The organism is Polaribacter sp. HaHaR_3_91, from assembly GCF_019278525.1.
In the GTDB taxonomy this organism is placed as follows: domain Bacteria; phylum Bacteroidota; class Bacteroidia; order Flavobacteriales; family Flavobacteriaceae; genus Polaribacter.
The window spans coordinates 288,357-403,699 of sequence record NZ_CP058986.1 but is presented as its reverse complement, the minus strand read 5'-3'; the positions used below and the strand labels follow the sequence as shown (position 1 = coordinate 403,699).

Below are 115,343 nucleotides of genomic sequence, written 5' to 3'. Positions count from 1 at the left end.
TACCGAGAATTAACAGAAGTTGCTTGGCAAGCAATACCCCCTAATATTTATTGGAATATTGGCTTTGTAATTGTCTTTACCACTTGTATTACCTATCTTTTTAATTTATATGGTTTATCAAAATTAAAACCAACAACGGTTAGTGTTTTTATTTATTTACAACCTGTAATTGCAACTATTTACGCTCTTATAGTTGGTAGTGACTCTTTAAACCTTATAAAAATTGGCGCAACAATACTTATTTTTTGCGGTGTATATTTAGTAACCAGACAAGTAGAAAAATAGATGCTAATTAAAACCAATAAAACAGGCTTCGTTCGTTCAAATTAGTGAAATTTATCTGCATAAAAATTAGTACGAATCTGTATAATATGTGTCTTTATCATTTTCAATGATTTACAAGTGCATTCCCTTAAAAATTCTGTGAAATAAAAACTATATTTGCCCCTCATCTAAAATGTTGATTTTATGATTCAATCTATGACTGGTTATGGCAAGTCTGTATTACAATTACCTACTAAAAAAGTAACCATAGAAATTAAATCTTTAAACAGTAAAAACCTCGATTTAAACGTTCGCATTCCTTCTTATTATAAAGAGAAAGAATTAGCCGTTCGTAAAAAACTAGCCAGCTCTTTGGTTCGTGGTAAAGTAGATTTTTCAATTTTTGTAGAAATGACTGCAGATGAAACTTCTACAACTATTAATCACGGAGTGGTAAAGGAATATATGCAACAACTAAGAAATGTTGTACAAACCGGAACTTCTGATGATGTTGAATTATTGAAAATGGCAGTAAGAATGCCAGACGCATTAAAAACAGAACGTGAAGAGTTAGATGAAAACGAATGGAACCTTATCAACGAAAGTGTAGATATTGCTATTAAAGATATTGTACAATATAGAATTGATGAAGCTGCTTCTTTAGAAATAGATTTTAAAGAAAGAATTGCTAATATTAAAACCTATCTAGAAGAAGTAAAATCTTTAGATGGAGATAGAGTAGAAAACGTAAAAACACGTTTAAAAAAGGCTATTGACGATTTAAAAGTAGATACTGATGAAAATCGTTTTGAACAAGAATTGATTTACTATCTAGAAAAATTAGATATCAATGAAGAGAAAGTTCGTTTAGCAAATCACTTAGATTATTTCTTACAAACAATGGAGTCTGAAGATTCTAACGGTAAAAAATTAGGATTTATTGTTCAAGAAATGGGACGAGAAATAAACACCACTGGTTCTAAAGCTAATTTTGCACCAATGCAAAAAGCTGTGATTCAAATGAAAAACGAGCTAGAACAAATTAAAGAACAAATTTTAAACGTATTGTAAGCTTTTCTGCAAGGTTTATAAAACCAAGGAACTATTACAATATTCTAATTACAAGATGCTAAAGCAAGTTTAGCATGACAAATAATAAAATATATGTCAGATTTTAAAGGAAAATTATTCGTCTTTTCTGCACCTTCTGGTTCAGGTAAAACAACCATTGTACGTCATTTATTAAAGCAAGAAAGATTTAACCTAGAGTTTTCTATTTCTGCTACTTCTAGAGCACCAAGAGGAGAAGAAAAAGATGGTGAAGACTATTATTTTATCGACCTAAAAGAGTTTAAAAATAAAATTAAAGGCGATGAATTTTTAGAATGGGAAGAAGTTTATAGAGACAACTTCTACGGAACTTTAAAAAGTGAAATTGAGCGTATTTGGGCCTTAAAAAAACATGTTATTTTTGATATTGATGTAGTTGGTGGATTGCGTATTAAAAAGAAATATCCAAACGAAACATTGTCTGTTTTTGTAAAACCACCAAGTGTAGATGAATTAAAAATTCGTTTAAAAAAACGCTCTACAGAAAGTGAAGACAAAATAAACATGCGTATCGCAAAAGCTTCTGTAGAATTAGCAACCGCACCGCAGTTTGATAAAATTATAAAAAACTACATTTTAGAAGATGCTTTGCAAGAAGCAGAAGATTTAATGAGTAATTTTTTAGAATTGAACTAAGAGACAAGACTGAAAAGGAAACAGAGGTAAAAAGAAACAAGAGTCAAGATTAAATAGAGAATAAAGAAAAAGTAATTTTATTAAACATAAAACAATCTTGCTTCTTGAATCTAAAATCTTTAAAAAGAATATGAGTAAAATAGGTTTATATTTTGGCACGTTTAACCCAATGCATATTGGGCATTTAATTATTGCCAATCACATGGTAGAAAATTCAGATTTAGATGAAATCTGGATGGTTGTTACACCTCACAATCCGTTTAAGAAGAAAAGCTCTTTGCTAGATAATCATGAGCGTTTTGAAATGATATATAGAGCAACCGCAAATTACCAAAAAATTAAACCTTCAGATATTGAGTTTCATTTACCGCAACCTAATTATACCGTTCATACGTTAGTACACGTCTCTGACATGTACCCAAACAAAGAATTCTGTTTAATTATGGGGGAAGACAATCTAAAAAGTTTACATAAATGGAAAAATTATGAAACTATTTTAGAACATCATCACATTTATGTCTACCCTAGAATTGCTGATGGTACTATGGATGATCAATTTAAAAATCATGCTAAAATTCATAAAGTAGAAGCTCCTATTGTACAAATATCTTCTACCATGATAAGAAAGGCTATAAAGAACAAAAAAAATACGCAACCATTATTACCTAAAGAGGTTTGGGAATACATAGATGAAATGAACTTTTACAATTCATAATTAAAATATATTTATATCGCTCTTACACATAATATACTCTATGAGCGTTTCGTTGTATATTTGTTAAACATCAAATAAATATTTGTGGCTAAAAAAGATAAAAAAAAGGGAAAACTTAAACAAAAACTAACTGATAAATACAGATTGGTCGTTTTAAATGAAGACACTTTTGAAGAACGTTTTTCATTAAAACTATCAAGATTAAATGTATATGTTTTGGGTGGTTTTTTTTCTATATTATTAATAGCTAGTACCATTTTATTAATTGCATTTACCCCTTTAAAAGAATATATACCAGGCTACTCTTCTACTGCTTTAAAAAGAAAGGCAGCAAATTTAACTTTTGAAGCAGATTCTTTAAAAATTAAATTAGCAGTTTTAGAAAACTACACAAAAGCATTAAGACCTGTATTAACAGGAGAAATTCAACCAGAAAGTATAGATTCTATACAAGCAGAAGCAAGACATCGTTTTATAGACGAGAGTGAATTAGCTGCCACAAAAGAAGATTCTTTATTTAGAGAAAAGGTAGAAAGTGAAACGCTATTTTCTATCGAACAAAATGCAAAAAGCAATGTTAAGGTGGTCTTTTTTGCCCCTTTAAACGGTACAATATCTCAAATTTTTGATGCCACTTCTAAACACTTTGCTGTAGATATTACCGCAAAAAGCGGAACACCAATTAAAGCAACTGCAGATGGTACTGTTATTTTTTCTGGATGGACCACAGAAACAGGCTACGTTATCATTTTAAAACATGCTAAAGATTATATTTCTGTTTATAAACATAACGGAAACTTATTAAAAGAACAAGGAGACTTTGTAAAATCTGGTGAAGTAATTGCCACCATAGGATCTACTGGAGAATTAACTACAGGACCACATTTACATTTTGAACTTTGGAGCGGTGGTTATGCCGTAAACCCAACAAATTTTATAGATTTTAAATAATGAGCATTAAATCATTTTTTGCGATTCCGTTTGCTAAAATTGCAACAAAAAAAGTTTATAAATGGGCGAATACCCCACATAAAACACAAGAAAAAGTTTTTAAAAACTTAATTTCTAAAGGAAGTAAAACCGCTTTTGGAAAAGATCATAATTTTGATACTATTTCTAATTATGAAGATTTTAAAAAACAAGTTAAAGTTACAGATTACGAAGGTTTAAGACCTTACGTAGATAGAATTGTAGCCGGAGAATCTGATGTACTTTGGACAGGTAAACCATTATACTTTGCCAAAACTTCTGGCACAACATCTGGCGCAAAATATATACCGATCACCAAAGATTCTATGCCTACACATATTAAGGCAGCTAGAAATGCCTTGTTATTTTATATCAAAGAAAAAAACGATGCAAGTTTTGTGGATGGAAAAATGATCTTCTTACAAGGAAGTCCTGTTTTAAATGATAAAAACGGTGTAAAGTTGGGTAGATTAAGCGGAATTGTAGCGCATTATGTACCTCAATACTTACTAAAAAATAGGTTACCAAGTTGGGAAACCAACTGTATAGAAGATTGGGACACCAAAGTAAATGCCATTGTAGAAGAAACCATTAATGAAGACATGTCTGTAATTAGCGGAATTCCTTCTTGGGTACAAATGTATTTTGAAAAACTGATTGAAAAAACTGGGAAATCAGTTTCAGAACTGTTCCCTAATTTTAATTTCTTTATTTATGGAGGTGTTAACTTTGAGCCTTATAAGAATAAGTTTGAAAGTTTAATTGGTAAAAAAATCGATTATATAGAATTGTATCCAGCATCGGAAGGCTTTATTGCGTATCAAGATTCTCAGACAGAAAAAGGAATGTTGTTGCAATTAGATTCTGGTATGTTTTACGAGTTTATTCCTGCGGATGAATTTTTTAATGAAAATCCAACAAGAATTTCTTTAAAGGATGTAAAAATGGGTGTTAATTATGCCATCATTTTAAACACAACAGCGGGTCTTTGGGGTTATAATATTGGTGATACTGTCGAGTTTACATCAACAAAACCTTATCGAATAAAAGTTACCGGTAGAATAAAACATTTTATATCCGCCTTTGGCGAACACGTTATTGGTAAAGAAGTAGAAAAAGCTTTAAACGATTCTATTAAAGGCACCAACATAAATATTAGTGAGTTTACAGTAGCACCGCAAGTAAGTCCAGATAGTGGATTACCGTATCATGAATGGTTTATAGAATTTGAAAATGAACCAGAAAACCTAGAGGAATTTGCTTCTAAAATTGATGCATCTATGCAGGCTCAAAATATTTATTATATCGATTTAATTGAAGGAAAAGTTTTACGCCCTTTAATAGTTAGAAAAGTAAAAAAAGGTGGTTTTCATGAATATATGAAATCTATTGGTAAATTTGGAGGACAAAATAAGATTCCGCAATTATCTGATAACAGAAAAATTGCAGATGTTTTAAATAATTTTATAATTAAAGAGTAACAAAATACACACAATATGGGAGGAGATTTTTTATTTTTAGGATTGGCAATAGCTTTGGTTATTGTATACTTTTACAACAAGTTTAGAAACAGAAGATAATTAGAATGCTTTATCCTTTCGAACAACGAATGAAAAGAAATCTTAAATGAATTATATTTCTAAATTGTTCTTCATTTCGAAATGACAAACTAATAAAAAACACAAATGAGTACAATTAGAATTACAAAACAATTTAGCTTTGAAACAGGGCACGCTTTATATGGTTATGACGGTAAATGCAAGAATGTTCACGGACATTCTTACAAACTTTCTGTAACAGTTTCTGGAAAACCAATTGAGGACAATAACAATGTAAAATTTGGAATGGTCATTGACTTTGGTGACCTAAAAAAAATAGTTAACGAAGAAATTGTAGATATTTTTGACCATGCAACTGTGTTTAATAAAAACACACCTCATGTAGATTTGGCGAAGGAATTAATGGATAGAGGACATCATGTTTTGTTGGTAGACTACCAACCAACAAGCGAAATGATGGTGATTGATTTTGCCGAAAAAATTAAAAATAGGTTGCCAAAAAACATCAAATTACACGCTATAAAGTTACAAGAAACAGATTCTAGCTTTGCGGAATGGTATGCTAGTGAAAATTAAATACTTTAATTTTATACTAAAAAAGAGCCAATATTAATTTATAATATTGGCTCTTTCTACTTTAGTAAATTTAATTCACTACATGACGTTACAAGAATTGCTGTAATAAATTAGACTGATAAAAATTTAATTGAAGTTTTCATTTTATAATTTGTTTTCTATTATTTTCAGGTAATCTATCAATTTCTAGCGTGTCTGAAATTGGTTTATCGAATTGATATATTCTTAATTGTCTTGTGTTCAGTTCGAGTATTTTTTTCAATCCGTTTAGGTCAGTCTGAACATCCATTTCCATTTGTCGAAAAGATAAGTTTTTGAATTCAGTTCCGCTTTGAGTTTTTAAATCCGTTTTCCACCACTCAATGACTTCGTTTGGCACAAACTTGTGAATGAAAATTACATTCAATTCTTTATCAAAAAGTTCCCAATTTTCTTCGTTAGAATTAATTTAAAATGTTAGTTCTTTCATTATTTAAAAACTGGGTTCAACTAATAATAAAGTAATACAAATAAAGTTTTAACTCAATAAAGAAAATATTACTTACCATTAAAAGTATTCATGGTATTATTTAAACCTGCGGTACCAAAAGAAGTAATTACTTTAGCAGATGTTGGTAAACGCTCTATTAATTCGCTGGTTTCTTCTTTTTTCCACTCACCAAGTACATAATCTACCTGTCTACCTCTACCATAATTACCACCTACTCCAAATCTAAAACGAGCATATTGCTGGGTATTTAATTTTTCTTGAATATCTTTTAATCCGTTATGTCCTCCTGCAGATCCTTTTGCTTTTACACGAATTACTCCAAAATCTATATTTACATCATCTGTAACTACTAAAATATTTTCTACAGATATATTTTCTTTATCCATCCAATATTTTACAGCTTTACCACTTAAATTCATAAAAGTACTTGGTTTAAGCAAAACAAACGTTCTTCCTTTAAATCGGAAGTTAGCTACATCTCCAAGCTTTTCAGTTTCAAAAGTAGCACTGTGCTCTTCTGCAACCTCATCTAAAATTTTAAACCCAATATTATGACGCGTATTTGTGTATTGTTCACCAATATTCCCTAATCCAACAATTAAAAATTTCTTCATCAACTCTTCTTTAGATTCAACTTTAATACCAAATATTTCAGAAAAAAAGTTTGTAAAATTCATTCTTCAAAAATAAGAAGAATTAAATAAATTTAGATTGCCTAACTATAATTATAAGCGCAAAAAAAAGCGCTACAGATTTGTAACGCTTTTTGTAATTTATGTGTGCAAAATAATTTATTCTGCAGCAGCTTCTGTAACTTCTTCTTCATCTTCATCGTCTGCAGAAACAGTAGCATTACGAGATGTTCTTACTTGAACAACAACTGTATTGTCTGGGTGCATAAATGTATATCCTTCAGTTGCTAATGATGTTACTGTTAATTTATTTCCAATTTTTAATTTAGAAATATCTGCAGATACAAAATCTGGCAAGTTAGCAGGTAAAGCTTTTACTCTTAATTTACGGTTTGTAAAACGTAAAGAACCACCATTTAATACTCCTGGAGAAGTACCAGTTAATTGTACAGGAATCTTCATTGTAATTTCTTTATCATCAAATAATTGATAAAAATCTACATGAATAATTTTGTCTGTTACCGGGTGAAACTGAATGTCTTGTAAAATTGCTGGTATTTTTTGTCCATCAATATCTAAACTTGCTGTATACACATTTGGAGTGAATACCAACTTTTTAAACGCTTTTTCTTCTGCTGAAAAATGTATTGGGTTTTCTCCTCCGTATATAACGCAAGGAACCATACCAGCATTACGTAAGGCTTTAGTAGCTACTTTACCTACGCTTTCTCTTTTTGATCCTTTAATTGAAATTGATTTCATTACTTTTTGTATTATTTATTTACATTAAAAATTGTCCACTAATTGAAGTATTGTCTTGCACTTTATGCATAACATCCGCAAATAATGGCGCGCAAGATACCACTTTTATTTTAGATGTCTCCTTTTTTAACGGAATAGTGTCTGAAACAATCAATTCTGTTAATCCTGAGTTTTCTATTTTATCATAAGCGCCACCAGAAAGGATTGGATGTGTACAAATTGCTCTTACACTTAATGCGCCTCTTTCCATCATTAAATTTGCTGCATGTGCTAACGTTCCCCCAGTATCAATCATGTCATCTACTAAGATTACATTTCTACCTTTAACGTCTCCAATTAACTCCATATGACCAATTTGATTGGCTTTAATACGTTGTTTATAACAAATAACAACATCACATTGCATGTGCTTAGAATACGCATACGCTCTTTTAGAACCTCCCATATCTGGAGATGCAATTGTTAAATTATCTAATTTTAAGCTATTAATGTAAGGCATAAAAATAGTAGAAGCAAACAAGTGGTCTACTGGTTTTTCGAAAAACCCTTGAATTTGGTCTGCATGTAAATCCATCGTCATAATTCTAGTTGCTCCAGCAGATTCTAAAAGCTTTGCAACTAATTTTGCTCCAATAGCAACTCTAGGTTGATCTTTTCTATCTTGTCTAGCCCAACCAAAATACGGCATAACTGCTGTAATGTGTCTTGCTGATGCTCTTTTTGCTGCATCACACATTAACAACATTTCCATTAAATTATCTGCATTCGGAAATGTAGAACCAATAATAAAAACACGTCTTCCACGAACAGATTCTTCAAATGCTGGCTGAAATTCTCCGTCACTAAAGTAAGTTGTTTTAACTTTTCCTAAGGTTGTATTGTATTCTTTTGCAATTTTCTCTGCCAAAACTGTGCTTTGTCTGCAGGCAAAAAGTTTTGGGGCTAACTGATTTGTAGGCATTTAGTTGTTTTTTTTTGTTGTGTTGTTGTAAGTGTACAAAAGTAGAATTTATTTATTGACTTTGAAATTTATTTATAGACTTTAAAATAAAATAATTTTATACATTTGCAATCTTATTAATACTTGCTCAAGTGGCGGAATTGGTAGACGCGCTGGATTCAAAATCCAGTTCTTTCGGGAGTGTGGGTTCGATTCCCACCTTGAGTACAAAAAAACCCTGTTAATCACTTGATTTACAGGGTTTTATCTTTTTAAGAGTAACGCAATAGTAACACAAACAATCTTACAAAGGTTAAAAAAGGAAAGAAAAAACATTTTTTTAATTTTCAACTAAAGGGTCTAATTCATTTGCTTTTTTAGTTGCCCACTTGATGTAATCTAAGTCACTTTGTTCTTTGTACTCGCTAAGACTATACTTTTTTTCAAGAGCTTTAATATAAAAACGAATTTCATTTGCTTTTTTATAATTTGATGCATTTTGAAGAAGAAGTTCAACTTTTTTATCTTCAACTTCAACCAACCTTTCTCTCTCCTGCTCTAACAATTTTTCTTGTTCTCTTTTCCTTTCTGCTATTTTATTACTTTCATCAATTTCATAGTAATATTTACTTTTCTTTTCTATGTGTTCAAATATTGACTGAATATCATCTTCAATTTTTTTAGTCTTTTTATCAATCCAACCTTTTCTATAAGAATATCCAACTTGAAATTCTAAGTCTTCACTTTTGACAAATACATTATGAGAAAAACTATACCCTTCTTCTTTTACTCTTTTTCTGTAAAATTTTTGCCTTAAATTAAATTCAGTTAACTGACCATACATTTCTATTTGAGACCTATTACAATCAATCTTGATAGAATGATTATTCTTTTCTAAAAGACTCAAAAGTTCATTCATAAAATTAAACGCTCTGTTTCTTAATTTAGGCTCTACAGATATTGATAAATTCCTTCCCTTATAACTATGTCTTTCCCCCCAAGTTTTTACGTTTTCTGAATCTAACTTATTTAATTCATTTTTGGTTTTTATAATTAAGGGGTGTAATATTTTTGACACAATATTTTTTTTTAAAAATTAACGCTTATTTATATAGCAATAAAAAAACAAAAAGATATTTTTTATAGACTCTAACTTATATAGATATTTTAATTTAAACTTAGGAATTATAAACAAAAACTCATGTTAATAGCAGAAGATATTTACAAAATAGCGAAAGAATTACCCATTAAAGAATTTATAAGACTAAATGATTTATTAATAAACGATTTGAATAAATCTCAAATGGATATTGAATTAAAAAAACCTTTATCAAAACCTATAAAAAAATATTCAAAAGAATACTATATGAAAAAACTTATTGCTAAAAAGAAACTCACAATCTAAATTTCTAATGAATTTAAACATGACCTCCAACACCTTTAAATTTCTCTACGAACGCAGCAATCTTTTGAAAAACACTTTGCTTTTTAGTTAAGTACTGTGGATTTAAAGGACTCATTTTAGGTAAAATTGAATTTAACTCCGTACCGTTTTCACTGGCATACTCACGTTTTAAAGAAGATGTAATATAGCGTTCTGCTTCTTCCTTATTAAGGTTTTCATCTTCTATTAATACTTTAGCTTCTGTTTTTTGCTTTTTTTGTGCGTATTCAAAGAACGCATCTATTATAGTTGCTTTATCTGAAATATCATCCAAGTTAGTATCATGGATAAAATCTACAACTAAACTTTCTTTTGCTCTGTTGCCTATACTTGCACGAATTACACGTCTGATTTCTTCTACTAATTCTTCTTTATTCTTCGTTTGCTTACTGTGATCAAAAATTAATTCCAAAATATAATCTAAGTTAATCTCTTGTGATTTTAACAAGTCTATTTCAAAAACCACATCATCCCAATCGATACCAGATTCTTCTGCTTCGTTTCCTTGTTTTTCTCGTCGTAACCAATCACGAATATCATTATATGTGGAGCGGTAATCTTGAATGGTTCTTTCAGCAGGTAATTCTATGCCTTTCATTACTGAAATATCTTCATCTGAAACAAAGTGCGTGTCTTTAAACGTTTCGACAGCTATAGGATCGTTTATGTCTACAGATTGAAAAGCTTTCAGGTTTGTGAATTCGTCGTAATTTTGAAGTATATTTTCTACACGTAAATATTCTCCAAACAGTTTAGAAAATTCTTTTTTATCCTTTTCTGTTACAATTTCATCTGGATTAGGGAATTTTTCATTTAATTCTTCTATCACTTCCACATAACCCCTGCGTGCTTTTCCTGTGGCAATATCTGTAAAGCCTTCTAAGTATTCTTTATAGCTTTTTTCCAACACCACATCTCTTGTGTTGCTATCACCAAAAAGTGTAATAGCATCAATTGTGGCTTGTTCTAAATCTCTAAAAGTTACAATATTTCCAAACGTTTTAGTAGCATCATAAATACGGTTGGTACGTGAAAACGCTTGCATTAAACCGTGATAACGTAAATTTTTATCTACAAATAAGGTGTTTAAAGTAGGTGCGTCAAAACCTGTTAAGAACATCCCTACTACAATTAATAAATCGACTTCTTTATTTTTAACTTTTTTTGCAAGATCACGGTAATAGTCTTGAAAGCCTTTGCTATCAATACCATAATTCATTTTAAACATTGCGTTATAATCGTTAATAGCAGCTGATAAAAACTCTTTAGCACTGGTATCCATTGCTGTAGGCTCAAAGGTTTCATCTTGTATTTCTCCTATTGCCCCCTGTTCTTCATTGGCTGCAAAGGAAAAGATGGTTGCTATCTTTAAAGGCTTCTCACTATCTTTTTGAAGCTTGTTTAACTCTTCATAATAACATTTTGCGGCATCTACACTACTTACTGCAAACATGGCGTTAAAACCGTTATTAGTTCCTTTTGTACGATGTGTCTTTTGTCTGAAATGTTTTAAAACGTATTGCGAAATCTCCGTAATACGCACAGGGTGTAATAAGGCTCTTTTATTTTCTGCTCCTGATAGTTTTTTTAAGTCTTGCTCTGTTTCAACCCCTTTAAACTTAGGGCGCACATTATTATAATCTACTTTAAACTTTAGTACTTTTTCATCTCTAATTGCGTCTGTAATAACGTAAGAATGTAGTTCTGTACCAAATACGCTTTGGGTAGTTTCTGAACCTAAAGCATTTTCAGGAAAAATAGGTGTTCCTGTAAAACCAAACTGATAGAACTTTTTAAACTTCTTTTTTAAGTTTTTTTGTGCTTCACCAAATTGCGAGCGGTGTGCTTCATCAAAAATAAAGACGACTTGTTTTTTATAAATAGCTAAATCATTTTCACCTTTCATTAAATTATTCAATTTCTGAATGGTGGTTACAATAATCTTATTATCGGTTTTATCTATATTTCTTTTTAGTCCTGCTGTACTATCTGAACCGTTTACACTATCTGGCGAAAAGCGTTGGTATTCTTTCATGGTTTGAAAATCTAAATCTTTTCTATCGACCACAAAAAATACTTTATCTACAAAATCTAATTTGGTAGCTAAACGTGCTGCCTTAAAACTGGTTAGTGTTTTACCAGAACCTGTGGTATGCCAAATAAAACCACCGCTTTCTGTTGTTGCCCAATTTTTAGCATTAAAAGAACTTTGTATTTTCCATAAAATACGTTCTGTTGCTGCTATTTGATACGGTCGCATTACCAACAATACATCACTAACATCAAACACAGAATAGGTCAATAATACGTTTAAAAGCGTTCTTTTATCAAAAAAAGTGGTTGTAAAGTCTTTTAAATCTTTAATTAATGAATTATCTGCCTTTGCCCAATTCATTGTAAAATCGAAACTGTTTTTATTACGTTCTACGGTATTGGCAAAATAACGGCTATCTGTACCGTTAGATATTACAAATATTTGCAAGAATTTAAACAATGAGTTTGACGTATTAAAACTCTCTTTGGTGTAGCGATGTACTTGATTAAAAGCTTCACGAATAGCCACACCACGTTTTTTAAGCTCTATTTGCACTAAAGGCAAACCGTTTACTAAAATAGTAACATCATACCGATTGGCTTGTGTACCTGTTTGCTCGAACTGAGAAATAACCTGTAATTTATTACGAACCACATTCTTTTTATCTACTAAATAGATGTTTTGAATATGTCCATCATCAAATACAAAATCGTGAATATAATTATCGTGTAATTTCCTGGTTTTATCTACTAGGTTATCGCTTGGTTTATCTAAATACTCTATTACAAAACGCTCCCATTCTTTATCTGTAAACTGCATAGCATTCAGATTTTGCAATTGTACACGCACATTAGCCAACATAGCGGTTGGTGTGGTTAAGTGTTGCACATACTCATAGCCTTGATTGATTAAATCTTTTACGAGTTCTTTCTCTAAATCTGCCTCTGTTTGGTAACTTGCAGGTGCTTCATTTAGTTCTGAAAACTTAGTGTACTTGTCTAAGACAATAAAGTTATTGGATTCTGCTATGGTTTTGTAGGTACTCATTATTATTCTGGTTTTGGAAACGTTAACAACATTTCACGGTAATACTCGTATTGTTTTTTACGTAAATCTATTTCTTTTGGTAAACCTTCACTTATGGAAGTGGTAAGCGTGTCAAATTTATCTAAGATAGTTACGATGCGTTCTTGTTCGGCTAGTGAAGGAATAGGTATTTTGAACTTACGAATATTAGTCATTGTTAAATTCTTCATTGAAGATGCTGATAAATAGCGATTAATTTGCTTTTTTTCAAAACCATAAGATTGAAAATAATATTTCATAAATGAAGGAAGGATAGAATTATTTGTAAGCCTAATTCTTGCAACATTAGGAGCTAAATAATATTTATCATTCTCTGTTATTAGGGCAACTTCGCCAATAGTACCGACATACGTAAAAAGCATATCATCTATATACAATTTACTTCTAGATAATTTATTAAATTCACTTCCATCAATAAATTTTACTTGTGATAGATTTAAGTAACCATTTTTTACATTTAACGCCCTAAGAGCAATAATATTCCCAGTATCTGCATATTTTACATGTTTAGTAAATTCATAACCTGCAAGTTTTGTAACTTCACCAATCTCTCCCAAAGTTTTCCATTCCACCTCACTCTCATCAAAAGTTAGTAATTGCTCACGGTAATAGCTGTACTGTTTTTTACGTGCAGTAAGTTCGGTAGTAAGTTCGGTAGTAAGTTCGGTAAAGGTATCTAAAATACGAACTATTTCTTTTTGGATTTTTAGTGATTTCTCTGGGTTATCTGGGCAAGGGATTGGGATTTCAAGTTTCTCAATATCTTTAGATTTTAAATATCCTTGACCAGAATTATTCTTAACAGAACTAAAATGACTTTTCATTATTGGAGAATCAAAGAAATGTAGAAAAAAATCACTATTTATTATTTTGTTATCCAATCTTATCAGATACATGTTTTGTCCATAAAAATTTAAATCACTTACTTTTACTTTCGCAACTTCCCCTATTGTACCTATCATACTAATAAGAATATCTCCTGCTAGTATAGGTCTATTTTTAGATATCTTCATAAAATCATTGTGAGAAATAAACTTAATTTTATCAAAATTTATATGACCATTTTTTATGTTCTTTGAAGTAATATAGGGTATTAACTCTTTTTCATTAAATTTCGGAGTTGAAGGCATTATCCAAAACTTATCTTGAATAATCTTCTCAAGATATATCCACTCAACTTCAACACCTTCCAATAATTTATCTAACTCGCTCATGCTTCAATTTCGTTTACAATGTTATCAATATCTGCACGAAGTTGGTCTATTTTTTTTACTGTGATAGCTACTTCTTTGTTTAACTCAGTTATATCTATTTTTTCACGTGTATCTTTAGCTTCCACATAAGAACTTACCGATAGGTTATAATCGTTTTCGGCTATTTTAGAATTATCAATAGTAGTGGCTACGTGTACTACTTCTTCTTTAGTATCGAACATTTTCATAATGTTTTCGATATGGGTATCTACTAAAACATTGTTGTTGGTTTCTTTTTTAAAGAAATCTTTACCCGTAGCATCTATAAACTGTGTTTTGGTATCGGTTTTACTTTTAGAAAGCACTAAGATGTTTACTGCTATAGAAGTGCCAAAAAACAGGTTAGGCGCTAGAGAAATTACGGTTTCTACAAAATTGTTATCTACTAAATACTTTCTAATTTTTTGCTCTGCACCACCACGGTAAAAAATACCAGGAAAACATACCAAAGCCGCTCTACCTTTACTAGACAAGTAGCTTAAGGCGTGTAATACAAAGGCAAAATCTGCTTTAGATTTTGGTGCTAACACACCAGCAGGTGCAAAACGGTCGTCGTTAATAAGCGTTGGGTCGTCACTACCTTTCCATTTTATAGAATATGGCGGATTGGATACAATGGCATCAAAAGGTTTATCGTCTCCCAATTGTGGGTTTTCTAGGGTGTTCCCTAACACGATATGAAACTTATCGTAGTTTATGTTATGTAAAAACATATTCATACGTGCTAAGTTGTAGGTGGTATGGTTTATTTCCTGCCCAAAAAAACCTTCTTCGATAATATGGTTGTCAAAGTGTTTTTTAGCTTGTAAAAGTAACGAACCCGACCCTGCAGCAGGATCATAAATTTTATTTACTTTTTCTTGCTTGTGCATGGCTAATTGTGCAATTAACTTAGATACAGTTTGCGGTGTGAAAAATTCACCACCAGATTTACCTGCATTGGCCGCATAATTAGAGATTAGAAACTCGTAAGCATCACCAAATAAGTCTATTTCACTATCTTCAAATTCACCTTCTAGTTTCAAACCTTCTACACCTTTAAGTACAGCAGCTAAACGGCTGTTTTTATTTTCTACGGTGTTTCCTAATCGGTTACTTGTGGTATCAAAATCTGCAAATAAGCCTTTTATATCTTGTTCTGATGGATAGCCATTTGCTGAACTTTCTATAGCTGAAAATATAGCGGCTAAATCTGTGTTTAGATTTTCGTTATCGTTAGCACCTTTAGCAATATTTATAAATAACTGACTAGGATAAATGAAGTATCCTTTTGTTTTAATAGCATCTTCTTTTATTTCAGGAGTTATAACCGAATCTGGTAGTTCTGCATAATTTATGCTATCATCACCCGCTTCAATGTAATTACTGAAATTCTCACTAATGAAACGGTAAAACAGGGTGCCTAATACAAAATGTTTAAAATCCCATCCATCTACAGAACCACGTACATCGTTGGCTATTTTCCATATTTGATTTTGTAATTCGGCTCTTTGATTGTTACTTGTCATTTATTTTTTTATGATATTTTGCTCCAATGTTTGGAACTTGATTTAAGTTTTATTAGCAATTTTATTCTAATTGTTAAAAATAGAATAATAATTTGATTTTATAATAAGGATTCACTCTTGTTTTATTATTTAAAAGGTGTTTTCTTAAAAAACATTACAACGATTTATCTCTAAAGAAATCCTCCAAATCACAATTATAAAAACCCTTAATTCTTAACTCCTCATCTGTTAAACCATTTCTCATATCCCAAATTTTTGCAGAAATATTTAATCCTTTTAATTCTTCTGCTCTTTTACTTGCAATACCTACTGCTTTTTCACTTAAATCGGGAACAATTAAAATATTTTCACCAGACAATACTTTCATTTTATCATTTGTCATACCATTTATTCCTCCGTATGACAACCAATTAAAATTAGGAAAATGTAAGGCACAAACAACTGCAGTTTTCTCTCCTTCCACTAAAATAATTGGTTTATTATTTTTAAACAAAAGGTGTTCTCCAAAAAGACAATCAAAATACCCATCTTTATTTTGATAAGGCACACTGAAATACTCTTTTCTTTTACCATTTTTTTGATGGTAGAAAATTTTAGACTTTTGAACTTTACCATCTTTATTAATGTTCCAAAAAACAGTACCTCCTTTTTTAGAAGTTCCTATGTAATACATTTTTTTAATAGCTTCTACTTTTGTATTACAATACATAGAACGCAAATGTGTTAATAAATTGTTTTCTGGAAACAACCTTATGCTTTTCTCAACTTCCTGAAAATCAACATATTTAATAGTTGTATGACAAATTGTATTACATTTTTTAGTACTTTTTATGTTTTGTAATACAGATTTGTCATACAATTGTAATACAGATTCAAACTTCTTATGTATGACATTCCAATAATACTCATTACCAAAATCATCCTTGTAAATTATTGGTGGTAAAGTCGCTTTTCCACAAGAATGACAGTATCCAAATATTTCTGGATAGTTTATAAAAGTTACAAACTTTAAATTTTTATTACTTTTATGACAACAAGGTGTAACCAAGTTTTTATTTCTTTTTTTATTTAATATTAAATGCTGTTCTATTTTATGATACATATTATTTTAGTTTGCAACCTGCAACTCACAACTCTTTAAAAATCTAACTTAAACACATTAACCACAATGACTTAAACCTAATATACCGAAAGTTGCTAGTTGCATGTTGCGTTAGACATTCTTCCATAATCTTGAAATAGTACTTTTATGAACCCCAGCAACTTCAGTAACTGCTTTTTGACTAGCCCCGTTCTTTTTCCCCATAGCAACAACATCCTCAATAGAAATTTTCTTTTGTACGTCTTTGATAGCATCTTCAATAATAACTTGAAAATTTAAAAAATAAAAGTCATTTAAAGCAATCGCCAACTCTACTGATTCTACTGTTAGTTCTGAATTAAAAGTACTCTCAGAAGCATTTAACATCATAAAAGACAACAAACAAAACTTATGAATAGAAATTTGCATTTTTGACAAATACTCTTTGATCATTGGTTTAGCAACATCTTTATCTTCAATAAGCTTTTGTACGTAATTAAACAACCTCAATTCAGCTTCTTTTGTAAATGAAATTTTAAATTGTTTTCTTAATTCTTCTGGGTTTTCACTTTGCTTTTTATAGTCCAATAAATTTTTAATAGACTGACTATATCGCTCTATACAATCATACGGAATTCCTTCCTTTCTAAGTTTTTTGTTTTCAGTCAACTTAGTAGTAAATAGAAGTCTATCTATAAAACCACTCTCTAAATTTCCGTTTGCAAATAACTCTTTAACAAATTGATACTGTAACCCACCAATAAGAGTAGGATAACTTTCAGGAATTCTAAAACTTACCGTTGTTTTTCGAGATACATCAATATAATCGTTTGTATACCCTTCTAAAAAGAAATTTCGCCATTCTACACCATCTCTACTATTTGAGTTAGCCATTTTTTGCACCAAACCATAAATTTCATCTAAGCATAAACCAATAGAATTAGGGTTCTCAAAATGGATTTTCTGTGCTGCTTCTATAGTAGCATTTTGAATTAATGTTTGCCTTCTTTTAATTACTTTATCTTCTTTACCAAGATCTTTATTCTCATATAAATACGATTCATAATCTTTATCATCTGTCTTTTTAATTGGAGCAGTAGCAGTTTTAATTGCTTCACTTTTTACATCACCTCGACTTCCTATTATTACAAAATAAAGGTTTGCATAGTTCTTATATCCTAAAGTGTCAATATAAAACGTTCTTCCTGTAGCGGCTGAAAATGCAAACAAAACAGAACTTAATAAATACTCTTTTGGTATTCTTTTATACTTAAATCCGTTTTCTATTAAAGAAGATAAACTTAGAGGTAATTTTGAAATTATTACCTCTAGATTATCTCTAAGAATATCTTTGTTTGTTTTTGTCAGCTTGTTTAAATTCTCTTGAATCTCTAACTCTGAATTAAACATTATTCAGGAATTTTTAAAACGAACTCTCTAGGCTCATTTAAAGATGTATCTAATCTCTGCAGAAAGTCACTAAATCTAACATAATCTAACTCTTCATCTAATGTAAAAACATCATCAAGATACCACCAAAATAAAGTAATAAGAGTTTGAAGTTTTGTTTTAGTAGATTTTAACTCATTATACAATATTGATTTTGATAAATCATCATGCTTCACATCATTAAACGTTGCTTTAAACTTGTAATATAAATCAGTAATTTCAACTTCATTTAAGAGCAGATCTTTATTATAAACCTGCAAAACTCCTTCAATCAAGTTAAAACTTGTTTCTTTTTCTGACTCAATTACAACACTCGTATCATCTTCCCCTAAAGAAGTTTTAACATAATTTTCTATGGCTTTTCTGGATAAGTCTGAGATTGACTCTCCTTTTATTTCACTTAAATAATCTAAATCGTCTTTTAAAGCTTCTGAAACTCTAACAGTTAATATCTGACTTTTCATACTTTAAAATTTTTTACGATTAAGACTATAAACTGCTGCTTTTTCCTCTAACTCTTCTTGAGTAGATTGACGATTACGTAACATAAACGCATCTAAGTCCTCTCTTTTAAAAAAGATAAGTTTGCCTTCTGGCCTGTAAAATGGGACTCTATTAGCAGCAGTATGTTTATACATAGTGCTTTCGGAAATTCCACAATAGTTACAACCTTCTTGGAAGGTAAAAATTTGTTTGTTTTGTTTAAGATTTTCTAAAATCTCACTTAAAATCGTTTTTATTGATTTCATTTTTTAAATTTATTTAATTAAAAAAATGAAATAGATCTATTTCTTATTTGAATTCAAGTACAAAGAAATAGAAGAAAGCAGTATGTTGTATTCACATTTTAAAATGTGAATACACATCTGAATTCATAATGAATAAACTTTAACATTTATTATCACTTATAGTAGGTTTTATTAAAATTTCTTCTAAAAAAAGTAATGCTTTATTAACTTTTCGTTCATGACTTTCTGAGGCATTTTTTTTAGATTGTGAAATATTATTGGCAGAAAACGGCTTTGATTTATTCAGTTTTAAATGTTTTTTTTCAATTTGCGTCATAACAAGTTTATTGAAAACATGCTTTTTAAACTCAGAAAGAAGTAAAGAAGCTAAAATTGTTGAACAAAAAAAGTGAATTTCACTACTATGATTTACTGATTTTTCTGTAAATACATCTTTAAAACAACTATAAGAAGTTTTAGTCTCATTAATAAAATCTTTAATTAAATATCCATAAAATTCTTTAGAAAGAAATTTCTCATAATATTCTTCCTTTATTTGATAATGATTAGTTTTTTCTAACCCTATAAATTTAGCACTCCGATCAAAAGCTACTAATTTATTAATTTCATTATGTTTTTTAGGCTCATACAACAGCTTTCTATACTTTTCATAAAGCACAGATCCATTACCTCCATCACAACCCTTTATAGCAAATTCACTAAAATCATTTAATTCAAACATTAATTCATAAGAACCTCTATTATTACAAAATAATCGTTGAATTTCTTCTTCTGCTTTAAACCTAGCTAACTCCTTTAAATAACCTTCAAAACTAACTTTTAAATTACCCTTATCTATTTTTAAAAACTCTGGAAGTAGTTTAATGGATATTATTTTTAACTCATGTCCTTTCCTAAACCTACTAGTTCGAAAGATTGTAGTAATCTTACTAAATGCATCATCAAAAATAATATTTTCACCTAATTTAGTATCTAGTTCATTTATCAATGAATTATTATTATCATTAAAAGTTAAATAATCATGATACTCTAAAACTCTCTTTTTAATATATTTTTCGTGATGAATTTCCTCCTCTTGATAAGCCTTTGTATAAATCTCTATATAATCTTTTTCCATAACTATTTTTTAAAAATCAATATCAGGTAAATTATCTACCGCATCATCTTTTAAGCTATCTATATAATTTAAATACTTAATTGTATTACGAGTATCAGAATGTCCTAAAGCATCCGCCACTGTTTTTAAATTAGCACCATAACTTAATAATTGGGTAGCCATCGTATGTCTAGCACAATAAAAAGTAATGTGTTTATCAATTTTAGCTCGTGCAACCCAATTTTTTAAACATTTATTAACGCCATTATCAGAAATAGTTTTGCCGTTTTTTAATGTGAAATCAAAGACGAAATCTTCTTTCTTTTTAGGCTCACCTAAAATACTAATAATACTTTCTTTAAGTTTTAATTCTATCTTTTTATTTGTTTTTTCTCTTCTGGTTTCTAATCTGTCTTTTTTAATATTTTTCCATTTTAGCTTTTTAATTTCTGCATAGCCCAAACCAGTATAACAAGCAAAAAAGAAAGCCTTCTTTAATTCCTCATTACCACATTTTGCTTTTGCTAATATTTGCAATTCCTCAGAAGTTAAAACTTGTTTTTTTAATTCATCAGAAGTACCACTTCTTTTAAAACGAATACCATCTGTTGGATTCTTTTTTATCAAACCTTTCAATTCTGCATCCTTTAATATTTTTTTAAAACGAGTAAAATAATTGTGTGGAGATTCTCCTTTTAAACCTGCTTCTTCGTTTAGGTAATCTTTGAAGCCATTCATAATAAAAGGACCTACTTCTGACAATTTTAATTTGTCATTCTCTACAAATTCTTTAAACTTCTTGTAAGTAGCATTTATCATTCGCAAATCTTTCTTTTTATAATCTTCAATAAAAGATTCTGCAAACTCGTGAAAATTAATGTTTTTTAAATGTTTTGGAATATAATTGGTGTCCTCAGTTATAATATCTAATTCCCTATTTGAACGAATTAAATTTGCGATATTTTTTTTTTCCGCCTTTACACTTTTGCTATCCGTAGGGTATATTTTCACATCAAGAAACTCATAAGTTCTTTCTCCATTGTAAATAATATCTAAATAATACTTGATAGCTCCTTTTGCTAATTTCCTTTCTCTTAGTTTTACACTCATCTCTAAAATTATCAGTAACGTTTTAGTAACGCAAATATGCTAAAAAAAGAAATGAAAAGAAAGATAATATCTATAAATAACTGATTTTAAAGTATTTATTTTCTTATTGTTTCCGATGTTTGCATTAAATGTTCCCACCTTGAGTACAAAAAACCTCAACTTTTATAAGTTGAGGTTTTTTTTATTTTCTATATAAATTACTTCTTTTAATTTTATTTTAAAAATTATTAATCCCTTCTTCTAACCATGTATGATAATCTTCTACATCTGGAACATAACCCACAGGGTCTACTAATTTCTCTTCGTTATGGTCAATAATTACATAAAAAGGTTGCGAGTTAGACTTGTACTTTATGGTTTGCATTTCGCTCCACTTTTGGCCGATGTACTTTAACTTTTTTCCTGGTTTCAGTTGAGAATCTACAATCTCATCATCTTCAAGTTTTCGTTTATCATCAACATATAAAGAAATTAAAACCACATCTTCTTTTAAGATGTTTAACACACTCGGATCTGGCCAAATGTTTTGTTCCATTTTTCTACAATTCACACAAGCCCAACCTGTAAAATCTAACATAACGGGTTTACCAACCTTTTTAGCATAAGCTAATCCGGTGTCGTAATCATTGAACGCCATAATATCATGTGGTGCTAACAAGTGTGCGCCTTCAGGCAATTCGCCGTGAGCCGATGCTTTGCCTCCTGATCCTAATTTAGAAAAACCAACACCATAAGGCGATTCGCTATAATCTTGTGGTGGAGGGAAGGCACTAATAATATTTAATGGCGCACCCCAAAGTCCTGGAATCATGTAAATGGTAAAAGTTAAAACAATAAGTCCTAAGCTTAATCGCCCTACTGAAATATGCGACAAAGGCGAATCGTGAGGTAATTTAATTTTACCAAATAAATAGAAAGCTAAAGTTCCAAAAATGGCAATCCAAATCGCGATAAACACTTCTCTTTCTAAAATGTGAAGTTGTAATACTAAATCGGCTTGACTTAAAAATTTAAATGCTAAAGCCAATTCTAAAAATCCTAAAACTACTTTTACAGTGTTTAACCATCCTCCAGATTTTGGTAAGGAATTTAACCATCCAGGGAAGGCTGCAAACAACGCAAATGGTAAAGCAATAGCTAATGAAAACCCGAACATTCCAATTATTGGCGCTAAGCCTCCTTTAGATGCCGCTTCTACTAATAAAGTTCCAACTATAGGACCTGTACATGAGAAAGAGACAATAGCCAAAGCTAATGCCATAAAGAATATCCCAACTAATCCACCGCGATCTGCTTGTGAATCTACTTTATTAGCCCATGAATTTGGTAGCATAATTTCAAAAGCTCCTAAAAAAGACATTGCAAAAACAACTAAAAGAATAAAGAAAATGATATTAAACCATACATTGGTCGCCAGTGCGTTAAGTGCATCGGCTCCAAATATTCCTGTTACGGCAACACCTAACAGTAAATAAATAACGATAATGCAAATACCATAAATAATAGCATTTTTAATTCCTGAAGCTTTGTTTTTACTTTGTTTAGTGAAGAAACTAACCGTCATGGGAATCATTGGAAAAACACAAGGTGTTAATAAGGCTGCAAATCCAGATAAAAACGCAATAAAAAAGATAGACCAAAGTCCTTTGTTAGATGATGAATCATCTGTGGTATTAGTAATTTTATCGACAGTTGTTGTTAGAGTTATATCGCTTTTAGTTTTGGTCTCTATGCCTGATTCTTCACTCAACTGAAATTCTAAATCAACTTCTGTTGGAGGTAAACAACGGGTATCGTCGCACACCATAAATTCCACAAATCCAGAGATTGTTGCTGTTTCTTTTGAAACGGTTACATTTTGAATAAATTTCGCTTGTCTTTCAAAAAACTTAATCTCCATTTCAAACACAGGATCCTGAATGGTATGACCTTCTTCCTCAACTGTATTGTCGTTTAAAGTGAAAGTCTCTTCTGAATTATCGTAGGTAAAGGTTGTCGCAATTGGACCGCCTTCTGGTACTGTTTGTGAATATAAATGCCAACCGACATCTATATTTGAAGTAGCAATTAGATTGTATTCAGTATCTGATATTTTCTCTACTGACGTTGTCCATTTTATGGGATCTAGAACTTGTGCATTAAAACACCAAGTTAAAAGACATGTAAAAAAAAGTAATCTATGTTTCATTTTTATTATTTGTTTAAAAAAGGCTATAATTAAATAGCCTTTTTTCCTATTACACTCTTAAACTAATTCAAATAATTTATAAAAATAAAGTGTTATGAAAGGAAATTAAAATATTAGAATGTATTTTTATTATTTTATATCTTTTACTGTTTTTAAAACAACATTTAAAGGAATTGCAAAAGAACTCGTTCTATTTTCTTTAGCTATATTTATCCCGATAACATCTCCATTTACATCTACTACAGGTGTTCCTGTTTCATAAATCTCTATAGGCATATCGTGAGTAAATACTTGAGTAAAATCATACTTTCGATCGCTTGTATCAAGATCATAACCAATATGTCTATTTCGTATTCTTTTTTCGTTCTCCTTTAACAAAGTAACTTCGACTTCCTTTTCTTCTCCTTCTCTTAAAAAAGTTACCTTTACTTTTTGATTTACTTGAGTTGTTGCTAAAAATGAAATACGATCGCTACTACTTTCTATCTTTGTGCCATCCAATTTAATAATGATATCCCCTCTTTTTAACCCTGCTAACTTTGCTGCTCCATTATCATAAAGCACTAAAATTTTATTTGAAAATGTTACTGACGCTCCCAAAAACCCTTGAGAAGCAATCGCTGGTAACACCTGTCTTACTGAGGCACTAATAACTCCTGAATACTTGATATCTTTCTTAAAACTTGCTGACCCTATTAATTTCCCCACACTAGTATCTACTTTTTTAGGAATATTAATAGCTATTAAATTTTTTGAAGATATTTTAATCACTGCCAGATCATTAGAAGTATCTATACCAACCACGGTTGCTGCACTAATTACACCATTATACTGCTCACAGCTTAAATTTTCTTTACTTAACTCAGATGCTTTCGCTACGATATAACCTTCGGAATTTATAATAGTTCCGTACGTTTCTATCTCGGTGTTATCTACAAGACTTTTTATCTTTACAACTGATTTATGTAGGTTTTTTGCTGATTTGGAAATACTATTAATTACAGCTGTTTTACCTCCATTTAAAGAAAATGGGCTACTTATCTTAGACGCAGAGATCGTTTCATTATCTTTAGGGAATTGAGGGTCTTTAGGCGCTCTTTCATTAAACGTTTCTCCGTTAATTAACTTTGTCCAATTTTCTTTTACAGGATCAATAGGGGCATAAAAATTTTTTTCTATTGAGCGATCAATATGACTACAAACACCTATTACTTTACCATTTAAATCTACCAAAGGCCCACCTGAATCGCCAGGCATCATAATACAACTTGTTTTTAGGTATCCCAATGCTTTCGTTCCTTTATAAAAACCTATTCGCATTAAAGCTGGTCTATCGGATCTATATCCCTTAGAATGTCCAAACATTAAACATGCTTCATCATTTCCTAAATCTGAAGATGACCCTAACCCTAAATATTCCCACGTTCCTTTCTCTACTATTTTCATAAGTGCATAATCTCCCTTTACATCTTTACCTAAATGGATCGCATTATATGTAGAGCCATCACTCATAGTAATACTACTCTGTTCTTTTCTTACACCTAAAACAACGTGTGCTGCTGTTAAGATATATCCATCCTCAGAAACTAAAACACCTGTTGCATTATTATTTATAGAAACTGTGCTTTTTAATACTTTTTTATATGTTTTCTGAATTTGACTCTCTAATTCATCTAGTTTTTCATTCTTTTTCTGTGCATTTAGATTTATTTGACTTAAAAAAAGAAAAATGAAAAGAATACTAGTTTTTATAATGACAAAAATATTTGTTCTATGCTTCATTTTATTGATTACCCTATTATATTAATACTATCCATAATGGCTTTTTATTACAAAACAAACACTATTCTTAAAAAGCTAAACTCTAATATAGTGTCGTAAATTATTTTAAATATCTAATTCATTAAGTAAATTCATTAATTCAGGATCTGATGGTTTTGGCGCATTTTGTGAAACAATTACACCATTTGGATCTATCAAAATAAAACGCGGAATAGATTTAATAATATAATCTGATATGAATTCTGATTTAAAGTTATTATCTGCAATCACTTGAATACCACCAAGGTCTTTATCTACCACCATTTTTTTCCACTTATCATGGTCTTTAGATTTATCTACAGAAATACTCAAAAAGCTTATATTTTTACCATGATATGCTTTTTCTATTCGTTTTAAGTCTGGTATTTCTTTTATACAAGGTATACACCAGGTTGCCCAAACATCTATGTAAACGTATTTTCCTTTAAGATCACCTAAAGACAAAGTGCCTCCTGAATGCTTTTCGTAATTTGTGAATTTAGGAGATGGTTGTCCTTTATCTAATTTTTTAAATTCATTATAAATTTTGGTAATTTTGGCATTGTTTTCTTCATTTGTTGATGCATTTATAAAAAGTTCATAGAATTTTTCAAAATCTTTGGTTTGATATAAATCGTATTCTGCCTTTTTAAAAATAAGTTCGTTTTTAATAACTTGGTTTGGAATAGATGAATATACCGTTACACCTAATAATCCATATTCTACTGTATCCTTTCTACGCAAAGCATTTACTTGCTTAGTGTAATGACGGTTTACCATCTCTTTATAGTCACTAGAAAATTGAAAATCAACTCCATTATCCAAATCCATATCTTCTGATTCGGCTAAAAAAAATTCAGAAGGTTTGTAGCTTTTTTTATTAGCCCATTGTCTGTGATAACCACCAGCATAACGTTGTAATTCATTTAAATATTCGTAATTAAGGTTGCGCTTTTCTAGAGTTTTAAATTCTGAAGAAATGCCTTGGGCGGTATCTAATTTAGTATTTAAGGTTTGGTGTATTTCTTTAAATTTATTTTTAAAATCAGGCTCTTCCAACGTATAAACATGCAGACCTTTTCCTTTTCGCTCTGAAATCGTTTTTTTCTTATAAAGCAAATAATTAGTGGTCTCTATATCTTCACCAGAAATCTTAAGAGAATTATTAAAATCTTTAGCATCGGCTATAAGATTTAGACGACTTCCGTTGTTTAAATACAATGTTCCATTATTTTTACCAACGCTAAGAGAGTAGAGTCCTGGATTAGCGTTAATGGTATCTGAGAAAACCCCATTTACTACAGGAATTTTCTTTTTAAAAGATTGATCTAGTTTTATTAATGTTATTTCTTGAGCATCAAGATTTTCAATTTCACCTGTTAGTATTGCATAATCCACAGGGACTTTTTTTGAACATGCAACTAAACCTAAAAGCAAGCTTAAACTTAATATTGTATTCTTCATTTTTTATTATTCTGTTTTTTTTTTAATGTATTAGACACTTTGAAATACGTAGATGAGTTCATCTATTTCTTTTATTTCACTAAACAAAAACTTATTAAAATAAGTTTTTGTAAAAAGTATATTCTTTATTTTTTTTAATATCATTAACAGTGTACCAAAAATTATTATGATACAATGATTAAAGGATATTATAATTACATTTTTCGATAGTATAAATTACTCTACCAGAAGTATTTCTTTGATTTTTGCTTCAAGCTCTTCACCTTTAAGATCTCTCGCTACAATCACTCCATTTTTATCAATTAAAATAGTTGCTGGTATTGTATTTACTGCAAATACTTTTGCTGAAGGACAACTCCATTCTTTTAATGATGAAGCCTGATCCCAAACAACATATTCATTTTTCTTTAAAAAATTACGCCATTTATTTTCGTCTCTGTCATAAGAAATCCCTAGAACTTCGAGCCCTTTTGGATGAAATTTTTTATACACCTCACCAATATGTGGCATTGCCTTTATACAAGGACCACACCAAGTAGCCCAACAATCTATCAATAGTACTTTTCCTCTATATTGGTACAAACTAACCTCTCCTCCATCTAAAGATGGTATTGAAAAATCATGAGGAGTACCTCCTACATATGATCTTTTAATTTCTTCAACTTCTGATTTAAATACAGTAGCTTCACTTGAATTCTTGATACGTTCTGACAAATTGTTAAATGCTTTTTCAACAAAAGGTAATGAATCAAACCTTAGCATATAATTTTTTATATAAAAATAAGTACCATAACTGTCTGGATAATTACTTAAAATATTTAAAGTTTCATCAATAAAATCTGTATCTAATTTTGCACGAGTTTTTACTAAATTTTCATTACTAAGCTCTCCTGCTGCATTTGCTTTAACTACTCTATTAGTTGCTCCTCCCCATACAGTTCTTCGTTTTTTATAGTTTGATTTTAGCTTGGCATAAATAGCATCTTCTTTTCCTCGATCTAGATCAAAAAGATATTTTGTGTATTTTTCTGTAATAACTTTTTCTTGAATATTTACATTAATAACAGTATCTTCAATAATAAAGTCTTCTCTAAATCGGGTACCTACAATAGATAATCGTGCTTCTTTAATTTCACCAAAAGAATCTCCTGTAAAAGTAAATTTACCATTCGCATCTACATTAACTGAATCTATTATTCTGAGGATTCTTAAATTAGAAAGCTCTGACAATACTATTTTTTTTCCTATACCTTCTTTAAAAACCCCGTTAATAGTATAAGTTGGTTTTTGATTGCAAGAAAATAATAATAATAATAATAATGGTAATAAAAATATAAGTATATTTTTCATAAGTTAGTTTGGTTATCTATCGTATACGGGTAAATCTGGATTAAACTGAATAACATCGTTGGAAATTGGTAAAATATACCTTGGATCGTTTGGAGGTAATGTGTACTCTACACCTCCAAAAGTATGAGTTACTGTTTTAGCGAAAGCACCTTCTTTATTAAGTCTCTTCAAATCTTGAAATCTAAAATCAGAAACAAAACAAAGTTCTCTTCTTCTTTCTTCAAAAACTTTTATTAAGGCTTCTTCATTTGTAGACGCTGTTAATGGTACATTATTTTTAATTCTAAAATCTCTAAGGTAATTTATATACTCCATTGCCTTATCTTTATTACCAACTCTGGCTTCAGTTTCTGCTAAAACAAGATACAAATCGGGCAACAAAATTCCTGCATTTCTATTTACAAAAGCTCCAAAAATTGTTCTTCCAGGGAAATGAATTCTATACTGAGTATTAAAATCTGCATAATCATCTTCAAAATACAACTCTCTACGCATATCTTGTGAAGTACTTGGCAAATCTTTATCAAAAATAGCTACTAATTCTTCTGATGCTAAAACAGAACCATGAAAATTATCAAATGAGTTTTTGAGATACATATTCTCTGAAACATCTACCATATCTTCCATTGCTCGAAATGTTACAAGACTAAAAATCCTTGCTCCCCATCCTCCAGGAATAGCTACATAATTTTTTAAATCTTGTAATTCAAAAGTTCCTTTATTTTCTATAGCTAAGTTTGCATAATTAAGTGCATTATCAAATTCCCCTCTAAATAAGTATAGTTTAGCTAACAGAAAATAACCACAAGCTTTGGTTGGATGAAAATTACTAGAGGCTGTTACATTAAGATAAGGAATAGCTTCTAATAAATCATTAATTATTTGATTATGAACCTCTTCTACAGAGTTTCTACCATACTCAGCATAAATATTATCTTCTAAAATTAAAGGTACACCATAATCTGTACTAGCTGTAGTAGGATCATACGCTTTTGCATAAAGATTTACTAATTTAAAAAAATTATATGCTCTACCAAATAAAGCTTCTGCCCTAAGAGCTAATTTTTCTTCTTCAGATCCATCTGTAGCCTCCAATATATTATTTGCTATAAAATCATACGTATAAATTTGAGAATAAGCTGATGTAAAATAAATATCATTTTGATCTATTTCATAAGTAGGCCCAGGATTAAAAAAATAATAATTTACTGCATGCACTGGACTACCATCAAAACCAACCTCATCTGTAATATCTTCATCTGAAGATTTTTCTAAATCATCTGTAAATAAATTAACATAACCAATCTCAAATTGATTTATAAGAGACTGATTATTCAATAAAAACGCATAATCTTCATATGTTGTAGGTATATATTCTCCTTGTGGTTCTACATCTAGAAAACTATCACAAGAATTAAAATTCAAAATAATTAGGAACCCTAATACTATTTTATTAATATATTTCATCATTTTTAAAAGTTTAAATTAATTCCTAAAGTATATGTTGGCATTTTTGGATTTCCTCTACTACGATCAGTTGTCCATACTTCAGGATCTAGATTATTTCTATTATTTGCCCATAAAAATGGATTTCTTACATCAAAAGACAACCTTAAATTAGATAGATTCATTTTATCTAAAACTGATTGCGAGACACGATAGGCTAAAGTTATATTTCTTACCTTCATGTAATCTGCTTTTTGAACATGTATATCTGCATACGTCCATATATTTCTCTGAGAACTTCTAACATAATCTGGATTATCAACAGCATTATCCCAATGAATTGCTGGAGACGTATATATATCCTCCTCATCACCAGGCTCTTTCCAATAATTCAAATGTATCCTATCTAAATTTGTCTTTAATTGATATGAATTTTTATATGTAGGATAATACCCTGCTGCTACATCTCTCTGAACATGTCCACCATAATAAATAAGCATAAATGAAAGATCAAATTGTTTATATGATATATTATTAAAATAAGAAGCATGATAAGGAGGATCATTAGTTCCTTGATCTATCAAATCTTCAAAAACTAAATCACTATAAGAATCTACAATAGTACCATCTGCCTTGTAAGCTCTTGGAGCTCCTTTTTCATTTAAACCAGCATAACGAAGCGTATAAACGGTGTTTAATGCTTGTCCTTCTCTTAATTGATTTCCATAAAGAAAATCATATGCATAAAATGTATTATATGCTTGAGTATACTCTGTAACTATATTCCTATTATAACTAAACACAACTTTACCATCCCATCTAAAATCTTGAGTATTTATAAATTGTGAATGAATTTGAAATTCAATACCTCTATTGTTTAATGAAGCATAATTTTTAGGAAGCTGAGTCCAACCTAAAATAGGATCTGAATCTATTCTCGCAACAGCATCTATAGTAGTTCTATCATAAAATTCAACACTACCTGTTATTTTCTTAGAAAACAATTCATAATCTATACCAATATTGGTTATATAAGTTTGTTCCCATCTTAGCTCTTCATTTGGTGGAGCAACAATAGATGCTTGTGTTTCTCCAGCAGGATTAGGAGTAGTAATAAGGTTTGCTATAGCTTCTGGTCCAGTACCATCATAAATATTACCACTTATTCCGTAGGTAGCTCTAATTTTTAATTTGTTAAGCCATGGTATAGCCAAAGACTCTGTATCTACAATGTAGTTTGACCCAAAAGACCAAAGCGGTTTATATCTATGATCAGAACTTGTACCAAATAAATTAGACTCATCTATTCTTGCACTTACATTAAACCCTAATTTATCATCAAACATATACGAAACATTTCCATAAGCAGACACATATCTACTATCATCAGTTTGGTAACCAGTTTGTCCTCCCACAGTAAAAGTTCCTAAACCAGATTGTGTTGATTGAATTGTTTCACTTAAAGTATCCCAGTCCAAAGGAATATAAGATAAAGTAGTATCATCATAACCATAACGTACATCTCCATATGAATCACCAATTACTTGTCTTCTTTCTCCACCTACAAGTACTTTTACATCATGTTTTTTATTAAATAACTTATTATAGTTAAGTTGTGCTCTTAAAGTATATGAATTATTATCATAATAAGTTTCAAAAACCCTACCTCCATGAGGAATATTATTAATAATTTCATCATCTATTATTTGAGTAGCATTGTTTATTAAATCGCGAACAGCATAACTATTTTCTGAAGAATAAAGTTTACTATATCTTCTACTAATTTCTTTTTGACCTGTTAATTGTAACTCTAGTGATTTTGAAAGCTTAATTTGTGTTCCAACATTTATGGTAATAGAAGGACTTTTATATGTTGACGTTTGTTCTTTCAATTCATTCAAAGGATAATAGGATTGATCTATTAAACCTAAAGAAATAAGTCTATCAATTTCACTCTCACTTTTAATATATTTCCATTCCGCTGGATTTCCATCTTCATCTCTAAGTACTTCATAAGGAAGTCTTGAAGAACCTAATAAAGGAAGTCCTGTAATACCTATATAATTATCTGAAAAACTATAACTACCTATAAGAGATATATCAAATTTAAACCAATCATTTAATTTAAAATAGTTTTTCACATTAACTCCCAATCGTTCAGAATTCCTATCTTTTTCAAAAGTACCTATTTCTGAATAATTAAGAGATAATGCATATTGATGCTTTTCAGACCCTCCCCTTAATGAAAGGTTGTGTTGTTGTGTAAATCTAGGAGCTAATAATTCATCTACAACTTGATCATATCCATCTAAATTTCTAAGCGTATTTAATTCTGAATTTAAATAATCCTCTGAAATCAAACCATCTGCATAATCATACAATAGGGTATTAACTTCATCTACAGTTAATTGTTTAAATTGTCGAGTACCATTTGCTGTTGCATTAAAAACATCAATTTGATAATCAACAAATTCGGCAGATGACATTAAGTTTTGATACGATCGATCTTGAAGTTCTTCTACTTGAAATGATGATGAATAACTTATCCTTGGTTTACCTAGGATCCCTTTTTTGGTAGTTATGACAATAACTCCATTGGCAGCTCTAACACCGTAAATTGAAGCTGCCGTAGCGTCTTTTAATACTGTAACATTTTCAATATCACTAGGATTAATAGATTCTAAACTACCTTCATAAATCACATTATCTAACACAATTAAAGGTTCATCTTCTCCAAAAAGTGTAGAAATCCCTCTAATTACTGGTTTTCCTCTGTATAAGCTCAACCCACTTATTGTACCTTCTAATCTTTCTAAAATATTTGTTTGAAATTTAGTTTCAATTACTTCAGCTCCTACAGATTCATAAGCACCAACAGATTTTGCCTTTGAAACCGTCTGATATCCCGTATTAACTTTTGTCTTTTCTGATACAACTACTATTTCATCTAACTCATCATCAGACTCTTTTAAAACAACATTTATCACTTTTTTGTCGCCTATCTTTATACTTTGTGTTACAAACCCCACACTAGAAAAAATTAATACATCACTTTTCTTAAGACCAGGAATACTGTAATTACCATCGAAATCTGTTAGAAGTCCCTTTCTAGTTCCTTTAATTCGAATAGTTACATTAGATAAAGGAACCTTATTTTCATCAGTAACATTACCAGTAATTGTCTCTTGTATTATTCTTGGAACCTCTTTTTCTATTACAATTGTATTATTTTTAAGTAGATTAAAATCAAACTCTTCATTAGAAATAGCTTTAGATAATAAATCGTTTACTTTAATAGTACCTTTATTTAAAGTAATTAAAGGAAAACCTTTAAAAAGATCTGAACGGTAAATAAATTTATAATCTGTTTGTGACTGAATAATATCAAAGATTTCATAAGCAGTAACTGTTTTATTCTCCGTAATTGTAACTTTCACATTCTGTGAAATAATATCAATAGGTGTAAAACTAAAAATAGTGGAGCAAAACAACAACAGTATTGTTCTCATAATTAAGTTTTTTGTTGTTTTCCTAAAAAAGAAAATTTCTTTAGTAAAATTAAAATTCATAAATTTGTTGGTATTAGTTATTCATTTAATTAATATATTTATTCTAAGGGATGAAGTTAATTTACTTTGAGCGGTATAAACTTCGTCTCTTTTTTATTCTAGAACTATTCTTTTACCATATACTTTATAATTCAGATTAATACTTCTTTTAATAGGTTCTAAAACCTCTTCTAAATTCATACTTTTACTTAAGACACCATTAAATCTTATATCTTCCAGTTTTTTATTTTTAATAATTATATCTACATCATACCATCTAGATAAAGATTTCATAATTTCTTTCAATGGCTTATCTCGAAATGAAAAGATTCCTTCCCTCCAAGCTATTTCATTGTATACCTTAACAGTCTTAACCTCAATAGCGCCTCCCGAACTACCTATAACAGACTGAAATCCGGGATTTAATTTTTCTTTAAAGAATTCATTTTTCACAGACACTTTACCTTCTACTAAAGTGGTATACACATTTACATCATCACTGTAAGCTTTTATATTAAATTCTGTACCCAAAACTTCTACTTCTTGCAGTCTAGAACGAACTTTAAAACGTGTTCCTTTATGGTTTTTACTTGAAGACACATCAAAAAAAGCTTCTCCATATATAAGCTCAACTTCTCGTGTTATTCCCTCCTTAAAACTTACTGGATATTTTAATTTTGAATCTGAATTTAACCAGACTCGAGTACCATCTGCCAATTCAACTTCAAACCTACCTCCTCTTGGTACGGTTAAGTGGTTATATAACACTTGATTCTCTCCTTTTTTATCATATTTAATTTGCACCCCATTACTAGTTAACTTAGCTGTTTTATAAGGTTTTCCCTTTTCTAACATAATATCAGAGCCATCATCAAGAGTTAAAATAGCCTTATTAGTACCTGGGATTACTGCTTCTGCAACTGTGTTTTTTATTCCATTTTGTTCTTGGTTATTTATTAAATAATACGATAATGAAAATGTCAAAACTATTACAGCTGCTGCGGCATATTTAAACCACATCGAAAGAGGTTGTTGCCTAGGCTTTTGTTTCTCTATAGCATCCCAAAGTTTATCATATGCTTTGTCTATATCTGGTTTATTTAATACCGTATGAACAGCATAATAATCTTTTATATAATCTTTAAAAACCTGTTGATTTTTCTTTTCTTTTAACATCTCTTTGAGTTCTACTAACTCTTTTGAAGAGATTGTATTAATTATGTATTTTATTGTAAGTTTTTTCAACGTTTTATCTATTTCAGTTTAATTTATACAACAAATACGCTAATTTATTATTTTACCCTTAGTCTTATTTCATATTTTTTTTAGCATATTTGTCTTTTAATCAAAAATTCTAAAAATTAATTTGAAAAATCTCTCTGACGACACTATATTAGCTAAAAGCATTAAAAAAGGCAGTAGAAAGGCATTTAGTATATTGTTTGATCGTTATTATAAAAAACTTTTAGATTATGCCGTTACCTATACTCACGATTTACATGAAGCAGAAGATATTGTACAGCAAACATTTATAACACTTTGGAATAATAGATTAAAAATAAATACTGAAAAATCTATTAAAAGTTATTTATACAGAATAACACATAACACTTATATTGATATTTACAGAAAACAAAAAAAAAGTGATTCTTTTTTTAATGAACTTAAAGAACAAGTTCTTAGAGAGAGAATTACAGAAGACCCTGAAATTCTAGAAAAACGTATTACTAAATTAAAAAATACAATAGAAATACTACCAGAACAATGTAAAAAGGTTTTGTATTTAAATAAGTTTGAAAATCTTAAGTATAAAGAAATTTCAGAACAATTAGACATTTCTATAAAGACAGTAGAATCTCATATGTATACCGCTTATAAAAAAATACGAAAAGCTTTTGAAGAAGATAATTTATTTTTGTTCTTCGCCTATAAATTTGCTTACAAACAATAACAGACTTATTTTCTCTTTAACTTTTGTTAAAACTACATGTTAACTGTATTACCAATCCCTGCAATATTTATGACGGCTAACAAAAACCTTATAAATACAATTTATTCACCTTTCCTCCATATGCAAAATACATTGGCCTAATCTAACTTCTTTAAAAATATTTTTGGCCACTTTTAGTAACTACCACTTAAATAGTAAAGTCTTTTAACGCTTGTATTCTTCTCAAAAATCATAACAAAATATTTTTTTTGGAAACCAAATTAAATCTTGTTAGACAATATACTAACTATTAAAATTTCATTCGTAATTAAATAATCTAATTCTTTCTCTCTACCTATTACAAATTTCGTTATCGAAATTTCATCTAACTTACTCTATTTAAACATATCTGCAAATATTTTCTTTTAACTTAATAATAATCTCCAAGGAAATTTATTTTCACATTAACTATTACATGTTTGATAGGTAACAGCTTGTTCAATTTTCAACTATAATTAATAATCCTTTGGTTAAATTATTTTTCTAGTTTTTACATGCGACTTTTAATTTAATAGTTATCAAGCTATTTTATAATAAGACTTAATAACTGTACTTTAGGTACACATCTTCAATTATAATATAAGGATTCAAAACAATTTATCGCAAAATTTCTTTTAAAATTGAAAACATTTGTTCTGTATCTTTATCTATCTCCTTTCTATAGCAAGCAATACTAATTCCTATACATAAAGAACAATCAAAACAAAAATATTTTATTGTTGCTCTGTGATTATAATTTTGAATCCCCTCATCAAGGGCATACAAATTTTTACTACTTGTAATGCTTTAAAAAAAATTACAAAAAAACAAAATAAGCTATTTGATGATTTTTTAACAACAAAACAAAGAAAACATAAAATTTAGCTATAAATTAATTTTTTAAAAAACTATTACAATAAAAAAACAAAAACAAGTAATTTGATGAATTATTAATAATGAAATAAACAAAACATAACATTTAATTGTAAAAAAAATAAAATAAATTAAAAATAAACTAAGGGTAAAATAACAAATCAACGTAATAGAATATATAATTTAAAAACTACAAATAATTATGAAACATTTTTACTTATTCGTTTTATTGCTAATTTCAAGCATAACTTACTCGCAGATCACACTTCTTAAAGACATTAATGCTTCGCCTTACCCTTTTGGTCAAGAATCTTACAATTCTTCCCCTGACAAATTATTTGCATTTAACGGAAAATTTTATTTTGCTGCCGATGATTCACAAGCTACAAATACAGGAGGTATAGATGCTGGTAAAGAACTATGGGTTTCTGATGGTACACCTGAAGGTACAGTATTATTAAAAGATCTAGATGGATCGGCCGAATCATCTAATCCAACCTATTTTTTTGAATTAAACAATAAATTATATTTCAATGCAGCTATTCCAGGAGCGGATACTTATAGTGTCTACACTACCGATGGTACTGAAGCTGGAACAGTAATAATAACTGACGATTTTCGAACGGGGGAGATTGCTGTTATTATTGGCAATAAAGCTTACATGAGAAATTTTAATGCTGATTATACAGGCTCTTTTTATGAATTTGACGGTACAACCTTTACCGAATTACCAGATAATGGTACAGGTACAGTAAAAGTTACAAGTGATTACATTGGGTTTAATAATAATTCTATCTTATTCAGTATGACATATGATGATGGGGGTACAGGCACATCGGTGGGTAATGAGTTATATCTTTATGACATCACTAATCAAACTTATACATTGGTTAAGGATGTTAACGATGCAGGAGATTCTTCTTTAAATCATATGACAAAGTTGGGAGACAATGTTTACTTTGAATATGATAATGATTTATGGGTTACCGATGGTACATCAGCAGGAACAACGGTAGTAACATCTGCAACTTCTATTAACAGCCTTAAAAGTTTATACGCTTGGGAAGGTAAATTGTATTTTGAAGGTGATGATGGAGGTTTTGACCAACTTTGGGTATATGATCCTGTAGCAGATACAATTAGTGATCTTAGTGGTTATACAGAAGATAATCCTAATGGTTTCACTTTTAACCACGACCCTGTTCATTTTGCGGCACCTGGTGATGGTTATTTATACTATGCAGGTAAATCTGTAGGTACTTTTGCTACCTATCGTTTGTATAGAACAAACGGAGTAAGCATAGAACCAATAGAAATTGATTTATTTGATAATGTTGATGAAATTATTGTTTTAAACAATAAATTGTATTTTGAAGCTTCTAATAATACACTTAATACTGATTATACTGCAGGTACTGTTGATATAGGTAGAGAATTATTTACTTATACAAATGATGAATTAAATACGTTATCTACTACAACGTTTGACTTGGATAATTCATTTTCTGTTTATCCAAATCCATCAACTGATTTATTTAATATTAAAACAACTTTAACAGGGTCTGTTAATTATACATTATATAATGTATTAGGTACAAAAGTACTTAGTGGAACAGTTGAAAATGATATAATCAATCACAATTTACAATCAGGAATGTATCTATTAAAATTAGATAATGGTTCTGTTTCAACTACTAAAAAAGTGATCATAAAAAAGTAATTTTTTTTACAAATAATAAGAAACATAAAAATATCGTCCAACATTGGACGATATTTTTTATACTATATTTTATTTATTTGTCTAGTGTATTGTAAAGATATAGGTTGATCTTTTTTAGGTTAAATAATTGATGTGTATTAAATTGATAATTCAGGTAAATTTACATTGTTTTTTTCGATATGACTTGTATTTTATATTCGGAGTTCAATGTACTTTTGCAGGTCTTCTTAAGTCAAGACTAAAATCGGCTCTAAGGTTATTATAAATATCTATAGCTTGGAAAGTTGTTTTTTGGGCAATTTTAGTGTTTTAAATTATTTGATTTAAAACAGATTGATACTTTGAGCTCTATTAATATGTTCAGCGATAGTATTTTCGACAGAATTCGTTTTCATAAGTGATTATAATTAAGGTCTTAATTTTTAGTCAATCTATTTTTTAGCGTATCAATAAAGTTTCAATCTGGTGCTATATCAATTTCTTTTTTAAAAGATTTATCGAGCTTTACTAAAGCTCCCTTTTCATGTTCATTAAAATTATCAATTTTACCAGAGAATAAGACATAGCCTACTTGGGGTATTTTTATAAACTATAATGCTTAAGAACAACCCGAAACCAAATTACGTGAGTTCGATGTAATACTTTATGCATTTCAGTTATTTACGTTTTAAAAGGTCTTTTTATGAGTCTATTTAATATTCAAACTGACCATTATTGGCAATAATCGAAGTACTGTGATTAAAAAAAACAATATAAATTAACTATAAAATAATCAAAAACGTTTAAAATCAATGTTTTGCTATTTTTCATAGGTTGAACTCACGTTAAATGTTTTTTTTATTTGATGAAAAGCTATAATACTGAAATTTTATTTTATCAATAAATAGTATATGTTTAGCTAATTGTATTAATAACATATACTTAATTGACTTTAAATATTTAGCTCATTAAATAAATCTATCAACTCAGGACTAGAAGGACGGGGTGCTTTGTTAGAAACTATTTTCCCTTCTGGGTCTAATAATATAAATCGAGGTATTGAGACAACAAAATAATCATCAATAAACTTAGATTTTCCTCCTTTATCAGCAATAACTTGAACACTTCCTAATTTCTCATCAATAACCATTTGTTTCCATTTATCGTAATCTTTGGGGGCATCAATTGATAAACTTAAAAAATAAATATGCTTACCATGATATGCTTTTTCTATCTTTTTTAAATATGGTAACTCATTTAAACAAGGTATACACCATGTTGCCCAAATATCGATATAAACATATTTTCCTTTTAAATCATCTAACGATAAAGTTCCTCCTGAATGCTTTTCATAGTCTATAAATTTTGGGGATGGTTTACCTTTGCTTATATCTAGCAACTTGTTATATACTTTTGTTACTTTAGCATTGTTATATTCATTAGTAGAAGCATTAATAAATATTTGATAGTACTCTTCAAAATCTCCTACATTAAGCATTCCATATTCTGTACCAGAAAATATTAGTTCATTTTTAATCGTTTGATTTGGAATTATTGCATTTACCTTCATCCTGGCTAGAGATAAACTAATAGAATCTTTTTTTGATAAATCTTTAGCTTTATTTAAATAGTGTGCAACAACTAATTGCTTATAAGTATTGGAAGTTTTAAAGTCTTTTTCATTAGTAACATCTAAAGTTTTTACTTCATCTAAAAACCCATTAGAAGGAGTGTAGTTATTCTTCTTTGCCCAATAACTATGGAGACCTTTTGTATACTCTGATAAATCAAGTAAATAACTGTAATTAATCTCCTTCTTTTCTAATGCTTTAAAAGTTGCATCAATTCCTTCTATAGTATCTAATGCTTTATTAAGCTGAGAATTTAAATTCTTGGCTGTATTTTTAAAGTCAATTTCTTCTAATGAATAAAACGATTTCTTATCTGTTCTTATCTTTATTGCCTCTTTTTTTAATAATAAATATTTTGTAGTTCCAGATCCTTTACCTGAAATATTTAAAGAATTATTAAAATCCTTAGAATCAGCGGTAATGTTAACTTCACTTCCTTTGTTTAAATAAATATTAATCTTATTTTTTCCTAAAGTAAGTAAATAAGACCCAGCACTAGTTTTAATAGTATCTAAAAAAAAACCATTTTGATCAATTGCAATTTTCTTTTTTGAAGACTGATTTACTTTTGTTAAAATTATTTCTTTAGTATCAATGTTATTAATTTTGCCAGAAAGCAAGGAATATTCCACTGTTTTTTCAGTTGTGCAAGCCATCAGACTTAATAAAAGCACAAAATTCAATATTGTTTTTTTCATTTGATTAAAATAATTTAAACGTTTATTATATCTATAACATCATTTGGTGGTAATATATATTCAACATCATCTGCATTATGAATTACTGTTTTAGCTAAAGCAGATCCTGTATTCAACCTTTTAAAATCTTGGAATCTAAAGTCGCCAACAAACATGAATCTCCTTCTTTTTTATACCTAAAGCTTCTTCCTTAGCTATTTTTTTTAATCCTCTATAAAAAATCATAATATCCATTACATTATTGATTACCAAATTAAATATATAGACTTGATATATACTGATGCATAATACTCATTATCTTTTCCTACAGGGTGATTGGTTCTGAATTGAAGTAATAATATTTTTTTGTACTTCACTAATACTAGCTAAAATGACTCCCTCCAGAAAGCTTGAATCTGTCGACTTTTTTAAATCATCTATAAGATAATTTGTGTTTACAACATCCGGTAATAGAGATAAACTAAAGAAACATAATCTTCATAATTATCCAGTATATTATAGCTCTTAGGATCTACAACTAGGTAATCATCACAAGAATAAAAACAAATATCAATTAACGATACTAATAATATTTTATATGTTTTTAATTTTAAAAGTTTAAGTTAACTCCTAAGGTATATGTTGGCATAATTACTGCTCCTCTGTTGTTTTGATTATTCCATACTTCAGGATCTAAGTTATTTCTATTAGAGGCCCATCTTAATGGATTTTGGACATCAAAAGAGAATCTTAATCCTGAAATTTTCATTTTATCCAATATTACATTTGGTAAGTTATATGCTAAAGCTATATTTCTTAATTTAATATAATCTGCTTTTTGAACATGTATGTTGGCATATTTCCATAAATCAGTAGCATTATCATCAGTAGCTTTATAAGCGGGAGATATATAAATATCTTCCTCATCACCAGGCTGTTTCCAGTAGTTTAAATTTATTCTATCTAAATTATTATTTAAATCATAAGGATTTGAAAATGATGGATAAAACCCAGCAGCAACGTCTCTTTGTACATTCCCTCCATAATAAACCAAAAGGAATGAAAATTCAAATTGTTTATATTTAATCTCGTTAGAAAGAGACATGTGGTATGGTGGATTGTAAGTTCCTTCGTGTATTAAGTCATCGTACTCCAATTCCTCTAAAGTACTTACAATAGTTCCATCTGCCTTATAAGCTGTTGGAGAACCTGTTTCATCTAAACCTGCATAATTAATACTATAAATACTATTAAAAGGTTTTCCTTCTCGAGCTTGCAATCCGAAATATGAATCTACACTTGTTTCTGAATCATTAAGCTCTTTAATTTCATTTTTATTATAACTAAACAAATAATTAGTACTCCATTTAAAATCTGTATCATCTATAATTTTTGAATGCAATTGAAACTCAAATCCTTTATTATTCATCGAAGCATAATTCTCAGTAGCATCATCCCATCCTAAAGTTGTAGCATCATTTACTACATTTCCGATTAAATTAGTAGTTTTCTTATTATAAAAATCAATACTACCTGAGATTCTATTTGAAAACAAGCTATAATCTATAGCAAAATTAGTGCTGTTTGTTTTTTCCCATCTTAAAACCTCTTCTCCTGTATTAATATTATCTGACGGGGATACTTCGAATATAGTATAAAGATCACTTTCTCTGTAGACATTACCATTTATTCCATATGAAGATCTAATCTTTAGTAGATCTAACCAAGATATAGAGTCTGTGTTTATTCTATAATTTGCACCTATAGACCACAAAGGACGGTATTGGTGCTTTGAATTTGTTCCATATAAATTAGATTGATCTACTCTTATACTAGCATTAAATCTTAAATTACCATCAAATTCATATGACCCATTTCCATAAAAAGAAACATATTTATCGTCTATATAAGTACTAGCAGGATCAACTCCCGTAAATTGAAACGTTCCATCATAAGAATTCGTCCCTAAAATCACACTTGATCTTAATGTTGCTTCATTTACTGCAGAAAAAAACAATCTATCATTATCGTAACCATATCTAGCAAATCCATGGGTCGTATTTATTACCTGTCGTCTTTCTGCTCCAATAAACACATTTACATCATGTTTTTGTTTGAATAGATTATTATAATTAAGTTGTGCTTTTAATGTATATGATTGTTGATTAATAGTCTTTTCTATCACTCGTCCTCCATACGGAATATTAAATATTAATTTACCGTCTTCAAATTGTGAAGCATCGTTGATTAATTTACGAATTAAATAATTTTCCTCACTTGAATAGTCATTAATATGAGAATTACCTATTTCTGTTTGTCCTCTTAATTCTAAGTTCAATGATTTTGTGAAATCAAATTTCCCACCAATATTTATATTAATATAAGGGTTTTCATAAGTTACTTGATGGGTTTCTAACTCTTTTAAAGGATAGTACGTTTCATCTATCAATCCAAGTGAATTTAACCTATTTACTTCCTCACTACTTTTGATATATTCCCACTGAGATAGATCTCCGTTTTCATCTTTAAGTGTCTGAAAAGGAACCATAGACCCGCCCAATAAATCCAATCCAGAAATACCTGTATAGTTATCAGAACTATTGTAACTACCAATAACACTTAAATCTAAATCAACCCGATCAGTTAATTGAAAACTGTTTTTTGTATTAAAACCAATTCGGTCTACAGAATTATTTACCTCATTAGAACCTGTAGTAGTAAAATTTAAAGCTAATGAATATTGATGCTTATCAGACCCGCCTTTCATAGAAAAATTATGTTGATAAGTTATTTTATTAGTTAACAATTCGTTTTCCACTTGCTCATAACCATCTACCCCTCTAAGCCTATTTATTTCTGAATTAAAATACTCTTCAGTAATATTTCCATCTTCTCTATCATACAATAATTTACTCACTTGGTTTTGCGCCAATGCAGAATTCTGTCTAATATTACTATCGTATGCCTTATCAAAAATATACATTTGATAATCAATAAATTCGGATGATGACATTAAGTTTGCGTACGAACGATCTGGTAGAGGTGTTAATTGTCTTGTAGATGAATAACTAAATGTTGGTCCCCCCACATAACCTCCTTTGGTAGTAATAACAATAACCCCATTGGCAGATCTTACACCATAAATAGAAGTTGCTGAAGCATCTTTTAATATAGTAATATTTTCAATTTCTTTGGGATTTATCGCTTCTAAATCTCCTTCATAAGGTACACCATCGACAACGATTAAAGGAGTATTATCAGCTGAAAAAGTAGCACCTCCTCTAATAACAGGAGTTCCCTTATACAAAGACACACCATTTGCTGCACCTTCTATTCTCGATAAAATATTAGTTTGAACCCTATTTTCAATTGCCTCAGCATTAACTGTAGAATATGAACCCGTAGACTCTTCTTTAGATAAACTATGGTATCCTGTCATTAAAACTTCATTTAAATTCGTTAAATCTTTTTTAAGAACTACATTGATTACTGCCTGCTTACCCACCTTAACTTTTTGAGTTAATAAACCTCGAAAACTAAATACAATAATTATATCTTCACTGCTACTACTTAGACTTATCTCGTAGGTACCATCATCTTTGGTTGTTTCACCAGGTGTATTTTTTTCAAAAACATCTACTCCAGATAAAGGGACACCTTCTTCATCAGTTACTACACCTTTTACTGTACGTGTTTGGTTAATATTAATTGATTTAGATTTTTCTTGAATTACAATAGTATTACCTTCTGAAAAACCATATATAAACTTACCTTTAGACAAACTCATATCTAAAAGGTTTTTAGCTTTAAAAACACCTTTTTTAAGAACTACTTTTGGATAACCATTAAACAAATCTGATTTATAAACAAATGAATAACCTGTCTGACTTTTAACCATATCAAAAATTTCATTCACAGAAACAGTTTTATCTTCCTCAATTGTAATTCTTACATTTTTAGAAATTATATCGATAGGCTTAAAACCTAAAATGGTAAAACATAATAATAATAATAGGGCTATTCTCATAATAAAATTTCGAATTCTTTCTTTCTTTATAAAGAATGTTTTTTTTGTGAAATTAATATTCATAAATTTGTTGGTATTAGTTATTCATTTAATTAATGTATTTATTCTAAGGGATGAAGTTAATTTACTTTGAGCGGTATAAACTTCGTCTCTTTTTTATTCTAGAACTATTCTTTTACCATATACTTTATAATTCAGATTAATACTTCTTTTAATAGGTTCTAAAACCTCTTCTAAATTCATACTTTTACTTAAGACACCATTAAATCTTATATCTTCCAGTTTTTTATTTTTAATAATTATATCTACATCATACCATCTAGATAAAGATTTCATAATTTCTTTCAATGGCTTATCTCGAAATGAAAAGATTCCTTCCCTCCAAGCTATTTCATTGTATACCTTAACAGTCTTAACCTCAATAGCGCCTCCCGAACTACCTATAACAGACTGAAATCCGGGATTTAATTTTTCTTTAAAGAATTCATTTTTCACAGACACTTTACCTTCTACTAAAGTGGTATACACATTTACATCATCACTGTAAGCTTTTATATTAAATTCTGTACCCAAAACTTCTACTTCTTGCAGTCTAGAACGAACTTTAAAACGTGTTCCTTTATGGTTTTTACTTGAAGACACATCAAAAAAAGCTTCTCCATATATAAGCTCAACTTCTCGTGTTATTCCCTCCTTAAAACTTACTGGATATTTTAATTTTGAATCTGAATTTAACCAGACTCGAGTACCATCTGCCAATTCAACTTCAAACCTACCTCCTCTTGGTACGGTTAAGTGGTTATATAACACTTGATTCTCTCCTTTTTTATCATATTTAATTTGCACCCCATTACTAGTTAACTTAGCTGTTTTATAAGGTTTTCCCTTTTCTAACATAATATCAGAGCCATCATCAAGAGTTAAAATAGCCTTATTAGTACCTGGGATTACTGCTTCTGCAACTGTGTTTTTTATTCCATTTTGTTCTTGGTTATTTATTAAATAATACGATAATGAAAATGTCAAAACTATTACAGCTGCTGCGGCATATTTAAACCACATCGAAAGAGGTTGTTGCCTAGGCTTTTGTTTCTCTATAGCATCCCAAAGTTTATCATATGCTTTGTCTATATCTGGTTTATTTAATACCGTATGAACAGCATAATAATCTTTTATATAATCTTTAAAAACCTGTTGATTTTTCTTTTCTTTTAACATCTCTTTGAGTTCTACTAACTCTTTTGAAGAGATTGTATTAATTATGTATTTTATTGTAAGTTTTTTCAACGTTTTATCTATTTCAGTTTAATTTATACAACAAATACGCTAATTTATTATTTTACCCTTAGTCTTATTTCATATTTTTTTTAGCATATTTGTCTTTTAATCAAAAATTCTAAAAATTAATTTGAAAAATCTCTCTGACGACACTATATTAGCTAAAAGCATTAAAAAAGGCAGTAGAAAGGCATTTAGTATATTGTTTGATCGTTATTATAAAAAACTTTTAGATTATGCCGTTACCTATACTCACGATTTACATGAAGCAGAAGATATTGTACAGCAAACATTTATAACACTTTGGAATAATAGATTAAAAATAAATACTGAAAAATCTATTACCAGACAAACAAGTTTCATAACCAACCGTTTTTAGACGTTGAGAAATGGTTTGTTCATTTGCTTGCATATGAACTAAATCTCTTAGATCTTCACTTTTCTTAGGACTAGGTATAAAGTCCATAAACTCCAGCTCTATTTGGGCTTCTTCCTTTTCTTCAAAAATATCAGTAAATGTTCAAAAAGCTAAAGAGTTTATTAAGCCAATACAATCTAGATTAGATTTTACAATATAAGCCGCTACTGGTAAACGATCATGCATTGGATCTCTTGTGTTCCATTCTGTTAAGTGAATTTCTATGTCTGGATATTCACTTTTAGCTATGGTTTTATTTAACCATTCTAAATCTAGTTTTAATGATTTTGCAAAACGTGTTAAAAACAGCTTCTGAAGCTTCATCATCTGTCGTTTCTCCATCAAAACAAGTATCTGGCACATAATTACTCGTAAAGGCCCTCCTACTTTTAATCTATTATCTACGGAGCGTACTGCTATAACAGACTGCTTGTACAACTCAAAATACTGAGATTTTGTTCCGTCCCAAAATAACTTATATAAATTAGGCTCGTTCCATACTTCAAAGTACCAAGTAAGTACTTCATCAATTCCGTATCTATCCACATAATGCTGTGTAAAAGCTTTTACCAAATCATGCCATTTTTCAAAAGAATCATTTGCTGGCGTAATATTTGCCTTCCACCAGAAAACCGTTTTAGAATTTTCTGCTGCCATACTTGTTGGTAAAAATGCAAGTTCAACAAATGGCTTCACCTTTAAATCTAACAAATCATCAATATATTTCCAATTGTAGACCGTTTTTCCTTTTTCAATAATTACTGGAAACATATCATCGTGAAAAATTCCATGAAAACGAACATATTCAAATCCGCAATTTTCTTAAGCTTGTTCTAATTGTTCTAACCAACCATCTCGTAAACCTTCATTAGCACGTCCGGATCCAACCATTTTACTCCAAAAATGATCAAATTTTTCGCCCTTTGAATTGGCATTAATATTAGTTGATTTTACGTTATTATTTTCAAAAAAAAGAACATATAACTTACTTAATTTTTGAGGGCTAATTTTTAGCTTGAATTTTAACATAACGTCTAAAGCTTTCCTCTTTTTTATGACCTGTAATATTTTACAGTCTTTCGCTGTAATTAACATTCTTACTGACATTAACCCTTCTTTATTGACCTTATCCTTTCTTAAATAAAATGAAACTTTCATAAATATACAATTTGATACAAATATTCAAAATAGGGCAATTAAAAGGGCTACCTATTTAAATAAAATTTGATTAAAATTGATTTCAAATGAATTAATTAAGCTATATTATATAGTATTTAAAGAGATTAAACACGTTTAAAAAATAAGGTACTCCTACCTTGAGCACAGGTTAAAAACCGTAATTCATTTAATACAAAATGATTACGGTTTTTTTATTAAGTGTATTTCCGACATAGTAACGAGAATTAAACAACAGATTGCTCATAATATCCTGAAATACAATACCCAAGCAAACAATAATACCGAACGTTTGTAAGAAAATAATAATTTAGATATTCTGCTTTCTGAGATTCATCAACCAAAGAAAAATCTTTTTCTAACAAAGTAAAAACAGCTTCCTCCTTCTGTTTCGATATCGAAAAGTATTGTGCTACCATTTCTTGAATATCACTTTTACTTGCTTTGGATATTTCTTTATTGAATATATGCTGATAGTTTTTTCAAATTCTAAAGATCCAGCTTTAAAAAGCTGCTGATTTTCTTTAGAAACGGTATGATATAAATTATAAAACTTTAGAAGAAATCGTACTAAAGTACAAAATAACAGAAATCTATCATTTAGCAGCCATTCCTTCTGCCAATGAAGAAAAAACCATGAGTTTTACACCAAAATAATTTTTTAATTCAATAAAAAAGACCTACTTAAATTTTAGTATTACATTTAAGCCAGATTTCAGGTAAGAAATTGCAAACTCGTGGCCAGAAAGTATCGATGATTTTCCTGCAAGAAGAGATTCGAACTGGAAGCCACTATTCGATTTAGATAGCATGCCTAAAATAATGATAGAAAAATTAAAAGAAAAATACAGTTTAAGTACTGTAAAATAAAACAGATACCATGTACGGAAGCATAAAAGAGAATTTACAGAAAGAATTACAAGCCATTAAAGACAATGGTTTATTTAAAGAAGAGCGCATTATTACAACCTCACAAGATGCCGTTATTAAGGTTTCTACAGGAGAAGAAGTAATTAATTTTTGTGCCAACAATTACTTAGGCTTGTCTAATAATAAAGAAGTAATTCAGGCTGCAAAAGACACATTAGACTCGCATGGGTTTGGTATGTCTTCTGTTCGTTTTATTTGTGGAACTCAAGATATTCATAAAGAATTAGAGGCTAAAATAGCTGAGTTTTTTCATTGTGAAGACACTATTTTATACGCCGCAGCATTTGATGCAAATGGAGGAGTTTTTGAACCTTTATTATCAAAAGAAGATGCTATTATTTCCGACTCCTTAAACCACGCTTCTATTATAGACGGAGTTCGTTTGTGTAAAGCAGCTCGTTATCGTTATAACAATAACGACATGGTTTCTTTAGAAGAGCAGTTAATTGAAGCAAACAAACAAAATCATCGTTTTAAAATAATTGTAACCGATGGTGTATTTTCTATGGACGGCGTTGTTGCCGAATTAGATAAAATTTGCGATTTAGCAGATAAATATGATGCTTTGGTAATGGTAGATGAATGTCATGCTTCTGGTTTTATTGGTAAAACCGGTCGTGGTACAATAGAACTAAAAAATGTACTTGGCAGAGTTGATATTGTTACCGGAACTTTAGGAAAAGCTTTGGGTGGAGCAATGGGTGGTTTTACTACGGGTAAAAAAGAAATTATAGAAATGTTACGTCAGCGTTCTAGACCTTACTTATTCTCTAATTCTTTAGCTCCTGCCATTGTTGGTGGTTCTCTAAAGGTTTTTGAAATGTTAGAAAACGATACTTCGTTAAGAGATAAATTAGAGGAAAACACCAATCATTTTAGATCTAAAATGGAAGCTGCAGGTTTCGATTTAGTTGGTGCAGATGCCGCAATTGTACCGGTTATGTTGTATGATGCAAAATTGTCTCAGATTATGGCAAACCAATTATTAGAAGAAGGTATTTATGTAATTGGTTTTTTCTTTCCAGTAGTACCAAAAGACAAGGCAAGAATTAGAGTTCAATTATCCGCAGCACATACAAAAGAACATATTGATAAAGCGGTAGCTGCTTTTATTAAAGTTGGTAAAAGATTGAATGTAATAAAGTAATAGTATTTACACGAGTTTGTTTAAAATAGTAGTACTTATTAAAGGTATAGAGCACTTTTAGAATAAGCAATCCATACAAAGATTGATTTTCTTTTAGTGCTTTTTAAGTTATAAATACGTTTCTATATTCTCGCTCGTAATAATATCTATAGGCAATAAGCTTTTAGCAGGTATTTCTTTATTAAAAAGAAAGAAATCAACTAAATAATTCAGACCTAAATACACTTGTTTTTTAGGGTTTTGATGGATTAAGAAATCTATAACGTTCTCTTTTAAATATTGAATATTCTCTTCCAATAAATCATAGCCAATCAGTTTTACATTATTCAAATTTTTACTTTTAATAAATTCCGCAACTTCATAAACTTTAGACGTGGTCACAAAAATAGCGTCCGAAGTAAAAGAATCAGAAAATATAGAATCTAAATTATTTGCTAGGTCAGATTGTTTAGAATTATGGGTTACAATTTTATAATCAGAATTTTGTATTTCATCAAAATAATCTCTGAAACCTTTCTCCTTTTCCTGCATGTGAATAGAATTATTAAAATCTTCATCGACATGAATAATATCTATCGTAGCATTTTTTTTGATGATCATTTGTAGCAAACCTGCAGCTATTCTTCCACTTTTAAATAAATCTTGACCAACAAAATTCTTAGTATTTTCAATTTCTAATTGGTTGTTAAATTTGCTAACAATAATATTTTTAAGGGCATATTTATTAATAATACCTACTGTTTCCTTATAAAATAAAGGCGCCAATAAAACTGCATCTGGCGATAATTCTAATACTTTATTATTAACCTCTACAAAAGAATGTACATTATTAGGATGAAAAAAGAAAGGCTCTATAAAAACACCAAAAGATGCAAACTCATTTACTGCTGCTACAATACCTTCATAACATGGCAACCAAAAAGCATCTTTAGTATAATCTGGTAAAACAACACAAATGTGGTAATCTTTGGTGTTTTTTAGACTTCGGGCAAGCAAATTTGGCTTGTAGTCTATTTCATTTAAAACAGCAGTTACCTTTTCTAAAGCTAATGCAGATACTTTGCCTCTTTTATGAATAACTCTATCTACCGTTCCTTTAGATACACCTGCTAATTCTGCAATATTTTTAATAGTATATTTCTTCATCAAAGCAAATATATACCTTTTTGTTTCAATAATTGTGTTCGAGCACATTTTATTACTATTCTCTTGGTAACACAAAATAATATATATATTTTTGTTTCAATCAGAAAGCATTGTAACATAATAAAAACAATAATACTGACTAAATATCAACTAATTATGAGTGAGAAAAATAAACCTACACTAGTTATTTTAGCAGCAGGAATGGGAAGTCGTTACGGCGGATTAAAACAAATGGACAGTTTTACCAAAGAAGGAGATACTATTATAGATTTTTCTCTTTATGATGCAGTTCATGCTGGTTTTGGTAAAGTAGTTTTTATCATCCGTAAAACATTCGAAAAAGAATTTAAAAATATTTACAACACAAAATTAGCAGGTAAAATAGCCGTAGAATATGTATTTCAAGAATTAGAAAATGTACTTGAAAAATATAGAAATCCAAAAAGGGTAAAACCTTGGGGAACAGGCCACGCTTTATTAATGACCAAAAATGTAATAAAAGAAAATTTTGCCATTATAAATGCTGACGATTTTTATAGCAGACAAGCTTTTGTTGCCATTGCAGAACAGCTAAGAAATACAGATAAAAATAGTTATGATTTTAGTATGGTAGCTTATTCTTTAAAAAATACAATTTCAGAAAACGGTTATGTATCTAGAGGAGAATGTACCGTTGATGAAAACGGTTTTTTAACTGATGTTACCGAAAGAGTTAGAATTGAAAAAATAGTCGGAATCCTAAAAAGTGAAGATGATAACGGAGAAATGGTTCCTATTGATGAAAATACGACTGTTTCTATGAACTTCTGGGGTTTTACTCCTAAATGTTTTGAGTTTGGAGATGCCCTATTTTTAGATTTCTTAGAAAAGACGAAAGAAGACTTAAAAGCAGAATTTTATTTACCAACCATTGTGAATACAATGTTGGCGTCTAAAAAAGCATCTGTAAAAGTACTAGAATCAGACTCTAAATGGTTTGGAGTTACCTATAGTGATGATAAGGAAAAAGCGCAATTAGAGATTAACAAACTGAAAGAAAGCGGAGTGTATCCAACTAAATTATGGAACTAATATGAAAACAGAAACGATTATCTCTATTTTTAACGAGTTCGACCATCAATTTAATTATAAAAGTCATTCAGAATTAAATTCTGGGCATATAAATGATACTTTTTTAATAAAAACAGATGGCAATACTAATTACATACTCCAAAGAATCAATCAAATTGTTTTTAAAGATGTTCCGGGGTTGGTAAACAATAAAGTATTAACGAGTAATCATATTAGAAGCAAATATCCAAACGCTTCAGACGAAGTCTTAAATAAGACAGTTTTAAGCTTTATAAAAGAAAAGAATAGTAATTCTTATTATCACAAAGAAGGTGTAAATTTCTGGAATGTGATGATTTTTATTGACAATAGCGTGACACACGAAATTGTAAAAGATAAAGAAATTGCCTACGAAGGCGGAAAACTTTTAGGAGACTTCTTAAACTTAACATCAGATTTTGACAGCAGTCAATTAATAGATGTAATTCCTAATTTTCATAACATGGCTTTTCGCTTTAAGCAGTATGCTTCTTCTATACAAAGTGCTTCTAAAATCCGCTTAACAAAAGCAGCAGATTACATACAAATAGTAACAGATTTAAAGGAAGAAATGCATATTCTTCAAAACTTAAAAGATGCAGGTGAAATTCCTATAAGAGTTACACATAACGATACAAAAATATCTAATTCGCTATTTACACAAGAGAACAAAGGCATTTGTATGATAGATACAGACACCGTAATGCCAGGTATAATTCATTATGATTTTGGCGATGCTATTAGAACAATTTGTAACACAGCCGCAGAAGATGAAACAGATTTGTCTAAGGTAGAATTCAATTTAGACTATTACAAAGCATACGAAAAAGGGTTTTTAGAAAAAACAAAAGATACCTTAACAGAAAAAGAGTTAAAATATTTACCCTTAGCCGCAAAAACAATGATATTTATAATGGCATTGCGTTTTTTAACAGACTATTTAAACAATGATATTTATTACAAAACAAATTACCAAGATCATAATTTAGACAGAGCAAAAAATCAATTTAAATTGATAGAGAGTTTTTCCAAAAAATTATAATTAAATTCCAAACTTTGAAATCTATTAAACAATACAAACTAATTTAAATCTTATGAGCACGACTACTAAATCTCAAAACAACCTAGTCCCAATTATGATCATTGGAGGACTCTTCGCTATTTTCGGTTTTGTTACCTGGATAAACGGAGCGCTTATTCCATTCATGAAAACCATTAATGAACTTACGGAAACTCAGGCATATTTAGTAGCTACAGCATCTTACATTTCATTTGTAGTAATGGCATTACCTGCCTCTTACATCATTTCTAAAACAGGTTATAAAAATGGTATATCATTAGGTTTAGCAATTATGGCAATCGGTGCATTGGTTTTTATACCCGCCGCCGAAGCACGTACTTATTGGATGTTTTTATTAGCTATTTTTATTCAAGGAATTGGAATGACTATTTGCCAAACTGCAGCCAACCCTTATATTACTATTTTGGGCCCTATTGAAAGTGGTGCAAAACGTATGGCAATGATGGGAATTGCAAATAAAGTTGCAGGCGCTTTAGGTTCTATCATTTTTGGTGCGTTATTATTATCTGGTATAGATGATGTAAACGAGAAAATAGGAAACGTTTCTGCTGATGAAAAAAATGTTCTTTTAGATACCATGGCAGACAGTGTGCATACACCATATATTGTAATGGCTGTTGTCTTATTCATTTTTGCTTTTCTAATTAGAAAAGCTGCATTACCTAATGTAGAAGCTACAGAAGAAGATGCATTAACAGATGGAGAATCTTCATCAACTAAAACCATATTTCACTACCCACATTTGTGGATGGGGGTTCTAGCTTTATTTGTGTATGTTGGTGCAGAAGTAATTGCTGGAGATACCATTATTGCTTACGGAATTTCATTAGGCATACCAGCTGCAGATGCAAAATTCTTTACTACATACACCTTAATGGCAATGGTTGCAACCTACGCTTTAGGTGTCTTATTAATCCCTAAATATATACAACAAAAAACAGCGCTTGTTATTAGTGCTATTTTAGGTATTATTTTTAGTGTTCTTATAATATCTACCTCAGGGTTTACCTCTGTTTTATTTGTTGCAGCTTTAGGTGTTTCTAACGCATTAGTTTGGCCAGCAATTTGGCCATTAACTTTAGATGGTTTAGGTAAACATACTAAAACAGCTTCGGCACTTTTAATTATGGCTATTTCTGGAGGAGCGATAATACCACCATTGTATGGTAGAATTGTAGAAGCAAATAAACACGAATTAATTACCAACGGCCTGCAAGAAGCAGATGCATTAGCAACTGCAGCAACGGGCAGCTATTGGATCTTAATACCTTGTTATGCTATTGTTTTGTTATTCGCCGTTTGGGGACATAAAATAAAAAGCTGGAGTAAATAATTATAAAATTCAAACCTAACAAACTACATATTATGTTAAAAAGTACTATAGACAAAGCGACAGGTTTCGAAAAAAGATTCGAAAATATCGGAACTATCGTTTATGAAGATTCTACATCAGCCTCAAAATCAATTGCACAAGAAATTGCAAGTCTTATTAAGGTAAAACAATCGCAAAGACAACCTTGTATTTTAGGTTTAGCAACAGGTTCTTCACCGAAAGGATTGTATGCAGAATTGGTAAGATTACACAAAGAAGAAGGTTTAAGTTTTAAGAACGTAGTGTCTTTTAATTTAGATGAATATTACCCAATGGAACCAGATTCTATAAATAGTTATGTGCGTTTTATGCAAGAACAATTGTTTAATCACATAGATATTTTACCAGAAAACTGTCATGTACCAGACGGAACATTATCAAAAGCAGCTATAAGAGATTATTGTGATCAATATGAAGCAAAAATTGAAGCTTTAGGTGGTATTGATTTGCAAATTTTAGGAATTGGAGGAAATGGTCATATTGGTTTTAACGAATCTGGATCGCTTCAAAATTCTAAAACAAGGTTGGTTGCCTTAGACCACATTACAAGAGTAGCAGCTAGTGGAGATTTTTCTGGTTTAGAAAACACACCAAGAACTGCAATTACTCTAGGTGTTAAAAAAATAATGGAAGCTAAAAAAGTCATTTTAATGGCTTGGGGAGAAAGCAAATCTAATATTATAAAAGCTTCTGTAGAAGATGAAATTACTAGCTTAGTACCAGCCTCTTACTTGCAAGAGCACAGAAATGCAACTTTTATTTTAGACCAAGCAGCAGCTTCTAAATTAACAAGAATCAATACACCTTGGTTGGTAGAAAAAGTAGTTTGGACGGATACGCTTACTAGAAAAGCCGTTTTAAGTTTAGCCCTTTATTTGAAGAAACCAATTTTAATGTTAACAGATGCTGATTACATAGAAAATGGAATGAGTGATTTGTTAGCAGACTCAGGTCCTGCGTATGATATCAACATAAAAATATTTAACAAATTACAAAATACTATTACCGGTTGGCCAGGTGGAAAACCAAATGCAGACGATAGTAAACGACCAGAAAGAGCAGAACCAGCTAAAAAACGTGTCTTAATTTTTAGTCCGCATCCAGATGATGATGTTATTAGTATGGGTGGTACTTTTAAGCGATTACACGAGCAAGGACATGAAGTACATATTGGATACCAAACCTCTGGTAATATTGCCGTTGCAGATGATGAAGCATTACGTTTTGCAAGTTTTGTGTGTGATTATAATGATAAATTTGGAATTGATAATTCTGAAGCCAATGCAATATACAAGAAAGCTGCAGACTTTTTAAAGAACAAGAAAGCGAGTGAAATAGATACACCAGAAGTTAGATACATTAAAGGGTTAATTAGAAAAGGAGAAGCAAGGGCAGCCAGTCATTTTATAGGTTTACCAGATACTCAAATTCACTTTATGGAATTACCGTTCTATGAAACTGGAGCGATAAAAAAGAATCCAATTGGAGTTGGAGATGTACAAATAACAGCAGACTTGATTGAAAAAATTAAGCCGCATCAAATTTATGCAGCTGGAGATTTAGCAGATCCACACGGAACTCATAAAGTATGTTTAGATGCCATTTTTGCAGCTGTTAGAGAACTAAAACCTAAAAAGTTTATGAAAGACTGTTGGGTTTGGTTGTACAGAGGTGCATGGCAAGAATGGGGAATTGATGAAATAGAAATGGCAGTACCAATGGGACCAGACCAAGTTTTAGAAAAAAGAAAAGGAATTTTCAAACATCAATCTCAAAAAGACGGAGTTGTTTTTCAAGGAGCAGATAGTAGAGAATTTTGGCAACGTGCAGAAGACAGAAATAGAGAAACTGCAGAATTATATGACCAATTAGGTTTATCTCATTACGCAGCTATGGAAGCATTTGTAAGATGGCATTATTAGAAAATCTATTACTTTAATACCAAAATAAAAAAGAATCAAATTATAAACCTCAACTGTAAAAGTTGAGGTTTTTTTTATTCAATATTCACATTTTGAAAGCTAATGCGAGCGTCTCGCTCGTACCTTTTAAATACTTATTTCTACAACTGATATATTCTATCCATTAAAACCCACTTCTCCCCTTTTTTAGCCATCGGAAGACCTTTTTGGTATTTCCACATGAGCACTTCCCATTCTTGTACTTTTACATTGTTCTTATCAAGTTTATCTTTCTCTTCAAAAGAAAAAGAAGCATCCACCTCCATGATCATAAATAACCGATTGTGTACATTAAAAATTTCTAGGTTTAAAATACCTGCATCAACGATACTTTTTGTGATTTCTGGCCAAATTTCTTGATGATATTTTTTGTACTCTGAAATTAGTTTTTCATCATCTTTTAAATCTAAAGCGAAACAATATTTTGTCATTTTATTTATAAATTTTCATAATTACGAATCCCATAAACTGTTATAAAAAAAGCACTTTTAATAAATCGAAATCAGTAAATTTCTAAAAATTAAAAGTGCTTCCTAGCTGTATTTAAACTATTTTATCTGTATTGTGCATACACAACTTTAGTTTGAAGATATTCTTCCATACCATGTTTACCATCTGCACCACCTAAACCAGATTTTTTCCAACCTGCATGGAAACCTTGAATAGCTTCAAAATGCTCTCTATTAATATACGTTTCTCCGTATTGTAATTCTTCTGCAGCATGCATTACTTTGTTAAAGTTTTCGGAGAAGATAGAGGATGTTAATCCAAATTCTGAATCATTTGCCAAGGCAATAGCTTCATCCAAAGTACTAAATTTCATCACTGGTAAAACAGGACCAAATACTTCTTCTTGCATAATTTGCATGTCTTGTCTTATATTGGTTAACAAAGTAGGTTGATAAAAATACCCTTTATTAAATTGTGGAGATCTAGATCCTCCAACCAATACTTCTGCACCTTCTTTTTTGGCAAATTCTACCATTTCAGATACTTTATCTAATTGATCTTTAGAAACCAAAGCACTCATATCTGGATTGTCATCAGAAAAAGCATCTGCTACTGTTACCGCTTTCATTTTAGCAGTTACCATTTCTAAAAATTGGTCGTGAATAGATTCTTCTACATACACACGTTCTGCACAATTACATATTTGTCCGCTATAAGTAATTCTAGAAGTAACAATCGCATTAACAGCCAATTCTAAATTAGCATCTGCACAAACAATTGCCGGTGCTTTACCACCTAACTCTAAAGAAACCTTTGTAATGTTTGCAGAGGCTGCTTCCATAACTTTTTGCCCCGCAAAAACACTACCCGTTAAACTGATAATACCCGTTGTAGGACTCTTACTTAAAGCATTTCCAACAATAGGACCAGAACCACAAACTATATTTAAAACACCTGCTGGCAATTCAATTTTTTGAATCATTTTAGCCCATTCCATTATGGTATTTGGGGCAATACAACTTGGTTTAATTACGCAAGTATTTCCTGTAATTAAAGATGCTGCTACTTTTCTTGCCATAACAAAAAATGGCCAGTTCCAAGGTAAAATACCTACAGCTACTCCAATTGGGGCCTTGTGTAAAAAGATATGTTCTTTACTACGGTCACTTTGTATAATTTCTCCTTCTATTCTTCTTGCAAAACCTGAATAATAATCAAAATAATCTGCGGTAACATCTATTTCTACTTGTGCCAAACCAATTACTTTTGCTTGCTCTGAAGCTAAAGTTTTGGCTAAAAATATTCTGTTTTCACGAATAACGTCTGCCATTTTATTTAAATAATTGGCTCTTTGAATTGCAGGAAGAGATTTCCAAGCATGATGCGCATTTTGAGCGGCATCTAATGCATTATTAGCATCTTCTATACTACCGTGTGGTATGGTAGAAAGAACTTCTTCTGTACAAGGATTTAAAACTTCTGTTACTTCTGCTGAAGTCGATTTTACAAATTTTCCGTTGATAAATTGTTGAAATTGCTGCATAATATATTTTATTAGTTAGTGGTATTTTTAATGAAGAAGTAAGAGAAAATCATGGTGAACTTCCGTACTTCTTTCGTCCTAGTGGTATTGGTGGTTAAAGCCAATAGGCAAACTTATAAATATATCTGATTAAAAAATTTATCCATATTACGCAATAAAATGTATAATTTAAACATAACTATAAAATAGAAATAAAAAAAAACACCACACCTCTTTATTTGCAACAGATAAAGACGCACTTACAAAAAACACCACGTATCTATTTATGTATATTTACCAGATTTATAAATTCCAGGTGTTAAACCTGTAACCAATTTAAATACTCTAGAAAAATGATATCTATCTGAAAAACCTAAATTAAAAGCCACATCTTCTATTGTTTTATTGGTATGCTCGAACAACTCACAAGATCTTGCAATTTTTCTATTCTGAATAAAGTTATGCAACGTAATATGCATTTCTTCCTTAAATAAGCGCGCAAAAGAATTAGGTGCCATATTTACAATAGCTGCAATTTCTGTGTTGGTTAGTTTCTTACTGATATTCGCCTCAATAAAACGAATCACTTTTAAAACACGGTCATCTATATTAATCGCTTTCCAAAGCTCTGGACCAATATTAGTCAACACTTCTTTAATAAATGCCTGCAATTTTAAATTAAAGGTCAATTTAAAATCTTTATTTTCTATTTTTAATCTTTCTGTAAGATACTCTAATCGGTCTCTTAAATAATCTGTTACTTCAATTTCTATAATACCCGGATATACATTATCGAAAGGAACCCCTAAATTAAAATGAATAAAAAAATGAATTAAAGAGGATTCTAAATAATCTTCTTCTTCATAATCACTTGTTAAATGCCTACCAGAAACATGGATGCCATCGTTATAAACATGTTTTTTAGAAAAACGAGAGGAAAAAGAAGTAAAAGGTGGAATTATATACAAAGTATCTGGTGTCATTTTATATACATCTTCTAGATGAATTAATTCACCGCCTTCATTTCTATTCCAATAAATTCTCCAAAAAGGAAAAATCATATCATGGCAATCCCATAAATTTAACAACCAATACCTACAACACAACAGTCTCAATTTTAAATCTATAAAATTTTGATAATTGGAAGAAGGGTCTCCCAATGCTATGTTTTTTGAAAACGTCAATTAGTGAATTGTTTAAATTAGATACAAAAATACAGATTTTGAATATTTAATTACATGTCATTCGTAAATATCTTTGTGATATCAAATTTACTAAATATTATGAAAACATTAAGCCTTCCATCAGAAGTAGAGATAGAATTAAAAAAAGTATCAACCGTTGCCGGTTATTTATGGCAACGTGAATGGGCAGAAAGAAATGCAGGAAACATATCAATGAACTTAACTTCATTCTTTAAAAAAGAAGAAGTGGAAGGAATTGGTACAGAAGTTCCTTTCGATTTCCCTAAAGAATCAGCTGGTTTTGTACTTTATATTACTGGTACTGGTTGTTATTTAAGAGATTTAGTAGACATGTTAGAAGAAGTTTCTTGTATTCTTTACATTAACGAAACTGCAACAGCTTATTCTATTATTTGGGGTGGAAAAAGACCTAATTTTGGACCAACTTGTGAGTTAATTTCTCATGCAAGTATCCATTTATTTAATTCTATTCATCACCCAGAAAACTTAGCGGTTGTGCATACACATCCACTTGAGTTAATCTGTATGAGTCATCATGAATTATTTGATAATGAAGAAGAATTAAATAGACAAATCTGGATGATGTGTCCTGAGGTAAAAGTATTTGTACCTAAAGGAATTCACTGTACTCCTTATGCTTTATCTAGTACAGCTGCTTTGGCAGAAGTAACTATGGAAGCTTTTAAAACAAGAAACGTATCTCTTTGGGAAAAACACGGAGCAACTTCTACAGCACCAGATGTAATGAAAGCTTGGGACTTTTTAGATGTAGCTAACAAAGGAGCAAAAATGTTAATGATGTGTTGGGCAGCAGGTTTTAAACCAGCAGGTTTGTCTAACGAGCAATTAACAGAATTAGAACAATTTACATAGGACTTAAAAAATTTATATATAATGAGTAGACTTATAGGTAGATTACCAAAAATAGGAATTCGCCCTGTTATAGACGGACGAGAATTAGGAGTAAGAGAATCTTTAGAGGTTCAGACGATGGATATGGCCAAAGCGGCTGCAAAATTAATTGAAGAAACATTACGTTTCCCTAGTGGAGAAAAAGTAGAATGTGTTATTGCAGATACTACTATTGGTGGTGTTGCAGATGCTGCTGCTTGTGCAGATAAATTTAAAAGAGAAGGTGTAGAAGTTTCTTTAACAGTAACACCATGTTGGTGTTATGGTACAGAAGTAATGGATACAGACCCATTATTACCTAAAGCAGTTTGGGGATTTAACGGAACAGAAAGACCAGGAGCGGTATATTTAGCTGCTGCCTTAGCAGGATATTCTCAAAAAGGATTACCAGCATTTGGTATTTATGGTAAAGAAGTTCAGGATGGTGGAGATCAGACCATTCCTCAAGATGTTTCAGAAAAAATTATTCGTTTTGCAAAAGGTGCTTTAGCCGTTGCTCAAATGAAAGGAAAATCTTATTTATCTATTGGATATAGTTCTATGGGTATTGCTGGTTCTATGGTTGATGTAAACTTTTTACAAGACTATTTAGGCGTAAGAGCAGAATTTGTAGAATCTGTTGAGTTATTAAGACGTATAGATGAAGGTATTTTTGATCAAGAAGAATATGCAAAAGCATTAGCTTGGACAAAAGAAAACTGTAAAGAAGGAGAAGATAGAAACAATCCTGAAGCACAAAAAACGCGTGAGCAAAAAGATGCTGAGTGGGAAAAAGTTGTGAAAATGACTTTAATCTGTAAAGATTTAATGAACGGAAATCCTAAATTAAAAGAGATGGGATTTGGTGAAGAGTCTAAAGGAAGAAACGCTATTATGGGTGGTTTCCAAGGACAACGTCAGTGGACAGATTACCAACCAAATGCAGATTTTACAGAGTCTATTTTAAACTCTTCTTTCGACTGGAACGGAATTCGTCAAGCATATACATTTGCAACAGAAAACGATTGTTTAAATGCAATTTCTATGTTATTTGGTCACTTATTGACTAATAAAGCACAGTTATTCTCTGATGTAAGAACATATTGGAGTCCAGAATCTGTAGAAAGAGTTACTGGTAAAAAATTAACAGGATTGGCAGAAAACGGAATTATTCACTTAATTAATTCTGGTTCTACAACTTTAGATGCAACAGCACAACAACAAGATGCTGATGGAAATGCAACAATGAAAGCATTCTGGGACATTACTAAAGATGATGTTCAGAGATGTTTAGATAATACAAAATGGCCACCTGCTACCGTAGAATATTTTAGAGGAGGAGGATTCTCTTCTAATTTCTTAACGAAAGCAGAAATGCCTTTAACGATGTGTAGAATTAACTTAATTAAAGGAATTGGTCCTGTTTTACAAATTGTAGAAGGTTGGAGTGTTGAGTTACCAGAAGATGTACATAATGTTTTAAACGACAGAACAGATCCTACTTGGCCAACAACTTGGTTTGTGCCTAGAACAACTGGTACAGGATTCTTTAAAGATGTATATACAGTGATGGCAAAATGGGGAGCAAACCATGGTGCAATTTCTCACGGACATATTGGTGCAGATTTAATTTCATTAGCGTCTATGTTACGTATCCCTGTAAACATGCACAATGTTTCTGAAGATGATGTATTTAGACCTAGCGCATGGTCTGCTTTCGGTGAAAACTTAGAAGGTGCAGATTATAGAGCATGTGATAATTACGGACCTTTATATGGTTTCAAAGAATAATAAAACACTTTTTTAACAAGAATTGGCTCTTAATTTTTTTTTGAATTATTTGTTAAGATGCCAATTCTTTTTTTTATACTGATAAAGTAGCTTCTTTTAAAGCCTATACAATTGTTATAAGCAAACTTTATCCTTTTTAAGCTTCAATAAAATGAAAAACGTAATCGCAGTTATAGATATTGGAAAAACGAATAAAAAAATATTTTTATTTGATGAAAAATTTGACGTTTGTTTTCAGAATTCTACCAAGTTCAAAGAAGTATTAGATGATGATGGTTTTCCTTGTGATGACCTAGAGTCTATTGAAAATTGGATTTTAGAACAAATAAAACAAGTTCAAAATAATCCTAAATTTCTTTTAAAAGCGATTAATTTTTCTACCCACGGAGCCTCTCTTGTATATTTAGATAAGCAAGGGAACAGAATTGCCCCTTTATACAACTACCTAAAACCCTTAGACATAAAAAATTATAATGATTTTTATAAATCTAATGGTGGTGTAGAAGAGTTTTCTAGAACAACTGCTTCACCAGCTTACGGAATGTTAAACACTGGTTTGCAAATGCAATGGATGCAAAAAGACAAACCAGAAGTATGGAAAAATGTAGCATCTATTTTACATTATCCACAGTATTTAAGTTACTTATTTACAAAAGAAATTACCGCAGATTTTACGTCTGTTGGCGCACATACAGCTACTTGGAATTTCGATAAAATGGAATATCATCCTTGGTTAAAGGCTGCAAATATTAACTTACCCGAACCTGTAAACGGAGAAAAAGCAATCTCTACAGAAATTAACGGACAGCAAGTAGCTGTTGGTTCTGGTTTACATGACAGTTCTTCTTCTATAATTCCTATTTTAGAAAAAGAAAAAGGCAACGATTTTGTATTGCTTTCTACAGGAACTTGGATTATTGCTATGAATCCTTTTAGTAGTGAAACCTTAACACAACATCAATTAACCAATAATTGTTTATGTTTTATGACTCCTAAAAAACAACAAGTAAAATCTTCTATGCAGTTTTTAGGACGCATACATGAAGTGTACTTAGATCCATTAAGCGAATACTTTAATGTCCATGTAGACAAACATTTAAACCTTCCTTTAGAAGAAAAATTATGTCAAGAGTTAATTGCTGAAAATGCACAAATTTTTCTAGCAGATGGTATTGATACTAATTTTGATGCTAATGAAGATTTATTAAAACATTTTGGTTCTTATCAAACAGCGTATTATCAATTAACATTCGAAATTGCTAAAAAAGTAATTGCAGGTATTAATTTAATAACAGATAAAGACAAAACCATTAAAAACATTTATATCTCTGGCGGATTTAATAAAAACAGGATATTCATCAAATATTTAACCTTGTTAAAGAAAGGCATTGTAATTAAAATTTCTGAATGCAAAAATGAAAGTGCCTTAGGTGCTGCATTAATGATGAAATCATACTTATAAACAAAGTTTGTAATACTTTAATTATGACAAACAAGTCGATATTAACCTAATCGATTTTCAAGTAGCCAAACCTACTTATAAGGAAAGAACACCTAACAATTGATTGTTAGGTGTTTTTTTATCACATAGCGACATAGACAATATATCTATCATGCTGAATTTATTTCAGCATTAATACTAGAATGAAAACACACATTTTTGTCATTTCGAACGCAGAGAGAAATCACATAAAGACGCTCTATTTTTTGCTATGACTGCTATGAGATTTCTCCTAAAGTAGAAAAGATAAACTGGTATACTTTTTCATGTTTAAAAACTAATTGTAAATAAAAAACCATCCCTAAGGCTTACCTTAGGGATGGTTTATAAAGTATAATCTATTTTATTTTTTCACCTCTTAAAGACTCATAGACTTTAATTAATTCTGCTAATTCCTCAGGGTTTGTTGCTGCTAAATTTTGTTCTTGACCAACATCTTGTTTTAAATTATATAATTGAAATTCTGGACGAATACCAACATCAATATTTACTTTTTTATTAAACTTATTCCCTTTATAAGGAGGAATCATTAACCAATCTCCACTTCTTAAAGCTGTTCTAGAATTTGCTTCAATTAACAAATGATCTCTTCCTTTATTAGATTTACCTAAAAAAGCATTTAAAATATCTTTACTATCTGTTGTATTTTCTGAGGTTCCTGTTAAGTTTGCTAAAGAAGCTAATAAATCCATTTGGCAAACAATCGCATCTGAAACAGTTGGCTTAATTGTTCCTTTCCAATAGGTAATAAAAGGCACTCTCGTACCTGCTTCTAACAAACTGTATTTACCACCTCTTAAACCTCCTTTTGGGTCATGTTTTCCTAATTTTTCTATGGCGTCATCATAATACCCATCATTTAAAACTGGGCCATTATCACTAGAAAAAACAATTAACGTATTTTCTAAAAGACCTTCTTCTTCTAAAGTATTTATAAACTCACCAACTACCCAATCTGCTTCTAAAATTACATCTCCTCTTGGTCCCATTCCAGATTTACCTACAAAACGTGGATGCGGAGTTCTTGGTACGTGTGGTTGCTGCATCGCGTAATACAAAAAGAAAGGTTGCTCTTTATGTGTTTTTACATACTCCTGCGCTTTTCCTAAAAAATGATCTGCCATATCAATATCCGTCCATTTTGCAGACTCACCACCTTTCATATACCCAATTCTAGGTATTCCGTTTACAATGCTATTATTATGTCCGTGATGCCATTTCATGGTTGTCATTTCCGGATTTGATTTTGCTGTAGGCTCTCCTTCAAAATTCTTTTTATAATTTACTTCAATCGGATCATTTTTATCCAAACCTACTACATGTCCGTTATCTATATAAACGGTTGGTACTCTGTCTTGCGTAGCCGCCATAATATAAGAAGAATCGAAACCTACTTCATTAGGACCCGGAGTTATTTTTCCGTTCCAATTAACATCCCCAGACCCTAAACCTAAATGCCATTTACCAACAATTGCAGTTTGATAGCCTTGTTTCTTTAAGACTTTTGGTAATGTTTGTTGCGCTACATCAATAATTAAAGGAGCAGAACCTGCTAAAATTCTTGCTTTTTTATTTCTCCAAGGATACACACCTGTTAACAACGCATATCTACTTGGTGTGCATGTTGCCGAAGAAGCGTACCCATTTGTAAATTTAATTCCGCCATTTGCCAAGGCATCTATATTTGGCGTTTGGATTTCTGTGGCTCCGTAAGCACTTAAATCTCCATAGCCTAAATCGTCTAAATAAATAACCACAATGTTTGGTTTTTCACTTATATCTGTGGTTTTTTTTGCTGTTTTTTCTGATTTGCAACTTGTCATTACAAAAACAGAGAAAAATAGAAATTTAAAAATGAGGTTTTTTAAATACATGTTATTTACGTTGGTTAATTAATATTGTAAGAAAGTAAAATTATGAATACTTATTTAATAGTAAGAGCAATTATCGTTCTAAAAAGGTATCAAAATGACTCTTATTTCTTTTTTGATTTTTATTTTTTAAGCTTAACAAGCTTAAATTAAAAACAATACACTAAAATAAAACAACACGTAATTCACTGATAAAGAACTATTTAAATACTTTAAGTTATAAAACGAAAGTAGTAATCGATTTAGCTGCGATTACAATATCTTTTTTATCCGCATTATGTTGTATTAATTTTAAATCTGAGTCTTTATCTGTAACATAAACTTGCTTTATAGTACTTTTAAAATTTAGTTGTACTGCTGTTTCTTTTTGATTAACCGCCACAATAATGATAGAATTATCTCTATTCTTATACGCTGAAACTAAAACTCCTTTTTCTAAATTTTCAAGAGAATTTTTACCGTTATAATCTACCTTAATTTGTTTTGCCAGAGGTCTTATAAATCTCGAAAAATTACCTAAACCCCATAATAATTTTGAGCTTTCAAAAGTACCTTCTTCCGTATTTTTATCATGATAAATAAGTCCGTCTTTATAATTATAAGGTGTCATTGCCAACCACCAATGCCATGCACTTGCATTAGCGATAGTAAGATCTGCATGTATTAATCTAGCAACATACAAAGCTGTTTTCATGCCTAAATCTTTCCCTTTCCCTCTAATTTCTTCATTGTTCTCTAGAATACAATATTCTGTCATCCAATACTCTAAATTTGGATACTTTATTAATTTCTTTTTAATTTCTTCTCTTTTTGTTTTTAATTTAGAAATATCCCAAGTGGTAAAATAACTATGTCCTGCAAATTTTTGCGAAACCGTTTCTAAATTTCCAAGATACAAATCACTCATAGAGTTAAAAAAGACTTCAACCTGGTTACTTCTATGCTCTTTTACTTTTTTTATTGAAGTCAAATAATCTATTTGTCCAGCTTCTGATACTTCTAATTTTGTATCTAAATTATAGCTTTTAAAAACAGAATCTATTGTTTTGGTTGCACTTGAAAGTTCATCATTATTCCAAGGAGAACCTTCTTGTTTTCCATTTTTCCAATCCCATTGAGGTTCATTAAACGGACTGATATAATTAAAATGAAGATCTAAACTATCTTTAAAGTGCGTAACCACATCTTTTAAAAACAACGCATATTTTACATAATTACTTGTTTTTAGGTTTGATGACAATCCGTCTGCAGAAAATGCTTTATTATTTTTTGTAAACTGTACAGGCGGACTATTTACAAAACCGATAAAAGAAGAAACACCTTTTCCTTTTGCTGCTTTTAAAAACCATTGCTGGCCGAATTGTCTGTTCCAATTATAAGAACCATCATTATTTAAAAAACCTTCTGCTCTTCTCCATTCGTCCTTAATACTACTTTCTACTCCTTGCTCTGCACTTCCTGCGCCAATATTAAATCGCCAGGTAGAAAGACCAATTCCTTTAAAAGTTCCATCAGCATTCTTTTCAGTACTAAATAATAAATCGGCTATTGCTTCTTTTTTATCCAAAGACCATTTACCAACAAATTGAGCAGACCATGCATCTGACGCTCCAAAATTATGTATGGTTTGGTATGCTACATTTGGATGAATCTCTATATTAACTTGATCTACTTTACTTTGAGAAAACAATAATCCACTTAAAAACAAAAATAGAACTATCACTTTAGCCCTCATTTTTTCTTAAATTTATTCGGAACAAAATTAGCCTCATACTTCGGATTTAACTCCGTAGGAATTGGTGCATTAATCTCAGATCTCCAAGTAGTTAATTTTTTTAATAACGCTGCTACTTTCTCAGGATTAACGTCTACAAGGTTGTTTCTTTCGCCTAAATCTATCTTTAAATTATATAATTCGAGTGCATTGTCTTCAAAATATTGGTGCAGTTTCCAATCACCATCGATAATTACAGAACCGGGTCTTGTTCTAAAAAACGGATCTCTACCATCATCTATTTTAAAATTATATGCTTGTAAATAAATAGGAAAGTGAAAAAACAAACTTCTATCTTTTATTGTTTTCCCTTTTAAAATTGGTAAAATAGAAGTTCCATCTACTATTTTATTTAGGTTTTCTACATTTAAAATATCCATAAAAGTTGGATAAAAATCTAGATTGGTAATAGGAGTCTTAGAAACTGTATTTGGTTTTACAACTCCATCCCAAGAAATAATATATGGCACTCTAATTCCTCCCTCATAATAAGAACCTTTTCCTGCTCTTAAAGGATCTTGATGAGAAATAGCTCTTATTCCGCCATTATCCGAAGTAAAAACAATTAAGGTATTTTTTAAATTTAAAGTTTTAATTTCATCTAAAATTAAACCGATATTTCTATCAACCGTTTCAATCATACCTGCATAAACCGCCTTATTTTGAAATGGATTTCCTCCTTTTTCTTTGTATTTTTCTTCTAAAGCATTTGTTGTTGATAAAGGTGTATGAACCGCATAATATGGCAAATACAGAAAAAACGGCTTTTCTTTATGCTCTTTTATAAATGAAATGGCTTCTTGCGTTAATCTATCTGTTAGGTTTTCTCCTTTTTTATTATCAACAATATTTTTTATGTTATACGGACTAAAAAAACCATCTTTACCCGGATTACCATGCTTAGCGCCCCCAACATTTACATCAAAACCTTGTGTTTTAGGGTCGTCTCCTAAATGCCATTTACCAAAAGTACCTGTTATATAACCTTCTTGTTTAAGCATTTCTGCAATAGTAATATTATTGTCTGCTAAAATTTCTGTGTTTTTAATAGGAATTATTTTTCTAGTTTTTTCATTTCCTCTATCAGAATTACTAACGGTATAAATACCGTGTCTAGGCGTATTTTGCCCACTAATTAAACACGCTCTACTAGGTGCACAATTTGCTGCGGAAGCATACCCATTTGTAAATTTCAATCCACTTTCTGCAAGTTTATTAATGTTAGGTGTTTCATAAAAAGTACTTCCATAAGTTTCGGTATCCATCCAACCTAAATCATCTACATTAATATAAATGATGTTTGGTTTACTTTCTGGTTTCTCCAAATTTTGAGCATTGCAAGACAATAGTCCCCCTAATAATAATAATAATACATATAAATACTTCATTTTATTGTTTTTTTTCTTTATTTAAAACTTGTTTCATTTTAGCAGGATCTGAATACAAAACCTCTTTATTTTCCATTAATCTTTGATGAATATGATAGGTAACATCCATCCAATTTCTAGGTTCTCCCCAAAGTGGTTCCATCATTTGAGATTCCCAGTTTTTTAAAGCTGTGTTTAATTCATTAAACTGATTTTTATTAGTATTTTGAAGGTCTTTCATTTCACCTAAATCCTCTTCAACATTATATAAAGTTGCTCCGTAATCTTGCAAACGAACCATTTTGTAATCTCCTACTCTTGCTCCGGCTTCTTCTAGTTTTCTCCAAAATAATTGAGCATGCGGATCTCCCTTCTTCTCCCCTTTTAAAAATGGCAAAAGGTTTGCTCCATCTAAAATTAAATCTGTATCCTTTTTAATATTCGCTGCCGCCATAGAAGTTGTAAAAATATCTAAAGAAGAAGACAAACCATTAAAAGTTTGACCTCCTTTTATCTGAGCTGGCCAACTTACCACAAACGGAACTCTATGTCCGCCTTCAAATTTATTTCCTTTCCATCCCTTTAATGGTCCACCAGAAGAAGTATTATTTGCTGCTCCACCATTATCACTTAAAAAATAAATAATTGTGTTATCTGCAATACCTAACTCTTCTAATTTATTTTGAAGTTTTCCAACGTTCTCATCTAAAGACCAAGTCATGGCTGCTAAATACTGTCTAGGATGGTTTTTATATTTCTCTAAATCTTCCTTTTTAGCTTCCATTGGCGTATGAACCGCATTGTAAGCTAAGTACATAAAAAAAGGATTGTCTTTATTTTCTTTTATGTATTTTACAGATTGATTACCCAAAACGTCCGTTAAATACCCATCAAATTTTACACGTTTTCCGTTATGTTGTAACATTTTTGCTTTACTCGGATTTTCATATTGAAAATAAGACCTACTTCCGGTTTCAAAACCATAAAATTCATCAAAACCTCGATTGTTAGGTAAATCAGATTCCTCTTTTCCTAAATGCCATTTACCCAATGCCATTGTTTTGTAACCATTTTTCTTAAAAACATCTGCAATAGTTACAACATCATCAGAAAGCCCAATATCACCAGAGTTTTTATCACCTGTATCATTTGCCTCAAAACCAAAACGTTGTTGGTATTTTCCAGTAATTAAACCCGCTCTACTAGGTGCACAAACTGTTGCGCTTACATGTGCATCCGTAAAAATAACACCACTTTTTGCTAACCTGTCTATATTAGGTGTTTCTAGATCTTTACTTCCCATAAAACCAAAATCTGCATAACCAGCATCATCAATTAAAATGACAATTACATTTGGTTTTTGCTCTTTTTGCACTGCATTATTTGTATTGCAAGACACTAAAAATCCGCACAATAATAGTATAAACAAGGTATCCATTTTAAAAAAAATAAAATTTAAAAATTCTGTAAAAACAAGATGAAAGGTTTTTTTAAGATTCAAGTTGTTGTCTTTTTTAATTAAAGCTAATCTAACTTAAAGTAGCGTAAAAAACAGTCTAATATTGTTACAACAAGGGAGTGAGAATGTTACAATTCTATTAAAGAGACTCCGTGCTATGCATATAGCTATAACTTTCAATAATTTAATCTTAAAAGTAAACACAACCAAGATTCGTCAAAAATGACACTGTAATATCAATAGAAATAACTTTCTATAAATCTAATAAAACAAGACTGTTTTTTTAATAATACAGCTAATTTATTATAACATATCTTAATCTTAGCTTGATAAGGAGTTTCTCTGATAAATTTTTAAATTTCAACAATATGTAAAAAATAATAACTTATTTAACGTTTGTATACAAGCATTTTTAAATGATGTTACACTTACATCTATAGATTTACCTGCTTCAACAGTTATTGATGGTTGGACATTCTGGAAATGCTCAAATCTTAGTAATGTAAATATGTCTGTCATAGATTCAAATTGCCCCAGGTGCATTTAATGCTAAAGGACTTACAACTTTAACACTTCCTTCGTCATTAAGAAAATTTTCAGGTTCTAATACGTTTAGAAACATTCCTACTTTAGAAGAATTAATTGTAGAAATTGAAACTCCTTTTGTTCTTGATACTGACGTAAATATCAATCATATGTTTTCTAATCAAATAAATCAATCTCCTACACCTAATTTAATTGCACCTTGGGGCTTCTAGTGCCTTTGAAAATCAATGAAATATATTTAGATTCTTATCCAAAACTTAATGTAGATAAATGATATTTTTTCTGCAGAAGTTTATAATATATAAAGTGAATCAGCTTTTATTTAAAACCTGCATTAATAAACACGGATTATATGAAATATGACGACCTATGGACTAAATAATTATTTACAAAATGTAGCATTATTACCTTTGTATTGCAAAAATACTAGTGTTTTGGGTTAAAATGCAACATTTTTACCCAAAAAACGAAACCTATGTACTCTAAGAATAGTATAGTTATTTGTAAATTTAAATCATAATATTATTAATTTAAAATTAAATAAATCATGAAAAAAACATTACTATTATTTGTTACATTGTTATCTGTAACATTAACGAAGGCACAAACTGTAGGTGATGCATTTACAGTAAATGAAATCAATTATGAAGTAACCGCTGTTGACCCTACAAACGAGGTACAAATTGTAGGAAATAGTGTTACTACAGATGCATTAACGATACCAGCTACTGTAGAGAATTCAGGAACTACTTATAACGTTACTTTTATAAAAAATAAATCATTTTCTAATGTAGCAATTACATCTTTAGTTGTTGAAGGTGATACTGAAATTGATTGGCAAGTGTTTAACGCTTGTCCTAACCTTGTAAGCGCAGATCTTTCTAATATTACTTCAGGTGTTGGTTTAAACTCTTTTGTAAACTGTCCTGAATTAACATCAGTAGATCTTCATAATGCAACATTTGTTGGTAAAACAGCATTTAACAAATGTCCTAAATTAGAGACAATAGACCTTAGTAATACAGTTGATATTGGAATACAAGCATTTAGAGATGCAAAAGCACTTACATCTGTAGATTTACCTGCTGCAACTGTAGTTGGTGGATTGGCATTCTGGGGTTGCTCAAATCTTACTGATATAAATATGCCTGTGATGGATTCAATTGCTCCAGGTGCATTTAATGCTACAGGATTTAAAACTTTAACGCTTCCTGCTACTGTAACGAAACTTCCAGGTGCTAATACATTCAGAAACATTCCGGCTTTAGAAGAATTAATTGTAGAATTTGAGACTCCTTTTGTTCTTGATACTGACGCATTCTTAGACGCAGAGAAAACAATACCGGATCCTGATAGTCATATGTTTTCTACTCAAGCCGGATATGACACAGCTCCTACATTGATTGTTCCTTTTGGTACCAAGGATGCTTTTGCCGCAGAAAACGGATGGGATATATTTAATATCGTTGAAGCAGATGAAATATTAAGCTTAGATTCTCAAGCTAAAATATCTTTAAATGCATATCCAAATCCTGTTGTAGATAAATTATACTTTTCTACAAATGATGTTTTTTCTGCAGAAATTTATAATATTTTAGGCGCTAAAGTAAGTTCTCAAAAAGTTATAGATGGAGTAGATTTATCTCAACTTAATAAAGGTATTTATTTTGTAAAAGCTAAAAATAATGAAGGTTTAGATTTCAAAACAATTAAAGTTATCAAACAATAACAACTTTTTTTATTTAAAACTTAAAAGGAGTAACTTTATATAAAGTTACTCCTTTTTTTATGCCTTTACATTAACTGTATCCATATTATAAAATATAATTACTTATGCAATTGGTAATCTAATCAAGATAAATACCTTATCAAGGTTAAGATTATGAAAATATTACAGACAAAGTAAACTATTACGAAGTCTATTTTAAAAACCAACAGAATCTTTATCGTTTTTTGATATCAAAAGCAGATTATTATATACAATAGGTTTCTAAAAAACAAAAGGAACAACTTCTATAAGTTGATCCTTATTATTTGTTTAAAAATAATTTGATAAGTAAGATAAACACTTTGCTTATTTTCGTATTATTTTATATTGTTTTCTTGTTCCTTTGTAATTTACTTTGAGAAAATAAATACGAGATGAAATATCATTTAACTTAATTGTATGAATTAAAGAACTGATATTATTTTCGGTATAAATAGTTTGACCATTAACACTTACTAGTTTAACAGAAACATTTTCTAAGTTATTTAAATATATGTTTATATTTTCTTCATTAGGGTTGGGATACGTATAGATTTCATTCAATAATTTTAGCTCACCGTTAGTAGATAAACTATTTTCATCATTAATTATAACAGAAAAATCCATATCAGAACCAACAAATTTTGTATTACAGGTGTTTATATCATCCCCTTTTGTATAAGTTATTAATTGTATTTTACTTTTATTCTATTACCTAAACAGAAATAATGATATCTTCATCAGTATTATGTTCTGTATTGATAATTTATCTTGTGATTTTTAAATTATAATTACTTGTTTCTATTGTTGAACAATCAAATGTGTAGAGATGATTTCCTAAAGAATTAAAAGGCACATCATTTATTTTAGGAATTCCATTCTTACTCCATACAGTTAAGCTTCCTGACTCTTTCATTGTACAGATAATTTCATTTTCATTTATAGATGTCACTTCTACTGTACCTGCGGATAAATATTTATCAGAAATACCAATTACAGACCATCCATTAACAATAGGACTTAACTGAAACAATCTTTCTTCACGTGTTTTTAGTTCAAACTCAAAATCATCTGTCAATGGTTTTGCTATTTTATTGTATGCATCATATAATAAAATTCCTCCTTTAGGTATTTCCAAAAAGTCTTTTAAAAGGTTGAATCATTCCTCCTGCATTCGGATAATCTTTTAAAGAAATAGCTGATTTTAGCATAGTGTCTCTATTTTAAATTAACCACCATAATAACTGCTGATTCATTTTTAATCGGAGCAATTACCTTAAAGGCTTTTTTACCTACATAAGGATCTTGTTGTAAACTTTCTGGCAAAGGAACCCCAGGAGCTAGCGTACCAATAATCTCTCCATCTTTATACATTAACGGAGTTAAATACGTATCATCAATGTTTTTAGTCTCGTCAGACAAATAAATAGGAGCACCAGAAATAGCTCTAGAAACGGCCATTAAACGCGCTGTTTCTTTAAAACTGGTGTGAAACATATCTTGGTCTAACCAATGTACATATCCTAACCAAAGGGCATTGGTAAAGTTTTGAACAATCGTTAAATCGATACGGTCTAAATCTATTTTATAATCTACACTAGACCTTATGACGTAACTATAGGTTTGATTAAAAACATTAAAATTCTGAAACATTATGAAACCAAAGAGCCTCCATTCTATTTCATGAGGCTTTTACTTCAGAAAACGGGCGATAATACATCCCTTTTTGATATTCTGGTAATTTTAAAACAATATCAGCAATAACACCGCTATTATTGGGCGTAAGTAATTGTTTTTCTATAGTAAAAATCCCATTTTCTGAAAGATCATTTAAATCTAAAGCTTTTGGGATTTCTATTAACTTGTCATTGCTTATTTCCTCTTGATTCTTTTGTTTATAGCAAGCATTCAAAAGAAATATTGAAAATACTATCAAAAATATTCTCAAGTTATTGCTAAAAATTATCATAAAAAATCTAATTATTTTTTCTTCTGATATTTTAACACATAATTATTTGTACCATCACTACCATCTAAAGCCACTCCACTAGGGCAATAAAGATATTCAGGTTCATTATTTGCATCCATTAATAACTGAGGTCTTTCTAACTTCACCTTTTTACCTCCGTAACGTACATTCGCTTCTTTTGGAAAATTGCCTTTCAAATAAAAATCTTGATAATTATGAAAACCTGATAAAGGTTCGGCGTTAAATTGAAGTCCATCTTCTGATACCCAAAGTAAACCACCACCTTTTTCTAATATTCCATGATTGTCTGTAGTCATTAAGCATATTTTATTTCTCCATAAAAAAGCATTCCCATCTTCTATTCTGACTTCATTGGTAGTAATTGGGTCTGGTTGGATAACATACGGTCCTTCTAACTTGCTAGAAATAGCAACTCCCATACTCACTTTGCCTTTAGTACCAGCTTTCGCTTTAAAATACAAAAGGTATTTTCCATTAGGATGTTTTATCAAACTAGGGTTGTTAACACCAAGTCCACTGTTTGCACACCAAATAGCAGTATCGCTAGGAGGGCTAAGTAAAGGTGTGTTCTCATTAGGAACTGCATTCCATGGTCCATGAATACTATTACTTGTTAGCATTCCAATTCGCTGACTTGGTCCATGTTTTTTTGCACCATCATTAGCTATAAAAACTAAAACGTATTTATTATCTATTTTTTTAATACTTGGATTGTGAAAACCAGTAGCATTCCATGTATCATTACCTTTTCCTTTTGCTACAACTTCTACAAATTTAAAAGGCCCTTCAGGACTTTTAGCAACATAATGAGCAATTTCACTTTGATATCTCCACGCTGTTTTAAAAGGGGTGTCGGATGACCATCTAGCACTAAAAAGGTGTACATTTCCTTGTTCATCTCTAATAGGAGAGCTTCCCCAAACGTCATAACCAGGTTCGTTAATTGCTTCACCAACAAACTTCCATTGATCGGACATGGCAGTTGGAGAAGCTACTTGTTTTATTACTTCTTTTCTATTATTTTTTTGTGATTGACAAGAAACAATAAATATTGAAAGCAGAATGGTGCTTACTATTATTTTTTTCATTATTAATTTATTAAAAAAGTTTAGATTATTTAATTCAGAGTAAATTAGTACTGTTTTATTCTGTTATCCTAAATGAAACATGGGTAAATGAACCTGTTGTTATGTCTATAAGAAATTGATTTTCTTCTACAGGTTCTATAACAAAAGATTTTCCTTCAGGTTGATCATCATCATCCCATTGTGTTACAGTTATATTACCATCAATTTTAAAACCATCTAGAATCCCTACAGGGTATTCTTCGTAAAAAGGTGGTATAAAAGTTTTACATGGACTCACAGTATTGATAAAAAACACATTTACCTCATTACCTCTTATATAGGCTCTACTATGAAGTTTCTCCCTACTTAGTACTTCTTCACCATCATGATCTAACATTCTTATAGGTTGTGAACCAATCAAAGCTTCAGTATATGCTCTAGTAATATAATTCCATGGTGCATTACCTCCAGACAAGGGGTAATCCCACCAGCTTACTAAATCTAATCCAAGATCAGTCCAATCAAACATACATCCAATAGCTAGTTCGGAAGTCCAAATTTCTCTATCTTTTTCGTAGTCAGAACTACATCTAAGGGCATCCCAATGTGCTTCAGTAGCCCAAGCTTCACGATGTTTATCACTTTGAGCTAGTTCATATTCGTATTTTAAATCTGGATGATTCGTTTCATTATGATGATTCAAATAATAGTGATTTCCAAATACGTCATAGCTATCTTGTCCATTAATATTGTATAAATCGTTAAAAGATCCAGATTCACCTAATGGTTTATAAAATTCTGGAGCCACAATTTGTGGTACCACATAACCAAGTCTTGCCGTTCTAGCTCTTAATGTATCTACAGCTATCGTAAAATCTGTAACATCCATTCTAGCAGCCTCTTTATCAAAAGCAACATAGTTTACTTCGTGTCCATGTTCATGCATAAACTCAACATAGTCAACAATCAATTGTGCATATTTTACAGGATTAGGCACAGTTGGTGCATCTGTTGTTACCCAATCTGGAAAATACTCTGCTTTATCTGATGTTAAAACTTTTAAGCCTACAAAAATCATAAAAGGTTCAGAACCATAATAAGATGCTTTCGCATTTTCTATAGATTTTAAAAGAGTTGTGTAAACACTTTCTACCACCTCACCTTCTGCAGGGTGTCCTCCATAAGCATCACCACAATATAATGGAACTCTAAGGCCATTCATTTTAGCTTGACCTTTACCTTGACCAAAAGCACTTTCTGCATTACTGATATTACCTAAAGTTCCAGCGTTATGATTCAGATCTAACATATGATATTTTGTAACCCTACCAAATTTTTCAAGTGGAGCTATGGTTGCTTTATTTACATATGTTGCCTCTTCGTAATCTGTTATTTCTACAGTGTATTCTTCGAAATCTCCACCTGAGTGAAGTCTAAATTTTTCTGTAACGCCCCATTGACCAATTCTTGTATCTGGATTTGGAGTTATTATTGAAACATCATCTGAATATTTATAAGTAACAGACGTAATTTCTAACGGATCTTTTACATCTGGTATTGATATTTTTTTATTATCATTATCTATAACTCCAATAGATTTTTCTCCGGACGATAATGTTACATCAAATTGAGTAAAATTCAATTCAACATTGTTTATTTCTTCACTTTCTGTCTCTTTACTGCAACCTACAAATAGGAAAACAGATATAAATAATATATAAAATTTTTTCATTTTTGGTTTTATTCTTTGTTTTATTTTAAAATGATTTTTTATTCTTTAATTTTAAACGTAAGCTGAGTAAAAGTACCTGTTGGTATGTCTAAGAGGAATTGTTTTTCTTCAATTGCTTCTACTAAGGTAACTTCTCCTTCAACTTCTGAACCAACTACTGAATCATCTTGCCATTGTCTCACTGTTACTCTACCATCAATTTTAAAACCATCTAAAATCCCTACCGCATAATCTTCATAAGACGCTGGTACTATACCTGCAATATTTGGATTTACAACGTTAATTAAAAATACATTTACTTCATTATCTCTTAAATAAGCTCTAGTATGAAGTTTACCATTCGTAAAAGTTTCCTCTCCATCATGATCAAGCATTCTAATTGGTATGGAACCAAGTATAGCTCCTGAGTATGATCTCATAATAGGTGATTTTATTGTAGTACTACCCTCTATTGGATACCCCCACCACATAAATGCGTCTAATCCTAGATCTGTATGATCAAACATTACTCCAAATGCAGATTCTGTTCTAAAAATACTTGAATCATTATTCCAGTGTGGCTCAGTGGCCCACTGTGGACGTGTTCTGTCACTTTGAGCTAAATCGAACTCATATTTTAATTTTGCAAAACCAGCAACAGTGTGATCTCTTTGATAATAATGATTTCCAAAAATATCATACCTGTCTTGATACCCTTTATTATATAGTTCATTCATCCAACCGTTACTAGTGTCTCCTTGAGGGTCTAAAAGCTCTGGAGCTACAATTTTAGGTACTACATATCCCAATCGTGCTGTTTTTGCTCTCAAACTATCCGCAGATATTTTAAAATCCTCAACACTCATTCTAACAGACTCTTTATCAAACGCAATTGCATTTATTGTATGTCCTTTTTTATCCATAAATGCTATGAAATCAACAAGTAACTGAGCATATTTATCAGGAATAATTCCATCTTCATCAGTTGACACCCAGTCAGGGTAATACTCATTTTTATTAGAAGTCAAAACTTTAATTCCTACAAAAATCATAAAAGGTTCACTTCCACTATAGGCTGCCTTTGCATTTTCAAGAGATTTTAAAGGGTTTGCATAAACATCTTCTACAACTACACCTTCCGAAGGATGTCCTCCAAAAGCATCTCCACAATAAAGAGGAAATCGGATACCATTCATTTTTTGATTACTAAAAGCTTCAAAAGCCGTGCTTTCTTCTTTAGCTTTATTAGGATCTCCATTAAGATCTAGCATATGATATCTTACAGTAGTCCCAAAAGTTTCTAGTGGAGATATTGTTGCTTGATTTTCATATACAGGTTCTTCAAAGTCAGGAACTTCTACAGTGTAATCTTCAAATCTTTCACTAGAGTGAAGTCTGAATTTCTCTGTAATTTCCCATTTACCTATCCTTGTATTTGGATTTGGAGTAATGATTGAAACGTCTTCTGAGAACATATATGAAACAGATACAATTTCTAAAGGGTCCTTTACATCATATAATGAGATATGCTTGTTCTCATTATCAATAACTCCAATAGATTTTTCTCCAGATGATAATGTTACATCAAATTGAGTGAATTTAATTTCTACATTATCAGCTTCAATAATATCTGATTCTTTACCACAACTGAGAAAGAGAAAAATTGAAATAAGTAACAAAGGAAAGTTTTTCATGTTTAGTTTTTAATGGTTGATGATTATTTTATGCAATTTATCTAAAATCTTAACAAAAAATGGGGTCGAATTGTATCAACAATGGAGTTAAAATGTCACAATTAATGTTACATTAAAATAAAACACCTGATGAAACATTTTAATGCTTAATCAGGCGTTTTTTAATCTAAAAAAAATATATCTATCCGATATATTAATAATTAAATGTTAGCACTTCTCCTTTTTTAGTTGCTATTTCTTTTACGTCATCATTGTAACGAAGTTTTAAAGTGTTTCCTAATTTAGAAGTAACTACTAACGTTTTCAATTTTCCTAACTCCCAAGTCATATCAATCTCAAAACCTTTTTTAGCTACAATTCCTTTTATACTTCCAGATGCCCAAGCTTCAGGTAACGCTGGCAATACATGAACTTCTCCGTTATGACTTTGCATCAACATTTCTGTAATACCAGAAACAACTCCAAAATTTCCATCAATCTGAAAAGGAGGGTGTACATCTAAAAGGTTTGGTAAAGTAGACTTTCTTTGCAACGCTATAATATTTTCATAAGCTTTGTTTCCTTCTAACAAACGTGCATAAAAATTAATAATCCAAGCTCTACTCCAACCTGTATGTCCACCACCTTTAGACAACCTTCCCTCAATTGTTTTTTTAGCAGCTTCAAATAATTCTGGTGTTTTAGATTTTGAAATTTGATTTGATGGATGCAAAGCATATAAATGGGAAATATGTCGATGCCCAGGTTCAGCCTCTTTAAGCTCTCCAACCCATTCTAACAATCTACCATCTTTACCAATTTCAAGCGGAGGCATTTGCTTTATTTTCTGTTTTAAAATAGCACTGAAATCTTGATCAATATTTAAAATTTCTGCAGCAGCAATACAGTTTCTAAACAATTCAAAAACAATTTCACGATCCATAGTTGGTCCCATATTCAAAGTAGCTTTTTTACCATCTTTGGTTAAAAAGTTGTTTTCTGGAGAAACAGATGGACCCGTAACGAAAAGTCCTGTTCTAGGATCTTTCACCATAAAATCAACAAAAAACAAAGCAGCTTCCTTCATAATTGGATATGCCTTATTCTTCAAATATTCTTTATCCTCTGTATATTCATAATGTGTAAATAAATGTTGCGCACTCCAACCTGCACCCATTGGCCACATACCATATCTAGCCTTTCCATTAGCAGCAGTTGCGTGCCAAATATTACTAGTATGATGCGCTACAAAACCTCTAGAATTATATGTTTTTTTAGCAGTAATACGTCCCATTTCGCGTAAACCATCAATATATTCTAAAAATGGTTCATGACATTCTGCAAGGTTTGTCATTTCTGCCATCCAATAATTCATTTGAACATTGATGTTAATGTGATAATCAGAGTTCCAAGGTGGTGTAAATCCGGTTGCCCAAATACCCTGTAAATTTGCAGGTAAAGTACCTGGTCTAGAACTACTAATTAATAAATAACGCCCAAATTGATATTGCAATTGCGTTAAATAATTATCTGTAACTCCTTTTTTTACTTTTTGCAAACGTACATCTGTAGGAGAATCATCTCCTTTACTATCTGATAATTTAAAAGAAAGTCTGTTAAATAACGATTGATAATCTGCAACATGTCTATCTAACAAATCGTTATAAGACGTTTTTGCAATTTTATTAATTACTTTATGATTTTCTTGTTCAAAATCTAATCCACGATAATTACTAGAAGCAACCACTTTAATTTGCACCTCATCTGCATCGGTAATTACTAATTTTCCATCTTTTACTGTTGATGTTCCTCCTTTTGTTTCAAAATGAACTAGGGCATGAAATTTTACTCCATGACCATTACCTACATGTTCTGAAAACTCAATGCTATTTTCTGAAACAGAAATTTTAGTTTGTTCATTACGTTTTACCCAAGAAGAGATATTTATTTTTCCTTTTTGATCTGCAGTAAATTTATAGACCATTGCTTTATCAGGGAAACTAGAAAAATAGGTTCTAGTATACTGAACATCATTGCTTTTAAAATTGGTAGTAACCACCGATTTATTAATGTCTAATGCTCGCTTATAATTGCTAATAGAGTCTAAATTTGGAGTCTCTATAAATAAATTCCCTAACATTTGGTAAGTATCTGAACCAGTAGGTAAACGATCTGCTAGAATTTTATCTTGCACCATTGCCTCTGCTTCCATATATTTCTCATCAAACAGCAGTTTTTGTATGGCAGCAATATGTTTACCAGCATCTTTTTTATCTCTATTGTAATCTTTTCCTCCTGTCCAAATAGTTTCTTCATTCAAACAAATGATTTCTTTTTTAGGTGTACCATAAATCATGGCTCCTAAGTTTCCATTTCCAATAGGAAGCCCTTCATTCCATTTATTAGTTGGTTGATTAAACCAAATATTTAGAGGAGACGCTTCTTTTATTTCTTCTTTTTGAGTACAGCTAAAAAAAGTAAACGCTATTAAGGTTACGTAAGCGAACTTTTTTATGAATTTATTGTGGATGTTTATCCAGGGCATTTTCATCATGTTTCTTTATTTAGTTGAGGTTTATTTTTAGTTTTATTATTTGATTAATTTGTGATCTGATATTTATTTAATATTTGCTATTCTTTGAACCATCTAAGTTTACTAATGGTTTTGGTACATCATTCATAAAATTCTGAAATGCCTTCTTATTTTTTCTGGTTTTTCAATAGTATTTCCTTTTTTAGAATAAGAAGCCGCTTTCCAAAGATTTCCACCAGTAACCAGTATTGTTTTACTTGCAATACATACTGCCTGACTATAAGACCCCTGATTATAGGTTCTAGAAAAAGAAACACCACTATCCATAAGACGATCTAAATTAGGTCATCTGCAAAAATAAAAAGAATATTAGGTTGCTTTTTTTGTTGTGCTTGTAAAGTAATTGACGTAAACACTAAGAATAAAATTCCTACAAATGAATATTTTTTTACCACGTGATGATTTTTACTCAAAAATAGACAAAAGTAGTTATGTCTAAGAAGCTAAACCGTATCATACTTAGTATAAAAATGTTGCATTTAGCAAAAAAAAATGATAATCGTCCTTTATCAACTATTCAGTTACGATTAAAGAAATACATCAAAATAAAAATTGCAAGTACTCTATTTGCCTATAAAGTCTGATGACCATATTTAAATACCCTCACCAAGAGGTATAAAATAGTATAAGAATCATCCCTTTTTTTTATGGCAAGATACAGAACCGTTGGTTGATTATTTTCTACATAAACAAACGGACGTTCCATACGATTGGGAATTAAAAAACCTCCATCTTCCAATTTTAATTTCTTACGACTGACCTCATAATTCTCTGCTTTTTCCCAATGCAAACCATCAACAGATGTCATTAATCCGATATAAGAATGGGCATGAAAAACAGCATAAAAGACAGCTTGTTCTTTATCGAACCACATAGAAACATCTTCGGTAACTAAATCTTCTTACAGGGTTTGGTGGTATTTTAAAAGGGCTTGTTGTTGATAAATAAGTTACCTGGTTTATAGCAATATGAACACTACTTTCGATAGTAATCTTATGATCTTTTTATTCATGTTATGTAGTTTAAGTTCTGTACCTAACTATCAGTGTCGCTAAGTTAAGATGTATTCTTATTCTTGAGACCAATTTAAATCAGTAAATATCTCAAAACCACTTTTAGATCGTAAATCAGCAGTTAAGCCATTACCGGCTTTCAAGTTCTTTACATTTACAATCCAATCCTAAATTTATTCATACTCATACTCAAACCAATCGATATCCACATATCCTGAATCTTCTATATCGTTCCAGCAAAAGACGCCTAATCGATCACCAGACCAACGTCCAAATACCAGCTCGAATTCAGGACCAAAACGCTCAAAATTCTTGTTGTCATAGCTGTATTCGAAAGAGGCGCTATTACCACTATTGGTAGATTTAAAATAAATAATAGCTTTCTCAATGCTAGGGCCGTCTATCTCAGTTCCCTTATCATCCATAAAAAAGAGATTTCTATTTCCTTCGGCATCCATTTTAACACCAATGAGATGGCTTACTCCTGCAAAACGAGCATATCCAGCTCGTTGTCCTTGTGTCATTCCTGACACATCAAATTTGGCACTGCTAATACCTGCTTTCGTGCCCATAATACGCTGACTTAAGGTGTTAGAAGCCCTCCAAAATGATGATGCTCCTTTGTGATAATAATAGTTGCTCAATGGTACCAAAGTGCTAGCTTTAAGTCTCAACCAGCCTGTACGTTCGGTCAATGACCAATGCGAGTCACGTGGGTTATGGTTCCATTCCCACTGATGTCCTAGTTCGGAGGAAGAAAAATCGTCTGAGGTTTGTATTTTTAATTTTTCAGGTGCTATTATATTAGGCATTTTGTACCTTCTTAAAGGTTCTCCAATGCCATCCTTGTCCATATCCTCTCCTATGATAGGCCAGCCATTTACCCATTCTACAGGTTGTAGACATTGTGGTCTTCCCTGAAAAGGGGCATCTATGTTCTGAATTAACTGATGAAAGTACCACCACGAGCCATCTGGCGCCTGGTTTAAAGATCCCTGGCTGCAACTGCGCTCAAAGCCATTCCCTTTTTCAAGCAACACTTTTTTGTCGTAAGGACCATAAATGCTATTGGTTTTTGAGCGTAAGGCTATTTGTTTACGGTCTTCTTTATCTCCATCAGGTGTCATAGACCATTCCGATAAGAAGATAAACCACTGATCATTGACTCTATATATTTTAGAGGCTTCAGCTCCTGGACCTTTATAGAAGACGGTGCCTTCATCTTCTAAGCTCAATCCGTCCCAACTCATTTTAAAGATAGCATTCTTATACAGGTATTTATCTTTATCTTCTTTCGTTCTGCTTCGACCTATATTGGCGACTAGCCAAGCTTCTTTGTTCTCATAATCCCAGAACACACTGGGGTCATCTGCCACCTTCTTTTGAGATATCATCTTTGTGGGTGTAGTCCATTGCCCGTAAATATCGTCGGTAGTAGTAACAAACAATCCGTGGCTAGGATCTATCACATAACAATACCAGGTACCTTCATGGAACGCTAGGTCTCCAGCCCAAACCCCTCGTTTATAACCAGCCATCCTATCCCAATTATATTCCTTACCCCAACTGATACTGTCATAAACATGATTAATAATTCTCCAGTTGACCATATCGTAAGATTCAAGAATGATCATCCCGGGGGAATTATGTTTCTTAGAAGATATCATGTAGTACTTATCGCCATGACGCACTACATCAGAATCTGGATAGTCGGCATTAAGGATAGGGTTTATAAAAGTGCCATCCCCTTGGTCACCAAATGAGTGAATTGTTTTTTTTTCTTCGGTACCTTTGCAGCCAAAAACAATAACAATTAATAAAAGGAATCTAAAAATCTTCATTTTTCAATAATTTATATAGAAGTGTAATATATTTTTATTTGAACTGTTTTAGTGAATATACTCGGGGCAAGCCCAGAGGATATTTACCGAGTTTTAGATTCATGTAGTGGAATAAATATCGTATAGGAATCATCTCCTTTTTTTATGGCAAGACACAAAACCGTTGGTTGATTATTTTCTACATAAACAAACGGACGTTCCATACGATTGGGAATTAGAAAACCTCCATCTTCCAATTTTAATTTCTTACGACTGATCTCATAATTCTCTGCTTTTTTCCAATGCAAACCATCAACAGATGTCATTAATCCAATATAAGAATGGGCATGAAAAACAGCATAAAAGACAGCTTGTTCTTTATCAAACCACATTGAAACATCTTCTGTGTCTAAGTCTCCAATAACAGGGTTTGGTTGTATTTGAAAAGGCCCTGTTGGTGATGTAGAAATCGCAATTGCCTGGTTTCTGATAAACTTTTTCTCATTGGGTTTATCTCCTTTTACAATTAAGTAATACTTACCGTCTTTCCCTTGGTCAATTGCAGGATTCACAGTGATGTTAGCTATGGGTCCAGATGGTTCTATTATGGGAGTTTCCATTCTTTTCCAAGGACCATTAATAGAATTTGAAACCGCTACTCCGGTTCTTTGATTTTTACGTAGCGTTCCTCTATCTGGGTCTTTTAACGGTTTTGTACTTAATGCAATTAAATCATCATTGGTAAATTCCTTACCACCCAAATTAGTGGCGATATAATAAAGGTAATATTTGCCTTCAAAATATTTAATTTTAGGATTGTGAGCCGTAATTTCATCCCAACTTCCTTGACCACTTCCTTTTAAAACTGTCTCCTTGTATTTCCAAGGACCTGTTGCTGTATTGGATTCTGCATGTGCTATTTCCGAAAAAGTTAGCCATCCATTAAACGTATACTCTCTTTTCCATCGGGAATAAAACAAATGATAGGTAACTCCTTCATCTTTTAGAATTGAACCTCCCCAATTGTAATACAAAGAATCACGAAAAATTCCATTTTTTTGCAAAGGCTTCATCATTTTATGGATGTCTAGACTGATCTCTTTTTCTTGTGACACAGCAGTAATAGAACAACTTAACAATACAGTCAATAAAAGTTTTACGAGGAATTTATTCATGTTTTTATGTTTACTTATTTTTAGTTTTTATGCTGACTAAAAAGCCAATCAACCAATGATGGATTTTTCCATGCCAATTCGTACGAATTATGACCAACATCTTTGTAAATAGTGAAACGAGCTTTATGCTTTTTAAAACGAGTTAAAGATTCAATCATCTCTGTAGAGCCAGCAAGTGGCACTGTAGGATCTTTATCACCATGAAAAGCCCAAATAGGAATTCTCTTTATTTTTTTTGCCATCGATGGATCTCCTGCCCCACAAATAGGAACCGCAGCTGCAATTATTTTGGGATAACGCATCACAAAATTCCATGTACCATAACCTCCCATAGACATCCCCATAACATAAACACGTTTTGTATCTACAGCATATTCCCGAACTACTTTGTCAAAAATTTCTTTGGCTAATTTCATAGGATCACTCACCGGAATGTCCTTAAATCGATAAGAACCCTCTTTCCAAGGCACATTTACCCACTGTTGTTTATTAGGACACTGCGGCATTAAAATAATACTTGGATGTTCTTTTTGTACTTCAGCATCCATCCAACCTGCAACCCAAGGTCGTAATTGTTTCAAATTGTCATTTCCTCTAGAACCTGCTCCGTGAAAAACTAAAACTATGGGATATTCTTTTTTAGGATTGTAATTGTCTGGTAAAAACAATCGATAGGGCATTTTTGCTCCATTTTTATCAGTATAAATATAAGCGTTTGTGTTTTGCTCATAAAATGATTTATCTTGTTCTTTAAGATAATCAGTAGAAAAACTATTATCTAAATATAGTGTTTGAGAAAAGACACTTTGAGTAATTAAACATAAAAATAATATGGTTATTTTTTTCATAAACTACTTCATTTCAAAACGAACCAAATAGGTTAATCCTTTCTTTTGAATCATTGAAATTCCCCAACCAGGAACTTCAGTTGCCAAATTTCCATTTTCTAAATGCGGACGATACAAACCTGGTGCCATTGGTATCTTTTTTAAACCGTCTTGTAAAACAGAAAAGTGCTCTCCATCTTTAGAAAAATACAACGTTTTACTAAGTGATGCCAATGAAACAATGCCACCATTTTGATTCCAAATTAAGACTTCGTGACTTTTATCTAAAAAATAGCCCTCATGCTTTTTAAAAGGTCCCTCAGGTTGGTCAGCATACGCTGCATTCATTTTTGTTCTTTTCGGCCCTTGTTTTCCATCACTAATAGATCTTCCTTTATAGAATAAACAAACTTTATCATCTCTAACTAACAAACTAGCATCATCAATTCTAAAACTGTCAAAATCTGATGCAACATCACTAATTTCCAATACCGGATTATTTTCTACTCTAACAAAAGGACCGTCTGGACTGTCTGAAACCGCAAGACCTATGGCTGTGATATCAGTAGTACCATTACCTTCAAACTCCTTCTCTTTATTTCCTGGAGTAGGTTTTACACCTGTGTAATACAAGTAATATTTCCCTTTATGAGCTAAGATATTTGGCGTAAAAACAGAATGACTATCAAATTCACCTTCCTTTCCTAAATCAAGCGCCATTCCTTGTTCTTGCCAAGTATGTCCTTCATCTTTTGAAGTTGCATACCAAATGGTTGCCCAATAACCTGGAGTAATCGGACTATCCATACGGCTGTACCAAATATAATACGTGTCTCCTACTTTGATAATATCACTATTATCTCTTCTATTATACACAGCATCTTTACCAATACCTGTGATATCTTGATATGTAAAATTTACAGCCTCTGTTTCTGTTTTTACTTCTTTTTCTATTTTTTTCTCCTTTTTTGTCGTGTTACAAGAAGTGATTAAACTTGCGAATATGATTACAATTCCTAATTTTATTTTATGCATTTTATTTTAATATTAAGGTTGGTTACAGATGCTTTTTTTAATTCTAATTTCACTAAATAAGTAGGTTATTTAATTTTTTTGGCTATTTTCTTAGCTAAAACTTTATATCCTTTTTGATTTAAGTGAACACCATCAACAGTGTACTTATAGGCTTTTTTCATTAATTTATTTACATCTATCAAATTCACATTTTCTTCATTTGCAACTTCTCTAACAATAGGAATTACCCATTCATGCAAGTTTGCAATACGTTGCTTTATTTTTGAATCTCTACTTTTTTCATGTTCGTAAATTGGTAACGGAGTTAATACATAAATTTCAGCTTTTTCATTATTACTTTTATAGGCTTTTATCAATTTTTTATATTGACTTTTAAACTCTTCTTGAGGTGTACCTACAAATTCCGTTTTTCTAGTTTCATCTAAACACCACTTTACATTGGCATCGTTGGTACCAAACATAATTAAAACAACATCTGGCGTAAATTTTAATGATTTTTTATATTCCTCCTTTTTAAAATAAGGATGATTTGTTCCTTCAATTAAAGTTGCACCACCTTTTCCGAAATTTTTTACTTCGTACTTATTGCCTAGTTTTTCTTGTAAAAATTTAGGATATGTAGCTTCTGTATTGCTATCACCAACACAAGATACCTTTTGTATGTTTTCAGAAAGTGTTGGTTTTCCTTTTAAAAAGCCTAAATTTTCTAAAAAAACATCCGTTTTATATGTAGTTAAATTGAAGTATTTATTACCTGCTCCTTTTCTAAAGAAATCGCCATTAAAAAACCCATGATCAGCATCTTTAATCGCAACCAATTCACATTCATTACCTGCTTCTTTCATCAATCTAGTAAAACGTTTTGCATTTTCAAATGGCACTGTTTTATCTTTAGTTCCATGAAAAATTAACATAGGTGGCATATTTTTTTTCACCTGATGCGTTGGAGAAATTTCTGTTTCTCTACCTGCTACTTTTTTAGCACCATATCCTTTTTCTGTAGTATCTGAAACAGGATTGTAAGCAACTACTGCGTTAGGAACAGAACTTACGGATAAATTTTCATCAGCATTTTCTAATCCCTTTATTACCGCTGTAGTTAATGCCACATGTCCGCCGGCAGAACCTCCACTTGCAACAATTTTGTTGGGATCTATGTTTAGTTTTATCGCATTTTCACGAACCCAACGAATGGCAGATTTACCATCTTCTACACACTCAAAAGGAGAAGTGCCGTGTGTCTTTTTTATTCTATATTCTGCAGAAATTGCTAAAATACCTCTTGATGCAAAATATTCACTTTGTTGATAAAATTGTTTTGGAGAACCACCTGTCCAACCTCCACCAAAAAAGAAGACTATTGCTGCGGTTGATTTTTTAGATACTTTAGGCTTAAAAACATGCAGATATAAACTATCTCCATCAATCACTTTGTATAAAATTTTACTATCCGGAGTAATATCTTGTGCTCCAATATTAAAGATTGTACAAACGAGAATTAAAAACGTTACTATTATTTTTTTTGATTTCATTTTATGACGATAAATTTAATACTACTATTATTTTACTTGAAATACACTTGTAATTTCATCAATAGAAACACCATATCTTTTTAGTTCTCTTCAATTCATATTCTAGCTTTTGGTTAAAAAGGAATGAATTTTAAATCTCTTTTTGTTATTCACCAGCTTTTAAATAAAGTACTGAAATATTACCTATGGTTTAAAAGAATCTGTTCTAAAAGGATACGCAGGTAAATCTGCTTCATTTACCAAATTTACATTTGGTTTCCCTGTAAAAGCATAACGAACGTAAAGTGGTTTCTCTACTTCTGAAATTTTTATTACTACTTTATTTCCTTTTAATTTTGCGTCTGCTGGAAACCATTTTCCTGATGCATCTGACAACCAAAAACCTGTTGGAGCTTTGCCATCAGTTGTCTTTAATTTTTTTACATTATTAAAACAAACAACAATGGTGTTCTTTTTTATTTTCACTTTTTTTAAGGTTGGCCCCAACGCTTTTACCTTTTTATTTAAAACATTTTTAAGCGCCATTAAAGACAAACGTTTACCAACGGGTAATTTATCTTTAGGATGAATGTTTTTTACATCACCTAAATCAATCGTATTTATTACCGATGTATTGGGTAATTCTAATGCCTTTAATTGAGATTCTCGCATCCACGCCCAAGAATGTGCGTTTGGACTTTTAGGATCGATATCTTTATCAGTATTTAAAACTTTACCATAACCAGGAAGCATCACTACTTGAAAATTCAATTCTTTATTACCCCAACCTTTTCGGTAACGTTTTATCCATTCTTTAAGTACATCTCCGTATTTTAAGATTCCTGAATTTCTAGAGAACCAAGGTTCTTTTAGCATTCCGTTCATAGATTGGGCATTTCTTTCTCCTTGATACCAAACCAAACCTCTACAAGCATACGGAATTAACGGATGCATCATGGCATTATATAGCACATTTGATTGTCTACGTAAAAAAATATCCTCGTCTTTTTTCCATGGTTTTGGTCCGTCTAAAATAGCTGTTATTCTATATTTTGTTTTGATGTCTGTATCAAACTCATCCATCATTACTTTAAAATGAGGTACGGTTTCTGTCATATCTCTAGGCATCCACGCTTCAATGGATGAACTTCCCCAAGATGTTAAAATAATACCCACAGGAACATTTGCTGATTTCTCTAAAAAATAAGCGAATGAAAACGCCACCGCACTATTTGGATAATTCACCTCCCAAGTACCTTCGCAACTATCTTGAGGTTCTAATGCAACTGTGTTTTTTACTTTAAAACTTCTTATGTTTTTTGCTGATGGAATTAGTTTTTTTACCTCTGGAGCCCCATTTACAGAAAATTGCATGTTCGATTGCCCAGAACAAATCCAAACTTCCCCCACTAAAACATCCGATATTTTTATCGCTTTTTCATCCATCGAAGATGATATAATCATAGTTTTTGGTTCGAAACTTCCTTTTAAAGCCGATAACTTTACACTCCATTTACCATTGGAATCTGCAATAGTTTGTTTTTTATAATTTGCAAAGTGAACAGTAATTGTTGAACCTGCAGCTGCTTTTCCCCAAACAGGAATTGGCATATCGCGCTGCAAAACCATGTGGTCTTTAAAAAGGGAACCCAGTTGAAATGTAGTTTTAGCAATTGATTTTAATACAGGTTTTGTTTCTGCAAAAATAGAAACCTGAACAAACAATACTAATAAAATTATTAAGCAACGAATACTAAAACCAAAATTTCTTTTCATTTATATTTATTCAAAAGTTATCTTAAACACATGAGAACTACTACCATAACCTGGCTTAACCTGAACTCCAGTTGCTAAATACAAATAAGCTGGTTTATCATCAATAAAAAGAATTTGAGCACGCTCTAAATGTCCATCTTTTTTACCTCTATAAGAAACAGCTTCTTTTAAATATTCTTTGCCCACATAATGTTGTAAATCTTCGTAAGCACGCACTGTTTTTTCTGCAGGAAAAGAATAACCATCTCCAGATTTCCATAACAAACCTCCACCTCTATTTCCTAAGGCACCTCTAAAATCTCTACTCATCATGTATACCGAATCTTTCATAGTAAAAGCATACGCATCTTCTAACGGCATTTTTTCTTCGGTTACTCTTGTTGGGTTATGTATATATGGCCCTTCAACAGAATCAGCAACAATAACTCCATAAGAATACACATATCCTTTAGGTTCTTTTCTTACCACAGATTTGTGATATAAAAGATATTTGCCTTTGTATTTTATTAATGACGGATTAGAAACTCCTAATCTTGCGGTATAATTCCAAACTGAAGCATCTTTAGTTTGACGTAAAATAGTACCATCTGCTTCTCCTCCTTTTGCAGGTCTCCAGGTTCCATTTAAATCATCTGCAACATACATTACAATACGTTGCGTTTTTAAATCGTCGTTTTCATTTACAATAAAACAAAGCTGATACTCTCCATCAATATTGCTAATTGTTGGGTTGTGTGGCGAATTGAACAAACCATCTTTGTCTGGTACAACCACACCTAGATATTTGAAAGGTCCTTCTGGGCTATCACTTACATAATGACCAATTTCACAATCTTTATACCAACCATTAAAATTGGGTTGCGTTTTTGTAGACCATTGTGCAGCAAATAGGTGTGTTTTTCCATCTTTATCTTGAACAGGTGAAGACCCCCAAACGTGCATATCCTCTTGTTGAGCGGCATCTCCAATATATTCAAATTTCATTTTTTGACCTTCAGCACTACAACTGAAAAACATAGATAGTACTGTAATTAAAGCGATTTTTAGTAATTTCATTTTGATAACCATTCTTTTAAATTATTCTTTAAGTTATTTATCATTTAATTATAAAATAATTAAATAAGCAAGCCTATTAAAATATATTCTTTTTAATTAGGCAACGTAGGTGCCCAATCTTTAATTCGTTGTTTCTGAGTTTTGATAAACTTATTCGTTGATTTAGAATCAAACAATTGACTCATTGGTAATTCTCCTAGATTAATAAGAATTCCTCTAGCTAAAAACTTAATATCTTTATTTTTACCATGCTCTGCAAGGTATTTGATATCATCTGTAAATGGGGCAACTCGATTTCCTAATTCTTCTAATGCGGAAAGAGACAATTTGTTTCCTTCTTTTGCTTGCTCAATCAGCATCGAAATTCCTTTTTCAGGTTGACCAGCCAAAGCAATCGCTTCTGCAGCTGTTGCTGCTACTGAATGCCACTTGTCATCACATGCCATTACTAATTGATTTGGAATAACTTTTAAATCACCATGATACGCCATAGTTGTGAGTCCAGAAGCTGCCCAAAAGCGAAATTCAGGTCGTTTATGCTTTAAATATTTCAGAAATATTTCTTTATCTGAAATCTTACCTAAAGATGCTTTTTCAACCAAATCATAAAGTTCATTAAATGGATAATTTTCCGTTCTAACCCATTCATAAAGTGAAATACCACGACTTACAAACTCATCTCTCACCGCCTTTGGGAAAAAACCTAAATCGCGGGTTTTTCTAATGTGCATGGAAGCTTCCTTTCGTAAATTGCTTAAAGTTTTTGCATAAGCCAAATCATCAGCCAAATTATTCATATTCCAAGGATCCTTTTTCGAATCAAACAATGCTTCGTTGGCTTTTGGTTCATAATAAGATTTGTATTCTGGTTCACATTCTCCTTTGTGATATAAATCATCCCAAGCATTCTGAGACGGCATTCCCCATTGAAATGATTGTTTTAAGCCATGAACTTTATAAGGTGTATAAAATTTTATGTAATGGAAGGCACCATCATTAATTGCACGAGATGGATCGAAGTGAATTTCTGTATTTGTTCTAAAACTATGAGCGTAAGTACGTTTTTGTGCATCAGGTCCCATAAAAGGTTTTCCTTGCATGTGTTCGGGTATTTTAGCTCCCGTAACATTTAATAAAGTAGGACCAAAATCTACAAATTCTACAATCTGATCGCTTTTTTGACCTTGTTGAGCGGGCAATAAATGTTTCCATTTTTCTGGCGCAGAAATGATTAATGCCGAACGAAAACCAGTTTCATAAGGAAAAGCTTTTCCTCTAGGCAAACTACCTCCATGGTCTGAAAAGAAAAAGATAATGGTATTTTCTAGTAATTTACGTTTCTTTAAATCATCGATAAAAAAACCAACCCATTTATCTGCATCTTGCACTCCATCTAAATGCAATGCATAATCTGCACGCATTTCTGGAATATCTGGCACATGAGAAGGAAGATCTACCTCTTTAGGATTAATTTTTGATGGTTCTCTATTATCTACAGATACAGAAGTAATACGACTCATATGAGTAGTCATGTTATTAAATTGCGCAAAAAATGGTTTCCCCTTTCTATCTGCATCATTATAACTAACATTGGGTTTATCATCAGACAGGTAACCACTCATTTTATCCCAAACCAATGGATAGTATTTCTTTTGGACTTCTTTGGTGATATTGTAATCGGTTTTACCGGCATTTACACAAAAATATCCCTCTTCACGCAAGTACTGAGGAAAAAAGTATTGTTGTGGTACAATATGACCATTTCGATGCCAATCGTTACCGTAGGTAGTAGCATACGAACCACTTATTAAAGAAGAACGAGCAGGAGAACATTGTGGGCCATTGGCAAATGCATTGTTAAAAATTACCCCGTTTTTTGCTAAATAATCTAGATTAGGCGTTTTGATTGTTTTATTACCATAAGCAGGAAAAAGATAAGGGGAAGTATCCTCTACAACCAAAAATAAAATATTAGGCCTATCTATATTTTGAGCCTTGCTACAAATGCAAGAAAACAGCATTAATAATAGGGCAAACTTCAATTTAATTTCATGGTTTTCCATAATTTCTTATATTCTTTATTAATTTCAACTATGACCGCTATTTATTATTTTATTTCCACCTAACTGTAAAATATTTTCAGGCAATATTTAATCTAAAATTGATACCTGATTTCTAAAGAAAATACGCTTTCTTTAATTGTATTTCAATTTCTTCCTGATCTCTAACAACCATCAGCTTGATACTTTCTTTAAAAGAATTTTTATCTAAAACATTTAAAAAATTTGATATATTTTTTATTTTTTCATTTTCAACACTAATAATTACATCATTTTCTTTCAGCTCAGATTTTGACAACTTACTGTTTTTATTGATTTTTAAAATGATTACACCATCTAAAGTATGGGTCCCAAAAGAAGATTGTTCTTCAATATTTTCAATTTCTTTTAATGTTACTCCCAACCATTGTTTCGTTTTTACTTTTTCTTTTTTGGAAGAATTAATTTTTAAATTAGGAATTTCAGGTTGCTTTGCGATTGCTTTCAATTCTGGTTTTTGAACACCGAATTTATCCATAGGGAAATTTTTAAAACCAATTTTCAAGGCTGGAGATTCATCCTTTACAGTAAAATCTCCCATTTTAGGATTTACAAACAAAGGGTTTCCATATAAGCTATTTTTATCTATTCCTTTCTTTTGTGATTTGACTAACGCTTCTTTATTTGGAAATAAATTATAATCTACCTCATTACCCCAATCTTTAATACGTACACTTGCATATTTTCTCATTACAATATTATGTGTAAATACATCTCCACTATTTGTAAACCAAACATGTGGATGAAAAGTATTGTTTACCATAATATTATTCGTCACAGTTCTATAATATCCTTCACGTAATTTTATACCTCTATTCAAACATAAATTATTGTAAATTTTATAATTCGTAGAACCATCATCTAAATCGATATCCCAACCATAATCACAACGGAATCTATTATTTCTAATAATCGTAGTGTGCATTGCATCCCATAAAGGCATCTTACTGTTCTTTTCTACCAAAGCAGCTGTAATATCTCTGTTATGATACCAAAAACGGTCACGTCCCCAAGAATTAAAGGCTCCATGATCACTCGTTTCTAAAACCGTATTAAACACATCGTTATATTCAATAATATGTCCACCCCAAGTACCTTCACTCACATTGATACCTGCACGCGGCACATCATAAATACTATTGTTTTTTACATGAATTTTCATTGCCATAGAGATCTGTACTCCAGCGACTTGTTTTTCAACACGTCCAATTCTATGTATTAAATTATTTTCTACACTACAGTTAGAAGGGTACAATTCATTTTTAGGCCCTACAATAGTATCCATATCTTCTATAGCCACAGATTTAAAATAATCAAACGACGGAGAACGTACTGCCGAAGAGTCTCCTACAAAAGCAATAGCAGATGCACCAGAATCATGTATATGGTTTCCTGTAATTTTTGTATTTCTATTATATCCATTTACAAAAATAACGTTCCCTCCAAGGTTTGTAAATTCACAATCCTTAATAATTATATTTTCTGTGGCATCCAGTAGTAAAGCCCCGCCTCTATAAATTGTCCAATCACTACGTAAAAGAGGTTCATATTCTTCCATAAAGGTTCGTGAAGCATGTTCAAACTTAACTCCTGTTATACTTACATTTTTCACAGGATCTTTTAAATCCCCCTTAATTTCAATCAAATGTTTCAAGACAGTTACTTCAACTTTAGACTTATTGATATCAAAATTATCACTTTTCCAAACATATAATTTATGATTTTTTTTATCTAGATACCACTCTTTTTCACTATCCAATTCTTCAAAAATATTGTCTACCATCCTATATTTTGAATGCATTTCTGATGGACGATTATTTTGATGACCTCCTATCAAATTTAATTCTCCGTTTTCTTTAACAGATTCTATTTCGTAATGAAAACCACCCCAACGCCCTTTATGCAAAGCATGCACAAAACCACCAATAGGATTTTTCCATTTCTCAATACGATCTTTATCTATTGCATCTGCTGCTGAACCTTGCCAATAACCACCGTTTTCATCATAGTTAGGATATCTTGCTAAGATTTGTTTTTCTCCATTTATAAATAATTGATTAAAATCTAAATTTTCATCAATAGTAGTTACCAAAATATTGTCAGAAAACTGCTCCCATTTCGTTTCAATAACTTTAGATCCTTTAATAGAAACTTTATTCAATCCATCACCGATAATAGAAAGATTATTCAAATAAGGTTTTATTTCTAAAGTTGAGTTTAAATAATATTCTCCTTCTAAAAGACGTATATTAATTTTATCATTCTCCTTCTTTTTAATTAATTTAACACTTTCTAGTGCTTTTTCTATCGTTTTAAAAGGTGTCTCTTTCTCTCCATTATTTGAATTATTTCCTAATGGACTCACATAAATATCTATTTCTTGGTTTTGACAACCAAAACAAATAATAACCAAGAAAGTCAATACATAAAAAGTTGATTTTTTCATAATATTTTTTTGAAGAACCTTGTTTATTTAATGTTATTTATTTTCACCTCACTACCCCACCAATCTTTATTTGGTTGCCAATCTGGAGAAAGCATTTTTTTACGCTGTTTTTCTTGTGCTGGCAATGACTTTGTTTTTTGTCTTTCTAACCATTTTTTACGAGCCGCTTGGTCCCATTCTGTATCTACTTTTGCATAATGCGTATCCATAGATTTTAACCAATCTAAAAGTTGCGTTTGCATTTGTTCTACAATTTCTGGATTACTTGCTGCAACGTCATTTCGTTCACCTAAATCAGCTTCTAAATTATACAATTCAGCATTTAAATTCTCCCAATAATAAATCAGTTTCCATTTTCCTTTTCTAATGATAGAACTTGGTTCTCCACCTTGATTTCCATAATGAGGATAATGCCAATACAAAGGTCTATCGTCAATATTTTCTCCTAATAAAAGTGGTTTTAAACTTACACCATCTTTATGTGCTTCTGGTTTTAAAGACAAACCAGATAAATCTAATAGTGTTGGATATAAATCTACACCAGATACAGGAACTTGAATACTTGCTCCTGTTTGTTTAATCCAAGGAACATCAATAAAATAAGGGACTCTAGTTCCGCCTTCCCATTGGTAGCCTTTTCCTCCTCTTAAAGTTAACTGATTGGTAGAAAAATTATCGCCAGAAGTAACACCTCCATTATCCGAAGTAAAAACAACAATGGTATTTTTATCTAAGTTTAAATCTTTTAAGGTTTTCATTACCGTACCAATTGCTTCATCTACATGCTCTATTAAACCTGCATATACTGGGTTGTCTTGGTATTTTCTAGCAGGCAAAACACGCTCCATTTCAAAACCAGTTTCATGAATTCCCATTTTTTCGGCTTTGTTTCTATACTTTGTCCATTTTTCTTTTGTAGTTTGAATACCTCCATGAACGGCATAAAAAGAAAGGTAAGCTAAAAAGTGACCATCCTTATTTTTAGTAATAAAATCATTAGTTTCTTGTGCTAACTTCATAGACAAGTTCAACCCTTTTTCTTCTGGTAAATTTGTTAAATATGGATTATTATATGGAGAAAAATATCCACCACTTGGCCCGCCAGCATCGTATCCACCAATATTAACATCAAAACCATGATCTGTTGGTAAAGATCCTTGTGCTTTACCTCCTAAATGCCATTTACCTGCAAAAAAAGTAGCATATCCATTTTCTTTAAAAGCTTCTGCTATTGTAGTTGTGCTCGTATCTAAATGATCTCTATATTCTGGTGGTAATAATTTTGTATAACGCTTACGTTCTTTCCAAGCTTGCCCACTATTTCTTTTTCCTTCAAACTGAGTTATACCATGTCTTGCTGGGTATTGTCCTGTCATTAAACTTGCTCTAGATGGGCTACAAACAGTACAAGCAGCGTATCCGTCTGTAAAAACGGTACCAGTTTTTGCAATTTTATCGATGTTAGGAGTTTCGTAAAACTTACTTCCCATGATACTTAAATCTGCATACCCTAAATCATCTACTAAAATAAATAAAACGTTCGGTTTTTCTGGCACTGTTACTTCTGCTGTTTTAACTACTTTAGAGTTAGAATTACATGCCATTAACAAACCTATCGTTGATAATAGAATTGCTTTTTGAAATATAAAATTAGTGTTAATGTATTTCATTTATTTAAAGTTTAAATTGTTTTTATTCAAAGGTTATATTATAGTTTCATATCTATTTACAGACATGTTTAAATCTTTATTCATTTATTCGGCATACAACACAGTATCCCAATTATCGGTTCTAAAAGGCAATGCAGGCAATCCTTGTTTATTGTAAAGCGTACCGTTGGCATTATTAGCCCAAACATATCTTGCTGCAACCGGGCTCTTTACTTTAGACGAACTCAAAATAATTATATTCCCGTCTTGTTTTACTTGTGCTTTGTGAAACGTTTTGTTTTCGCCAGCAATATAAAATGCTGGAATTTTACCCATATTGCCGCCCGCTGAATGCAATTTAGAACCTGGTGTTTCAAAATTAATTACCAAATTTTGTCCTTCTGTTTTAAAAGATTTTAAAGAAGGTCCTGCATATACAACATCAGTTTTACCATACGTATTATGTAAAGCAATTAAACTTAATCTACGACCAACTTCTTTTTTTTGAGGCGGATGAATATCATAAAGAGCTCCAATATCTTGCGTCCCTGCAACACCTGTATTTGGCAATTTTAAGGCTTCTAATTGTGCCTCTACTATTTGTGGTACTGCAAATTTATCTGGATAATTGTAAGGTGCTATCTGTACAAAGTAAAAAGGAAAATTACCAATATTCCATTTATCTCTCCAACTAGAAATCATATTCGGAAAAAGTGTTTTATACTCTTTCCAATTTCCAACATTTGACTCTCCTTGATACCAAATTGCCCCTTTTATCTTAAAATTGATTAAAGGAGAAATCATACCATTATATAGATTCGAAAATTTCTTTTGTCCTCCGTTTTCTAAAGCTACTTTTTCAACGCCTTCTTTTGGAGTCCAAGGTTCTACTCTGGTTCCTCCCCATGCAGACTGAATTAAACCAACCGGCATTTTTAATTTTTCTGATAACTGTTTTCCATAAAAATAACCAACTGCAGAAAACTTTAAAACAGTTTCTGGTGTACATACTATCCATTCACCCTCACAATCTTCTAACGGCGTAGTTGATTTTTTCTTTTTAACTAAAAACATACGAATGTTAGGATGATTTGCTTTTAGTGATTCTTCATAAAAATTTACAATTGGTTTTTGATTATTTTTAAAACCCAATTCTCTTTCCATATTAGATTGCCCAGAACACAACCAAACTTCTCCGAATAAAATATTATTTATGGTTTGTTTAGTAGAACCACTTATTTTTAATTTTCCATTTTTTCCGGCTTTTGGTGTAGCTACAAATACCTGCCATTTACCATCTTTGCTAGTTGTTGTTTTTACCGATTTAGTCCAAGAAGGATTTACAGTAACACTCTGCCCTGGCGTATCCCAACCCCAAATCTTTACATCTGTAGCTTGTTGCAAAAGCATATTATCCGATAAAATAGAGGGTAACTTGGTTTGCGCTACCATTGCTTCTGCACCTATAAGGAGCGAAAAACAAAATAAAATATTGAATGAAAACTGTTTCATTTTAATTGTTTTTAATGACATCAATTGCTGTAAATATTATTTAAAACTAATTTTAAACACGTGAGAGCTGCTACCGTAACCTTCTTTTACCTGAACACCTGTTGCTAAGTAAAGATAAGCTGGCGCACCATCTATTAATAGTACTTGTGCCCTTTCTAAATGCCCATCTTTTTTACCTCTATGTGCTGTTCCTTTTTCTAAAGTTTCTTTTCCAAGATAATGTGCTAAATCTTCGTAACCTCTCTTTGCATTTTCTTTTGGAAAAGTAAACCCATCTGCAGAACGCCATAAAATACCACCTCCACTATTTCCGAATGTACTTCCAAAATCACGACTAAACATAAATACAGAGTCATTTGCAGTATATGCAAATGCATCTTCTAATGCCATGTTTGGTGGGGTAACCTTTTCTGCATGAATCTCATAAGGACCTTCTAATTTATCTGCTACTGCAACACCATATGTATATGCACCTCCTCTTTTTTCTCTTGGGATAACAGATTTGTGATACATAAGATATTTCCCTTTGTATTTTATTAACGACGGGTTAGAAACACCTAAAATTGCTTTATAATTCCATTTTGTAGAATCTGTTGGTTTTCTTAAAATTGTTCCATCAGCTTCTGCTCCTTTAGCAGGTCTCCAGGTATCGTTAAGGTCATCTGCTACATACATTACAATTCGCTGTGTTTTTAGTTTATCATTTTCATTTACAATAAAACAAAGCACATATTTACCATCTATATAATTAACTGTTGGGTTATGTGGTGAGTTAAATAACCCGTCTTTATCCTCTACTGCAACTCCTACATATTTAAAGGGACCTTCTGGACGATCACTTACATAATGTCCAATTTCACAATCTTTGTACCAACCATTAAAATTCTTTTGGGTAGCAGTAGACCATTGCGCTGCAAATAAATGCACTTTTCCATCTTTGTCTATTACAGGAGACGAACCCCAAACATGCATACCTTCATTTTCTGCTGCAACTCCAATATATTCTAATTTCATGTTCTCTGAAAAATGACTCTGAGGTAATGAATTTTTACTCTTACAACCAAAGTTTAAATTAATTAACAATACAATTATTGCAAACATTTGGATCTTCATATTCTTCTATTTTTAGTGTTTTATTTTATTAATTTATTTATATTATATATTCTAAAGTTACTTACTAGTAAAATAGAGACAAAGTATAAAAATACTTATTCTTATTTTATACAATGGGGTTATTTTGATTACAGAACAGGGTAATTATGTCTCGTTATCACCTAAAAAAACGCCCAACAGTATTAATTAAAAATAAAAATCATGATTATTACTCCAAACATGACACACAAACTATAAACCAACTTATTTTTATATGTTTACTATTGATAAGAAACATTTAAAACATTTTACTTAAAAGCTAGTGAAAAAATCACTCCTAAATTTCCAAAAGAATTTAGTGCATATTGGGCACAAATAACATCTAGTAGAAATTGTAATACCACTGCGTGGTTTGTGCATCAATAACAAGTTTTAAAAATAATATTCACATTTAAACTTTAAATTCTATAGTTTTTAGATATAACTGTTGTAGTTTTACTATGCAAAAAATAAGTTTTCTAAAAAGATGAATATTCCAAAAGTAGATTTACCTAGAGTGGTAATAGTTGGTGGTGGTTTTGCAGGTTTAAATCTTGTAAAAAAATTAAGGAAGTTGCCAATACAATTAGTGATGCTAAATAAGCATAATTACCATGCTTTTCAACCATTACTATATCAAGTATCTACTTGTGGAATAGAGCCAGATTCAATTGTGTATCCACTTAGGATGTTTATTAAACGACAGAAAAATTTTTATTTCAGATTAGCAGATGTTAAAAGTGTTGATCCAGTAAATAAAATATTAACAGCAGATATTGGAGACCTCTCTTATGATTATTTAATTATAAATACAGGTACAAAGACAAATTTCTTTGGCAATAAGCAAATAAAAAAATATGCTATGCCAATGAAAACAATTCCACAAGCATTAAATTTACGTAGTTTAATCTTACAAAATTTTGAAAAGAGTACTATTGTTGCTTCCAACGAAGACAAAAAATTCTTATTAAACTTTGTTATTGTAGGTGCTGGACCAACTGGTGTAGAATTAGCAGGTGCAATTGCTGAATTTAGACAAGGTGTTTTGCCTACCGATTTTCCAGATTTAGACCCAGAACTAATGCAAATTCATATTTTAGAAGGCGCCGATAGAGTTTTACCTCCAATGAGTTTAAAATCTTCTAAAAAAGCCACAGAAGCATTAAAAAAATTAGGCGTAAAAATACATACCAATACAATAGTAACAGATTTTGATGGTAAATTAGTTAAAACCAAAGATGGAAAAGAGTTTAAAACTAGAACTTTAATTTGGTCTGCAGGTGTAACTGGTAATTTATTAAACGGATTTCCTGAAACAAGTTATAATCCTAGAAGTAATCGTTACTATGTAGACGAATTTAACAAAGTAAAAGGGTATAAAGATGTTTTTGCTTTGGGTGATATTGCTTTAATGCAAAGTGAATCTTACCCTAATGGTCATCCACAAGTGGCGCAACCAGCAATACAGCAAGCTAAATTACTTTCAGCTAATTTTAGTAAAATATTGAAAGGAAAAACAAATCTTAAGCCTTTTAAATATAATGACAAAGGCTCTATGGCAACCATAGGTAGAAACAAAGCAGTTGCAGATATATGGAATCTTCAGTTTAGTAATTTTTTAGCTTGGTTAATTTGGATGTTTATTCATTTAATGTCTTTAGTAGGTTTTAGAAATAGATTGGTAGTCTTTTTAAATTGGGTATATAATTATACTAGTTATAATAAAGCCTCAAGGCTAATTATAAGAAGGTTTAGTGTTAGTTCTAGACGTGTAAGAACAAATTCTGAGTTATAAAATTAAAGCCTCTAAAACATATGTTTTAGAGGCTTTAATTTATTCTTTAATTTAATTTTGGTCTAATCCACATACAATGTCCTCCACTTGGTGCCATTATTGCTTTTATAACATCTCCTTTTTTAACGGTACCTTTTCTTATTTGATACGCTTCTGGGTTATTCATACCATGTGTCTCTTTTGTATCTTCATAATACGTAACCGTATAACTTTTTCCTTCTGCTAAAAAGTCTAAATTAATGTCTAAAGCAGTCCCTTTTTTACTTGCTACAGAACCAATAAACCATTCTTCATTAAACCTCCTTGCCGTAGAAATATGATCGTCTATTTTGCTACTTAAAACACTACTTTCATCCCATTTACCTACAGGCATTTTTTCAATAAATTCAAAAAGATCTGCTTTTTTAGCATATGCTTCTGGTGAATCTGGAAGACAAACCAACCCACTAAAAATAACCAATGTTCTTGCAGCTTCTGAAACTACTGTTGAGAAATACGTATTTATCTTTTTTGGGCCTTTTAATCGATCTCCTTTATTAATTCCTATCAAATCAAAGTTTCCATTATTCATATCTAAAGGACCTTGAATTGCATTAATTAATGCCATTTTAATAAAAGTTTCTGGCGTAAATGCTTTTCTAGAATCTTGTTGTGCATGACAATATTCTCTAGTAATAGCATTTGGAAAAGTTCTTTCCATTCCTGTAAAAGGAACTGGTGAATCATGAAAGTCTACTAATAAATGGTTTTTTGCACTTTGTTGAATTGCATCACTTGTAAAAGAAACGTTATTCCCCATAAAACCATATTTAATACCGCTCATACCTAAAGAAGCATAATGAGAAAACAATTCATCATCTCCATAATCTCCTTTATGTCTATCGTAATACAAGATTAACTTAACACCTTTTGTTTTTGCATATTTAGAGACCTTTTCTAAATCTAATTTTTCTGTAACCTCAAAGTGACCTTTGGTAACTTTTGTAAACCAATTGGCATCAATTAAAAAATACTTAATATTTTTTTCTACAGCAAAATCAATAAATCTGATGTAACTTTCTGTATCTACTCCGTATACAAAACCATCTTCTGTTTTATAATCATGCACTCTCCAATCCCAAAGCGTTTTACCTGGTTCAATCCAAGAAGTATCTTCTATTTGATTTGGCGTTGCTAAATTAAGAGGAACAGTATTCGTTACTAAATCGCCTATTTTTTCTTCAACTAAAATCACCCGCCATGGCGTGGTTACTTTTGTACCTTTTAATGTTGTTTTGTTGGTAGCTACAAGGATATTTTTATCTGTATTGAACTTAAATTTGATGGTACCAAATTCTGGAGCTACATATAAATCTGATTCTAATAATGATACATAAGAATTATCAGAATTGGTAACAACCAAAGGCGTCATTAATCTTGGTTGTTTTTTAACTTTCGTTAAGCTTTCAATAGAAATTGGTCCTAAAGGAGGATTTTCTCCGTTTGGTGTATACAGTTCGTTTGTACTACTTAAATTATACTCACAATAAAAAGTAGCTTCATTTCCTTCTTTAAACCCTTCTATTTCGTATCTAAAACCAACTCCTTTATTAAAAACACGTACGTATAATTTGGCTTTTACATTTTCTAATAAAACATCTAAAACAAGCTCATTATACTCGTTTTTAATTTCACTAAATTGTCCCCATACTGGCTTCCAACTGCTATTAGAATTATGAATTTCTGTGTTGATTATTTTGGCAGGAATATTTGGCAATATTGAGATTACAGAAGTATCTACAATTAATTTTTCTTGTCTATATAGCTTATACACCACATTACCTGCTACTTCCTCTAATTTAATTTGAACAGATGCATCTGGAGAACCTACACTCATATTATTACTTGATTTACAAGAAGTAAATACACTAAAAAGGAAGATTAGTAACATAAACATAGATAATAACCTTTCTTGCCTAGTACTAATACTTTTTTTATTTAATTGTAATTTCATTTTTATAATTTATTACTTTTTAATATTCATAATTTTACTCCATTTAAAAAAACCATTATTATAGTCACCATCACACGCTTTTAAAAGCAATTTTTTAAGTGTGTTGTATTTTTCTGGATGCTCTCTAGATAAATCATTTTCTTCTTTAAAATCTGTTGGTAAATAATATAAATTAAATGCTTTTTTATGATTGTAATATCTAATTTTCCAACCATCATTTGTAATTAATGTGGGACCTATAAACGAAGAAAACACCACATAATCATGTTCTACCTTCTTTTTACTACCTAATAATTCATCATAAAAAGAAATTCCATCAACTTTTAGTTCTTCAGAAAAACCAGCAATTTCTGCTACAGTTGGTAATATATCATACCCAGCAACCAGACGTTTACTTACCGTTTTAGGAGCTATCTTTTGAGGCCACCTTACAATTAACGGAACATTAATACCTCCTTGTAAATTACTTCTCTTTAAACCTGCTCTTCCACCATTTCCATCAAAAACATCACCAGCTAATTCGCTATAATACTTTCTATCATAGTCATTAAAACGTTGTTTAGTATATCTGTTTGTGTACTTTTTATCAATTCTACCTTCTTTAGCATAATAAATTTCATGTCCGTTGTCTGCACTAAATATTACAATGGTATTATCATCAATTCCACTACTTTTAAGCTCGTTCATGATTTCTCCTACATTATCATCTAATAATTTTACCATAGAAGCATACTCTTTTTCTATTTGTGTTAACCTACTGTCATTTATAAAATCATCGTGAACTTTAGGTATAGAAACAGGGCCGTGTGGTAATTGTGTAGGAAAATATAAGAAAAATGGTTTGTCTTTATTTTTTTGGATAAACGTAGTAACACTATCCATAAAAATATCTTGAGAGTATGTTTTTTTACCCGTCATATCCCAACGTTCTTTATACGCTTCTGGCGTTTCTGGCTCTATAGATTTTGCACAATTTATTAAAGTATTGCCTTCAATTTTCACCAATCCATCATTACCAAATAAATAAGGAGGATAAAAACCATGTGCTCTAACATGATCTAAATAACCAAAATAATGGTCCCATCCATGTCTGTTCATTTGTTGATGTGTAGCTGCAAAACCCCATTCTAATTTTCCGTATTGTGCTGTAACATATCCTGCTTTTTGAGCTACTTCTCCTAAAAACAAATCTTCTTTTGGAATAGGAGTTAGAATCTTATTAATCTTTGCCTCTATTTCTTCTGGAGAAAAACCTTCTTGTCTGGCTTTTTTATAAATTCCTGCCTTAGATATTTCAAAAGAAGTTGCGTGTGTATCTGTTTTACCTGTAATTAATGACGCTCTTGACGGTGCACATAGCATGCTCGAATAAGAGTTTTTAAACCTCATTCCTTCATTTGCTAATTGATCAATATTAGGTGTTGTTATAATTTTTTGCCCTTCATGACCTAACATACCAATTCCTAAATCATCGGCATAAATAAGGATGATATTCGGCTTGCTTTGTTGTTGTTCTTTTTTATCACAAGAAAAGAAAATAACAACCAATAACATTATTATTTTAAAAGAAGCATAGCTATTTTTCATCTTTGTTTAAAATTTAGGTTGATACATTTGATTCGCTTCTGCTTCAATTTCAATAATTTGGTCTTTATATTGAATTTTACAAATTCCGCCTAGTTTAGACGTTTCCTGTAATACTCAATAGTATTTTACACATAGTTAACTATTACGTTTTTTAAATCTAATTATATACCATAATTTCGAAATTAAAATTGTTTATCAAAAAAACAATAATCCACTTACAATTATTAATTAATTAATTAATTAATTAATTAATTAATTAATTAATAATTGCTTCTATCTGTTTCCAGTGGTCCATACCTTCATTTGTTTGAACAACTCCTTCAGTACTTCTTCCTTCTAAAATAATTTTCTTTAAAGCTGCTTTTAATTCTGCTGCTTTTTTAGGATAACTTACAATTAGGTTTTTAGTTTCTGAAACATCTTCTTTGATATTAAACAATTGCATTTCAGGTAAATCTAATTTTTTCTTTTTTATCTCTTGTGGTTTTGGGTAACTCCACCCAGCAGAACCTTGCGTTAAACACAGTTTAAAATCGCCATGTTTTATGGCAAATGAACCATCTATAGAATGATACACAATATATTCTCTTATTTCTTTTGTCTCTTTATTGGTTAATAATGGTAACATACTGTAACTATCTTCACCTTCTGTATCTTTAATTTTATAACCAGCAATATCTGCACAAGTTGCAAAAAAGTCTGTTGTACCAATTGTTCTATCTGTACTTACATTCTTTAATGCTTGGTTAGGCCATTCTATAATAAAAGGTACATGATGCCCTCCTTCATAAATATCTGCTTTCATACCTCTAAACACATAACTAGGATCGTGATTAAACTTTTCTAATTCTTTAAAATCTGCTTTTGGCGAGCATCCATTATCACTTGTAAAAACCAACAAGGTATTTTCTGAAATACCCAATGCTTTTAGTTTTTCTCTAATTTGACCAACCACATCATCTACCTGCAATACAAAATCGCCATACTCATTCGTTTTACTTTTACCCAAAAACTCATCCGAAGGTAAAATTGGTGTATGAGGTGCTGGTAAAGGCAAATACAAAAAGAAAGGTTTATCTCCACTTGCATTATCTCCTATATAATTAATAGCTCTATCTGTTAAATCTTGTAATACTGTTTGATGTACAAAATCATCTGAAGTTGGTCCTTTTCTCCACACTCCCTTAGAATCTTTATTTTGGGTGGTTTTTGTAGGTACCATGGTTGGCATGTCATTTTCTACATATACATAAGGCGGCATATCTAGAGAACCACAGAAACCAAACGAATAATCGAAACCATGCGTAGATGGACCATTCTTAATAGGTTTTGTATAATCTACATCTTGTATTGTATGCAAATTATTGATGGTTTCTTTTTGTTCTCCATTAAAAGTCCAATCCCAGCCCATGTGCCATTTACCAATATAAGCAGTCTTATAGCCTTGGTTTTTTAGCACATCTGCAACTGTTGTTCTGTCTGGTGTAATTAATGACTTTGAATACCCACCTAAAACTCCACTTTTTAAGCTACTTCTCCAATTATAACGACCTGTTAAAATACCATATCTTGTTGGTGTACAAACAGCAGAAGAGGTATGTGCATCTGTAAACATTACTCCATTAGACGCCATTTTGTCTAAATTTACAGTTGGTATTTTACTCTCTGGATTAAAACTACTCACATCTCCATACCCTAAATCATCAGCAAGAATGTAAATGATATTTGGTTTTTTAGAAACTACTTTTTCGTCTTTTGTTTTTACATTAGAACTACTACAAGCAGAAAAAATTAATAGAGATAATACTATTAAATGACAGCTATACTTATTCATTTTATATTTAATTTTAAAAAATTATTTTCTTTTTTTTAATGCTAATGCTCTTGTTTCTAAAGGAAACTCTGCGCTTTCTGTTCTCACATTTTTTAAAATTGAAAGCATTTCATTCAACTTTTCTGGATATTGTTTTGCAAGATTATTTTGTTCTCCAATATCTGATGACAGATTATATAATTCTGGTTCTTTTTCTAATAGCCAAACCATTTTCCAATCGCCTTGCCTAATGGCTTGTATAGGACCTTGGCGCTCATTAAACTCCCAATATAAATATTCATGTTTTGTTTGATCTTTTGTTCTCCCTAATAACTCAGGAGCAAAAGAAATTCCGTTGATGTCTTTATTTTCTGGAGTAACACCTGCTAAATCACAAACTGTTGGTAAAAAATCCCAAAAAGCAGAAATATGTTCACTTTTAGTGGCAGGTGCAATTTTTCCTGGGTATCTAGCAATTAAAGGAACTCTAATTCCTCCTTCATATAACTCACGTTTACCGCCTCTTAAATCTCCATTGCTATTAAAAAATTTGTCTCTTTTTTCAAACTCAGGACCATTATCACTAGAAAAGAAAACAATGGTATTATCATCAATCCCTAATTCTTTTAACTTCTCTAATAATTTACCAATATCTCTATCCATACGAGAAACCATACCTGCATACGTTGTGTTTCCCTCTGGATCATTTTTATAATGCCCTTTGGTATTCATTTTACGTTTTGGCCATCCTAAATCCAAATATTGTTTCTTAGAATCTTCTGGAACCGTTATCTCTAAATGTGGTAATGTTAATGCCATATAAAGAAAAAATGGATTATCTTTTTCTCTTTCTACATAACTAAGTGCTTCGTTTACAAAAACATCATGTGTGTATTTACCTTGTTTTAACAAAGGTTTGTTTCCTTTAAGAATATAAGGATCATTATTTAAATACAGGGTATCTGCATAATAATGGTGTGCCTGACCATGTTTTTTATATCCTAAAAAATAATCGAAACCATGTTCTGATGGAAAATTACCATCGTTGTTACCTTCAGACAATCCCCATTTACCAATAACAGCAGTTTTATAACCAACTTTTTTAAGTTCATTAGCAACGGTTTTTTCATGTCTTTTTAAATTGACAGGATTTCCACTATTGGTCCAAACTGGGTTTCCTCTTACTGTTGCATGTCCTTGATCATAACCGGTTAGCAAACTTGCTCGAGATGGCATACATACTGTAGATCCAGAATAATGATTGGTAAAAATCATTCCTTCCTTAGCCATTTTATCTAAATTGGGGGTTTTAATTTTATTTTGCCCATAAGGACCTATATCTGCATACCCTAAATCATCTGCCAGAATATAAATGATATTAGGCCTAGTATTTTTAGTTATACTATTTTTTGTATTTACATTTTTAGTAAACTTACAAGAAGTAAGTAATAGTAAAATAAAAATAAATCTTATCGTCTTCATTAGAAATATATAATTTAAAATAAGAAATGGTTTTTAATTGGCTACTTGCTAAAGAATAGTTTTTTTATTCAATAAAAATAAAATATTCTTATAGCACATTTTATTTTTATTGCAACATTAGAGCTCCTTTTAAAAACATAATGAACCTCTTTTTACTATTTCCCCCAGAAAACAACACTAAAGCAAAACTAATTACTTTATAAATAACATGCTTCTCATTTGAGGTATATAAATGTTGCATGCCACTCAAAACATCGTTAATTTAATAAAACCTAAGCCCCACTATTTTAGAGGATAACAATTTAAAGGTCTTTTTATAAGTTAAAGAATTACTGTAGTAGAAAAAAAATACCATTAAAATCTAATATTATCTTTTTACATCTACTTCTTACACATAAAAAAACAGCACCTTTAAAAGATGCTGTTTTACTAATATAAATATATGTTTTAATTACTCTTTAACGATCTTATATGTTTTAGAAAATTGAACACCGTTTAATTTTATCATATAAATACCTCTTGAAAAATTGGTTAAATTAACTTCAACTTCTCCTGTATTATTAGAGATGCTATCACTTAAAATTCGCTGTCCGTTTATATTATAAACTTCATATTGATTGAATGTTGAAATAGGTGCAGATATGGTAAAAACATCAGCAACCGGGTTTGGATAAATTTTAACATTAATATTATCAAATATTTCTGTAGATAAACTTTCATCTGGAGCAAAAACTTGTACTTCTGCTAAAGTTAATGTACCTGTATCATTTTTTTGTACTTTAACAACACCACCACTTATGGTACCCGTTTCAATTATTAAACGTGGATCTGGATAATCTGCATATGTTTTAGTAAATACCTTACTACCAATAGTATTTGTAACTGTTACAGTAAAATTAGATAGATTTTGTGGATTGGCATCTGTCCTATTATGTATAATAATTTCTCCTATTTTTTTATCAGAACCAAGGTCAACCTGCCACCAAGGATTTTCACCGGATGTATGAGTAACAGACCCATTACCACCAGACCAATGGCCGTTGGTGTTACCATCAATTGCAACTAAGGCTTCTACGTACCATTGAGGAGTTGTAGTTTCTGATTGTGTAGCAACACCATCTACAGCAATACCAACAGGAATAGTGTAATCTTTTAAATATAAAATCATCATATCTTGTCCACCACTATTGATATATCCATCAGTTAAGCTAATATTTTTCCATATATCATACAACACCAATCCATCTACTTTATTTTCTATAGCTTTTTCTAAACGAGTTCCTGTTCCATATTTATCACTATGATTCACTTCAGAATCCCAAACAGGTAAATCATCTGCTTTCGCTAAATTTATAAAAGTAGGCCATTTCCCATGCTCAAATCCTAAATTATGAGACGTTGCTACTGTAATGTAGTCAGATATATTTGTGTTTTGAAGCATGTCGATTCCTGCACCTAACCCCCAAGTACAGGGTCCCACCAATTCTGCTCCGTTTACATTGTTGTATAGTGCAGCATAGATAGTATGATATTGATCTACACTCCAAGTACTACTAGTGGCTCTACCATCTTCATTAAAAGGATTAAGCCATTTACAGTTTGGGTATTCTGCGGAAAACTCTAACATTCTAGCAATTAATTCATCTGTTGCAGCTTGAACACCATTTACCCCTCCTTCTTCGGAAAGATCATTGTTTGCTATTCGTGCCCCTCCACCACCTTGCGCTGGGTTCGCAAAAATAAGAAACCCTTGTGCTAATGCTTGTTCATAAAAATATTTCATCATCTCAGGCTCAGGATTAAGACTCACCCCTGTATCCTCATCCCTTGGGAAAATAGGAATACGTATACCATTTACTTTTAAATTTTTAAATCCTTTAAGTAGATTGTCTGCTTGTGTTTCTGTAGTAATTGCACCTGTTATAAAAGCCTGTTTTGTGTCACCTATTACATAATCCATATCATTGGTATAAATAGTTGTTTGACTATACACACTTGTGTTGATACAATAAATAATTAAAGTTAAAAATAGTGTCTTTAGAAAGTAGTTTTTTGTATTCATTTGTTATTATTTATAATCGTGTGAGCCACAAAAATATATTTTTTTTACGCTTTTAAATTCTCAGTTAAGGAGTGATTATGTTGCAGTTTATTAACTGTAAGAGAAAAAAGATGTATTGTTATAAATATAAGAGTGAGTGTTCCTGATTATGTTTAGTTTTAAATAAAAAACAGCATCTAAAGTAAATCTAGATGCTGTTATATTTAAAGAAATATAAAACGGTTTATTTTTTTATTATCTTATGTATTCCATAAAACTTATCACCTTCCATTTTTAGGAAATATATACCCATTGGTAGTTTACTTACATTTATTTCAACCTCTTTTGTATTTGTGTTATTTGTAGAAATCATTTGTCCACTTAGGTTATATAAAGTATATCTTTTTAAGACGTTATTAGGTATAGATATTATTAATTTGTCTGTAGTTGGATTTGGAAAAACACTAACTTTAATTTCATCGTAAATATTAATAGACAAAGGTTGACTTGTTGCAAAAATGAGCACCTCTGCTAAAGTTAATGTGCCTATATCATTTTTTTGTACTTTAACAATACGACCACTTATATCTCCTGTTTCAATTACTAAAAAGGGGTTTGGATAATCTGCATATGTTTTAGAAAATACTGTTCTACCACTAGTATTTGTAACTGTTACTGTGAAATTAGATAGGTTTTGTGGATTGGCATCTGTTCTATTGTATATCTTAATTTCTTCTATATTTTTATTTGAACCAAGATCAACTTGCCACCAAGGATTAACACCAGCTGTATGAGTAACGGACCCATTACCACCTGACCAATGACCATTCACGTTGCCATCAATTGCACGAGAAGCTTCTACAGACCATTGAGGAGCTGTAGTTTCTGACTGTGTAGCAGTACCATTTACAGCAATACTCTCTCTTTGTTTTAGATACACAGACATATAATAAACATTGGTACCGTTTATAGCACCTGTGTTTAGATCTATATTGTTTCCGGAGTTGTATACCACTAAGCCATCTACCTTATTTTCTAGAGCAGCCTCTACTTTGTTTGTATCTGTATTACCAGGATCATTATTGGCTTCTGAATCCCAAACTGGCAAGTTCTTTGCTTCAGCTAAAGCTTTAAAAGTTGACCACTGTCCATCGTTATGTCCTAAATTATGAGAAGATGCAACCGTAATATACTTTGTAATATCCGTGTTTTTTAACATATCAATTCCTGCAGGAAGTCCCCAGGTACATGGGCCAATTAATTCTGCTCCATTAACACCATGATCATATAAACGTTTATAGATTTCATTAATTTGACTTATGCTCCAAACTGTATTTGTTCTTCCATCTTCATTAAAAGGGTTTAACCATTTAAGGCCTGGATATTCATTTGAGAACTCTATAATTCTATTCACCAATTCATCTGTTGCTGCTTGTATACCTTTTACAGAACTTGTGTTAGAAAGCGAATGATTTGCTATTCTAATACCTCCACCACCTTGAGCAGGATTCGCAAAAACATGAAATCCAGCAACTAAAGCCTGTTCGTAAAAATACTTCATGATGGTTGGATGAGGATTAAGGCTCACTCCAGTATTTGCATCTCTCGGAAAAACAGGAATACGAATTCCATTAACTTTCATAGCCTTAAAACCTTTTAGCAAATTATCTGCTTGTTCTTGTGTTGCAACTGCTCCCGTAATAAAACGTTGCTTGCAATCACCTAGAACATAATCCATATCATTGGTATAAATGGATTGACCAAAGGTGCTAAGATTTACTGCTAATATGAATAAAAGAACCACTGTTTTCACATTAAAGTTGTGGTTTCTTCTGAATATGCTGTCTAGTTTCACTCTATTAATAATAATCAAGATATTTGTTTTTTTAATTAATTCTTAATAATTTTCTTGATAACACTCCCTAAATCAGAATTGATTTTCACAAAATACAAACCACTAGAAAGCTTACTCACATTTACTTCAGAATTTGGACCCTGAACTTCTTTAACTAATTGTCCTGCTATATTGTAAATAGTTAAATTGATATTACTTTTATCAACCTCTTCTGAAACTGACCAGTTAAAAATACCACTGGTTATTACCGTTGGAAATACTGAAAATTTAAATAAAGCCGAATTATCATCCACAGATAATGGTACACCTTGCTCATACTCTTCTTGTGTATATGCAATAGGTGATTGATGATCACGATACATAATTCCAGAACTACTTAAAGTTACAGGGTTACGAACAGTCATTAATGAATAAATAGGTTTGTCTGGTTGCCAAGTAAACACAGCATAACGCTCTATAAAATCAGTATCATCTAACATATTTATATAAGATTCTAATCCATCACCTGCTGCTTCATTCGAGGCAGGTTGACCAGTCCAAGTAGCACCATAATTAAATTCTTTTATCCAGATAGGTCGTTGCCATTTATCATGAATCGCTTTTAACCAATTATAAAAATTTGTTGGTGTCGTTTTTTTGTAATAATGCACAACAATATAATCTACACGATATCCTTTTTCTTCCGCCTTTGTCATAAATTCATCACGCCAAACACCACCATTTGCATTGTCTTTGTTCGCCGGTGAACCTAAACGCAAACCAGAAGCCAACATTGCTTCATATTTTTCAATAGCCGTATCAACAGTCATATTAGCTTGACTAGCTCCATCAGGTTCGTTGAACGCCATATAATGTGCGATATCCATTCTATTACCTAAACTTATTGCATTTGCAACAGAACCTCCACTCCATTGATTAGGAACAAATTTGGCATCACCCACATCTTCACCTGAGGTACCCCAGTTATAATGCCATGAATTATTAAACTCTACTATAACATCTGTACCTTTACCAGCCATTCCTTTCTTATGAACATCAAACCAAGGGGAAACACGGATAAATGAAGCTTTCTTTTGTAAATCTACGGGTAGAATAATTGCTAAATCATTATCAGCAGCTACATATACTTTACTTGCACCCGTACCATTTATGTTCTCTGCAAAAGTTACCATATATCCTTTTTCTAAAGTAAAAGAAACAGCCCAATTATCATAATCTCCTAAAGTACCGTTGTAATAACCAACATACATTTCATGTTCTTCGCCTGTAGAATTATAAGAACTATAAATTTTTAGAATAGGATCATTCACCAATGATACAGAAAAAACATCTTGTGCATTTTTAAGCTCTAATATTGCATCATCAATTATATTAGCAGCCGAATTACAATCAGCAAGTATTGTATTTACATTATCTATTACCAACTGAAAAACATCAACTGAAGATTGCGGATATTGATTATAACTATCTCCTATAATAGCAGCAGAAAGTAAACTTTCTGCTGTTTTAACATTACTTGTTAACAATAAACGATTTTCTTCGCCACTTAATAAAGAAATATTATCAAAATAGAATTGACCATTATTAGCATACATATAAAGTAACTGAATATCAATTTTAGCAATATCTTCAGCATCTTCTAAAAAAGGAACATCCGCTATCATTAGTTCTCCATTAACATAAATATCAACTTTCTCTAAAGTAAAATCAATTTGAGTAGAAATTGTAAAGTTTGTATTTGCAGGAAATCTCGTTGCAGGTTCTCCAGCAACAAAACCACCAGGAACTCCATTCTCCATTGAAGTTGCATATTCAATGTTAGCATTTCCATTACCTAAAATAATAGTAGATAAATACTTACCTGTAGATGAAATTAAATGCACCCTACAATCCACTGAGGAACGTGTAGCAGAAACATCAAAAGAAAAAGAAGAATTGTCAGAAGTAGGATTAAAAGTATGATACACCGAAGGCATATCTATATTATGATCAAACTTTAATTTTCCATCAGTAACGGTAACTCTCCCAGAAGTATTGTATTCTGTCCAACCAATAGACTGAGCAGTGCCGCCTTCAAAAGTTTCATCAACCACACTTCCACAAGAACTTGTTTGCGCATAATTATTTGTAGCAAAAAGAAAAGCAATTATATATAAAAATTTTAGTTTCATTTCTTTTGAGTTTAAAAGTTTAGTAATCTTTTTTCGATAGAAAAAGAGCATTTATTGTATAATAATTTTTTTAGTAAAGTTTCCTAAATGAGATTCTATTTTAACAATATAAACACCGCTTGAGAGTGCTCTAACATCAATTTCTGTTTTTAATCCCGAAACCTTTTTTACTAACTGACCAACAGTTGAATAAATAGTTAATTCTACATTACTGTTCTTAAGCTCTTGTGTATATCTTAAATTAAAAACACCATCGGTTATTACATTTGGATACAATAAAACTTTAGATAAAGTTGAATTGTTATTTACTAATAATGGAGTTCCTTGTTCATATATTTCTTGAATGTAAGAAGGATTTTGTGATTCAAGATCTCTATAAAATTGACCTGTGATATTCAGTTCGCCATCTGTCATACCACCAATACCTGTATTTTGTCCAAAGAAATAATACCAATTGTAACGCTCTATAAAATCTGCTTCTTCAAGGGCTTCTGTTAAACCTTTTATATTAGAATAGCCTTGTTCTAATGTAAGATTTGCAGATCCCATATTTGGGTTTCCGTAGTTATATTCTGTCACCCATACTGGCAGGTTATAGCGATCATGTAAGGCTTTGAAACGCTCTATAAAAGTAGACTTTGAACGACGTACATAATCATGAGCT

General features: G+C 31.0%; 86 protein-coding genes, 1 tRNA gene and 1 pseudogene (2 of these 88 cut by a window edge). 22 read left to right on the top strand and 66 right to left on the bottom strand.

What is annotated here, in order from left to right:
• From H0I27_RS01715 to H0I27_RS01685, 7 genes are all read left to right on the top strand, one after another.
• Window positions 1–285, top strand: the final stretch of a protein-coding gene (locus H0I27_RS01715) for a DMT family transporter (RefSeq protein WP_218733738.1). It extends 603 nt beyond the left edge of the window; 285 of the gene's 888 nt are visible here — the last part of the coding sequence; the start codon falls outside the window, past its left edge; it ends in the stop codon at window positions 283–285.
• A gap of 195 nt (window positions 286–480) precedes the next feature.
• Complete coding sequence (locus H0I27_RS01710; protein WP_218733736.1) at window positions 481–1,335, top strand: YicC family protein; 855 nt, start codon at window positions 481–483, stop codon at window positions 1,333–1,335.
• Window positions 1,336–1,428: 93 nt separating this feature from the next.
• Entirely contained in the window at window positions 1,429–2,010 is a 582-nt protein-coding gene (gene gmk / locus H0I27_RS01705; protein WP_218732222.1) for a guanylate kinase, read from the top strand.
• A gap of 130 nt (window positions 2,011–2,140) precedes the next feature.
• Window positions 2,141–2,725 carry a nicotinate (nicotinamide) nucleotide adenylyltransferase gene (gene nadD / locus H0I27_RS01700; RefSeq protein WP_218732221.1) on the top strand — a complete coding sequence of 195 codons (585 nt, stop codon included), beginning with the start codon at window positions 2,141–2,143 and terminating at the stop codon, window positions 2,723–2,725.
• An 84-nt stretch (window positions 2,726–2,809) separates the two neighbouring features.
• Window positions 2,810–3,676, top strand: a complete 867-nt coding sequence (locus H0I27_RS01695; RefSeq protein WP_218732220.1) for a M23 family metallopeptidase — start codon at window positions 2,810–2,812, stop codon at window positions 3,674–3,676.
• Window positions 3,676–5,175: a GH3 auxin-responsive promoter family protein gene (locus H0I27_RS01690; protein WP_218732219.1), complete on the top strand. Its 1,500-nt coding sequence runs from the start codon at window positions 3,676–3,678 to the stop codon at window positions 5,173–5,175. Before H0I27_RS01695 ends, H0I27_RS01690 begins: the two co-directional genes overlap by 1 nt.
• Window positions 5,176–5,379: 204 nt before the next feature.
• Window positions 5,380–5,829: a 6-carboxytetrahydropterin synthase gene (locus H0I27_RS01685; RefSeq protein ID WP_218732218.1), complete on the top strand. Its 450-nt coding sequence runs from the start codon at window positions 5,380–5,382 to the stop codon at window positions 5,827–5,829.
• A 139-nt stretch (window positions 5,830–5,968) separates the two neighbouring features.
• On the opposite strand, the gene H0I27_RS01680 is transcribed toward H0I27_RS01685, so the two are convergent.
• The 4 genes from H0I27_RS01680 to H0I27_RS01665 all read right to left on the bottom strand — a co-directional run bounded on the left by H0I27_RS01680 (window position 5,969) and on the right by H0I27_RS01665 (window position 8,674).
• Window positions 5,969–6,235, bottom strand: coding sequence for a hypothetical protein (locus H0I27_RS01680; protein ID WP_218732217.1), 267 nt, complete (start codon window positions 6,233–6,235; stop codon window positions 5,969–5,971).
• Window positions 6,236–6,366: 131 nt separating this feature from the next.
• Window positions 6,367–6,996 (bottom strand): aminoacyl-tRNA hydrolase, encoded by a 630-nt coding sequence (gene pth / locus H0I27_RS01675; RefSeq protein WP_254712718.1) that lies wholly within the window; start codon window positions 6,994–6,996, stop codon window positions 6,367–6,369.
• A gap of 114 nt (window positions 6,997–7,110) precedes the next feature.
• The gene (locus tag H0I27_RS01670) at window positions 7,111–7,713 is read right to left on the bottom strand and encodes a 50S ribosomal protein L25/general stress protein Ctc (RefSeq protein WP_218732216.1); all 603 of its coding nucleotides are present in this window, start codon (window positions 7,711–7,713) and stop codon (window positions 7,111–7,113) included.
• A gap of 19 nt (window positions 7,714–7,732) precedes the next feature.
• Window positions 7,733–8,674, bottom strand: coding sequence for a ribose-phosphate pyrophosphokinase (locus H0I27_RS01665; protein WP_218732215.1), 942 nt, complete (start codon window positions 8,672–8,674; stop codon window positions 7,733–7,735).
• 125 nt (window positions 8,675–8,799) lie between these two features.
• On the opposite strand from H0I27_RS01665, the gene H0I27_RS01660 reads away from it, so the two are divergent.
• Window positions 8,800–8,881: transfer RNA gene (locus tag H0I27_RS01660), tRNA-Leu, on the top strand.
• A 112-nt stretch (window positions 8,882–8,993) separates the two neighbouring features.
• Here the strand turns inward: H0I27_RS01660 and H0I27_RS01655 are convergent.
• Window positions 8,994–9,731, bottom strand: a complete 738-nt coding sequence (locus H0I27_RS01655) for a hypothetical protein (protein WP_218732214.1) — start codon at window positions 9,729–9,731, stop codon at window positions 8,994–8,996.
• A gap of 123 nt (window positions 9,732–9,854) precedes the next feature.
• Here H0I27_RS01655 and H0I27_RS01650 point away from each other — a divergent pair, with 123 nt between their 5' ends.
• The gene (locus H0I27_RS01650; RefSeq protein WP_218732213.1) at window positions 9,855–10,058 is read left to right on the top strand and encodes a hypothetical protein; all 204 of its coding nucleotides are present in this window, start codon (window positions 9,855–9,857) and stop codon (window positions 10,056–10,058) included.
• Between the two features lie 13 nt (window positions 10,059–10,071).
• Here the strand turns inward: H0I27_RS01650 and H0I27_RS01645 are convergent, their stop codons facing one another.
• The 16 genes from H0I27_RS01645 to H0I27_RS01570 all read right to left on the bottom strand — a co-directional run bounded on the left by H0I27_RS01645 (window position 10,072) and on the right by H0I27_RS01570 (window position 34,505).
• Complete coding sequence (locus H0I27_RS01645; protein ID WP_218732212.1) at window positions 10,072–13,179, bottom strand: type I restriction endonuclease subunit R; 3,108 nt, start codon at window positions 13,177–13,179, stop codon at window positions 10,072–10,074.
• A gap of 2 nt (window positions 13,180–13,181) precedes the next feature.
• Window positions 13,182–14,432, bottom strand: a complete 1,251-nt coding sequence (locus tag H0I27_RS01640; protein ID WP_218732211.1) for a restriction endonuclease subunit S — start codon at window positions 14,430–14,432, stop codon at window positions 13,182–13,184.
• Window positions 14,429–15,979 (bottom strand): type I restriction-modification system subunit M, encoded by a 1,551-nt coding sequence (locus H0I27_RS01635; RefSeq protein WP_218732210.1) that lies wholly within the window; start codon window positions 15,977–15,979, stop codon window positions 14,429–14,431. Before H0I27_RS01635 ends, H0I27_RS01640 begins: the two co-directional genes overlap by 4 nt.
• A 154-nt stretch (window positions 15,980–16,133) precedes the next feature.
• A complete protein-coding gene (locus H0I27_RS01630; RefSeq protein ID WP_218732209.1) occupies window positions 16,134–17,081 on the bottom strand; it encodes a DUF6371 domain-containing protein in 948 nt (315 codons plus the stop codon).
• A 111-nt stretch (window positions 17,082–17,192) separates the two neighbouring features.
• Entirely contained in the window at window positions 17,193–18,470 is a 1,278-nt protein-coding gene (locus tag H0I27_RS01625; protein ID WP_218732208.1) for a DUF3987 domain-containing protein, read from the bottom strand.
• The gene (locus H0I27_RS01620) at window positions 18,470–18,973 is read right to left on the bottom strand and encodes a hypothetical protein (protein WP_218732207.1); all 504 of its coding nucleotides are present in this window, start codon (window positions 18,971–18,973) and stop codon (window positions 18,470–18,472) included. The genes H0I27_RS01625 and H0I27_RS01620 overlap by 1 nt, the downstream gene beginning before the upstream one ends.
• Before the next feature lie 3 nt (window positions 18,974–18,976).
• A complete protein-coding gene (locus tag H0I27_RS01615) occupies window positions 18,977–19,258 on the bottom strand; it encodes a helix-turn-helix domain-containing protein (RefSeq protein WP_218732206.1) in 282 nt (93 codons plus the stop codon).
• A 139-nt stretch (window positions 19,259–19,397) separates the two neighbouring features.
• Window positions 19,398–20,375, bottom strand: coding sequence for a hypothetical protein (locus tag H0I27_RS01610; protein WP_218732205.1), 978 nt, complete (start codon window positions 20,373–20,375; stop codon window positions 19,398–19,400).
• A 9-nt stretch (window positions 20,376–20,384) separates the two neighbouring features.
• Window positions 20,385–21,464: a site-specific integrase gene (locus H0I27_RS01605; RefSeq protein ID WP_218732204.1), complete on the bottom strand. Its 1,080-nt coding sequence runs from the start codon at window positions 21,462–21,464 to the stop codon at window positions 20,385–20,387.
• Window positions 21,465–21,681: 217 nt separating this feature from the next.
• On the bottom strand, window positions 21,682–23,652 hold the full coding sequence (locus H0I27_RS01600; RefSeq protein ID WP_218732203.1) for a protein-disulfide reductase DsbD: 1,971 nt from the start codon (window positions 23,650–23,652) through the stop codon (window positions 21,682–21,684).
• Between the two features lie 129 nt (window positions 23,653–23,781).
• Entirely contained in the window at window positions 23,782–25,434 is a 1,653-nt protein-coding gene (locus tag H0I27_RS01595) for a trypsin-like peptidase domain-containing protein (protein WP_218732202.1), read from the bottom strand.
• Window positions 25,435–25,539: 105 nt separating this feature from the next.
• Complete coding sequence (locus H0I27_RS01590; RefSeq protein ID WP_218732201.1) at window positions 25,540–26,916, bottom strand: TlpA disulfide reductase family protein; 1,377 nt, start codon at window positions 26,914–26,916, stop codon at window positions 25,540–25,542.
• A gap of 216 nt (window positions 26,917–27,132) precedes the next feature.
• Window positions 27,133–28,266, bottom strand: coding sequence for a TlpA disulfide reductase family protein (locus tag H0I27_RS01585; RefSeq protein ID WP_218732200.1), 1,134 nt, complete (start codon window positions 28,264–28,266; stop codon window positions 27,133–27,135).
• Between the two features lie 12 nt (window positions 28,267–28,278).
• Window positions 28,279–29,736: a RagB/SusD family nutrient uptake outer membrane protein gene (locus H0I27_RS01580; protein ID WP_218732199.1), complete on the bottom strand. Its 1,458-nt coding sequence runs from the start codon at window positions 29,734–29,736 to the stop codon at window positions 28,279–28,281.
• 2 nt (window positions 29,737–29,738) lie between these two features.
• Window positions 29,739–33,221, bottom strand: coding sequence for a SusC/RagA family TonB-linked outer membrane protein (locus tag H0I27_RS01575; protein ID WP_218732198.1), 3,483 nt, complete (start codon window positions 33,219–33,221; stop codon window positions 29,739–29,741).
• Between the two features lie 153 nt (window positions 33,222–33,374).
• Window positions 33,375–34,505 carry a FecR family protein gene (locus H0I27_RS01570; protein ID WP_218732193.1) on the bottom strand — a complete coding sequence of 377 codons (1,131 nt, stop codon included), beginning with the start codon at window positions 34,503–34,505 and terminating at the stop codon, window positions 33,375–33,377.
• Window positions 34,506–34,626: 121 nt separating this feature from the next.
• Between H0I27_RS01570 and H0I27_RS01565 the strand changes: the two genes are divergently transcribed.
• Together H0I27_RS01565 and H0I27_RS01560 are read left to right on the top strand one after the other, a co-directional pair.
• Window positions 34,627–35,211 (top strand): RNA polymerase sigma factor, encoded by a 585-nt coding sequence (locus tag H0I27_RS01565; RefSeq protein WP_218732197.1) that lies wholly within the window; start codon window positions 34,627–34,629, stop codon window positions 35,209–35,211.
• Window positions 35,212–36,304: 1,093 nt separating this feature from the next.
• Complete coding sequence (locus H0I27_RS01560) at window positions 36,305–37,822, top strand: T9SS type A sorting domain-containing protein (protein ID WP_218732196.1); 1,518 nt, start codon at window positions 36,305–36,307, stop codon at window positions 37,820–37,822.
• Window positions 37,823–38,753: 931 nt separating this feature from the next.
• On the opposite strand, the gene H0I27_RS01555 is transcribed toward H0I27_RS01560, so the two are convergent.
• The 3 genes from H0I27_RS01555 to H0I27_RS01545 all read right to left on the bottom strand — a co-directional run bounded on the left by H0I27_RS01555 (window position 38,754) and on the right by H0I27_RS01545 (window position 45,423).
• Window positions 38,754–40,130: a TlpA disulfide reductase family protein gene (locus H0I27_RS01555; RefSeq protein WP_218732195.1), complete on the bottom strand. Its 1,377-nt coding sequence runs from the start codon at window positions 40,128–40,130 to the stop codon at window positions 38,754–38,756.
• Between the two features lie 589 nt (window positions 40,131–40,719).
• The gene (locus tag H0I27_RS01550) at window positions 40,720–44,136 is read right to left on the bottom strand and encodes a SusC/RagA family TonB-linked outer membrane protein (protein WP_218732194.1); all 3,417 of its coding nucleotides are present in this window, start codon (window positions 44,134–44,136) and stop codon (window positions 40,720–40,722) included.
• A 156-nt stretch (window positions 44,137–44,292) separates the two neighbouring features.
• Window positions 44,293–45,423 (bottom strand): FecR family protein, encoded by a 1,131-nt coding sequence (locus tag H0I27_RS01545; protein WP_218732193.1) that lies wholly within the window; start codon window positions 45,421–45,423, stop codon window positions 44,293–44,295.
• Window positions 45,424–45,544: 121 nt separating this feature from the next.
• Here H0I27_RS01545 and H0I27_RS01540 point away from each other — a divergent pair, with 121 nt between their 5' ends.
• Window positions 45,545–45,793, top strand: coding sequence for an RNA polymerase sigma factor (locus H0I27_RS01540; protein ID WP_218732192.1), 249 nt, complete (start codon window positions 45,545–45,547; stop codon window positions 45,791–45,793).
• Between the two features lie 141 nt (window positions 45,794–45,934).
• On the opposite strand, the pseudogene H0I27_RS01535 reads toward H0I27_RS01540, so the two are convergent.
• The 3 genes and pseudogenes from H0I27_RS01535 to H0I27_RS01525 all read right to left on the bottom strand — a co-directional run.
• Window positions 45,935–46,642, bottom strand: a pseudogene (locus tag H0I27_RS01535) (hypothetical protein); the annotation flags it as partial.
• A gap of 12 nt (window positions 46,643–46,654) precedes the next feature.
• Window positions 46,655–46,990 (bottom strand): hypothetical protein, encoded by a 336-nt coding sequence (locus H0I27_RS01530; RefSeq protein WP_218732191.1) that lies wholly within the window; start codon window positions 46,988–46,990, stop codon window positions 46,655–46,657.
• 245 nt (window positions 46,991–47,235) lie between these two features.
• Complete coding sequence (locus H0I27_RS01525; protein ID WP_218732190.1) at window positions 47,236–47,427, bottom strand: hypothetical protein; 192 nt, start codon at window positions 47,425–47,427, stop codon at window positions 47,236–47,238.
• Window positions 47,428–47,888: 461 nt separating this feature from the next.
• Between H0I27_RS01525 and kbl the strand changes: the two genes are divergently transcribed.
• The gene (gene kbl, locus H0I27_RS01520; RefSeq protein ID WP_218732189.1) at window positions 47,889–49,085 is read left to right on the top strand and encodes a glycine C-acetyltransferase; all 1,197 of its coding nucleotides are present in this window, start codon (window positions 47,889–47,891) and stop codon (window positions 49,083–49,085) included.
• Between the two features lie 108 nt (window positions 49,086–49,193).
• On the opposite strand, the gene H0I27_RS01515 is transcribed toward kbl, so the two are convergent.
• The gene (locus H0I27_RS01515; RefSeq protein ID WP_218732188.1) at window positions 49,194–50,231 is read right to left on the bottom strand and encodes a LacI family DNA-binding transcriptional regulator; all 1,038 of its coding nucleotides are present in this window, start codon (window positions 50,229–50,231) and stop codon (window positions 49,194–49,196) included.
• A gap of 156 nt (window positions 50,232–50,387) precedes the next feature.
• Between H0I27_RS01515 and H0I27_RS01510 the strand changes: the two genes are divergently transcribed.
• The 4 genes from H0I27_RS01510 to nagB are packed head-to-tail and all read left to right on the top strand — an operon-like array spanning window position 50,388 to window position 55,695.
• Window positions 50,388–51,302 (top strand): sugar phosphate nucleotidyltransferase, encoded by a 915-nt coding sequence (locus H0I27_RS01510; RefSeq protein ID WP_218732187.1) that lies wholly within the window; start codon window positions 50,388–50,390, stop codon window positions 51,300–51,302.
• A 1-nt stretch (window position 51,303) separates the two neighbouring features.
• Window positions 51,304–52,362, top strand: a complete 1,059-nt coding sequence (locus H0I27_RS01505; protein ID WP_218732186.1) for a phosphotransferase — start codon at window positions 51,304–51,306, stop codon at window positions 52,360–52,362.
• A 52-nt stretch (window positions 52,363–52,414) separates the two neighbouring features.
• Complete coding sequence (locus H0I27_RS01500) at window positions 52,415–53,734, top strand: sugar MFS transporter (protein ID WP_218732185.1); 1,320 nt, start codon at window positions 52,415–52,417, stop codon at window positions 53,732–53,734.
• A 32-nt stretch (window positions 53,735–53,766) separates the two neighbouring features.
• Window positions 53,767–55,695: a glucosamine-6-phosphate deaminase gene (gene nagB / locus H0I27_RS01495; RefSeq protein ID WP_218732184.1), complete on the top strand. Its 1,929-nt coding sequence runs from the start codon at window positions 53,767–53,769 to the stop codon at window positions 55,693–55,695.
• A gap of 140 nt (window positions 55,696–55,835) precedes the next feature.
• On the opposite strand, the gene H0I27_RS01490 is transcribed toward nagB, so the two are convergent.
• From H0I27_RS01490 to H0I27_RS01480, 3 genes are all read right to left on the bottom strand, one after another.
• A complete protein-coding gene (locus tag H0I27_RS01490) occupies window positions 55,836–56,165 on the bottom strand; it encodes an L-rhamnose mutarotase (RefSeq protein ID WP_218732183.1) in 330 nt (109 codons plus the stop codon).
• A 122-nt stretch (window positions 56,166–56,287) separates the two neighbouring features.
• The gene (aldA, locus tag H0I27_RS01485; protein WP_218732182.1) at window positions 56,288–57,727 is read right to left on the bottom strand and encodes an aldehyde dehydrogenase; all 1,440 of its coding nucleotides are present in this window, start codon (window positions 57,725–57,727) and stop codon (window positions 56,288–56,290) included.
• A 263-nt stretch (window positions 57,728–57,990) separates the two neighbouring features.
• Window positions 57,991–58,890, bottom strand: a complete 900-nt coding sequence (locus H0I27_RS01480; RefSeq protein ID WP_218732181.1) for an AraC family transcriptional regulator — start codon at window positions 58,888–58,890, stop codon at window positions 57,991–57,993.
• 99 nt (window positions 58,891–58,989) lie between these two features.
• Here H0I27_RS01480 and rhaD point away from each other — a divergent pair, with 99 nt between their 5' ends.
• The 3 genes from rhaD to H0I27_RS01465 all read left to right on the top strand — a co-directional run bounded on the left by rhaD (window position 58,990) and on the right by H0I27_RS01465 (window position 63,055).
• The gene (rhaD, locus tag H0I27_RS01475) at window positions 58,990–59,784 is read left to right on the top strand and encodes a rhamnulose-1-phosphate aldolase (RefSeq protein WP_218732180.1); all 795 of its coding nucleotides are present in this window, start codon (window positions 58,990–58,992) and stop codon (window positions 59,782–59,784) included.
• Between the two features lie 21 nt (window positions 59,785–59,805).
• Entirely contained in the window at window positions 59,806–61,593 is a 1,788-nt protein-coding gene (locus H0I27_RS01470) for an L-fucose isomerase (RefSeq protein WP_218732179.1), read from the top strand.
• A gap of 151 nt (window positions 61,594–61,744) precedes the next feature.
• Window positions 61,745–63,055, top strand: a complete 1,311-nt coding sequence (locus tag H0I27_RS01465; protein WP_218732178.1) for an FGGY family carbohydrate kinase — start codon at window positions 61,745–61,747, stop codon at window positions 63,053–63,055.
• Window positions 63,056–63,432: 377 nt separating this feature from the next.
• Here H0I27_RS01465 and H0I27_RS01460 read toward each other — a convergent pair whose 3' ends face one another.
• The 5 genes from H0I27_RS01460 to H0I27_RS01440 form a co-directional block, all read right to left on the bottom strand.
• Window positions 63,433–64,917 carry an arylsulfatase gene (locus H0I27_RS01460; protein WP_254713120.1) on the bottom strand — a complete coding sequence of 495 codons (1,485 nt, stop codon included), beginning with the start codon at window positions 64,915–64,917 and terminating at the stop codon, window positions 63,433–63,435.
• Window positions 64,918–65,182: 265 nt separating this feature from the next.
• Entirely contained in the window at window positions 65,183–66,688 is a 1,506-nt protein-coding gene (locus tag H0I27_RS01455) for a glycoside hydrolase (RefSeq protein ID WP_254713119.1), read from the bottom strand.
• A gap of 8 nt (window positions 66,689–66,696) precedes the next feature.
• Entirely contained in the window at window positions 66,697–68,127 is a 1,431-nt protein-coding gene (locus H0I27_RS01450; protein ID WP_218732175.1) for a sulfatase, read from the bottom strand.
• A gap of 1 nt (window position 68,128) precedes the next feature.
• Complete coding sequence (locus tag H0I27_RS01445; RefSeq protein ID WP_218732174.1) at window positions 68,129–69,544, bottom strand: sulfatase-like hydrolase/transferase; 1,416 nt, start codon at window positions 69,542–69,544, stop codon at window positions 68,129–68,131.
• Between the two features lie 544 nt (window positions 69,545–70,088).
• Window positions 70,089–70,256, bottom strand: coding sequence for a hypothetical protein (locus H0I27_RS01440; protein ID WP_218732173.1), 168 nt, complete (start codon window positions 70,254–70,256; stop codon window positions 70,089–70,091).
• Between the two features lie 402 nt (window positions 70,257–70,658).
• On the opposite strand from H0I27_RS01440, the gene H0I27_RS01435 reads away from it, so the two are divergent.
• Window positions 70,659–71,840, top strand: coding sequence for a leucine-rich repeat protein (locus H0I27_RS01435; protein ID WP_218732172.1), 1,182 nt, complete (start codon window positions 70,659–70,661; stop codon window positions 71,838–71,840).
• A 345-nt stretch (window positions 71,841–72,185) separates the two neighbouring features.
• Here the strand turns inward: H0I27_RS01435 and H0I27_RS01430 are convergent, their stop codons facing one another.
• The 22 genes from H0I27_RS01430 to H0I27_RS01325 form a co-directional block, all read right to left on the bottom strand.
• Window positions 72,186–72,485, bottom strand: coding sequence for a T9SS type A sorting domain-containing protein (locus tag H0I27_RS01430; protein WP_218732171.1), 300 nt, complete (start codon window positions 72,483–72,485; stop codon window positions 72,186–72,188).
• Window positions 72,486–72,624: 139 nt separating this feature from the next.
• Window positions 72,625–72,996: a hypothetical protein gene (locus tag H0I27_RS01425; RefSeq protein ID WP_218732170.1), complete on the bottom strand. Its 372-nt coding sequence runs from the start codon at window positions 72,994–72,996 to the stop codon at window positions 72,625–72,627.
• 80 nt (window positions 72,997–73,076) lie between these two features.
• Window positions 73,077–73,511, bottom strand: a complete 435-nt coding sequence (locus H0I27_RS01420; RefSeq protein WP_218732169.1) for a Sip1-related alpha-galactosidase — start codon at window positions 73,509–73,511, stop codon at window positions 73,077–73,079.
• Window positions 73,512–73,539: 28 nt separating this feature from the next.
• Complete coding sequence (locus H0I27_RS01415) at window positions 73,540–73,827, bottom strand: hypothetical protein (protein WP_218732168.1); 288 nt, start codon at window positions 73,825–73,827, stop codon at window positions 73,540–73,542.
• Between the two features lie 11 nt (window positions 73,828–73,838).
• Entirely contained in the window at window positions 73,839–74,936 is a 1,098-nt protein-coding gene (locus H0I27_RS01410) for a glycoside hydrolase family protein (protein WP_218732167.1), read from the bottom strand.
• A gap of 55 nt (window positions 74,937–74,991) precedes the next feature.
• Window positions 74,992–76,647, bottom strand: a complete 1,656-nt coding sequence (locus H0I27_RS01405) for a hypothetical protein (protein ID WP_218732166.1) — start codon at window positions 76,645–76,647, stop codon at window positions 74,992–74,994.
• 38 nt (window positions 76,648–76,685) lie between these two features.
• Complete coding sequence (locus H0I27_RS01400) at window positions 76,686–78,320, bottom strand: hypothetical protein (RefSeq protein ID WP_218732165.1); 1,635 nt, start codon at window positions 78,318–78,320, stop codon at window positions 76,686–76,688.
• A 193-nt stretch (window positions 78,321–78,513) separates the two neighbouring features.
• On the bottom strand, window positions 78,514–80,850 hold the full coding sequence (locus tag H0I27_RS01395; protein ID WP_218732164.1) for a glycoside hydrolase N-terminal domain-containing protein: 2,337 nt from the start codon (window positions 80,848–80,850) through the stop codon (window positions 78,514–78,516).
• 126 nt (window positions 80,851–80,976) lie between these two features.
• A complete protein-coding gene (locus tag H0I27_RS01390; RefSeq protein WP_218732163.1) occupies window positions 80,977–81,159 on the bottom strand; it encodes a hypothetical protein in 183 nt (60 codons plus the stop codon).
• Between the two features lie 304 nt (window positions 81,160–81,463).
• Window positions 81,464–81,766: a hypothetical protein gene (locus H0I27_RS01385; protein WP_218732162.1), complete on the bottom strand. Its 303-nt coding sequence runs from the start codon at window positions 81,764–81,766 to the stop codon at window positions 81,464–81,466.
• A gap of 312 nt (window positions 81,767–82,078) precedes the next feature.
• A complete protein-coding gene (locus H0I27_RS01380; protein WP_218732161.1) occupies window positions 82,079–83,746 on the bottom strand; it encodes a glycoside hydrolase 43 family protein in 1,668 nt (555 codons plus the stop codon).
• Window positions 83,747–83,829: 83 nt separating this feature from the next.
• Window positions 83,830–84,900, bottom strand: a complete 1,071-nt coding sequence (locus H0I27_RS01375; protein WP_218732160.1) for a glycoside hydrolase family protein — start codon at window positions 84,898–84,900, stop codon at window positions 83,830–83,832.
• 20 nt (window positions 84,901–84,920) lie between these two features.
• Entirely contained in the window at window positions 84,921–85,748 is an 828-nt protein-coding gene (locus tag H0I27_RS01370; RefSeq protein ID WP_218732159.1) for a dienelactone hydrolase family protein, read from the bottom strand.
• Window positions 85,749–85,751: 3 nt separating this feature from the next.
• Complete coding sequence (locus tag H0I27_RS01365; RefSeq protein ID WP_218732158.1) at window positions 85,752–86,762, bottom strand: family 43 glycosylhydrolase; 1,011 nt, start codon at window positions 86,760–86,762, stop codon at window positions 85,752–85,754.
• A 65-nt stretch (window positions 86,763–86,827) separates the two neighbouring features.
• Complete coding sequence (locus H0I27_RS01360; RefSeq protein WP_218732157.1) at window positions 86,828–88,294, bottom strand: GDSL-type esterase/lipase family protein; 1,467 nt, start codon at window positions 88,292–88,294, stop codon at window positions 86,828–86,830.
• Window positions 88,295–88,477: 183 nt separating this feature from the next.
• Window positions 88,478–90,049, bottom strand: coding sequence for a sialate O-acetylesterase (locus tag H0I27_RS01355; RefSeq protein ID WP_218732156.1), 1,572 nt, complete (start codon window positions 90,047–90,049; stop codon window positions 88,478–88,480).
• Between the two features lie 6 nt (window positions 90,050–90,055).
• Window positions 90,056–91,105, bottom strand: coding sequence for a glycoside hydrolase family protein (locus H0I27_RS01350; RefSeq protein ID WP_218732155.1), 1,050 nt, complete (start codon window positions 91,103–91,105; stop codon window positions 90,056–90,058).
• 92 nt (window positions 91,106–91,197) lie between these two features.
• Window positions 91,198–93,168 carry a sulfatase gene (locus tag H0I27_RS01345; protein ID WP_218732154.1) on the bottom strand — a complete coding sequence of 657 codons (1,971 nt, stop codon included), beginning with the start codon at window positions 93,166–93,168 and terminating at the stop codon, window positions 91,198–91,200.
• A gap of 112 nt (window positions 93,169–93,280) precedes the next feature.
• Entirely contained in the window at window positions 93,281–95,650 is a 2,370-nt protein-coding gene (locus H0I27_RS01340; RefSeq protein ID WP_218732153.1) for a PDZ domain-containing protein, read from the bottom strand.
• 23 nt (window positions 95,651–95,673) lie between these two features.
• The gene (locus H0I27_RS01335; protein ID WP_218732152.1) at window positions 95,674–97,320 is read right to left on the bottom strand and encodes a sulfatase; all 1,647 of its coding nucleotides are present in this window, start codon (window positions 97,318–97,320) and stop codon (window positions 95,674–95,676) included.
• A gap of 84 nt (window positions 97,321–97,404) precedes the next feature.
• Window positions 97,405–98,811: a sialate O-acetylesterase gene (locus tag H0I27_RS01330; RefSeq protein ID WP_218732151.1), complete on the bottom strand. Its 1,407-nt coding sequence runs from the start codon at window positions 98,809–98,811 to the stop codon at window positions 97,405–97,407.
• Window positions 98,812–98,847: 36 nt separating this feature from the next.
• Window positions 98,848–99,924 (bottom strand): glycoside hydrolase family protein, encoded by a 1,077-nt coding sequence (locus tag H0I27_RS01325; protein WP_218732150.1) that lies wholly within the window; start codon window positions 99,922–99,924, stop codon window positions 98,848–98,850.
• A 505-nt stretch (window positions 99,925–100,429) separates the two neighbouring features.
• Between H0I27_RS01325 and H0I27_RS01320 the strand changes: the two genes are divergently transcribed.
• Entirely contained in the window at window positions 100,430–101,737 is a 1,308-nt protein-coding gene (locus H0I27_RS01320; RefSeq protein WP_218732149.1) for an NAD(P)/FAD-dependent oxidoreductase, read from the top strand.
• Window positions 101,738–101,783: 46 nt separating this feature from the next.
• Here the strand turns inward: H0I27_RS01320 and H0I27_RS01315 are convergent, their stop codons facing one another.
• The 8 genes from H0I27_RS01315 to H0I27_RS01280 all read right to left on the bottom strand — a co-directional run.
• Window positions 101,784–103,730: a glycoside hydrolase family 97 protein gene (locus H0I27_RS01315; RefSeq protein WP_218732148.1), complete on the bottom strand. Its 1,947-nt coding sequence runs from the start codon at window positions 103,728–103,730 to the stop codon at window positions 101,784–101,786.
• Between the two features lie 12 nt (window positions 103,731–103,742).
• On the bottom strand, window positions 103,743–105,317 hold the full coding sequence (locus H0I27_RS01310; RefSeq protein WP_218732147.1) for an arylsulfatase: 1,575 nt from the start codon (window positions 105,315–105,317) through the stop codon (window positions 103,743–103,745).
• Between the two features lie 256 nt (window positions 105,318–105,573).
• On the bottom strand, window positions 105,574–107,151 hold the full coding sequence (locus H0I27_RS01305) for an arylsulfatase (protein WP_218732146.1): 1,578 nt from the start codon (window positions 107,149–107,151) through the stop codon (window positions 105,574–105,576).
• A gap of 21 nt (window positions 107,152–107,172) precedes the next feature.
• Window positions 107,173–108,612, bottom strand: coding sequence for an arylsulfatase (locus H0I27_RS01300; protein WP_218732145.1), 1,440 nt, complete (start codon window positions 108,610–108,612; stop codon window positions 107,173–107,175).
• A gap of 451 nt (window positions 108,613–109,063) precedes the next feature.
• Entirely contained in the window at window positions 109,064–110,674 is a 1,611-nt protein-coding gene (locus tag H0I27_RS01295; RefSeq protein ID WP_218732144.1) for a T9SS type A sorting domain-containing protein, read from the bottom strand.
• Between the two features lie 223 nt (window positions 110,675–110,897).
• The gene (locus H0I27_RS01290) at window positions 110,898–112,526 is read right to left on the bottom strand and encodes a T9SS type A sorting domain-containing protein (RefSeq protein ID WP_218732143.1); all 1,629 of its coding nucleotides are present in this window, start codon (window positions 112,524–112,526) and stop codon (window positions 110,898–110,900) included.
• A gap of 17 nt (window positions 112,527–112,543) precedes the next feature.
• The gene (locus H0I27_RS01285) at window positions 112,544–114,679 is read right to left on the bottom strand and encodes a glycosyl hydrolase (protein ID WP_218732142.1); all 2,136 of its coding nucleotides are present in this window, start codon (window positions 114,677–114,679) and stop codon (window positions 112,544–112,546) included.
• 51 nt (window positions 114,680–114,730) lie between these two features.
• On the bottom strand, window positions 114,731–115,343 hold the final stretch of the coding sequence (locus H0I27_RS01280) for a glycosyl hydrolase (RefSeq protein WP_218732141.1). 1,559 nt of this gene lie beyond the right edge of the window; 613 of the gene's 2,172 nt are visible here — the last part of the coding sequence; its start codon lies beyond the right edge, outside the window; its stop codon occupies window positions 114,731–114,733.

Excerpts from the sequence above, each read along its gene's own strand:
- H0I27_RS01690 (WP_218732219.1), top strand. The coding sequence starts at position 3,676 with ATGAGCATTAAATCATTTTTTGCGATTCCGTTTGCTAAAATTGCAACA.
- H0I27_RS01410 (WP_218732167.1), bottom strand. The coding sequence starts at position 74,936 with ATGAAAAAAATAATAGTAAGCACCATTCTGCTTTCAATATTTATTGTT.
- aldA (WP_218732182.1), bottom strand. The coding sequence starts at position 57,727 with ATGCAGCAATTTCAACAATTTATCAACGGAAAATTTGTAAAATCGACT.
- H0I27_RS01370 (WP_218732159.1), bottom strand. The coding sequence starts at position 85,748 with ATGAAAAAAATAACCATATTATTTTTATGTTTAATTACTCAAAGTGTC.
- H0I27_RS01560 (WP_218732196.1), top strand. The coding sequence starts at position 36,305 with ATGAAACATTTTTACTTATTCGTTTTATTGCTAATTTCAAGCATAACT.
- H0I27_RS01620 (WP_218732207.1), bottom strand. The coding sequence starts at position 18,973 with ATGAAAAGTCAGATATTAACTGTTAGAGTTTCAGAAGCTTTAAAAGAC.
- H0I27_RS01630 (WP_218732209.1), bottom strand. The coding sequence starts at position 17,081 with ATGTATCATAAAATAGAACAGCATTTAATATTAAATAAAAAAAGAAAT.
- H0I27_RS01515 (WP_218732188.1), bottom strand. The coding sequence starts at position 50,231 with ATGAAGAAATATACTATTAAAAATATTGCAGAATTAGCAGGTGTATCT.
- H0I27_RS01635 (WP_218732210.1), bottom strand. The coding sequence starts at position 15,979 with ATGACAAGTAACAATCAAAGAGCCGAATTACAAAATCAAATATGGAAA.
- H0I27_RS01310 (WP_218732147.1), bottom strand. The coding sequence starts at position 105,317 with ATGAAAAATAGCTATGCTTCTTTTAAAATAATAATGTTATTGGTTGTT.
- H0I27_RS01505 (WP_218732186.1), top strand. The coding sequence starts at position 51,304 with ATGAAAACAGAAACGATTATCTCTATTTTTAACGAGTTCGACCATCAA.
- pth (WP_254712718.1), bottom strand. The coding sequence starts at position 6,996 with ATGAATTTTACAAACTTTTTTTCTGAAATATTTGGTATTAAAGTTGAA.
- rhaD (WP_218732180.1), top strand. The coding sequence starts at position 58,990 with ATGAAAACATTAAGCCTTCCATCAGAAGTAGAGATAGAATTAAAAAAA.
- H0I27_RS01330 (WP_218732151.1), bottom strand. The coding sequence starts at position 98,811 with ATGAAACAGTTTTCATTCAATATTTTATTTTGTTTTTCGCTCCTTATA.
- H0I27_RS01625 (WP_218732208.1), bottom strand. The coding sequence starts at position 18,470 with ATGTTTAATTCAGAGTTAGAGATTCAAGAGAATTTAAACAAGCTGACA.
- H0I27_RS01400 (WP_218732165.1), bottom strand. The coding sequence starts at position 78,320 with ATGAAAAACTTTCCTTTGTTACTTATTTCAATTTTTCTCTTTCTCAGT.
- H0I27_RS01375 (WP_218732160.1), bottom strand. The coding sequence starts at position 84,900 with ATGAATAAATTCCTCGTAAAACTTTTATTGACTGTATTGTTAAGTTGT.
- H0I27_RS01590 (WP_218732201.1), bottom strand. The coding sequence starts at position 26,916 with ATGAAGAATACAATATTAAGTTTAAGCTTGCTTTTAGGTTTAGTTGCA.
- H0I27_RS01595 (WP_218732202.1), bottom strand. The coding sequence starts at position 25,434 with ATGAAGCATAGAACAAATATTTTTGTCATTATAAAAACTAGTATTCTT.
- H0I27_RS01465 (WP_218732178.1), top strand. The coding sequence starts at position 61,745 with ATGAAAAACGTAATCGCAGTTATAGATATTGGAAAAACGAATAAAAAA.
- H0I27_RS01390 (WP_218732163.1), bottom strand. The coding sequence starts at position 81,159 with ATGGATAGTGGTGTTTCTTTTTCTAGAACCTATAATCAGGGGTCTTAT.
- H0I27_RS01285 (WP_218732142.1), bottom strand. The coding sequence starts at position 114,679 with ATGAAACTAAAATTTTTATATATAATTGCTTTTCTTTTTGCTACAAAT.
- H0I27_RS01585 (WP_218732200.1), bottom strand. The coding sequence starts at position 28,266 with ATGAAAAATATACTTATATTTTTATTACCATTATTATTATTATTATTA.
- H0I27_RS01395 (WP_218732164.1), bottom strand. The coding sequence starts at position 80,850 with ATGAAAATGCCCTGGATAAACATCCACAATAAATTCATAAAAAAGTTC.
- H0I27_RS01295 (WP_218732144.1), bottom strand. The coding sequence starts at position 110,674 with ATGAATACAAAAAACTACTTTCTAAAGACACTATTTTTAACTTTAATT.
- H0I27_RS01615 (WP_218732206.1), bottom strand. The coding sequence starts at position 19,258 with ATGAAATCAATAAAAACGATTTTAAGTGAGATTTTAGAAAATCTTAAA.
- H0I27_RS01605 (WP_218732204.1), bottom strand. The coding sequence starts at position 21,464 with ATGAGTGTAAAACTAAGAGAAAGGAAATTAGCAAAAGGAGCTATCAAG.
- H0I27_RS01355 (WP_218732156.1), bottom strand. The coding sequence starts at position 90,049 with ATGAAAAGAAATTTTGGTTTTAGTATTCGTTGCTTAATAATTTTATTA.
- H0I27_RS01420 (WP_218732169.1), bottom strand. The coding sequence starts at position 73,511 with ATGTTTCAGAATTTTAATGTTTTTAATCAAACCTATAGTTACGTCATA.
- H0I27_RS01315 (WP_218732148.1), bottom strand. The coding sequence starts at position 103,730 with ATGAAATTACAATTAAATAAAAAAAGTATTAGTACTAGGCAAGAAAGG.
- H0I27_RS01445 (WP_218732174.1), bottom strand. The coding sequence starts at position 69,544 with ATGGATACCTTGTTTATACTATTATTGTGCGGATTTTTAGTGTCTTGC.
- H0I27_RS01470 (WP_218732179.1), top strand. The coding sequence starts at position 59,806 with ATGAGTAGACTTATAGGTAGATTACCAAAAATAGGAATTCGCCCTGTT.
- H0I27_RS01500 (WP_218732185.1), top strand. The coding sequence starts at position 52,415 with ATGAGCACGACTACTAAATCTCAAAACAACCTAGTCCCAATTATGATC.
- nadD (WP_218732221.1), top strand. The coding sequence starts at position 2,141 with ATGAGTAAAATAGGTTTATATTTTGGCACGTTTAACCCAATGCATATT.
- H0I27_RS01600 (WP_218732203.1), bottom strand. The coding sequence starts at position 23,652 with ATGAAACATAGATTACTTTTTTTTACATGTCTTTTAACTTGGTGTTTT.
- H0I27_RS01435 (WP_218732172.1), top strand. The coding sequence starts at position 70,659 with ATGAAAAAAACATTACTATTATTTGTTACATTGTTATCTGTAACATTA.
- H0I27_RS01380 (WP_218732161.1), bottom strand. The coding sequence starts at position 83,746 with ATGAAGATTTTTAGATTCCTTTTATTAATTGTTATTGTTTTTGGCTGC.
- H0I27_RS01665 (WP_218732215.1), bottom strand. The coding sequence starts at position 8,674 with ATGCCTACAAATCAGTTAGCCCCAAAACTTTTTGCCTGCAGACAAAGC.
- H0I27_RS01490 (WP_218732183.1), bottom strand. The coding sequence starts at position 56,165 with ATGACAAAATATTGTTTCGCTTTAGATTTAAAAGATGATGAAAAACTA.
- H0I27_RS01645 (WP_218732212.1), bottom strand. The coding sequence starts at position 13,179 with ATGAGTACCTACAAAACCATAGCAGAATCCAATAACTTTATTGTCTTA.
- H0I27_RS01335 (WP_218732152.1), bottom strand. The coding sequence starts at position 97,320 with ATGAAATACATTAACACTAATTTTATATTTCAAAAAGCAATTCTATTA.
- H0I27_RS01305 (WP_218732146.1), bottom strand. The coding sequence starts at position 107,151 with ATGAATAAGTATAGCTGTCATTTAATAGTATTATCTCTATTAATTTTT.
- H0I27_RS01525 (WP_218732190.1), bottom strand. The coding sequence starts at position 47,427 with ATGGTAGCACAATACTTTTCGATATCGAAACAGAAGGAGGAAGCTGTT.
- H0I27_RS01430 (WP_218732171.1), bottom strand. The coding sequence starts at position 72,485 with ATGGATTTTTCTGTTATAATTAATGATGAAAATAGTTTATCTACTAAC.
- H0I27_RS01345 (WP_218732154.1), bottom strand. The coding sequence starts at position 93,168 with ATGGAAAACCATGAAATTAAATTGAAGTTTGCCCTATTATTAATGCTG.
- H0I27_RS01365 (WP_218732158.1), bottom strand. The coding sequence starts at position 86,762 with ATGCATAAAATAAAATTAGGAATTGTAATCATATTCGCAAGTTTAATC.
- H0I27_RS01340 (WP_218732153.1), bottom strand. The coding sequence starts at position 95,650 with ATGAAAAAATCAACTTTTTATGTATTGACTTTCTTGGTTATTATTTGT.
- H0I27_RS01530 (WP_218732191.1), bottom strand. The coding sequence starts at position 46,990 with ATGAAAGTTTCATTTTATTTAAGAAAGGATAAGGTCAATAAAGAAGGG.
- H0I27_RS01610 (WP_218732205.1), bottom strand. The coding sequence starts at position 20,375 with ATGGAAAAAGATTATATAGAGATTTATACAAAGGCTTATCAAGAGGAG.
- H0I27_RS01415 (WP_218732168.1), bottom strand. The coding sequence starts at position 73,827 with ATGATAATTTTTAGCAATAACTTGAGAATATTTTTGATAGTATTTTCA.
- H0I27_RS01320 (WP_218732149.1), top strand. The coding sequence starts at position 100,430 with ATGAATATTCCAAAAGTAGATTTACCTAGAGTGGTAATAGTTGGTGGT.
- nagB (WP_218732184.1), top strand. The coding sequence starts at position 53,767 with ATGTTAAAAAGTACTATAGACAAAGCGACAGGTTTCGAAAAAAGATTC.
- H0I27_RS01575 (WP_218732198.1), bottom strand. The coding sequence starts at position 33,221 with ATGAGAACAATACTGTTGTTGTTTTGCTCCACTATTTTTAGTTTTACA.
- H0I27_RS01650 (WP_218732213.1), top strand. The coding sequence starts at position 9,855 with ATGTTAATAGCAGAAGATATTTACAAAATAGCGAAAGAATTACCCATT.
- H0I27_RS01550 (WP_218732194.1), bottom strand. The coding sequence starts at position 44,136 with ATGAGAATAGCCCTATTATTATTATTATGTTTTACCATTTTAGGTTTT.
- H0I27_RS01450 (WP_218732175.1), bottom strand. The coding sequence starts at position 68,127 with ATGAAGTATTTATATGTATTATTATTATTATTAGGGGGACTATTGTCT.
- H0I27_RS01670 (WP_218732216.1), bottom strand. The coding sequence starts at position 7,713 with ATGAAATCAATTTCAATTAAAGGATCAAAAAGAGAAAGCGTAGGTAAA.
- H0I27_RS01640 (WP_218732211.1), bottom strand. The coding sequence starts at position 14,432 with ATGAGCGAGTTAGATAAATTATTGGAAGGTGTTGAAGTTGAGTGGATA.
- gmk (WP_218732222.1), top strand. The coding sequence starts at position 1,429 with ATGTCAGATTTTAAAGGAAAATTATTCGTCTTTTCTGCACCTTCTGGT.
- H0I27_RS01325 (WP_218732150.1), bottom strand. The coding sequence starts at position 99,924 with ATGAAGATCCAAATGTTTGCAATAATTGTATTGTTAATTAATTTAAAC.
- H0I27_RS01300 (WP_218732145.1), bottom strand. The coding sequence starts at position 108,612 with ATGAAGACGATAAGATTTATTTTTATTTTACTATTACTTACTTCTTGT.
- H0I27_RS01555 (WP_218732195.1), bottom strand. The coding sequence starts at position 40,130 with ATGAAAAAAACAATATTGAATTTTGTGCTTTTATTAAGTCTGATGGCT.
- H0I27_RS01350 (WP_218732155.1), bottom strand. The coding sequence starts at position 91,105 with ATGAAATTACTAAAAATCGCTTTAATTACAGTACTATCTATGTTTTTC.
- H0I27_RS01685 (WP_218732218.1), top strand. The coding sequence starts at position 5,380 with ATGAGTACAATTAGAATTACAAAACAATTTAGCTTTGAAACAGGGCAC.
- H0I27_RS01405 (WP_218732166.1), bottom strand. The coding sequence starts at position 76,647 with ATGAAAAAATTTTATATATTATTTATATCTGTTTTCCTATTTGTAGGT.
- H0I27_RS01385 (WP_218732162.1), bottom strand. The coding sequence starts at position 81,766 with ATGTGGTTCGATAAAGAACAAGCTGTCTTTTATGCTGTTTTTCATGCC.
- kbl (WP_218732189.1), top strand. The coding sequence starts at position 47,889 with ATGTACGGAAGCATAAAAGAGAATTTACAGAAAGAATTACAAGCCATT.
- H0I27_RS01710 (WP_218733736.1), top strand. The coding sequence starts at position 481 with ATGACTGGTTATGGCAAGTCTGTATTACAATTACCTACTAAAAAAGTA.
- H0I27_RS01460 (WP_254713120.1), bottom strand. The coding sequence starts at position 64,917 with ATGACAAGTTGCAAATCAGAAAAAACAGCAAAAAAAACCACAGATATA.
- H0I27_RS01510 (WP_218732187.1), top strand. The coding sequence starts at position 50,388 with ATGAGTGAGAAAAATAAACCTACACTAGTTATTTTAGCAGCAGGAATG.
- H0I27_RS01580 (WP_218732199.1), bottom strand. The coding sequence starts at position 29,736 with ATGATGAAATATATTAATAAAATAGTATTAGGGTTCCTAATTATTTTG.
- H0I27_RS01360 (WP_218732157.1), bottom strand. The coding sequence starts at position 88,294 with ATGAAATCAAAAAAAATAATAGTAACGTTTTTAATTCTCGTTTGTACA.